The 97031-nt window shown below is 70.2% G+C and carries 88 protein-coding genes and 4 pseudogenes; 49 read left to right on the top strand and 43 right to left on the bottom strand.

Features of this window, described 5'->3' with window-relative positions; translation table 11 throughout:
- Nucleotides 1-139 precede the first annotated feature (139 nt).
- Nucleotides 140-1423, top strand: a complete 1284-nt coding sequence (locus tag ACFU6I_RS13215) for a tetratricopeptide repeat protein (RefSeq protein ID WP_384364766.1) — start codon at nucleotides 140-142, stop codon at nucleotides 1421-1423.
- A gap of 243 nt (nucleotides 1424-1666) precedes the next feature.
- Here the strand turns inward: ACFU6I_RS13215 and ACFU6I_RS13210 are convergent, their stop codons facing one another.
- Nucleotides 1667-1897, bottom strand: a complete 231-nt coding sequence (locus tag ACFU6I_RS13210) for a hypothetical protein (RefSeq protein WP_384364764.1) — start codon at nucleotides 1895-1897, stop codon at nucleotides 1667-1669.
- A gap of 184 nt (nucleotides 1898-2081) precedes the next feature.
- Between ACFU6I_RS13210 and ACFU6I_RS13205 the strand changes: the two genes are divergently transcribed.
- Both ACFU6I_RS13205 and ACFU6I_RS13200 read left to right on the top strand, forming a co-directional pair.
- A complete protein-coding gene (locus tag ACFU6I_RS13205) occupies nucleotides 2082-4325 on the top strand; it encodes a serine/threonine-protein kinase (protein WP_384364761.1) in 2244 nt (747 codons plus the stop codon).
- A 499-nt stretch (nucleotides 4326-4824) separates the two neighbouring features.
- Nucleotides 4825-5847: a glycoside hydrolase family 3 N-terminal domain-containing protein gene (locus tag ACFU6I_RS13200; protein ID WP_384364758.1), complete on the top strand. Its 1023-nt coding sequence runs from the start codon at nucleotides 4825-4827 to the stop codon at nucleotides 5845-5847.
- A gap of 166 nt (nucleotides 5848-6013) precedes the next feature.
- Here the strand turns inward: ACFU6I_RS13200 and ACFU6I_RS13195 are convergent, their stop codons facing one another.
- A complete protein-coding gene (locus tag ACFU6I_RS13195; RefSeq protein ID WP_384364755.1) occupies nucleotides 6014-6571 on the bottom strand; it encodes a nucleoside-triphosphatase in 558 nt (185 codons plus the stop codon).
- A 109-nt stretch (nucleotides 6572-6680) separates the two neighbouring features.
- Here ACFU6I_RS13195 and ACFU6I_RS13190 point away from each other — a divergent pair, with 109 nt between their 5' ends.
- Nucleotides 6681-7133, top strand: a complete 453-nt coding sequence (locus ACFU6I_RS13190; protein ID WP_384364752.1) for a YbhB/YbcL family Raf kinase inhibitor-like protein — start codon at nucleotides 6681-6683, stop codon at nucleotides 7131-7133.
- Nucleotides 7134-7138: 5 nt separating this feature from the next.
- Here the strand turns inward: ACFU6I_RS13190 and ACFU6I_RS13185 are convergent, their stop codons facing one another.
- From ACFU6I_RS13185 to ACFU6I_RS13175, 3 genes are all read right to left on the bottom strand, one after another.
- Nucleotides 7139-7339, bottom strand: coding sequence for a hypothetical protein (locus ACFU6I_RS13185; protein ID WP_384364749.1), 201 nt, complete (start codon nucleotides 7337-7339; stop codon nucleotides 7139-7141).
- A gap of 107 nt (nucleotides 7340-7446) precedes the next feature.
- Entirely contained in the window at nucleotides 7447-8544 is a 1098-nt protein-coding gene (locus ACFU6I_RS13180) for a hypothetical protein (protein ID WP_384364746.1), read from the bottom strand.
- Between the two features lie 290 nt (nucleotides 8545-8834).
- A complete protein-coding gene (locus ACFU6I_RS13175) occupies nucleotides 8835-9818 on the bottom strand; it encodes a LuxR family transcriptional regulator (RefSeq protein WP_384364743.1) in 984 nt (327 codons plus the stop codon).
- A 241-nt stretch (nucleotides 9819-10059) separates the two neighbouring features.
- On the opposite strand from ACFU6I_RS13175, the gene ACFU6I_RS13170 reads away from it, so the two are divergent.
- Nucleotides 10060-11472 carry an aminopeptidase P family protein gene (locus ACFU6I_RS13170; RefSeq protein ID WP_384364799.1) on the top strand — a complete coding sequence of 471 codons (1413 nt, stop codon included), beginning with the start codon at nucleotides 10060-10062 and terminating at the stop codon, nucleotides 11470-11472.
- Nucleotides 11473-11637: 165 nt separating this feature from the next.
- Here the strand turns inward: ACFU6I_RS13170 and ACFU6I_RS13165 are convergent, their stop codons facing one another.
- From ACFU6I_RS13165 to ACFU6I_RS13155, 3 genes are read right to left on the bottom strand one after another with little or no spacing between them, the layout of a single operon-like run.
- Nucleotides 11638-12117, bottom strand: a complete 480-nt coding sequence (locus tag ACFU6I_RS13165; protein ID WP_384364740.1) for a hypothetical protein — start codon at nucleotides 12115-12117, stop codon at nucleotides 11638-11640.
- Nucleotides 12118-12162: 45 nt separating this feature from the next.
- Entirely contained in the window at nucleotides 12163-12435 is a 273-nt protein-coding gene (locus ACFU6I_RS13160; protein WP_384364796.1) for a transposase, read from the bottom strand.
- A gap of 36 nt (nucleotides 12436-12471) precedes the next feature.
- Complete coding sequence (locus ACFU6I_RS13155; RefSeq protein ID WP_384364737.1) at nucleotides 12472-12657, bottom strand: hypothetical protein; 186 nt, start codon at nucleotides 12655-12657, stop codon at nucleotides 12472-12474.
- 151 nt (nucleotides 12658-12808) lie between these two features.
- Here ACFU6I_RS13155 and ACFU6I_RS13150 point away from each other — a divergent pair, with 151 nt between their 5' ends.
- Nucleotides 12809-16183, top strand: a complete 3375-nt coding sequence (locus ACFU6I_RS13150) for a pyruvate carboxylase (protein ID WP_384364734.1) — start codon at nucleotides 12809-12811, stop codon at nucleotides 16181-16183.
- Nucleotides 16184-16470: 287 nt separating this feature from the next.
- Nucleotides 16471-16830, top strand: coding sequence for a hypothetical protein (locus ACFU6I_RS13145; RefSeq protein WP_384364731.1), 360 nt, complete (start codon nucleotides 16471-16473; stop codon nucleotides 16828-16830).
- A 12-nt stretch (nucleotides 16831-16842) separates the two neighbouring features.
- Here ACFU6I_RS13145 and ACFU6I_RS13140 read toward each other — a convergent pair whose 3' ends face one another.
- A complete protein-coding gene (locus ACFU6I_RS13140; RefSeq protein WP_384364728.1) occupies nucleotides 16843-18063 on the bottom strand; it encodes a saccharopine dehydrogenase family protein in 1221 nt (406 codons plus the stop codon).
- Between the two features lie 133 nt (nucleotides 18064-18196).
- On the opposite strand from ACFU6I_RS13140, the gene ACFU6I_RS13135 reads away from it, so the two are divergent.
- Nucleotides 18197-18910, top strand: coding sequence for a TetR/AcrR family transcriptional regulator (locus tag ACFU6I_RS13135; protein ID WP_384364726.1), 714 nt, complete (start codon nucleotides 18197-18199; stop codon nucleotides 18908-18910).
- 169 nt (nucleotides 18911-19079) lie between these two features.
- On the opposite strand, the gene ACFU6I_RS13130 is transcribed toward ACFU6I_RS13135, so the two are convergent.
- On the bottom strand, nucleotides 19080-19502 hold the full coding sequence (locus ACFU6I_RS13130; RefSeq protein WP_384364723.1) for an Hsp20/alpha crystallin family protein: 423 nt from the start codon (nucleotides 19500-19502) through the stop codon (nucleotides 19080-19082).
- A gap of 279 nt (nucleotides 19503-19781) precedes the next feature.
- Here ACFU6I_RS13130 and ACFU6I_RS13125 point away from each other — a divergent pair, with 279 nt between their 5' ends.
- Nucleotides 19782-20630, top strand: a complete 849-nt coding sequence (locus tag ACFU6I_RS13125; protein WP_384364720.1) for a universal stress protein — start codon at nucleotides 19782-19784, stop codon at nucleotides 20628-20630.
- 837 nt (nucleotides 20631-21467) lie between these two features.
- Nucleotides 21468-22514: a M4 family metallopeptidase gene (locus ACFU6I_RS13120; protein ID WP_384364717.1), complete on the top strand. Its 1047-nt coding sequence runs from the start codon at nucleotides 21468-21470 to the stop codon at nucleotides 22512-22514.
- A 153-nt stretch (nucleotides 22515-22667) separates the two neighbouring features.
- Here the strand turns inward: ACFU6I_RS13120 and ACFU6I_RS13115 are convergent, their stop codons facing one another.
- Entirely contained in the window at nucleotides 22668-24194 is a 1527-nt protein-coding gene (locus tag ACFU6I_RS13115; protein WP_384364714.1) for a hypothetical protein, read from the bottom strand.
- Between the two features lie 598 nt (nucleotides 24195-24792).
- On the opposite strand from ACFU6I_RS13115, the gene ACFU6I_RS13110 reads away from it, so the two are divergent.
- Nucleotides 24793-25287: a lamin tail domain-containing protein gene (locus tag ACFU6I_RS13110; protein ID WP_384364711.1), complete on the top strand. Its 495-nt coding sequence runs from the start codon at nucleotides 24793-24795 to the stop codon at nucleotides 25285-25287.
- A 206-nt stretch (nucleotides 25288-25493) separates the two neighbouring features.
- On the opposite strand, the gene ACFU6I_RS13105 is transcribed toward ACFU6I_RS13110, so the two are convergent.
- Nucleotides 25494-26327, bottom strand: a complete 834-nt coding sequence (locus ACFU6I_RS13105) for a pentapeptide repeat-containing protein (protein WP_384364708.1) — start codon at nucleotides 26325-26327, stop codon at nucleotides 25494-25496.
- 326 nt (nucleotides 26328-26653) lie between these two features.
- Between ACFU6I_RS13105 and ACFU6I_RS13100 the strand changes: the two genes are divergently transcribed.
- The 5 genes from ACFU6I_RS13100 (at nucleotide 26654) to ACFU6I_RS13080 (ending at nucleotide 31279) form a co-directional block, all read left to right on the top strand.
- Nucleotides 26654-27910 carry a sensor histidine kinase gene (locus ACFU6I_RS13100; protein WP_384364706.1) on the top strand — a complete coding sequence of 419 codons (1257 nt, stop codon included), beginning with the start codon at nucleotides 26654-26656 and terminating at the stop codon, nucleotides 27908-27910.
- Nucleotides 27882-28577, top strand: coding sequence for a response regulator (locus ACFU6I_RS13095; RefSeq protein ID WP_384364703.1), 696 nt, complete (start codon nucleotides 27882-27884; stop codon nucleotides 28575-28577). The genes ACFU6I_RS13100 and ACFU6I_RS13095 overlap by 29 nt, the downstream gene beginning before the upstream one ends.
- A 149-nt stretch (nucleotides 28578-28726) precedes the next feature.
- The gene (locus ACFU6I_RS13090; protein WP_384364700.1) at nucleotides 28727-29665 is read left to right on the top strand and encodes an ABC transporter ATP-binding protein; all 939 of its coding nucleotides are present in this window, start codon (nucleotides 28727-28729) and stop codon (nucleotides 29663-29665) included.
- Nucleotides 29662-30474 (top strand): ABC transporter permease, encoded by an 813-nt coding sequence (locus tag ACFU6I_RS13085; protein ID WP_384364697.1) that lies wholly within the window; start codon nucleotides 29662-29664, stop codon nucleotides 30472-30474. The genes ACFU6I_RS13090 and ACFU6I_RS13085 overlap by 4 nt, the downstream gene beginning before the upstream one ends.
- Nucleotides 30475-30808: 334 nt before the next feature.
- On the top strand, nucleotides 30809-31279 hold the full coding sequence (locus ACFU6I_RS13080) for a zf-HC2 domain-containing protein (protein WP_384364694.1): 471 nt from the start codon (nucleotides 30809-30811) through the stop codon (nucleotides 31277-31279).
- Between the two features lie 158 nt (nucleotides 31280-31437).
- Here ACFU6I_RS13080 and ACFU6I_RS13075 read toward each other — a convergent pair whose 3' ends face one another.
- Nucleotides 31438-31956 carry a SixA phosphatase family protein gene (locus ACFU6I_RS13075; protein WP_384364691.1) on the bottom strand — a complete coding sequence of 173 codons (519 nt, stop codon included), beginning with the start codon at nucleotides 31954-31956 and terminating at the stop codon, nucleotides 31438-31440.
- A 659-nt stretch (nucleotides 31957-32615) separates the two neighbouring features.
- Here ACFU6I_RS13075 and ACFU6I_RS13070 point away from each other — a divergent pair.
- The gene (locus ACFU6I_RS13070; RefSeq protein WP_384364688.1) at nucleotides 32616-33725 is read left to right on the top strand and encodes an AI-2E family transporter; all 1110 of its coding nucleotides are present in this window, start codon (nucleotides 32616-32618) and stop codon (nucleotides 33723-33725) included.
- Between the two features lie 158 nt (nucleotides 33726-33883).
- On the opposite strand, the gene ACFU6I_RS13065 is transcribed toward ACFU6I_RS13070, so the two are convergent.
- Nucleotides 33884-34822 (bottom strand): oxidoreductase, encoded by a 939-nt coding sequence (locus tag ACFU6I_RS13065; protein ID WP_384364793.1) that lies wholly within the window; start codon nucleotides 34820-34822, stop codon nucleotides 33884-33886.
- A gap of 80 nt (nucleotides 34823-34902) precedes the next feature.
- Here ACFU6I_RS13065 and ACFU6I_RS13060 point away from each other — a divergent pair, with 80 nt between their 5' ends.
- Entirely contained in the window at nucleotides 34903-35547 is a 645-nt protein-coding gene (locus tag ACFU6I_RS13060) for a TetR family transcriptional regulator (protein ID WP_384364685.1), read from the top strand.
- Between the two features lie 236 nt (nucleotides 35548-35783).
- On the opposite strand, the pseudogene ACFU6I_RS13055 reads toward ACFU6I_RS13060, so the two are convergent.
- From ACFU6I_RS13055 to ACFU6I_RS13035, 5 genes and pseudogenes are all read right to left on the bottom strand, one after another.
- Nucleotides 35784-36068: pseudogene (locus ACFU6I_RS13055) on the bottom strand (aldo/keto reductase); the annotation flags it as partial.
- Between the two features lie 3 nt (nucleotides 36069-36071).
- Nucleotides 36072-36227, bottom strand: a complete 156-nt coding sequence (locus ACFU6I_RS13050; RefSeq protein ID WP_384364682.1) for a hypothetical protein — start codon at nucleotides 36225-36227, stop codon at nucleotides 36072-36074.
- Nucleotides 36228-36538: 311 nt separating this feature from the next.
- The gene (locus ACFU6I_RS13045) at nucleotides 36539-37504 is read right to left on the bottom strand and encodes an aldo/keto reductase (protein WP_384364790.1); all 966 of its coding nucleotides are present in this window, start codon (nucleotides 37502-37504) and stop codon (nucleotides 36539-36541) included.
- A gap of 761 nt (nucleotides 37505-38265) precedes the next feature.
- The gene (locus ACFU6I_RS13040) at nucleotides 38266-38733 is read right to left on the bottom strand and encodes a DUF5709 domain-containing protein (RefSeq protein WP_384364679.1); all 468 of its coding nucleotides are present in this window, start codon (nucleotides 38731-38733) and stop codon (nucleotides 38266-38268) included.
- Nucleotides 38734-38976: 243 nt separating this feature from the next.
- Nucleotides 38977-39849 (bottom strand): metallophosphoesterase family protein, encoded by an 873-nt coding sequence (locus ACFU6I_RS13035; protein ID WP_384364676.1) that lies wholly within the window; start codon nucleotides 39847-39849, stop codon nucleotides 38977-38979.
- Nucleotides 39850-40114: 265 nt separating this feature from the next.
- Here ACFU6I_RS13035 and ACFU6I_RS13030 point away from each other — a divergent pair, with 265 nt between their 5' ends.
- A complete protein-coding gene (locus ACFU6I_RS13030) occupies nucleotides 40115-41107 on the top strand; it encodes an aldo/keto reductase (protein ID WP_384364673.1) in 993 nt (330 codons plus the stop codon).
- 16 nt (nucleotides 41108-41123) lie between these two features.
- Here the strand turns inward: ACFU6I_RS13030 and ACFU6I_RS13025 are convergent, their stop codons facing one another.
- Nucleotides 41124-41519 (bottom strand): nitroreductase/quinone reductase family protein, encoded by a 396-nt coding sequence (locus tag ACFU6I_RS13025; protein ID WP_384364670.1) that lies wholly within the window; start codon nucleotides 41517-41519, stop codon nucleotides 41124-41126.
- A gap of 253 nt (nucleotides 41520-41772) precedes the next feature.
- A complete protein-coding gene (locus ACFU6I_RS13020) occupies nucleotides 41773-42675 on the bottom strand; it encodes a UbiA family prenyltransferase (protein ID WP_384364667.1) in 903 nt (300 codons plus the stop codon).
- Nucleotides 42676-42717: 42 nt separating this feature from the next.
- On the opposite strand from ACFU6I_RS13020, the gene ACFU6I_RS13015 reads away from it, so the two are divergent.
- The 4 genes from ACFU6I_RS13015 to ACFU6I_RS13000 are packed head-to-tail and all read left to right on the top strand — an operon-like array spanning nucleotide 42718 to nucleotide 45571.
- Nucleotides 42718-43785 (top strand): type III polyketide synthase, encoded by a 1068-nt coding sequence (locus ACFU6I_RS13015; RefSeq protein ID WP_384364664.1) that lies wholly within the window; start codon nucleotides 42718-42720, stop codon nucleotides 43783-43785.
- 6 nt (nucleotides 43786-43791) lie between these two features.
- Nucleotides 43792-44328 carry an isoprenylcysteine carboxyl methyltransferase family protein gene (locus tag ACFU6I_RS13010; protein ID WP_384364661.1) on the top strand — a complete coding sequence of 179 codons (537 nt, stop codon included), beginning with the start codon at nucleotides 43792-43794 and terminating at the stop codon, nucleotides 44326-44328.
- A complete protein-coding gene (locus ACFU6I_RS13005; protein WP_384364659.1) occupies nucleotides 44325-45338 on the top strand; it encodes an NAD(P)/FAD-dependent oxidoreductase in 1014 nt (337 codons plus the stop codon). The genes ACFU6I_RS13010 and ACFU6I_RS13005 overlap by 4 nt, the downstream gene beginning before the upstream one ends.
- Nucleotides 45335-45571, top strand: a complete 237-nt coding sequence (locus tag ACFU6I_RS13000; protein WP_384364656.1) for a hypothetical protein — start codon at nucleotides 45335-45337, stop codon at nucleotides 45569-45571. Before ACFU6I_RS13005 ends, ACFU6I_RS13000 begins: the two co-directional genes overlap by 4 nt.
- Before the next feature lie 15 nt (nucleotides 45572-45586).
- Here ACFU6I_RS13000 and lepB read toward each other — a convergent pair whose 3' ends face one another.
- Together lepB and ACFU6I_RS12990 are read right to left on the bottom strand one after the other, a co-directional pair.
- Nucleotides 45587-46267 carry a signal peptidase I gene (gene lepB, locus ACFU6I_RS12995; RefSeq protein ID WP_384364653.1) on the bottom strand — a complete coding sequence of 227 codons (681 nt, stop codon included), beginning with the start codon at nucleotides 46265-46267 and terminating at the stop codon, nucleotides 45587-45589.
- Between the two features lie 142 nt (nucleotides 46268-46409).
- Nucleotides 46410-47000, bottom strand: a complete 591-nt coding sequence (locus tag ACFU6I_RS12990; RefSeq protein ID WP_384364650.1) for a hypothetical protein — start codon at nucleotides 46998-47000, stop codon at nucleotides 46410-46412.
- Nucleotides 47001-47220: 220 nt separating this feature from the next.
- Here ACFU6I_RS12990 and ACFU6I_RS12985 point away from each other — a divergent pair, with 220 nt between their 5' ends.
- Nucleotides 47221-49134: an APC family permease gene (locus ACFU6I_RS12985; RefSeq protein ID WP_384364647.1), complete on the top strand. Its 1914-nt coding sequence runs from the start codon at nucleotides 47221-47223 to the stop codon at nucleotides 49132-49134.
- 146 nt (nucleotides 49135-49280) lie between these two features.
- Here ACFU6I_RS12985 and ACFU6I_RS12980 read toward each other — a convergent pair.
- The 3 genes and pseudogenes from ACFU6I_RS12980 to ACFU6I_RS12970 all read right to left on the bottom strand — a co-directional run bounded on the left by ACFU6I_RS12980 (nucleotide 49281) and on the right by ACFU6I_RS12970 (nucleotide 52007).
- Nucleotides 49281-49990 (bottom strand): annotated as a pseudogene (locus ACFU6I_RS12980) (HAD family hydrolase).
- 25 nt (nucleotides 49991-50015) lie between these two features.
- Nucleotides 50016-50501, bottom strand: a complete 486-nt coding sequence (locus tag ACFU6I_RS12975) for an Lrp/AsnC family transcriptional regulator (protein WP_384364644.1) — start codon at nucleotides 50499-50501, stop codon at nucleotides 50016-50018.
- Between the two features lie 87 nt (nucleotides 50502-50588).
- Nucleotides 50589-52007 (bottom strand): APC family permease, encoded by a 1419-nt coding sequence (locus ACFU6I_RS12970; RefSeq protein ID WP_384364641.1) that lies wholly within the window; start codon nucleotides 52005-52007, stop codon nucleotides 50589-50591.
- 473 nt (nucleotides 52008-52480) lie between these two features.
- Between ACFU6I_RS12970 and ACFU6I_RS12965 the strand changes: the two genes are divergently transcribed.
- Both ACFU6I_RS12965 and ACFU6I_RS12960 read left to right on the top strand, forming a co-directional pair.
- Entirely contained in the window at nucleotides 52481-53065 is a 585-nt protein-coding gene (locus ACFU6I_RS12965) for a Chromate resistance protein ChrB (protein ID WP_384364638.1), read from the top strand.
- A gap of 53 nt (nucleotides 53066-53118) precedes the next feature.
- Nucleotides 53119-54258, top strand: a complete 1140-nt coding sequence (locus ACFU6I_RS12960; protein ID WP_384364787.1) for an MFS transporter — start codon at nucleotides 53119-53121, stop codon at nucleotides 54256-54258.
- A gap of 12 nt (nucleotides 54259-54270) precedes the next feature.
- On the opposite strand, the gene ACFU6I_RS12955 is transcribed toward ACFU6I_RS12960, so the two are convergent.
- Entirely contained in the window at nucleotides 54271-54645 is a 375-nt protein-coding gene (locus ACFU6I_RS12955) for an ArsR/SmtB family transcription factor (RefSeq protein ID WP_384364635.1), read from the bottom strand.
- Between the two features lie 461 nt (nucleotides 54646-55106).
- On the opposite strand from ACFU6I_RS12955, the gene ACFU6I_RS12950 reads away from it, so the two are divergent.
- Together ACFU6I_RS12950 and ACFU6I_RS12945 are read left to right on the top strand one after the other, a co-directional pair.
- Entirely contained in the window at nucleotides 55107-56621 is a 1515-nt protein-coding gene (locus tag ACFU6I_RS12950; RefSeq protein WP_384364632.1) for an FUSC family protein, read from the top strand.
- Between the two features lie 130 nt (nucleotides 56622-56751).
- On the top strand, nucleotides 56752-57807 hold the full coding sequence (locus ACFU6I_RS12945) for a lactonase family protein (protein ID WP_384364629.1): 1056 nt from the start codon (nucleotides 56752-56754) through the stop codon (nucleotides 57805-57807).
- A gap of 101 nt (nucleotides 57808-57908) precedes the next feature.
- Here ACFU6I_RS12945 and ACFU6I_RS12940 read toward each other — a convergent pair whose 3' ends face one another.
- From ACFU6I_RS12940 to ACFU6I_RS12925, 4 genes are all read right to left on the bottom strand, one after another.
- Entirely contained in the window at nucleotides 57909-58832 is a 924-nt protein-coding gene (locus tag ACFU6I_RS12940) for a sirohydrochlorin chelatase (protein WP_384364626.1), read from the bottom strand.
- 119 nt (nucleotides 58833-58951) lie between these two features.
- Nucleotides 58952-59983, bottom strand: a complete 1032-nt coding sequence (locus ACFU6I_RS12935; protein WP_384364623.1) for an N-acetylglucosamine kinase — start codon at nucleotides 59981-59983, stop codon at nucleotides 58952-58954.
- Entirely contained in the window at nucleotides 59980-60657 is a 678-nt protein-coding gene (locus ACFU6I_RS12930; RefSeq protein WP_384364620.1) for a uracil-DNA glycosylase, read from the bottom strand. The genes ACFU6I_RS12935 and ACFU6I_RS12930 overlap by 4 nt, the downstream gene beginning before the upstream one ends.
- A gap of 34 nt (nucleotides 60658-60691) precedes the next feature.
- Nucleotides 60692-61780 carry a WD40/YVTN/BNR-like repeat-containing protein gene (locus ACFU6I_RS12925; protein ID WP_384364617.1) on the bottom strand — a complete coding sequence of 363 codons (1089 nt, stop codon included), beginning with the start codon at nucleotides 61778-61780 and terminating at the stop codon, nucleotides 60692-60694.
- Between the two features lie 272 nt (nucleotides 61781-62052).
- On the opposite strand from ACFU6I_RS12925, the gene ACFU6I_RS12920 reads away from it, so the two are divergent.
- On the top strand, nucleotides 62053-62769 hold the full coding sequence (locus ACFU6I_RS12920) for a cupin domain-containing protein (RefSeq protein WP_384364614.1): 717 nt from the start codon (nucleotides 62053-62055) through the stop codon (nucleotides 62767-62769).
- Between the two features lie 98 nt (nucleotides 62770-62867).
- On the opposite strand, the gene ACFU6I_RS12915 is transcribed toward ACFU6I_RS12920, so the two are convergent.
- Together ACFU6I_RS12915 and ACFU6I_RS12910 are read right to left on the bottom strand one after the other, a co-directional pair.
- Nucleotides 62868-65543, bottom strand: a complete 2676-nt coding sequence (locus ACFU6I_RS12915; RefSeq protein ID WP_384364784.1) for a SpoIIE family protein phosphatase — start codon at nucleotides 65541-65543, stop codon at nucleotides 62868-62870.
- 590 nt (nucleotides 65544-66133) lie between these two features.
- Complete coding sequence (locus ACFU6I_RS12910) at nucleotides 66134-67192, bottom strand: LacI family DNA-binding transcriptional regulator (protein ID WP_384364611.1); 1059 nt, start codon at nucleotides 67190-67192, stop codon at nucleotides 66134-66136.
- 213 nt (nucleotides 67193-67405) lie between these two features.
- Between ACFU6I_RS12910 and ACFU6I_RS12905 the strand changes: the two genes are divergently transcribed.
- From ACFU6I_RS12905 to ACFU6I_RS12860, 10 genes are all read left to right on the top strand, one after another.
- Nucleotides 67406-68653, top strand: coding sequence for an extracellular solute-binding protein (locus ACFU6I_RS12905; RefSeq protein ID WP_384364780.1), 1248 nt, complete (start codon nucleotides 67406-67408; stop codon nucleotides 68651-68653).
- Nucleotides 68654-68655: 2 nt separating this feature from the next.
- On the top strand, nucleotides 68656-69585 hold the full coding sequence (locus ACFU6I_RS12900; RefSeq protein ID WP_384364608.1) for a carbohydrate ABC transporter permease: 930 nt from the start codon (nucleotides 68656-68658) through the stop codon (nucleotides 69583-69585).
- Nucleotides 69586-69589: 4 nt separating this feature from the next.
- Nucleotides 69590-70483, top strand: coding sequence for a carbohydrate ABC transporter permease (locus ACFU6I_RS12895; RefSeq protein WP_384364605.1), 894 nt, complete (start codon nucleotides 69590-69592; stop codon nucleotides 70481-70483).
- A gap of 52 nt (nucleotides 70484-70535) precedes the next feature.
- Entirely contained in the window at nucleotides 70536-72926 is a 2391-nt protein-coding gene (locus tag ACFU6I_RS12890) for a glycoside hydrolase family 3 N-terminal domain-containing protein (RefSeq protein ID WP_384364602.1), read from the top strand.
- Nucleotides 72927-73021: 95 nt separating this feature from the next.
- Nucleotides 73022-74122, top strand: coding sequence for an endo-1,4-beta-xylanase (locus ACFU6I_RS12885; protein ID WP_384364599.1), 1101 nt, complete (start codon nucleotides 73022-73024; stop codon nucleotides 74120-74122).
- A gap of 331 nt (nucleotides 74123-74453) precedes the next feature.
- Complete coding sequence (locus ACFU6I_RS12880) at nucleotides 74454-77633, top strand: glycosyl hydrolase 115 family protein (RefSeq protein ID WP_384364777.1); 3180 nt, start codon at nucleotides 74454-74456, stop codon at nucleotides 77631-77633.
- Between the two features lie 31 nt (nucleotides 77634-77664).
- Nucleotides 77665-78045 (top strand): hypothetical protein, encoded by a 381-nt coding sequence (locus tag ACFU6I_RS12875; protein ID WP_384364596.1) that lies wholly within the window; start codon nucleotides 77665-77667, stop codon nucleotides 78043-78045.
- Nucleotides 78046-78208: 163 nt separating this feature from the next.
- Nucleotides 78209-79306 (top strand): NADH:flavin oxidoreductase/NADH oxidase, encoded by a 1098-nt coding sequence (locus ACFU6I_RS12870; protein WP_384364593.1) that lies wholly within the window; start codon nucleotides 78209-78211, stop codon nucleotides 79304-79306.
- A 386-nt stretch (nucleotides 79307-79692) separates the two neighbouring features.
- Nucleotides 79693-80109, top strand: coding sequence for an acyl-CoA thioesterase (locus ACFU6I_RS12865; protein WP_384364590.1), 417 nt, complete (start codon nucleotides 79693-79695; stop codon nucleotides 80107-80109).
- 172 nt (nucleotides 80110-80281) lie between these two features.
- The gene (locus ACFU6I_RS12860) at nucleotides 80282-80665 is read left to right on the top strand and encodes an ArsR/SmtB family transcription factor (RefSeq protein ID WP_384364587.1); all 384 of its coding nucleotides are present in this window, start codon (nucleotides 80282-80284) and stop codon (nucleotides 80663-80665) included.
- 16 nt (nucleotides 80666-80681) lie between these two features.
- Here the strand turns inward: ACFU6I_RS12860 and ACFU6I_RS12855 are convergent, their stop codons facing one another.
- The gene (locus tag ACFU6I_RS12855; RefSeq protein WP_384364584.1) at nucleotides 80682-82064 is read right to left on the bottom strand and encodes an FAD-dependent oxidoreductase; all 1383 of its coding nucleotides are present in this window, start codon (nucleotides 82062-82064) and stop codon (nucleotides 80682-80684) included.
- A 78-nt stretch (nucleotides 82065-82142) separates the two neighbouring features.
- A complete protein-coding gene (locus ACFU6I_RS12850) occupies nucleotides 82143-82811 on the bottom strand; it encodes a DUF305 domain-containing protein (protein WP_384364581.1) in 669 nt (222 codons plus the stop codon).
- Nucleotides 82812-82988: 177 nt separating this feature from the next.
- Here ACFU6I_RS12850 and ACFU6I_RS12845 point away from each other — a divergent pair, with 177 nt between their 5' ends.
- Nucleotides 82989-84479 carry an LVIVD repeat-containing protein gene (locus ACFU6I_RS12845; RefSeq protein ID WP_384364578.1) on the top strand — a complete coding sequence of 497 codons (1491 nt, stop codon included), beginning with the start codon at nucleotides 82989-82991 and terminating at the stop codon, nucleotides 84477-84479.
- 158 nt (nucleotides 84480-84637) lie between these two features.
- Here ACFU6I_RS12845 and ACFU6I_RS12840 read toward each other — a convergent pair whose 3' ends face one another.
- The 6 genes from ACFU6I_RS12840 to ACFU6I_RS12815 all read right to left on the bottom strand — a co-directional run bounded on the left by ACFU6I_RS12840 (nucleotide 84638) and on the right by ACFU6I_RS12815 (nucleotide 88491).
- Entirely contained in the window at nucleotides 84638-84817 is a 180-nt protein-coding gene (locus ACFU6I_RS12840; protein WP_384364575.1) for a hypothetical protein, read from the bottom strand.
- A gap of 78 nt (nucleotides 84818-84895) precedes the next feature.
- A complete protein-coding gene (locus ACFU6I_RS12835) occupies nucleotides 84896-85588 on the bottom strand; it encodes an HAD family hydrolase (RefSeq protein ID WP_384364572.1) in 693 nt (230 codons plus the stop codon).
- A 19-nt stretch (nucleotides 85589-85607) separates the two neighbouring features.
- Nucleotides 85608-86306, bottom strand: a complete 699-nt coding sequence (locus ACFU6I_RS12830) for a phosphatase PAP2 family protein (protein WP_384364569.1) — start codon at nucleotides 86304-86306, stop codon at nucleotides 85608-85610.
- 33 nt (nucleotides 86307-86339) lie between these two features.
- Nucleotides 86340-87275 (bottom strand): M56 family metallopeptidase, encoded by a 936-nt coding sequence (locus ACFU6I_RS12825; protein ID WP_384364566.1) that lies wholly within the window; start codon nucleotides 87273-87275, stop codon nucleotides 86340-86342.
- An 86-nt stretch (nucleotides 87276-87361) separates the two neighbouring features.
- Nucleotides 87362-87952: a DUF5134 domain-containing protein gene (locus ACFU6I_RS12820; protein ID WP_384364563.1), complete on the bottom strand. Its 591-nt coding sequence runs from the start codon at nucleotides 87950-87952 to the stop codon at nucleotides 87362-87364.
- A 152-nt stretch (nucleotides 87953-88104) separates the two neighbouring features.
- Entirely contained in the window at nucleotides 88105-88491 is a 387-nt protein-coding gene (locus ACFU6I_RS12815; protein WP_384364560.1) for a VOC family protein, read from the bottom strand.
- Between the two features lie 75 nt (nucleotides 88492-88566).
- On the opposite strand from ACFU6I_RS12815, the gene ACFU6I_RS12810 reads away from it, so the two are divergent.
- Nucleotides 88567-89124, top strand: coding sequence for a GNAT family N-acetyltransferase (locus tag ACFU6I_RS12810; RefSeq protein ID WP_384364557.1), 558 nt, complete (start codon nucleotides 88567-88569; stop codon nucleotides 89122-89124).
- Nucleotides 89125-89136: 12 nt separating this feature from the next.
- Here the strand turns inward: ACFU6I_RS12810 and ACFU6I_RS12805 are convergent, their stop codons facing one another.
- Complete coding sequence (locus ACFU6I_RS12805; RefSeq protein WP_384364774.1) at nucleotides 89137-89787, bottom strand: glycerophosphodiester phosphodiesterase; 651 nt, start codon at nucleotides 89785-89787, stop codon at nucleotides 89137-89139.
- A gap of 552 nt (nucleotides 89788-90339) precedes the next feature.
- Here ACFU6I_RS12805 and ACFU6I_RS12800 point away from each other — a divergent pair.
- From ACFU6I_RS12800 to ACFU6I_RS12780, 5 genes and pseudogenes are all read left to right on the top strand, one after another.
- Entirely contained in the window at nucleotides 90340-91737 is a 1398-nt protein-coding gene (locus ACFU6I_RS12800; RefSeq protein ID WP_384364554.1) for a DUF6421 family protein, read from the top strand.
- Between the two features lie 26 nt (nucleotides 91738-91763).
- The gene (locus ACFU6I_RS12795; RefSeq protein WP_384364771.1) at nucleotides 91764-92531 is read left to right on the top strand and encodes an SDR family NAD(P)-dependent oxidoreductase; all 768 of its coding nucleotides are present in this window, start codon (nucleotides 91764-91766) and stop codon (nucleotides 92529-92531) included.
- Nucleotides 92528-93589, top strand: a complete 1062-nt coding sequence (locus ACFU6I_RS12790; RefSeq protein WP_384364551.1) for a threonine aldolase family protein — start codon at nucleotides 92528-92530, stop codon at nucleotides 93587-93589. Before ACFU6I_RS12795 ends, ACFU6I_RS12790 begins: the two co-directional genes overlap by 4 nt.
- 78 nt (nucleotides 93590-93667) lie before the next feature.
- Nucleotides 93668-94267 carry a transglutaminase domain-containing protein gene (locus ACFU6I_RS12785; RefSeq protein WP_384364548.1) on the top strand — a complete coding sequence of 200 codons (600 nt, stop codon included), beginning with the start codon at nucleotides 93668-93670 and terminating at the stop codon, nucleotides 94265-94267.
- A gap of 23 nt (nucleotides 94268-94290) precedes the next feature.
- Nucleotides 94291-94647: pseudogene (locus tag ACFU6I_RS12780) on the top strand (cytoplasmic protein); the annotation flags it as partial.
- A gap of 131 nt (nucleotides 94648-94778) precedes the next feature.
- Here ACFU6I_RS12780 and ACFU6I_RS12775 read toward each other — a convergent pair.
- Complete coding sequence (locus ACFU6I_RS12775) at nucleotides 94779-95501, bottom strand: lysophospholipid acyltransferase family protein (protein ID WP_384364768.1); 723 nt, start codon at nucleotides 95499-95501, stop codon at nucleotides 94779-94781.
- A gap of 218 nt (nucleotides 95502-95719) precedes the next feature.
- On the opposite strand from ACFU6I_RS12775, the gene ACFU6I_RS12770 reads away from it, so the two are divergent.
- The 3 genes and pseudogenes from ACFU6I_RS12770 to ACFU6I_RS12760 all read left to right on the top strand — a co-directional run.
- A complete protein-coding gene (locus ACFU6I_RS12770; protein ID WP_266988723.1) occupies nucleotides 95720-96046 on the top strand; it encodes a thioredoxin family protein in 327 nt (108 codons plus the stop codon).
- 196 nt (nucleotides 96047-96242) lie between these two features.
- On the top strand, nucleotides 96243-96749 hold the full coding sequence (locus tag ACFU6I_RS12765) for a flavin reductase family protein (protein WP_384364545.1): 507 nt from the start codon (nucleotides 96243-96245) through the stop codon (nucleotides 96747-96749).
- Between the two features lie 201 nt (nucleotides 96750-96950).
- Nucleotides 96951-97031 (top strand): annotated as a pseudogene (locus ACFU6I_RS12760) (electron transfer flavoprotein subunit beta); the annotation flags it as partial.

Below are 97031 nucleotides of genomic sequence, written 5' to 3'. Positions count from 1 at the left end.
CGCTGCGTTGTCGGGGTCGTCCGAGTACGTCCAGTACGAGGACGACCCTCCGCCTTGCGATCGCACGCACCAGACGCCGCCGGGCCCACCCTCCGGGCGGACGGCGGGACTTCCGACACACGCCCTAGAGTTCGCGATCATGGACGCAGTCGACCTGGACCACCGCCACCGCACCTACGACGGCTGGATACCACCCGCCGTCACTGCGGCTCTCCACAAACATGGCCATGACGGCATTCTCCGCGACGCCGCGGCTCGCGGTGACTGGTTCTGCGCCCGCCAACTCGCCGAAGCCGCCGCGACCGACGGGGGATCCGGCGGGCAGGTCGAGGCGTTGGCGCTCCTGGAACCGTTCGCCTCCACCGGATGGTGGCCGGCCGTCCGCACCGTCGGTCGGCTGCTCGCCGACTGGGAGCGGCTCGACGAAGCCGCCGAACTGTTGCGTCCGCACGCCGACACCGGGCACCGAGAGGCCGTGCGCGAGTTTGCGCGCCTGGTGGCTCGGCAGGGTCACATCGACGAGGTCGTCGCGCTGCTCGGCCCCCGGACCGCCGACAGTTCCCTTGCCGAGGTGCTGGTGCAACTCACCGCGGGCCACGGCCGTGACGAGGAGATTGCCGCCCTGATCCCGTCCGTCGGCGTAGGTCCGACGGTCCCGTTCGAGCCGTGGGCGACGGACGCCTGGGACACCGTCCCCCTGCATGCCACGCTCCTGGAACGCCAGGGCCGCGTCGACGAGGCGGCAGCACTGCTCAGGAGATACGTGAGCGTCGACGGCATGGTGTTCGCCGGGCACGCTCGGCAACTTGCCGCTCTTCTGGCCCGGTATGGACGCGAGGCGGAGCTGCGTGCCTGGCTCGACCTCGACGAGGACGGGGAGGAGTACGCCCGGCCCGCGCTCGCCGGCCTGCTGGAGGAACGGGGCCGGACTGAGGAGGCGGTCGCCCTGCTGAAGCAGTACAGCAGCGAGGGGGATCCCCATGCGGCATTCGAACTGGCTGAACTCTTCGCGCGCCATGACTACCACTGCGAGGCGATCGAGGTACTGCGCGGGGCGGCGGAGACCGCCGGCGGGGACGCCGATTGGATCATCCATCTGCTCTGCCGCGTCTTCGTCGAGGCCGACCGTGCAGACGAAGCTCTGGCGTACCTGGACGACTATTTCGCCAGGCATGGTGGTCACCCCGACGAACACGCCCATGCCCGTGCTCAGGTTCTCAAGCTGCGCAGCCGCCGCGGGGAGGACGACGCCGAACATTGCCCGCCGGTTGTCCCTGCCGAAGACCTCATGCACTTCGGGACGTCGGGCGGTGTGATCGCGGTGGCCGAACGTCTGGTGTGCCAGGGCGAGCCGGAGAAGGCGATCGCACACCTGCGATCCCGTCTGGACGGGACGAGGAGACTGCGTGCCGAGGATCTCTGAGGGCCGGCTCTCCGGTGCTCCCGCCGACCACGGCTCCTGGCCGGGGCCAGGGGCAGTACCCGGAGCGCCGAGTCGACGGCAGCCTGGCTGTTTCAGCCATCCGGGACCGGCGACCGGCCGTCCGGTGGCAGTACGCGTCGCATGAGCACGCCGACCACCCGTGCCAGGCCCAACGCCCCTTCCGCGTCATCCGCCCTGCGGAGCGCACACCGAACGGGGGCGACCTGGTCGAGGACGGTGCCCTCACGGGTCGGCAGGTAGGTCAACGTCAGGAACACGCCGTGCGTTGCTGTTCACGAACGGGTGGAAGAAGCAGGCGTCGCGGTAGGCGCGGGCCGCGCGGGCGTTGAGGGGGAGGGCAGGGTCGGTGGCCTGGGCCAGGCAGGTGCCGAGGCGGGCGGGGAGGTTCGCGGCGTCGGCTTGTACCGACGGGGTTCTGCGTGTGGTGATGGGCCGCACCGTGCCGTGTTCCACGACAGGACGAAGCCCCGCCATGCTCTTGGCGGGGCTTCGTCCTGTGCGGCACGGGAGCAGCCCCTGGGCTCCCTGTTCGTCACCCGCTTTGCTCTGCCGTACTGCCCTGCGGCTAGTTTGTGTGCAGGACAGGTAAGCAGGCCCGTGGTGGCAGAGGTGCACGGGGGACGGGAGGTCGGGAAGAGTGTCGCTGCGTGGAGGTGATCCAGCCGAGATCGGCGGCTATCCGCTTGAGGCGCGGCTCGGCTCGGGTGGCATGGGCACGGTCTTTCTGGCCCGTACGAGTTCGGGGCGACCTGTTGCGATCAAACTGATCCACCAGCAGTTCGCGGGGGACGACGAGTTCCGCATCCGTTTCCGGCAGGAGGTGGCGGCGGCAAGGCGGGTGAGCGGCGCGTTCACCGCCGCCGTGGTCGACGCTGCCCCTGAGGCCGAGCAGCCGTGGATGGCGACGACCTATATCGAGGGGCACACGCTCGCCCAGCGCATCGCCACGAAGGGCCCGCTGAACGGAGCGGAGCTGAGGAGGCTCGCCATCGGGCTGGCGGAGGCGCTGCGCGACATCCACCGGGTGGGGGTCGTCCACCGTGACCTGAAGCCCTCGAACGTCGTGCTCTCGCCCGAGGGCCCGCGCGTCATCGACTTCGGCATTTCGCGCGCCATGGACCAGCAGACGCTGACGATGACAGGGCGGGTCATCGGTACGCCGCCCTTCATGTCCCCGGAGCAGTTGCAGGCGCCGCGTGGTGTGGGGCCGCAGTCCGACATCTTCTCCCTGGGGACGCTGCTGGTGTACTCGGCGACGGGCCACGGGCCCTTCGACGCGGACAGCCCATACATGACGGCGTATCAGGTGGTGCACGAGGAGCCGTCGCTGGGTGCCGTGCCGGTGGCTCTGCGCGCGGTCGTCGAGTCGTGCCTGGACAAGGAGCCCAAGGGGCGCCCCTCGGCGGACGAACTCCTGTTGCTGCTGCGGGACCTGCCGGCCGACCTCGGTGGGACCGATGCGAACGGTGGTGGCGCGGGCCGCACCCGCGACGTGATCACCCAGCATCACTTCGCGACGCGCGCCACCCCGGCGCCGACTGCCCCGACCACCGCCCCGGCCGGGCCCGATACAGGGAGCACCGGCACCCCCATCGGGCGCCGTCTGCGTCGTCGATGGCGTCCTGTGCTCGCGGCCGCGGTCGCGGTGGCAGCGATCGGCGGGGGAGTCGCCGCACTGAAGGCGGGCGGTTTTGGGGGGAACAGCGGCGGCGACAAGGGCAACAGCGTTGCGGCGCCGGGTGCCGCACTTCCGGACGGCTTCGAGCCGTGGCGCAAGACCGTGCAGGGCGGTCGCGAGGACATCCCTGACGAGCTGCGTTGCGTCGCGCGCCGCGACGCGCTGTTCTGCGGGGGCGGCGGTGTTGTCGCGACCCGCATCAGGGTCCTGGACGGCTCGCGGGTGTGGACGACGAAGAGCCCGGGCGTCCCCGTCCAGGGCATGCACCTGGTGGGCGCCACCGACGACACGGTGCTCGGTTACCGCTTCGCCGCCCAGGATGCCCCGCAGGGCCCTCCCAGCGAGGTGGTGGCCATCGATGCGAACAACGGCCGGGAGCTGTGGTCCGTGCCGTCCGGCGCCCAGTCGACGGCCGTCACGGGTCGGACTCAGGACGCCGTTGTGGTCGGCTCCGCCGTCGTGACGGTCGACGTTTCCAACTCCCGCTTCGAGGCCCGGGACGCGCACAGCGGTGAGGTCACCTGGACGAGGTCGTTCCCCACGGGTGCACAGTGCGCTCCCGTCCCGGCGGGCCCACAGCTCTTCGCGATGTGCGCGACGGATGCGGAGGTCGATGCCTCGGAGGTGCGCCACCCCACCCTGTACACGGTCGACCGCGCCTCGGGGACACTGGGCAGGCCCATCGCGGTTGACGGCCCCGCCGTGCCGATGGGCGTCGCCAACGGCAGGCTCGTACTCCTTCAGGGACACATGGAGGGAACGGCGCTGGCCGGCTACGACGGGGTGGCGCGGGTCGACCCGGCCTCGCGGAAGGTCACGTACTCCCGACTGGCCAGGACATACGCGGGGACGCCCGGCATGGCGGACGGCACCGTCTACGTGAGCGGGCAGACCGGTTTCGTCACGGCGCTCGACCCCGTGACCGGCCGGAAGAAGTGGTCGCGGCAGACAAGCGTGGAGGGTGCGTCTGGTCCCGTTGCGGGAGCCGACGCGCTGTATTTCAGCTCGGCCACCGGCCGGGTGGTCGCGCTGTCGCCGCACGACGGCAAACTTCTGTGGACAACAGACCCGCAGGCCGACGGTTTGACGGGGGAGCAGGGCGCAAGCCCGCGCGTGACCGTTGCGGGGCGTGCGGTGATCGTGGCCGCGGCCAAGAACACTCTTTTCGCCTTCGACACGCAGAAACCGCCGAAGTCGGGCTGACCGGCGCGGCACCGGACGCCGGCTGCTTTTCTTGCCGTGCGGACACCTCAGCGGCTCACTCGGTCACCGGTCCGCCGTGGATTCCTCACACCCACCAAGGGGCGAACAAATGCCCAATAACGTACGGTGTGATGGATGCAGCAAGCCGGGCTCGCCGTGACGGAAGCGGCAGCGCAGCGCGCGGTAGCCCCGGCTCGTCCAGGCCGGGAGAAGAAGCATGACAATACGAGTCCGGCAGCGGCCCAGCCGCCGCTGCACAGTCCTGCGCACCGGGGTCCCGCTGGTTACTCTGGCGCTCGCCGTCACAGGCTGCGGTGCATCGGTCTCCCCCGGGGCAATAGCCGATTCCCCCCGATCCCTCGCTGCCAGCCATGGCACACGAGGCCCGGGCGCCGCCAGTGCACTGCCGAGCCGTACCAGCACCGATGCTGCCCCGGCCACCGCGAGTACCGCCCCGTCGGCACCTGCCGCCACCTGTACCGACCGATACCTGTCCGGCATGACCACGGCTCAACGGGTCGGACAGCTTTTCATGGGGGGAATTTCCGCGGCCCACCCCGATCAAGCTCAGCTGCGCACCCTACGCGACAACCATGTGGGGTCAGTGATGCTGACCGGCCGCAGCACCGCCGGTACGACGGCGACCAGAAAGCTCGTCGACGGTTTCCGAGGCCAGGCGGATCGGGTCGCCGACCGGCAGGTCGGCCTCCTCGTCGCGACCGATCAGGAGGGTGGCCGGGTACAGGTGCTCAGCGGCCCCGGCTTCTCGGCCATGCCCAGCGCCCTGACCCAGGGCAGCTGGCCGACCGCGACGCTGCGTACTCAGGCCGCCGGATGGGCCAAGCAGCTCAAGGCTGCCGGGGTCAACCTGAACCTGGCACCGGTCGCCGACGTGGTTCCGGCCGCTCTTGGCACCCGCAACATCCCCATCGGTTCCTTCCAGCGCGAGTACGGCCATACCGCGGACACCGTGACCTCTCACACCGGCGCCTTCGCCGCCGGCTTCGCGCAGTCGGGCGTGATGACCTCGATCAAGCACTTTCCCGGGCTGGGCCAGGTGATCGGCAACACCGACACCACCGCCAACGTCGTGGACTCGGTGACGACCGTCGGCAGTTCCAGCCTCACGCCGTTCCGGGCCGGGATCCGGGCCGGGTCACCTTTCGTGATGGTCTCGTCGGCCACCTACACCAGGATCGACCCCAAGCACCTGGCGGCCTTCTCACCGACGGTCATCGATCATCTGCTGCGCAGCCAATTCGGCTTCAAGGGAGTGGTCATCTCGGATGACCTCGGGAACGCGGTCGCGGTACGGTCCTTCAGCCCTGCCCAGCGGGCCGTGAACTTCATCGCGGCCGGCGGAGACATGATCCTCACGGTGCGGCCGAGCACCGTGCCCGCGATGACACAGGCCGTCCAGACCCGGATGGGGCAGGACGCTGCGTTCCGGGCCAAGGTCAACGACAGCGTGCGGCGGATACTCGATGCCAAGCGCAACGCGGGCCTGCTCGACTGCCGCTGAGGCCTTGAAGCAACAGCACGGTGCGAAGCGCTGTGTGCATCCACCCGAGAACCATGGCCACGCCCACAGTGTGTTCCGTGGGAGCGAAGGACTCGGCGCACAGGGCCCCCATGTGGCTGTCACCCCGACTCTGCTTTCGGCAGGTCGGAGGTGGGCCGGTCTCTCATCAGTGAGAGGGGGTCCTTCCGCGCGGCCGGGGCTGCCGCAGTCGGGCCGCGAGCTCCCCCGGCAGGACGTCCCGGTTTGCCGGAGTGAGCTGGACGACCTCGATGTCGGCGCGCCGCTTGAGGGCGTCGGTGAACGGATCTCGGTGCGTGTGGACCGTGGCGACGACGTCCACCTCCGCGACGAACAGCGCGTCGACCGCGTGCCGGAACGCCGTGCACGCCAGTTCCATGCGTCCCAGCTCGTCGATGAGGACCAGCCGCCCTGTGGCCCCCTCGGCCGCTGCCGCCCGAAGCGACGGCAGCGCCAGTCGCTCCATGACGCCCAGGTCGACGCCGTATTTCCCCACCCGTGGCGGACCGGGCAGGTCGACATGGGCGAGTACCTCCCGCCGGCCTGCCAGGGTCTCCAGGGCGAATCCGACGCGGGCGCCGGATTGCCGGATCTCCTCGGTGGTGAAGCCGGTGGCCGCGTGGGCGGGCAGCAGCGCGGCCAGCCGACGGAGGGCCGTCGTCTTGCCCGCGCCAGGGCGGCTCTCGAGCAGGATCCTTGTCGGCACACTGCCATCTTCACCCCCGCTTCCGGCGGCCGCCCGGGTGGGCGGCCGAACGGGGGATCTGGGGGTGCGGACCGGTGCCGGTGCCGCCGTTGCGGGTATGGCGGCGCGCATGAGCGGAATTGAACTCAGCAGCACCGCGTTCGACGACAAAACGGTGATCCCCCGTCGGTACAGCGGGGAGGGTGAGAACATCTCACCGCCCCTGACCTGGTCGGGGGTGCCCCACGAGGCCACGGAGCTGGTGCTCCTGTGCGAGGACCCGGACGCGCCGGGGACGACCTTCCTCCACTGGCTGGTGACCGGTATCGATCCGGGGACCACCGGGGCGCCGGAGGGCCATAAGCCCCCGGGTGGCCTGCCGTGGCCCAACGGCTTCGGCCACGTGGGCTGGGGAGGGCCGATGCCTCCGCCGGGGCACGGGCCGCACCGCTACTTCTTCCGCCTGTACGCCCTGTCCGAGCCGCTGCCGCTGCACGACCACCCGGGTGCCGAGGACGTGCACCGTGCTCTGAAGGGCAGGGAGCTGGCCTCCGGCACCCTGGTCGGGACCTATCAGCGCTGAGCGCGTCACCGCTGGTCGCAGCCGTGGGCGCCGTACAGCCGGACGAACCGGGCCGGGGTGACCGTCCTGCGTTGCACCAGGCCGCGGGCCGCCGTTCGTACGTACTCGTTGCGGTGCCGGTGAGTGGGGTCCGGTTCGGGCCAGACGCAGCCCGTGCAGTCGAAGCCCTCCTCCCCGCCGCTCCTGCTCCTGCCCGTGTGCTCCATCCGCCGCGCTGCAGTTCCAGCCCAGGGTCGGCACGTTCCGCGCCCGGCGGACGGGGCGGCCGCGCGCAAGGGGCGCCCCGTGATCCGGGAGGCGCAGCGCGCCGGCGTCAGGACGGGGTCCCCGGGTCGGTGTACCGCAGCAGGGCGCCCACGCCCTCGTACAGCCTCAGCTCGCTCTCCGGTACGACGACGAGCTCGGCACCGGTGCCGACGAGGGCCCGGACAAGGGCCTCGTCGGCACGTTCCTCGCGCGGGGCCCGCACGCCGAAGGAGAGCAGCTCCGCCTCGGTCAGGGCGAGCTGAGTGGGCTGGGAGCCCGTCCAGAGCCGCAGCGAAGACCCCGGCGGCCGGTTCAGCAGCAGTGCCGCGACCTGGCCGCGCTGGAGTGCGGCGACGGTGGCGGCCAGCCCCTCCGCCATGGGTCCGTTGAGGGCACGGCGGCCGATGAAGATGTCCACTAGTTCCCGGTCGTGCGCGGCCATGCGGCCGCGGAAGACGCCGTCGAGCTGCGGCTCCAACAGCGCGCGCCCGGTGTCGGTTGGGGTCCGTCCGCCCACGCGCACGACCTTGTCCCGCAGGGTGTGCGGCAGGCGGCGAATCAGTACGTTGCACGCCCACTCGTCCCCGCCCACGACGACGGCGTCGGCATGGGCGCGCCGCGCCCGTTCGTCCAGCCGGTGGCCGAGCCGGAGGGAGGCGCGGTGCCAGGTCGCCACCGCGATCCTGCGGTGCAGCCGCTCACCCGGGGTGACGGTGGACGCGGGCCAGATGCCGGTCTCCGCCTCCAGAGTCACCCAGCCGTGGGTCTCGGCGGTCGGAAGGCCGCCGTAGTGGACGACTACGGCCATGTAGGGGATCTCGGGAACGTGCTGGGTGACCAGGGGCATCGCGTCCGGCAGGGTGCTGTAGCGCGCGGAGTCGTGCTCGGGCGGCCTGGGCAGCTCCCCGTCCAGGACGAGCGTGCCGTGGGCGGCGAAGATGGCCTGACCGTGCACACCCGGCACCTCTGTGTCGGCGCCGACCACCTCCTCCAGTACGTTCAGCAGCGCCCGGTCCGATCCCTGACGGGAGAGACTCTCGCGCAGCCGCTGCCAGCGCAGCGCGATCGCCCGCTCGGGATGCTCGACGTCTCGGGAGGTGTCCAGGTACACGGAGGCGAACGGGCCCGGCTCCGCGTAGAGAGGATCAAGGAACGACAACCTCATCGCCACTCCTCGTCGATGGTCTCCCCTCCTTTGATGATGCGCCCCGGGGGCGATGGAGTTCGACGAGCGCAAAGCGGTACACCCCGGTGGGGGATCGGCTTGCGATGGCGAGCCTGTGTGCGCGACGGCCGGGCGCAGGATCACCGCCTGGGCGCCCCCGCCGGAGGCAACCGCTCTGTCTTGGAGGTCTGCCGACACGCTTCGGCACGATGCCGAACCACCATCGACGAGAAGCGTGACCGATCAGGGGCGACGCGTCGTCCCTTTCGGGGCGGACGGGTGTGCTCCCGTCACAGCCATCCGCAACGTTGGGCCTGCAGAGCCATCTGGAACCGGCTCGTGGCACCCAGCCGGGCCATCAGGATCTGCACCCGGCGGAACAGCGTGCGGCGGCTGATTCCGATCTCCCGGGCGATGACCTCGTCGCTCGCACCGCCGGCCAGGAGCCACAGCAGGCGGCGGTCGGCGGGCAGGAGGCCACCCGGCCGGGCGGTGCGGCCATGGAAGGGCAGTGCGTTCTGCCATGCCTGCTCGAACAGTGCCACGAGCGCGGAGAGCAGCCCGCACGGCTGCACGACCAGCATGGTGTTGTGCACATCGGCCTCCTTGATCGACAACGACACGAGTGCGTACGCCTCGTCGATGATCACGAGCTTGACCGGCACCGACGGCAATACCCTGGCCTGCTCACCGGCTTCGATGCACGGTTCGATGACTGCCTCCAGCTGGCCCGGATGCTCCAACGACTCCCGGGAGTACACGACACGCTGCGTCACACCGCGGGCGAGGGTGGCCAGCGCATCGTCGGTGGCGCCGGCAAGGGGGAAGTACGGCGGTGAGTCGAACTGCCGGATCTGTTCGCGGGCACTGGCCCAGGCTTGGCGCATCCTGGGACCGATGGCTTCCCCGGTGACGACTTCGACGAGATCGTCGTTGTACGCGGCGAGCCGCTGCCGCCGGAACGACTCGAACGCGCCCCCGACGGTGATGCGCGACTCGTCGAGCTCGGCCGCCCGGTGCCGGCCGAGGATCTCCAGCCCTGCGGCGGGCGGCACCGGGGCCACCACATCCCCGCCCTCCACGGCGGCACTGGCCAGGCCTGCGTCGACCAGTTCGCCGTACGCCGCGGCGAGTTCCGCGCCGTCCAAAGCGGCCGCGGCCCCGATCGCGCTCAGCGGAGCGGGCGCCAGGTCCAGCAGAGCCATGTAGACCCGTCCTGCCTCGTGCTCGATCCCCAGAAGCCGAAGAGCCTCGCTGAGTTTTGCATTTGCCATGTGTCGCATTATCGACGGCTCCCGTTGGGTCCGGGCAGGCCGTTCGATCGTCCGATGGCCGATCTGTGCCACTGGCAGTCTTCGGCACCCGGTGGGCGCGGTGCGAGGTACCGTCCGGGAGTCGCCGACGACCGGTGGCAGCGAGCGGGCCTGGGGCTGCATCGGGACGGAGTCCGGCCTGTCCGTACGGGCCTCTCTGCCCCTCGCCCCTGAGGAACCCACCCAGAAGAAGGTGTATGAAGTGGCGAAACGTCGAAAGAACGGTCTCTACCTAGGGATCTCCGAGGAGCTCTCCGCCCTGATGCGGACGGGGTGGGCGGACACCGAGCGGCACGGTCTGCAGCTCAGCGAGCAGGCTCCGTACGCGGCACGCCGTCGCGCCGCGCTCTCCGAGCGCTTTCCCGGCGAACGCCTGGTGATCCCCTCGGGGAACCTCAAGGCCCGCTCGAACGATGACAGCTACCCGTTCCGGCCGTACTCGGGCTATGTGCACATGACCGGGGACCAGGCCCGTGACGGCGCTCTCGTGCTCGAACCCCGCGCGGACGGTGGCCACGACGCGTACTGCTACCAGCTGCCACGGGACAGCAGGGACAACGACGACTTCTGGACAGGCGCGACGGCAGAGCTGTGGATGGGCCGGCGCCGTTCCCTCACCGAGTCGGAGCGCGTGCTCGGACTGCCCTGCCGAGACGTTCGCACGGCCGCCCACGACCTGGCCGCTGCCTCCGGCGCACCGACGCGGATCGTCCGTGGTTACGACCCGTCCCTCGAGGCCGCTGTCACGACCGATGAGGAGCGTGACGCCGAGCTGGAGGAGGCGCTCAGTGATCTCCGCCTCGTGAAGGACGAGTGGGAGACAGCCGAGATCCGCAAGGCTGTGGACTCCACCGTGCGCGGATTCACCGATGTCATCGGGGAGCTTTCCCGGGCGATCGCGTCGTCCGAGCGGTGGATCGAGGGAACCTTCTTCCGTCGGGCACGTCTCGAGGGCAACGCCGTCGGCTACGGCTCGATCTGTGCCGCGGGCGAGCATGCCACGATCATGCACTGGACGGACAACGACGGTCCGGTGCGCCCGGGCGATCTGCTCCTGCTCGACGCGGGCGTGGAGACGCACTCCCTCTACACTGCCGACGTCACCCGCACGCTTCCGATCAACGGGACCTTCACGCCACTGCAGCGCGAGATCTACGACGCGGTGTACGAGGCGCAGGAGGCCGGTATGGCGGCGGTCAAGCCGGGTGCCCCGTACCGCGACTTCCACGAGGCGTCGCAACGTCACCTGGCGGCGCGGCTGGTCGAGTGGGGCTTCATCGAGGGCCCCGTCGACCGTGCGTACGAACTCGGCCTGCAGCGCCGCTTCACCATGGCCGGAACCGGCCACATGCTCGGTCTGGACGTCCATGACTGCGCGAACGCCCGCAACGAGGAGTACGTCGACGGCGTGTTGGAGCCTGGCATGGTGCTCACCGTCGAGCCGGGCCTGTACTTCCAGGCGGACGATCTGACCGTGCCCGAGGAATGGCGCGGCATCGGCGTCCGGATCGAGGACGACCTGCTCGTCACCGACAGCGGCCACGAGAACCTGTCGGCCGGCCTGCCGCGCGCCGCGGACGAAATCGAGGTGTGGATGGCCCGGTTCGCAGGCTGAGCGGGTCGTCGGCGTGGCGGTTCGGTGTTCCCGTGACCTGAGCCGCCCAGTCGAGTCCGACGGGACGTCCTCGTCGTCCTGGATGTGGGATGCGACGCTCCGCGCATGACCCGTCCCGTCTCCTTCGCGAGCAGGAGTCAGGATCTGTGGATCAAGCCATGTCCGTCAGTCGCCGGACCTGCCCCAAAAGGCGATCATCGTGTTCGCCCCATCGGCGTCCTTCAACGGCCTGCACCACGCCGACCAACGCGGCATGTCCCACAGTCCCACCGAAGCCGGGTGCCGCGCACGGTAGCGCTCCTGGGCTCGTTCGAAATCCCCTCGGGTCGGCTCCGCGGTTCCCAGGATCTCGATGGACTCCTCGTCCGACAGCGGACGCACGGTGTGGGAATCGTCGTACGCGTCGGCGTCGATCTCCTCCCACACGTCGATGATCGTGTGTGTTCCTTCGCTGCCGAAGGTCTCGTCCTCCCACAGGGCATCGAGGTCGTCGACAGAGGTGAACGACTGGCCTGCTGGCTGGAGCTCGTCCCCGTGCGTTCCGTGGACGAAGAGCCTTTCGAACTCGCGCTGTCGCACGGTGGCCAGGGCCGCCGCGACATCTCCGGCATAAGGCTCGATGTACTGCCACGATGATGCGCCCACCCCGGCTCCTGCCCTTCCGCGACCTCTGACTGTCGGCACGGAACCCTACCTTTCGGCTTCGCAGTGGACGTCGCTCATGGCGATCAGTTCCTTGGCGCCGTCCGCGCGCACGCCCATCAGCACGAGGACGCACGACTTCGCCTCCCGCAGGCGTATGCGCAGGCGGATGCCGTCGCCCCACACCTGGACGTAGCCGCTGCCGGACAGGTCGCGCTCGCCGAACACCTGGTGGTCGGCCCGCCACTGCTGGGTGAGCCGGGTGACCGTCGCCGGTGAGAGGCCGGCCGCCGAGCCGAGGAGCTGCTCCAGCGGGGGCACGGCCAAAGCCGCGGTCGTGACCGTCCTCGGCTGGTGTTAGCCGTTGCGCACCACGAGCCGGTGGTCCTTCTCGTCGCACTCGTCGTCCAACTCGGCCATACAGGTGTTGACTTCGGCCTCCGGTGCGGGGTCCGGCACCCGCCTCGCGCCCTCGCGGACGGTCTCGTCGATCAGGGAGGAGCCGTTGGCGGTGGTGCCGTCGGCGCTCACTACGCCGAGCACGGGCGTGCTTCCCGGCCTTCGCGAACCCGCAGATGAGCGACCGGCCGGTGGCGATTCGACCCGAGCCGCACTTGTCCGGGTGTAGACAGGGCATCAGTCACGAGGGCGCCCGTCGGGCGCGTACGTCGCGAACGTCAGGAAGGGACTGTGCATGTTCCGGAAGGTACTTGTCGCGAACCGTGGTGAGATCGCCGTCCGCGCGTTCCGCGCCGCCTATGAAATGGGCGCCGCAACGGCGGCGGTATTTCCGTACGAGGACCGCGGCTCGCTGCATCGTCTCAAGGCCGACGAGGCCTACGAGATCGGCCGGAGAGGACACCCGGTACGCGCCTACCTGTCGGTCGAGGAGATCGTGGGCGCGGCGCGCAGGGCCGGGGCGGACGCCGTGTACCCCGGGTACGGCTTCCTGTCCGAGAACCCGGATCTGGCCCGGGCCTGCGAGGACGCCGGGATCACGTTCATCGGTCCCGGTGTCGGGGTGCTGGAACTGACCGGCAACAAGGCGCGCGCGGTCGCGGCGGCCCGTGCGGCGGGTGTGCCGGTCCTGGGATCGTCGCAGCCGTCGACCGACGTGGACGAGCTGGCGGCGGCCGCGGAGGAGATCGGCTTCCCGTTGTTCGTCAAGGCGGTTGCCGGCGGCGGCGGCCGCGGAATGCGGCGGGTGGACGACCCCGCGCACCTGCGCGAGGCCATCGAGGCGGCGTCCCGCGAGGCCGAGTCCGCCTTCGGCGACGCCACGGTGTTCCTGGAGAAGGCCGTCGTCGACCCCCGCCACATCGAGGTGCAGATCCTCGCCGACGGACACGGCGACGTCATCCACCTGTTCGAGCGGGACTGCTCGGTACAGCGGCGCCATCAGAAGGTCGTCGAACTGGCCCCGGCACCCAACCTCGACCCCGCGATCCGGGACCGCATCTGCGCCGACGCGGTCGCCTTCGCGCGCAGCATCGGCTACCGCAACGCCGGCACCGTCGAGTTCCTGCTCGACCGGGAAGGCAACCACGTCTTCATCGAGATGAACCCGCGCATCCAGGTCGAGCACACGGTGACCGAGGAGGTCACCGACGTCGACCTGGTCCAGGCGCAACTGCGCATCGCCGCCGGTGAGACCCTGGCCGACCTCGGTCTCGCCCAGGACAGGATCTCCCTGCGGGGTGCCGCACTGCAGTGCCGGATCACCAGCGAGGACCCGGCCAACGGGTTCCGGCCGGACATCGGCACCATCAGCGCGTACCGCTCGCCGGGCGGCTCCGGCATCCGGCTGGACGGCGGCACCGCCTTCGTCGGCTCGGAGATCAGCGCCCACTTCGACTCCATGCTGGTGAAACTGACCTGTCGGGGCCGCGACTTCGCCACCGCGGTGCGACGCGCCCGGCGTGCGGTGGCCGAGTTCCGCATCCGTGGCGTGGCCACCAACATTCCGTTCCTCCAGGCGGTCCTCGACGACCCGGACTTCCAGGAGGGCCGGGTCACCACGTCGTTCATCGAGGAGCGCCCACAGCTGCTGACCGCGCGCCACTCCGCCGACCGCGGCACCCGCCTGCTCACCTACCTCGCCGACGTCACGGTCAACAAGCCGCACGGCGAACGCCCGCACCTGATCGACCCCACGACCAAACTGCCGGACATCGCGAACGGCGTACCGCCCGCCGGGTCGAAACAGCGGTTGACCGAGCTGGGGCCGGAGGGCTTCGCACGGTGGCTGCGGGCATCACCCGCGGTGGCCGTCACCGACACCACATTCCGGGACGCCCACCAGTCCCTGCTGGCCACCCGGGTGCGGACGAAGGACCTGCTGGCCGTCGCCCCGGCCGTGGCCCGGACCCTGCCGCAGCTGTTGTCGCTGGAGTGCTGGGGCGGCGCCACCTACGACGTGGCCCTGCGCTTCCTGGCCGAGGACCCGTGGGACCGCCTCGCCCGTCTGCGTGAGGCGGTGCCCAACATCTGCCTGCAGATGCTGCTGCGTGGCCGCAACACGGTCGGCTACACCCCGTACCCCACGGAGGTCACCACCGCCTTCGTCGAGGAGGCCACCCGGACCGGCGTCGACATCTTCCGCATCTTCGACGCGCTCAACGACGTCGGCCGGATGCGGCCGGCCATCGACGCCGTACGCGAGACCGGATCGGCCGTCGCCGAGGTGGCCCTGTGCTACACCTCGGACCTGTCCGATCCGGCCGAGAAGCTCTACACCCTCGACTACTACCTCCGGCTCGCCGAGCAGATCGTCGAGGCCGGCGCGCACGTCCTGGCGATCAAGGACATGGCGGGGCTGCTCCGGGCACCCGCCGCCGCGAAGCTGGTGACCGCGCTGCGCAGGGAGTTCGAGCTACCCGTCCACCTCCACACCCACGACACGGCCGGCGGTCAACTGGCCACCTACCTGGCCGCGATCAACGCGGGCGCCGACGCCGTGGACGGAGCGGTGGCCTCGATGGCGGGCACCACCTCGCAGCCCTCGTTGTCGGCGATCGTCGCGGCCACCGACCACTCCGAGCGGCCGACCGGGCTGAGCCTGCGGGCGGTCGGCGACCTCGAACCGTACTGGGAGATCGTGCGCAGGATCTACGCGCCGTTCGAGGCCGGACCGGCCTCGCCCACCGGGCGCGTGTACGACCACGGGATCCCCGGCGGTCAGTTGTCCAACCTGCGTGTCCAAGCACGGGAGTTGGGCCTCGGCGACCGGTTCGAGGACATCGAGGCGATGTACGCCGCGGCCGACCGCATGCTCGGCCGCCTGATCAAGGTCACACCGTCGTCCAAAGTGGTCGGCGACCTCGCCCTGCACCTCGTCGGCGCGGGCGTCCCACCCGAGCGGTTCGCCGCCGAACCCGGCGCGTACGACGTTCCGGACTCCGTGATCGGGTTCCTGCGCGGCGAGTTGGGCGACCCGCCCGGCGGCTGGCCGGAGCCGTTCCGCAGCAAGGCCCTCAAGGGCCGCGCCGCGCCCAGGCCGGTCGCCGAACTGTCCGCCGATGATCACGACGGACTGGAGAAGGACCGGCGCGCCACCCTCAACCGGCTGTTGTTCCCCGGACCGGCGAAGGAGTTCGAGGCGCATCGCGACGCCTACGGCGACACCGGAGTCCTGCCGAGCAAGGACTTCTTCTACGGTCTGCGGCCGGGGGAGGAGCATGAGGTGGACCTCGAGCCCGGAGTGCGGCTGCTCATCGCGCTGGAGGCAATCGGTGAAGCGGATGAGCGCGGCATGCGCACCGTGATGGCCACGCTCAACGGCCAGCTCCGGCCGATCCAGGTGCGCGACCGCTCGGTGGCCTCGGAACTGCCGGCCGCGGAGAAGGCCGACAAGTCCGACCCGAAGCACGTTGCCGCGCCGTTCGCCGGGGTGGTGACGCTGTCGGTCGTGGCCGGGGACCGCGTCGAGGCGGGGGCGACCATCGCGACGATCGAGGCGATGAAGATGGAGGCCGCCATCACCGCTCCGGTCGCCGGAGCGGTGAACCGACTGGCCATCAACTCCGTTCAGCAGGTCGAGGCGGGCGACCTCTTGATGGTGATCACCTAGGGCGTGTGTCGGAAGTCCCGCCGTCCGCCCGGAGGGTGGGCCCGGCGGCGTCCGGTGCGTGCGATCGCAAGGCGGAGGGTCGTCCTCGTACCGGACGTACTCGGGCGAGCCCGACAGGGCAGCGAGCGTGCGTGCCGGGCGTCGCGGGGCGGGCGGGACTTCCGATCACGCCCTGGTGCCCCTCCACCCGGGTCCCGGGCCGTGCAGTCGCCCGGCCCGGCTCCGGGACTCCATGGCCCGGAGGTCCACCGGACGGGAGGGGCCACCGTGCATGCGACGATTCCGCGGTGAACCCTCCCGACCGTCTCTCCGGCGCAGAGCGCGCCTTCATGATCAACGCGTTCGAGATCGACATCCTGCCCGGTGTACGTGGTGACCTGGACGAGCCGCTGGTTTCCGCACCCGTCGCGGAGCTGGCAGCCGTCCTGCTGCCTCTCGTCGACCGGGGCTGGATCGAGGTCCGCCGTGTCATTCCCTGGACCGCTCCTGACGGGAGGCGCGGATTCCAGCCCGGCACGCCCATGGCGCGGGAGGAACTGCCGAGGCTTCTGGCCGACGCCGACAACTGGGCGTACCCCGACAGCGGCGAGTGGATCGGCTGTCTGACGCTCACCCTCACCGAGGAGGGACGTCAGATCCCCCGGTGAGCCGGGGGACGGTCACTGCTCCCTCATGCCCCACGGAGAGCCGTACGCGCTGAGCAGGTCCAGGAAGGGGCGGGCGGGGAAGGCCTCCGGGCCGAGGACTCCCGAACCGGTCCACGCGCCCGTGGCCAGGAGTTCGAGGGCGACGACCGGGTTGACGGCGGTCTGCCACACCACCGCCTGGGAGCCGTACTCGGCCATCGACCACTGGTTGTCGACCACGTGGTAGAGGTAGACCTCGCGCGGCGCGCCGTCCTTGGTACCGCGCACCCAGGTGCCCGCGCAGGTCTTGCCGTGCATGCGCTCGCCCAGCGTCGCCGGGTCGGGCAGACAGGCGGCCACGACGTCGCGGGGCGACACGCCCACCGGGCCCGCGGCGCTCGGCACGGTCACCGGGTCGGTGCGGTCCAGGCCCAGGAGGTGCAGCGTCCTGAGGGTCTGGATGAACTCCTCGCCCAGACCGTACTTGAAGGTCACGCGCCGCGCGTCGATCCAGCGGGGGACGAGCAGCACCTCCTCGTGCTCCACGTTCACGCACTCGACCGGGCCGATGCCCTCGGGGAAGTCGAACACCTCCGGCTCGCTGAAGGGCGCGGTGGTGAACCAGCCGCGGTCCGCTTCGTAGACGACCGGCGGATTGAGGCACTCCTCGATGGTGGTCCAGATGCTGAAGGAGGGTGCGAACTCGTAGCCGTCGACGGTGAGGTTCGCGCCGTCGCGGATGCCGATCTCCTCGATCTCGTCGAAGAGTTCGTCGGCCGCGTATCGCGCGAAGACATCGGACAGCCCCGGCTCCACACCCATGCCGACGAGGGCCAGCGCGCCCGCCTTCTCCCAGTCGGCGGCCTGAGCGAACTGCGTGTCGCCGAGCATGACCCCGCACTCCTCGTACGGCCGCGCGGGGTGCGGGCGCGACAGAGACATCGCCATGTCGAGGTAGGTTGCGCCGGCCGCGAGCGCCGCCTGGAAGAGGGGCATCACGAACCGCGGGTCGGTGGCATTGAGCAGGACGTCGCACCCGTGCCGCTTCAGCAGCGCGGTCACCGCCGCCTGATCGGACGCGTCGACGCGCTCGGCACGGAAGCGGCCCGCGGCGCCCGAGAGGGCAGCGACCGCCGCCTCGGCCCGGCTCAGGTCGTAGTCGGCCACGACCATCTCGTCGAAGAACGAGCGCCGGGCCGCGATCCGGGTGATCGCGGTGCCCACACCGCCGGCTCCCACAAGCAGAACACGCATGAGACGGACTTCCTCTCTGTGGAGACAGGGCGTGCCCGCGCGGACCGAAGCTGCGGCGCCCCTGCCGGGAGATACAACGCCGGGTGCTCGGATAAGGTCAATGCTGTTGGCATAAGGACGCGAGGAGGCGGCGATGGCGAAAACTGTGGTGCCCGAGGAGAAACGGCGACGGCGCCGTCCCACCAGGAGCGGCACCGTGCTGTCCGAGCAACTGATCGTCGAGACCGCCCTGCGGATGCTGCGTGAGCACGGCAGCGCGGGGCTCAGCGCCCGCCGTCTCGGCCTGGCCCTGGACGCCGATCCCAGCGCCCTCTACCGGTACTTCCGCGGCATGGACGATCTGACCCTCGCCATCGGCGACGCCCTCATCGGGCAGGCCCTGCAAGGCTGGCGGCCCACGGGGGAGTGGCGGTCGGATCTGCGGGGCCTCGGGTTGCGCATCCACGCCGTGTATGTCGGGCATCCGCAGGCGGCACTGCTGACCGCGAACCGGGTCACCGGCCGGGCCCACGAGCTGGCAGCCGACGAGGCCATCCTCGACGTGCTCCGCACGGCGGGGTTCCCGCTGCCGGACACGGTACGGATCTACCAGGCCTTCATCGACCAGACCCTGGCCTTCGCCGCGCTCGACGCCGCCTCGCTGGCCCTGCCACGCGAAAGTCTCAGCGCCGACGAGGACATGTGGCGCTCGACGTACGCCCGCCTGCCGCGCACCACACACCCCCGGATCGCCGAGGCGGCGCACCTCCTGGCGACCCGCATGCTCGACAGCGCCTATCCGACGGCCCTGGAGATGCTGCTGGACGGTGCCGCTGCGCAGTGGGAGGCACTGCGCTCCCGGGGATAGAGGACCATCCCGGGGTGTCGCGGGGCGGACCCGTCGGTCGAGGCCGACTCCAAGGCCTCTCCGGCGCACCCAGACCCCCGACCACGGGGTCGGGGGAGGACGTGGTGCGGCCGGGACCGACCCGGGTCGCTCGGACGGCAGGTCCGCCCGGGCGACCACGCGGTGCGGGTCACATGGGGTGCTTGATTTCGATGTGCTTCGCCTCCGCCTTCTCCTCGCCGAGGCCGACGCTGACGGTCAGCATGCCGTCGATGTACTCGGCATGGACGTCGTTCTCGTCCGCGCTCTTGGGCAGGGTGACACTGCGGGTGAGGGATCCGTAGCGGATCTCGCTGCGATTCTTGTCCACCTCGCGCTCGGTGCGCTCCGCCCTGATGGTGAGGTTGCCGTCCTCGACCGTGACGTCCAGATCCTTGACCTCGATGCCCGGGAGTTCCGCTCGAATGACGTACCGGCCGCCCTCGGTGAACTCCTCGATCCTCATCGTGTACAGATCGGCCATCGCCGGCATGGTGAATCGAGTGGGGAAGGCCTCGAACCAGTCCGGCAGGTCCGGGAACGGGAACTTCTGCTTGCGTGCGAGTACAGCCATGCCCAGACCTCCTCGGTCCTGCGGTTACGACGTGTTCAGTCCACCGCGCCGCGTTCCCGGCCGCAGGGGCCGAACAGTCCGCAACGGGGGTCCGAAGGTCCCGGGAGCGCACCCTTTCCCCGGGAACAGCTCTCCGCACGGGGGCTGCTCGGTCCTCCGCCTCGCCGTCCATGTGCGTACCGTGCAGGTATGAGCTGCGGCCGCAGCCCACGGCTGCTGCCCCGCGCACGCAGACAGGTGGAGGAAGCCATGACAGCTGCCAGTGAACCACTCCCGATCATGCTCGGCATCGACGCCGTGGAGCCGGCCGATGCGGCCCTGGCCTGGGCCGCCGACGAAGCCGCCCGCCGTGGGGTGCGTCTTCATCTGGTCCACGCCGTGTTGCCCGTGACCCATCACGTACGCGGCGTCGAGGAGACGGCACACCACAAGGCCTTGCGCCAGCTGGGCGACGAGGCACTGGACAAGGCGGCGGCTCGTTCCCATGAGCGGCAGCCGGGTGTTGAGGTGACGACCTTCATCACGGATGGCAATCCGGCCCAGGTCATGGTTCGGAGGTCCGCTCACGCGCGGCTGGTGGTCCTCGGCTCGCGCCGGCTGGGTCGGCTGGGGGAGATGCTCAGTGCTGTCTCGACGACGGTTCCGGTCAGTGCGCACGCTGCCTGCCCGGTTGTCGTGGTGCCGGAAGCCGGGCGCACCGAGGAGGAGCCGCCGTACCTGGTGGTCGGGGTGGACGCCAGCCGGTCGGCCGATGCGGCGCTGGATCACGCCTTGGAGGCTGCTGCCTCGCAAGGCGCCTCCGTGCGAGCGGTGTGGGTGTGGCAGCGGCGGCTGCCAGGGTTTTTCGATGAGGACGCCGCGATCGAGGCGTGCCACAGGCAGCTGCATGAAGCAACCGCGGCGCGGTCCAGTGCCTACCGAGATGTTCCCCTGAGTCACGTGGTGCTGCGGGGGCATCCTGTCGAGGCGTTGGCGGAGGCTTCGGAGCATGCGCTCGCCGTGGTCGTCGGCCGCCGTGGCCGGGAGGGTTTCACCGGTATGCGGCTGGGCTCCGTCCCGCACGGGTTGCTGCACAGGGCAGCCTGCCCCGTGATCACTGTGCCCCCGCCGGCCGACGAAGGGATCTGAGACCGGGAGACCGGGCCGAAACACATACCGCACCGGCCGATCGCACGAGCCTTTCGCCCAGCTCCTGCGCACCGGCTCCCCGTGCTCCGGCCCCTCCGGAGCCGGCTCGACTGCGGCCGGCTCCCGCGTCAGCCGGGGGATTTGGCGGCGACGCAGGTCACGTACCCGTGGACCACCTGCAGAGGGTGCGCCACTCGCCCCAGCAGTCCCGGGCTCCGTCGAACATCGATCACGTGAGCGGCGTGTGAGGCAGCGCGCTCCGGACGCAGTGCTCGCCCAGCCAGGCATGGGTGAAGGGTCTGGTTGTGCGGCGTGCCGGGGGCACCGGCCGGCCGGCTGCCGGAACCGAGGTCTCGATCATCGCGCACGTCGGGGCCGACCGTGTCGGCATCGCGGCGGACGGCAGACGCAGCGGTCCTCGCGATCCGGTGGAACGTGCCGGGCAGCAAGACGGCGGCCCGAGCGTGACGCGCGGGGCCGTCGCCGGTACGCGGCCGGTGCCGGAGCCCGTACTCGGTGACGGCCGCCGGCGATCCGTGGAGCCACCGACGCACCGCCGGAAAGCCCTGCCCTTCAGTGATGCGGATCCTCGTGCTCGTGGAGCTGAGCCGCGATGACCGCCGCTTGTACGTGGCGTTCCCGACGGCGACCTGACGCCCACCGTCCCGGCACACGAACAGAGCGGCACCGCACGGTGGAGCCCCCGCCGCTGTGAGTCGCAAACGCGTTCAAGGCCTGGCCAAAGAAGGGCCCCGTGCGCAAGGATCACGCTCGCACCACGCCATCCCCTGCAATTCGACACACCGCCGCACCACATCTCAGCACGGGAGGATGTACATGACTCGCCGCACACCCCGCGGCCTGATCGCCGCGGCCACCGCCACCGTGGCTCTGCTCGCTCCGGCCGGAGCGGCCTCGGCCTCGGGCGCCGTCCCTGCCCCGGCCGAACCACAGGCCCGGGTATTCATGGTCAACCCCGTCCAGTCCTCGGGCGACCAGTCGCTCTCCGACGCCAAGGACTCGGCCGACGCCGTCCCCGCGTCGAGCTATGCCTCCGCCGCGTTGCGCAACCTCGACGGCAGTGGCGGACTCTCCGGTCGGTGGGCCTACATCAGGTCGGAGACCGGCGCCCCCGCAAAGACCGCCGACGTCGGCAAATACACCCGGCACGACGACCAGTTCGAGCAGGTCATGGCCTATTTCTGGGTCAATGAGGCACAGGAGTACCTGCAGGGCCTCGGCTTCGGCAGCGAACTGCCCGGCGCCAACAACCGTGCGCAGCCCGTGCGTATCAACCAGTGGGGCGCGGACAACTCCTTCTTCACCGACAAGAAGGCCGAGATCCGCTTCGGCAAGGGCGGCGTGGACGATGCCGAGGACGCCGAGGTGATCGTGCACGAGTACGGGCACGCGGTGCACAACGCCCAGGTGCCCGGCTTCGGCACCTCCCCGGAGGCCGGGGCGATCGGTGAGGCCTTCGGCGACTACCTGGCAGTCGAGGTCGGCGCCCACGCGGACGCCCGGTACGGCTGGCCCCTGAAGACCGACCTGGCGTGCGTCGCCGACTGGGACTCGGTCGCCTACAGCGCTGCCCCGCACTGCCTGCGTCGGATCGACGGGAACAAGGTGTACGGGGACCGGGTGGGCGAGGTGCACGCGGACGGTGAGATCTGGTCCCGCGCACTCCTGGACATCCGGGGGGCGCTCGGCGCCAGGGTCGCCGACCGCATCATCGTCAACGCTCAGTTCGGCTTCGCACCCGACACCAGCTTCGAGAACGCCGCGTCGACGACGATTGCGACAGCGCAACGCATGTACGGCAAGAGCGCGGCGGACGCGGTCCGTGCCGCGTTCAAGGCCCGCGAGATCCCTGGCATCCAGTAGGCAGAGTCACGGCGGTCTCCTCCTTCCCAGGGGGCCCTCGGCGTGGTCTCGCGTCGGCCTTGAGCCCGTTGCGAGGCCACGCGCCGGCCGGATCGGTCACCGGGCGCTGCTGCGGCGGATGAGGCAAGTGCAGGCCGGCGCACGGGGATTGCATCATGGGGACAGCTTTTCCGACGGGGCGTCGTCCCTTGGTCCGGAGGGCGCCACGTAGACGGAGAGGCCTGTGCTCCCACGCAGCGGTGGCAGGGATTCGGGCCGCCAGGCACGGGCGTAGTCGGGTGGCCTGTGCCCGGGAGCCACGATCACCGCGACAGGTGTGCGACGCGCTGCCGCGCGCAGACCGTCCGTTGTGATGCTCCCGTCGTGGCCGCCGATCTGTCGCGACGCGCAGCGGGCGTAGTAGCCGATCGGTACCGCGTCGAAGCCGGTGACCGTGCACGGTGGGCGTACTCCCAGAACGTGCAGCTGGTCGGCGATCGCCGTGTACTCCTGCCGCGCCGCGCGGCTGCGGGCGACGGCATGGCCGAGTACCCAGTACTGGACGGTGAAGTGACCGGCCAGGGCGAGCGTGAGCAACACGCCGACCGTCGGCCGCCATCCGGGGCGGGTGGAGGTGAACAGAGCGCGCAGGCACTCGGCGACAGGCAGCGCCAGCAGAGCGTAGCTGGGAAGCAGGAATCGGGGGGCAGCGTAGTCGATCATGAACAGGTAGGGCGTCGCCATGGACGCCGCGACGAGGGTCACGAGGACGGCGGCAGGGCGGCGCGCGCGGGCGGCGATGATGCCGCCCGCCGTGAGCAGTGGCAGTGCGAACCACCACGCCGCGGTGACAGGGTTTTTCCAGGGCACCTCGCACGGACGGCACAGAGTCCGCCCGTCGAGGGCTCGGACCTGATCGTCGAGGGCGAGGTGCACGCCCAGGCCGCCCTGAATCTCGCTGGCGCGGTGCAACCGGGCGACAACGCCGCCGTAGTGCAGATGGGCTTCGACGATCCACGGTGCGCAGCCGAGGAGAAGGGCGGCCACGAGCACGGCCGGCACGGCCGGGTGTCGCCGGCCCGGGACCGCCAGGGCTACCACGACCAGAGGCAGGACCAGGTAGCAGGCGTCCGGGGGCCGCATGAGGGCGACCAGGGCCACACCGGCGCCGAGGCCGGCGAGCGCCTTGCCGTCAGCCGTTTCCCTGACGGCTCGTAGAAAGCAGCCCACGGCGGCCAACGACCCCAAAGCGCACCACAGGTTGGGCATCGCCTGCGGGCCGTAGTACAGAGTGATCCACAGCCCGGCGAACATCGCGCCGGCCCCGGCGAGAACCGCGGGCGGCAGGAGAGGACGCCAGACCCGCAGGGCGAGGAAGAGCCCGCATCCGGAGCACAGTGCCAGATACACGTGCAGCGCAGCCATCGAGGACGTCAGCGCGGCCACGGGCGCGACCAGATACGAAATCCCCCGAGCTCGGGGCGCACTGAAGAACGCGGCCGGGACGTCACGGCCGACCTGGCTGACGTAGACGGTCTCGTCCCAGCCGAGTCCCGAGCCGGGAACCACGAGTACCAACTGCACGGAAACAAAGGCGGCGGCGACAGCCGCGAGCCAGGGAAACGGGCGGCCGTACGCGTGGTCGACACCGGCGAGCCCCATCTGCGCCACTCGTGGGCCGACGGCCAGTCGGTCAGGCATGGATCAGTCCTCCCCGGCACCGGGCAGCGGGCCGGGCTCTGGGCGCAACTCTGCGAGTGCCGGGCGCAACCGACCAACTTCGATCGGCCATGTGGAGCACACGTCCTGCGGAACATCACCCTCACCATGCCCGCCCACGCCCTCCTCGCCGACCGGGCCACCGGCGCCGACAAGGAGGCCGTGGACACGCTTCCGCCGGCGTCATTCCGGGCGCCGTGGCGGAAATCGGCGCCTTCCGGCAGCTCTCCGGCCCGCCGCCGGGGTCGCCTCGCGTCCCTCACCCACGCACTGGCCCGGTCCGCCCGGAGGCGACACCACCGCACGCCGCAGCCAGTACCGAAGACGCGGGGCAGGAGACGAAACGCTGCTGCAGATTGTCGTCGCGCCGTGGTGCGGGGTGGAGGTCCGCATGTCCACCGACCACCCGGCGTCGACCTGTGTGCGGCGCCGTCAATTCATCGGCTGTGCCTCGCACTTGAGTCTTTCCGGGTGTGTGCCGCACGACTGTCTTCACATATGCATCACCTTTTCTGCATCTCTCCACCATGACTTGTGTATGCTCCAGGCGCTCCATCCGCACGACTGGGGGGAATTCCTCATGCGCATACGCCATGCCATAGCCACCGTCGCCGCTGCCGGAACCATCGCGGTTGTTGCCGTCGCCCCGGCACAGGCAGCCGAGTACTCGTCGGCGCTGAAGGTCAAGGGTGTCCAGTACGACGCGCCGGGCTCGGACTCCAACAGGTGCTCCACCGGGAACACCAAGGACGAGTACCTGACGATCAAGAACTACTCGTCGAAGGCGACCGTCAATCTCAAGGGTTACGTCGTCAAGGACGCCGCCGGCAACCGCTTCACCTTCTCGGCGAGCCACTACCTCGAGCCCGGCGACTACGTGAAGCTGCGGGGAGGCCACGGCACCGACTCCGACGCCAAGAACGTCGTCTACCGCCAGAACTGCAACTTCATCTGGAACAACGACAAGGACACCATCTACCTGTACAAGCCGTCGGGCAGCCGGGCCGACGTCCACGCCTACACCAAGACCGGCTCCGACCCCGACCGCAACGGCTACATCAACTACCACGGCTGACGCACCATCACCGCGTACCGAAAGGGAACGGCGGCAGAGGACGGGTGCTCTGCCGCCGGTTCGCCCGAGGGCCCCAGCTGTCATCAGGCGCTCCGGTCAGTGGCCGACGGCGCTCTCCTCGCGACAGGGGCCCGGAACGTGGCAGACCCGGGCCGGGGACGGCGCAAGCATCGTGGTGACCGCGGTCGTGATGACCCCGCCGCGGGCTACCAGTGCGCGGGACGGGTGAGGGCGGCAGAAAGCTTGGTGGCCGAGTCGCCCTTGGCCGCGTTGAGCTGGGCCTGGGTGAGGAAGATGCTCCCGGTGAGGTCGGCTCCGCTCAGGTCGGCGCCGCGCAGGTCCGCCCCGATCAGGTCGGCCATGCGCAGGTCGGCCTTCTTGAGGTCGGCCCCGATGAGGCAGGCCCCGCGGAGACTGGCCCCCCGCAGCCGGGCGCCGCTCAGCCTGGCCCCGATGAGCTGGGCACCCCGGTGGTTCTTCTTGCGGCCGGGCACCTCGGCCCGCACCAGGTCACTGGTCCGCAGCAGCAGAGCGTTCACATCGTCGCGCAGCGCCGCCACGTCGAGGTCCATGAGCGATGCAGCGTCCCCCCGGGTGAGGCCGTCGACACGCTTCAGCGCACGGCGCAGATCCGGGTGGACGGGGCGGGCCGGCGCGAGATCGAGGGCCTCGGTGACGTACCAGAGCAGTTCGTGGAGCTGCCGCATCACCGGCAGGACCTCGAACATCGGGCGGGCGCTCTCCGGCGCCTGCCGCCAGTCCGTTCCACCGAAGGTGACCTGTGAGACCTTCTGGCCCGCACCGAAGCAGTCGAACACGGTGCAGCCCTGGAAGCCCTTCTCCCGAAGGCGTGTGTGGATGCCGCAACGGAAGTCCGGCTGAAGGTTCGCGCATGGCTTGCCGGCGTCCTTGTCCACCGCGAAGTCTGCGGAACGGGCGAAGGGCAGCGCGACACAGCACAACGCGAAGCAGTTCGCGCAGTCGGCCTGCAGTTCGTCGCGACCGCTGCCGCCGGACGGGGCCGCGTGCTTCTGGGGCAACTGCGTGCTCTCCTGTGACGAGACGAGCACGGCGGTCCGCCGCGCTCCGAGATGAGCGTCCATTGTCGCAGACGGCGCGCGCCTGCCGTCCGCGGGAGCACGGCCCGGGTGGCGGCGGGGTCAGTCCGCGTGGACCGGTGGGCGGAGCTCCGTCCAGGGGACGGTCTGCTCCGGCTGGGCGGCCATACGGAGCAAAGGTCTTTCGGCCGTGCGCGGCGACGAGCCGCACCCCGATCGGCAGGCCTCCCGGCTCTGCCCCAGCGGCAGGCTGATCGGGGGAGAACCGACACGATGCCGGGCCCGGTCACCGCACTTACGGTGGAGGGATGGCAGTGATCAACGGTTGGAGGCGGGAAGCACGAGCCAGGCCCGGCGTGGTGGACGCGCTGTTGTCGGCCGTGCTGTTCGGGCTGTCGGTTGTGGCTTCTGCTGTTGTGCCGGACGAGCACCGGATCGAGTACCGGTGGCAGGGCGTGGTGCTGGCGGCGGTCGGCTGCTCGGCGTTGATGTGGCGCCGGCGTCACCCATTCGGCGTACTGGCTATCGCGGTCGGCTGCGGGGTCCTTTTCCAGGTGCTCGGATTCCGGGAGAGCCCGGTGGTGGCAAGCCCGGTCGATGTGTCCATCTACACCGTGGCGGTGCAGACCGACCGGCGCACCACCTGGACCGCGACGGCGATGACGGCCGCCGTCCTGGTGGGGGCGGCCGTGGTGTTCGCCCCGGGATCGTGGCTGGAGCCGGAGAAGGCGGTGATGCTGGCGTGGACGGCTCTGTCGGCCGCCATCGGGGACGCGGTGCGGTCACGCCGTGCCTATGTGGCAGCCGTGGAGGAACGGGCGGAGAACGCGGAGCGGACCCGTGAGCAGGAGGCACAGCAGCGAGTGGCGGCCGAGCGGGTCCGGATCGCGCGCGAGCTGCACGACGTCGTCGCGCACCACATCGCCCTGATCAACGCCCAGGCAGGTGTCGCCGTCCATCTTGCGGGGCGGCAGCCGGAGCAGACACTCGCCGCGCTGGAGAACATCCGGGACACCAGCCGGTCGGCGCTGGACGAACTGCGCGTGACGGTAGGCCTGCTACGGCAGTCGGGTGATCCGGCGGCGCCGCGCGATCCGATGCCGGGTCTGACGCAGCTACCGGCCCTGCTGGCGTCGTTCGAAGGCGCCGGCCTGGCGGTCAGGCACAGTCAGCGCGGTATCAGTGAACCGCTGGCGCCGGCGGTCGACCTGGCCGCGTACCGCATCGTGCAGGAGGCCCTGACCAATGTGCACAAGCATGCCGGCGCGGACCACGCCCGATTGTTCCTGCATTACCGCCCCGAATGGCTGACGATCACCATCGAGGACGACGGACGCGTCGGACCGCACCACCAGCCGACCCAGGGAACGGGGCACGGGCTGATCGGGATGCGCGAGCGGGCTGCCATCGTCGGGGGCAGGCTGTATGCGGGAGCCCGCCCGCAGGGCGGCTTCGCTGTGACTGCCGATCTGCCCCTGCGAGCCGCAACGGCCACCGGCGGTCCGGCAACGAACGGACCGCCGAGGAGAGATGGGCATGACGATCCGCGTACTGCTCGCCGATGACCAGGCCCTGCTGAGGGGCACCTTCAGGATGCTGTTCGATGCTGCGGACGACATGGAGACCGTGGGCGAGGCATCCAACGGCCGCGAGGCAGTGGAGCTGGCTCATGCGCAGCACCCGGATGTGCTCCTGATGGACATCCGCATGCCCGAGATGGACGGCCTCGCCGCGACGCGGCTGATCGGCGAGTCGGAGGACCTCGCAGGGGTGAAGGTGCTCATCCTGACCACCTTCGAGGAGGACGAGTACGTCGCCGAGGCGCTGCGCGCGGGTGCGAGCGGCTTTCTCGGCAAGGGCGCGCGGCCCGAGGAGCTTCTCGAGGCCGTCCGCACGGTCGCCGCCGGGGAAGCGTTGCTGTGCCCGTCTGCCGCCCGAGCGCTGATCACGCGATTCCTGACGCAGCCGGAAGCGAGCCCGGCAGCCATGCACGAGCGGCTGAAGTGCCTGACACCACGGGAACGCGATGTCCTGGGGCTCGTCGCGCTGGGCCTGTCGAACGAAGAGATCGCCGATCGCCTGTTCATCAGCCCGCTGACCGCCAAAACCCACGTCAACCGGGCCATGACCAAGCTGGCGGCTCGTGACCGGGCCCAGCTCGTCGTCATCGCCTACCAGAGCGGCCTGGTCAGCCCGGCGATGGAGCCGAGTCGCCCGGCAACATCCGCGTGATCGTCGGCACGGGTACGTGTCGCGTTCCGTCGCCGCGGTAGGCCGGCGGACCCCGTACCACGGACGTGGTAGCCGGGAATCGCTGCACGGGGACGATGTGCGAGGGGCCGGTCACGGGCGAGAGTGAGGTGGTGAACGGAGGTTTCGCAATGATCGAAGCCCACTGCCTTACCAAGAGGTACGGCAGCAAGACAGCCGTCGAGGATCTGTCCTTCACGGTCCGCCCCGGCATCGTGACGGGGTTCCTCGGTCCCAACGGGGCCGGTAAATCCACCACCATGCGGCTGATCCTCGGCCTGGACGCCCCAACCGCAGGGCACGTCACCGTCAACGGCCGCCCCTACGCAATGCACGAAGCGCCCCTGCGCGAGGTCGGGGCGATGCTGGAGGCCCGTGCCATCCACACCGGCCGCACCGCCTACCACCACCTGCTGGCTCTGGCCGCCACCACTGGCATCTCCCGCCGGCGCGTGAACGAGGTCATCGACCTCGTCGGCCTGCGCGAGGCCGCCGACAAGCGGGCCGGCGGGTTCTCCCTGGGTATGGGCCAGCGCCTCGGTATCGCCAGCGCCCTTCTCGGCGACCCTGCCACTGTCATCCTCGACGAGCCGGTCAACGGCCTCGACCCGGAGGGCATCCGGTGGATCCGGAATCTTCTCACGAGCCTGGCGGGGGAGGGGCGAACGGTGTTCGTCTCGTCGCATCTGATGAGCGAGATGGCGCTCACCGCCGAACATCTCGTCGTCATCGGTCGCGGGCGGCTCATCGCCGACACCTCGGTCGAGGAATTCACCCGCAGCGCGGCCCGCACCGTGGTGCGCGTGCGCTGCCCGGACATCGACCGCCTGAAAAGTCTGCTGGCGGGTCCGGACGTCACCCTCACCACCTGTGCGCCCCACACCTTGGAAGTAGTCGGCCTGACGACTGACCAGATCGGCTACACCGCCGCCGACCACGGGCTCACCCTGCTCGAACTCTCTCCCCAGCGGATCTCCCTGGAAGAGGCGTTCATGGAACTGACCCGGGACGCGGTCGAGTACCACGCCAACAGCACCGACGAGCCGGTCGGAGTAAGGAGCGCGTCATGACCACGGTCCTCACGCGCCCGCTCGGCGCGACAGTGCGCCCCGGCAAGGTGACCCTGCTCCGGGCCCTCAGGTCCGAATGGATCAAGCTGCGCACCGTGCGCTCCACGTCGATCACCTTGCTGACCGCCGTGGCCGCGATCGTCGGGTTGGGCATGCTGGTCACGCACCTGCGGGCAGGCGACCTCAGCGCCCGGGCATTGGCGCACTTCAACGGAGCCGAGCTCAGCCTGAGCATGTTCCGGCCCGCGCAGTTGGCCATCGGTGTCCTCGGCGTCCTGATGTTCACGGGCGAGTACTCCACCGGAATGATCCACGCCACGCTCACGGCCGTCCCCAGGCGGCTGCCCGTGCTGGTGGCCAAGGCCGTCGTCTTCACCGGCGTCGTCCTCGTCCTGATGACCGCGGCCTCTTTCGCCGCCTTCTTCGGTGGCCAGGCCATCCTGTCCTCCGCTCACCTGGACACGCATCTGTCCGACCCCGGCGTCACCCGTGTGGTTTTCGGTACCGCCCTTTACCTCACCGTCGTAGGACTGTTCGGCGTAGCCCTGGGCGCCATCATTCGCAGCTCTGCGGGAGCCATCGCCACGCTGGTGGGCATCCTGCTCGTCCTGCCCGGACTGGGCGCCCTGCTTCCGGCCGACTGGGCTCAGCGCATCGACCCCTACCTGCCCAGCAACGCCGGACAAGCCGTGCTCTCCGTCGTTCCCGATCCCGCGATGGCCCCCTGGACAGGTCTCTCACTCTTCGCCGGATACGCAGCCGCCCTGCTCGGTCTCGCCGCCTGGCTCCTCAAGCGACGCGACGCCTGACCGGCGCAGGACGAAGCCGCACCGCCGGCACCGCTCCTTCGGGCCGCGGCCCTGGCCTCGGGCACACCCGGACGCGCCGCCCACCGCATCCCGATCCACGGCTGAACCTCCTGGATCTTCCCGCTCCTGTTCGCACCTCTCGTCCTCCTCGCCCGGCGCCGGGCCGGCCCGCAGAGCGGCGGCCCCGCCGAAAGGCGAACCACACCCGTCAGGACAGCACCGTCGAACAGACCACATCCACCTTGGACGTCACCGAGCAGGACCAGGATGACGCCCGCGTCTGAACCCCACGGCCGCGCCGACCACGCGCTCCCGCACCGAGAGGACACCCGCCATGTTCACCACACCCCAGGAATGCAGCACCATCCGTGAGCTGCTGGCCGGATACGCGCTCAATGCCCTCGCCTCCGAGGAAACCGCCCAGGTCCGCGCCCACCTGACAACCTGCCCCGCCTGCAGGGACGAACACGACTGCCTCGCGGCGGTCAGCGCGCACCTGCCCCTGCTCCGCGACGCACTCGCCCGCGACACCGGCCGACGGCAGCACATATACGTGCCCGCTCCCGCTGAGGGCCGCCACACGCCCCGTCACCAGCCCCGTCGCCGTCGGCCGGTCCGAGGGGGAACGGCCAGGCAGCTCACGCTCACCCAGTTGGTGAGCAGGACGCGTGCGTCAGGCGAACTCGGCGAGCGCGCAGCAAGGAAGGCCCAGGCCCCCCGGGCAGTGGCGGACGGCGCGGAGGGGCAGGCCACGCCTCAGCCTCTCCGCCGGGTGGCCACACCCCGACCGGCCGCGTCGGGCTGAGGCCGGCCGACCGGGCCGCATGGCCGCAAAACGCCCCCATCGCCTGGCCGTTGAGGTTCGTTGCCCAGCGCTCCTCCCATGCCTTCGTCATCGACCGGACCGTCGTCGGAGTGCTGGTGTTCGGCCTGCTGGGGGCGGGGGTGGTCAACTCCTGACGGTCAGGCGCGGGGAACTGCGAAGGCGGTGAGTGCCGCGGTGCCGGGTCCGAGCCGGGACCACGGGCCCGGGAACAGGAGCACGGCGATGCCCGAGGTCGGGAACTTGCCTCGGACCCGTGCGAGTGCCTCGTCGTCGCCTTCTCCGGCCAGGGACAGGACAAGGTCCTGCACGCCGGGCTGATGGCCGATCAGCAGCACCGTCCGCCGCCGCTCCGGGACCGCACGCACCACATCGAGCAGGGCGGAGGCGGTTGCCTCATGGACCCGCTGCTCGAAGAGCACCTTCGGTGCCGCACCGAGTTCCGCCGCGACAAGCTCCCACGTCTCACGGGTACGCCTGGAGGTAGAGCAGATGACCAGGTCGGGCACACACCGAGCATCGCGCAGCCAACGCCCGGCCGCCGGGGCGTCCCGGCGGCCCCGCCCGGAGAGTGGACGCTCATGGTCGGGTACTCCCTCCGGCCAGGCCGACTTGGCGTGCCGCAGCACGATCAACCGGGTGTGCGCGGACCTGGGCACGGCCTCATCTCGCTTCCGCAGGCTTTACGCGACCGACTCCGCGACCGACTCCGATCCCGGCGTCCGCCGTTACCCGCCAGGATGCCGACAGCGCGCGGGGAGCGCTCCGCGGTACGGGAGCGCAGCCCGCGAGGACGAGGCACAGCCGCTCGTCCTGACCGGCTCGCAGAATCGTGAGGCCCACGGGCGCTCCCTCGAACTCGATGGGTCGGTTTCCCCGAGGCAGGCCGGAAACCGGCCGGCCCTGACGCGACCAGTCTTGGTCGGCGTGCGGCACCAAGCCAGTCCAATGCTCCACCCGGCGGACTGTGCTTCTTCGACTGTCTGCCAACCGCCCGCATCGACGGAACGGTGGTCGACATCGGCCGACTCGGTCAGGCCCCTTCCACCATGCCGGGAACCAGCGACTGCGCCTGTCGGGTGACTTCGCGAGTGTGCAGCCGAGAGAGCCGGGAGGATACGGCGCCGTCTGGTACCAGCAAGGAATGCCCAGGCGATCGCATCTCCAGCCCGACAACCCGGACCCCGGCTCCCGGCCTGGAAGGCGGAGGTACCCGAGCCGTCCGGCGTCGCGCCAGGCGATGCGTGACATCAGGGGCCCCGCGCCCCGGGGTCCGGGCTCGCGGCGAGCACCTGCCGGCCCGACGCAGGAACCGCATGTGCCCCTCGCGCTGCGGACGGCCGCTGCCTACGCCTGGCGGACGCTCGTCGTGGGAGCTGTCGTCTACGCCGCCTTTTCCGTGCTGGGACGGTTCCACGAGGTTGCGGTGGCAGTCTTCCTCGGCCTGGTCGTCACCGCGCTGTTGCGCCCGGCGGCCGACCTCCTGGCTCGTGTGATGCCTCGGCCACTCGCCGTGGCAGTGACGCTCCTCGGCAGTATCGTCCTGGTCCTCGGCGTGCTGTCCCTGGTCGGCGAGGCGGTTGCCGGAGAACGTGCCGGACTGGAGCGGCAGTTCAGCGAGGGCCTCGCCAGGATCGAGCGCTGGCTGGAGAAGCCACCCTTCCGGTTGAACCCCGGGGCGCTGAGCGACTTGCAGGTCCGGATCGGACAGTACCTGTCCAGCCATCGGTCCACCCTGGTCAGTACGGCGCTCAGCGGCGTGGGCCGACTGGTGGAGGTGATGACCGTGTTCGCTCTCGCGCTGTTCTGCTCGGTCTTCTTCATCCACTCGGGCGACCGGCAGTGGGCCTGGTTGTGCGAACAGCTTCCGGCGACGGCGCGCGAGCGAACGGAGATCGCGGGCCGAGCGGCGTGGCGGACGTTCACCGGGTACACCCACGGCATCGTCGTGGTGGCCACAACCAACTCCGTACTCGTGGGACTTGCGCTCTTGGGACTCGGAGTGCCGCTGGCGTTTCCGCTGGCGCTGCTGGAGTTCATCGCCGCCTTCATCCCACTGATCGGCTCACCCATCGCCCTCGCAGTGGCCGCCGTCGTGGCTCTGGCGTCAAAGGGGCCGATCGTAGCGGTCGTTGTCATCGCGCTGATCGTCGTCATCGGACAGATCGAGGGGCACGTGCTGCACCCGATCGTGATGAGCTGGGCAGTCCGTCTGCATCCGGTCGTGGTCGCCCTCTCGGTGATCGGAGGCGCGATCGCGGCGGGGGTGCTGGGAGCGGTGGTGATTGTTCCGCTGGTGTCCGTCGTCTGGTCGGTCCATCAGGCTCTCCAGCGGGCACGGAGGTCCACGCAGGCGAGGAAGGCCACCCCTACGCGGTCGGCGACCGGCATGCTCGGAGGACGAGGGCCGGACCGTCCCGGCGTGTAGCGACCCGGGACCGGATTCTCGACATCTCCTCCAGCGAGGATCTTCATGAGCCCGACGTCCTCGTACGCGAACCCGACGGCGCGAGCCCGGCACCGTCACCGCTGAGCTGTGCCCGGCCCGCCCCTCCTCGTGCGGGCCGGGGTGAGCGCACCGACTGATCAGTCAGGAGTCGGAAACACGAACCGCACGTCGGTCAGGTGTTCCGACAGCTCCCACAGACGCCGGCCTGTCTCGGCGTCGGCGGCCGCGGGGGACAACTGCACCCGCGTCGGTCCGCCGCGCAGCTCGGCCAGGCCGTCCGGCCCGATGAATTGACCGCTTTCCGCGCTCGGGTCGGTCGCCGCGTACAGCTGCGGCAACGCGCCGTTGGCCGCGGTCTGGGCGAACAGCGGGTTGCCCATGCGCCCCAGGACCACCCGCCACAGGCCGACCGGCGCACTCGTCTGCAGGTTGGTGGCGGTGTAGCCGGGATGGGCGAGCAAGCTGCGCACCGGGCTGCCGACCGCGGTCAGCCGCCGGTGGAGTTCCCGTCCGAAGACGGAATTGGCGAACTTCGACTGGTTGTAGAAGGCCATGGGTGAGTAGCTGCGCTCACCGGCGAGGTCATCGAAGTGGATGCGCCCCTGCCGGTGGTTGATCGAACTCACCGTGACCACGCGGGGGTCACGCCCGACGGTCAGCAGATCGAGCAGCAACCCGGTGAGCGCGAAGTGGCCGAGGTGGTTGCAGGCGAACTGCAACTCGTGACCCTGCGCGCTCAGCGATCGAGGCGGCGCCATCACACCGGCGTTGTTGACGAGCACATCCAGCCGCGAATGGTCGGTATGCAACTGATCGGCGAAGGCGCGGACCGAGTCGAGATCGGCGAGGTCGAGGTGGCGCACTTCGAGGCGGGCGCCCGGCTGCTCGGCGGTGATCTCCGCGATCGCCCGGTGGCCTTTGCCCTCGTCGCGCACCGCAAGGATCACGTGCCCGCCCTGGCGGGCGAGCGCCCGGGTCGTCGCCAGGCCGAGGCCGCTGTTGGCCCCGGTGACGACGATCACCCGCTTGGTCTGGTCCGGGATCTGATCGACAGTCCAGCGCTGCTCCTGTGTCATATGGCATACGCTGCCGTGTGTGGCACTTGGTGTCAAGGTGATACTTAGTGTCATGCGCGGCATGGCGCTACGATTGCCAGGTGAGTGCCCACCCCGAGATCAGCCTGGCCCAGCGCAAACGTCAGCTCGTCGCCAACGAGCTGACCGAAGCGGCGCTGCAGCTGTTGGCGTCGAAGGGGTTCGACGCGGTCACCATCGACGAGATCGTGGCCACGGCCGGAGTGTCCAAGCGCACCTTCTTCCGGTACTTCGCGTCCAAGGAGGACGTGGTCGTCCAGTTTCTGGCCGACATGGGCATCGGCATGCACGCAGAGTTGGCGGCCCGCCCCATCGAGGAGCGGCCCTCCGTGGCGCTGCAGCACGCCGTCTGGGTCTCCATGGCTGCCTGCGGCGATCCCTCCGACCGGGCACTGCGAGTGGTGCAGCTGATTCTGCGTACCCCCGCTCTGCATGCACGCTTTCTGGAACGCCAGGCGCAGTGGCGCGACGACCTGACGGCGGAGTTGGCGCGTCGCCTGGAGATCGACCCCGACACCGATCTGTACCCGCAGCTGGCCGCCGGGATGGCGCTGACCGCCTTCGGTGCCGTGCTGCAACGGTGGAGCGGCAGCGAGGGTGCCGAGGACCCCGCCGAGCTGACCGACCGGGCCTTCGAGGTGATCGCCCCGGCGTTGGACGCCGTCGAACGGCGGGCCTCTCCCGGGCACATGCCCCACGGTGCCTGAGCCGGCTGCTCCGCCGGCCGCCATGGGTCCGTTGATGCACCGGCCGGGACGACGGCTGTGCAACACCGCACCTCACCCGCAGGGCCGGAAACCGGCATGCCGTTGACCTCGGCACCCTGGCCGATGTCCGGCCGCGGGTGCACGTGCCCGGAAGCGCTGCAGTTCCGCACGTCCCCGACGGTCCGGAGACGGAAGAACTCACTCCCGGTCCCGGCCCGGCAGCTACGGGACACCCTGATACCGACGTACAGCACCTTCCCCGCTCGCACGAGATCGTCAAGGGCCCGCATGGTTTCCTCGATCGGCGTGTTGGGATCCCAGATGTGCACCCACAGCAGGTCGATGCAGTCGGTGCCCAGCCGTCGCACGCTGGCCTCCACCGAACGCGCCAGGTTCTTGCGGTGGTTGCCGCTTGCGTTCGGGTCGGTTCCGTCCATGGTCAGTGTGTACTTCGTGGACAGCACGAACCGATCGCGGTCGGAGCCGAGCAGTTCCCCGACGATCCGCTCACTGCTGCCCTCGGTTTACCGGTTGGCGGTGTCGATGATGAGCCGGCGTGCCCGGCCGAGGTCGTCCGGCGTCCCGGAATGCGCGTCGTCCGGATGAAGGGCGATCAACTGGCCGGGGGCGGCCCGGAAGGTCGTGCCACGCCTGCGCACGGTGAACCCGGAGTCGATCACGAGAACCAGTTTGAGCTCTTCATGAGATTGCCGCTGCAGGACTGCGCCTGCCCGTCCACCACGACGACGTCTGCCACGTCGTCGGACACCCGTGGAACCCCTGCCTGATCCGCCCCGGACATGGCCGCCACACTGGCGCTTCGTCCCTGTGCTGCTGGTGGGTTCGTCGACGAGGGGACGACGGGGCTGCAAGCAGTGTGGCACGGCCGTGTTCGTTCGCGAGGGACGTTCAGCAAGGCGCTGGGGACGGCAGGCTGTCGTGCGCGACCGGCGACATCGGTGGCGATCTCGCGACGACGCCCGCCCGCGGATCAGGAATAGAAGTTGCGCTGCCACCGGTGCTTGGCCAGCACGGCGAGCTGGTCGGTGGTGAGTGGACGCCCGTCACTCAGGGCCGTGTTGCGCTCGACGTTGCGTACGGTGCGCATGCCGGGGATGACGGTGGAAACCGCCGGCGAACTCAGTACGAAGCGCAACGCGGTCTCCGCGATCTCATCGGGGGCGATGGCGAGGTCGGCGACGATCGCGGCCACCCGCTGTTCGACCTGTGCCGGGCGGTCGTCGCGGAAGTAGCGATTGCGCCAGTCGCCCTCGGGGAACGTGGTGTCCGCGGTGATCCGACCGGTGAGGCCACCCTCGTCCAGGGCCACCCGCACGATGACACCGACCCCGTGTTCCTCACAGGCCGGGAGCAGCGCGTCGGCTGGTGCCTGGTCGAAGATGTTGTAGATGACCTGCACGCTGTCCACGGCCCCGCTGCGTACGAGCGCGAGTGCGTTGTCGGGCTGGTGGTCGTTGATGGAGACGCCGAACAGGCGGATCTTTCCCTCCTGCTTCAGTGCGGCGATCGTCTCCAGCCAGTCGCCACGGCCGACCCAGCTGTCGCTCCACACATGGAACTGCAGTACGTCGAAGTGGTCGAGGCCGCTGGTGCGCAGACTGGTCTCCAGGCTTGCGCGGATGTGCTCGCCCGGGAACGTCTCGGCCGGGTCGAGGCCGTCGGGCGGCGGCCATGTGCCGTTCTTCGGAGGCACTTTGGTCGCGACGCGTACCTCGTCGCCGGCCCGCTCGCGGACGACCCGGCCGACGATCCGCTCACTCTCGCCGTAACCGCGGGCGGTATCGATGAAGTTCACGCCGAGGTCGATGGCGCGGTGCAGGGCCCGTACGGACTCGTCCTCCGTGGCACCCACCCAGCTGGACTCACCGATGCCCCACGCGCCATAGCCGATCTCGGACACGGACAGTCCACTTCGCCCCAGCTCGCGGTAGCGCACAATCATCCTCCACGTCATGGTCCTCGTCCTGGCCAGGTCGAGGCTTCCGCCAGGAATCAGGTTGACGATAGGCGACGTGGGCAGCAGGGGCAGGTGGATTTTGCGGGGCCGCTGTCGTGGTCATGGGCTCTCCGCTGTGACAGAGGTGTGACGGCTGCTGCTGTCGCGGAGCGAGGGAATCGGGCGGTCGCGGCCGCGGGATGCCTGGGGTGTACGGGAACGGCGGCGACGCTGATTGTGCCGATGGGGAGGAAGGAGGTGGCCGACAAGCGGCGGGCGCCCAGGTGTGCCCCGTGGGTACGCCGTGCCCGCGAAGAGGGCGCGATGTGTCGGGCCGACAGTGTTCCTGCTCGGTGTGGTGATGGCATTGGCATATGCCACTTCGATTGTCCGGCCACGGATGGTCGGTGCCCGGACGTGGATGCGGGCGACCTCATCGTCTTTCCGTTCATCGCGCTCATTGCGTACTCGGCCGTCATCGGTGACCGTGCGCCCGATGATTCAACTGCTTTCCGGGGCGGGGGTCGACGGTCCTGGAGGCCGGGACGGAACGGCTGCGAGGGTGCGTGGCAAGGCGCATCGGCGAATCACCGACGATTCACAGGACAGGTTTGAGATGTTGCGCTCCGCTTTCGTCGACCGCGTTCACCGGACGTGAATTGTCTCCCTCTTTCATGGCGACAGGATCGAGCACGCATGGTCCGAACTCTGCCGAGAGTCCGCGCACGGGCATCAGCGCTCAGGCTGCCCCTACGAGGGGTCTACGGGTTGTTCTCGTCGGGGACCACATGGACCGCCGCTTCCTCGGCGGAGGCCGCCGCGCCGTCGATTCCCATGTCGAGGGCGATCATGCACCTCTCATCGTTCCCGTGCGCGCCCTCGTCGGGCGCGACCAGTCGCCCCGCGCGCAGGTCGCCGACCTCCCCGTCCCGGATCTCACCGTCCGTGTCGACCACGTCACCGATCCCGTCCCCGTCCGGGGCGTACACGTCCGGCTCCTCCTCGCTGAGGCGCTGGTCGAGACTTTCTCCCTCATGCTGCTCAGCCGCGGTGACACCATGGTGTTCCACGGCCCATGGCCGCTCAGGGGGTGAATAGCCCGTGTCGAGCGGGTCCTGGCCCGCCCTGTCGTCAAGGGTGTCCGCCGGGTCCAGCAGCCCGGCGTCGTCCTGCACCTCCGAGCCGTCCGGCTGGTAGACCTCGTCACCCATCGTGGTGTCGCCGTCCATGGCACCTCCACTGTCGCGAATGAACCGTCGGGACAAACGTCCCACTTCGCGCCATGTCCTCTCTATCATCATCTGGGGTGTCGGCCGTCGGGACGACCGGAAGCGCGCCGGCGTCCCGACGCACTGCTCACGGGAATGCGCCGTCCACGGGCAGAATCTCTCACCGAGACGCCGTACGGCGGGCCGGACTGCTGAGCCGGTTCGGCCCGTCGGCGGCATGCGCCGGTCACTCGCATTCCGCGATCACCCGTTCTCCCCGGCCACGCGCCGGTCCGTCGAGGGTGACGACAACGGGACGACCCGCAGCGGGGTGCGCGGCGGGCGGGCCCGCCATTCGCGCGGGTAGCCGATCGACACCTCCTCGAACCGCACGCCGTCGTAGTGAGTCACCCGCGGAATGTGCAGGTGCCCGTAGATCACGGCCGCGGCGCGGAAGCGGCGGTGCCAGTCCCGGGTGAGTTCCGTCCCGCACCACTGGGCGAACTCCGGGTACCGCAGCACATCGGTCGGTTCACGCACCAGCGGATAGTGGTTCACCAGAACCGTACGGTGGTTCTCCGGAACGGCGGCCAGCCGGAGTTCGGTCTGCCGTACCCGCGCACGGCACCAGTCGTCGCGCGTCGGGTACGGGTCGGGGTGGAGGAAGCGCTCGTCGGTGCAGACGACCCCGGTCCTGTGGGCATAGGCAAGGGACTCCTCCTTGGTGGTCGTGCCCGGTGCGCGGAACGTGTAGTCGTACAGCACGAAGAGAGGCGCCACGGTCACCGGCCCCTCCTCGTCCTCCCACACCGGATAGGGATCCTCCGGGGTGACGACGCCCAGCTTCCTGCAGAGCTCGACCAGATGGAGGTACCGCGCCTCGCCCCGCAGCTCCACGGGGTCGCGCGGGTGGGTCCACAGCTCATGGTTGCCGGGGACCCACATGACCTTCGCGAAGCGCTCGCTGAGCATCTTCAGCGCCTGCTCGATGTCGGCGACCTTCTCGGCGACATCGCCTGCGACGATGAGCCAGTCGGCGTCGGTGCCGGGACGCAGGGACGACACGATGGCACGGTTATCGGCGTAGGCGACGTGCAGGTCGCTGACTGCCAGCAGCTGTCCGTTCAGGGCAAGCACTCCTCGTTCCGTGGGTTTCGCACCCGGCCGTCCCCGGCTCTTCCCGTCAGTGGTGGAACGGTCCGGGACCGGAGCGGGCGAGCGTGACGCCGTGTGCCCGGCAGGCCCGTTCGCCCTTCCCTGCTCCGATCGAACCATCTGGCCCGGCAATGTACGAGACGCCATGACGCCGGGCGTGGTCGCCGGATTCCGGCAGGGCCGGTGGGTCCGGCCGCGAATCCGGTGACCCCTGTCGCCCCCGGTCTCCCATGCCGACCGACGTAGCATGATCCCTATGGAAAAGCGCACACTCGGCAGGACCGGACAGGACGTATCCGTCGTCGGACAGGGCACTTGGCAGCTCGGCGGCGACTGGGGCGAGGTGCGGGAGGCGGACGCCTTCGGTGTCCTGGACGCGGCCGTCGAGTCGGGCGTCACCTTCTTCGACACGGCGGATGTGTACGGGGACGGCCGCAGCGAACAGCTCATCGGCCGCTATCTGAAGGACCGCCCCGACGCCGGAGTGTTCGTCGCGACCAAGATGGGCCGCCGCGCCGAACAGGTTCCGGAGAACTACGTCCTCGACAACTTCCGTACCTGGAACGACCGCTCGAGGGCCAATCTCGGTGTCGACACCCTCGACCTCGTGCAGTTGCACTGTCCGCCCACCGCCGTCTACTCCTCGGACGAGGTCTACGACGCACTCGACACCCTCGTCGCCGAGCAGCGGATCGCCGCGTACGCGGTGAGCGTCGAGACGTGTGCCGAGGCCCTCACCGCCATTGCCCGGCCCGGGGTCGCGAGCGTCCAGATCATCCTCAACCCGTTCCGTCTCAAGCCGCTGGACGACGTCCTCCCGGCCGCGCTGGCGGCCGGTGTGGGCATCATCGCGCGGGTGCCGCTCGCATCCGGGCTGCTCTCCGGGAAGTACACCGAGGACACCGTCTTCGCCGCCGAGGACCACCGCACGTACAACCGCCACGGCGAGGCCTTCGACCAGGGTGAGACCTTCTCCGGCATCGAGTACGCGACCGGGGTGGCGGCGGCCGCAGAGTTCGCCGGGCTCGCACCGGAGGGGGCGACCGCGGCCCAGACCGCGCTGCGCTGGATCATTCAGCAGCCCGGTGTCACCAGCGTCATCCCGGGTGCGCGTTCCGTGAAGCAGGCGCGGGCCAACGCTGCGGCTGCGTCGCTTCCGCCGCTGCCGCAGGAGACGCTGGACGCGGTACGGGACCTCTATGACCGCCGCATCCGGGCCGCGATCCATCAGCGCTGGTAGCAGGACCGGCCGGTCGTCAGTCGTAGAGATCGACCCGCACGCTCAGTAGGTCGGTGCCGAGCGCTCGGACAGCCGCGCTGTTGAAGCGCGGCAGTGTCGCGAGCCGGGCGCGCGGGTCGTCCTGCGGGACGGGGTGGGCCGTTCCGGCGTGCCAGCGTCCCCTGATCCGGACCCGGACCTCCGGGTTCGCCCGGATGTTGCGTACGTACTGCGACTTCTCGCCGTACTCCGAGACCAGCCAGAACTCCCTGCCGGCCCGGCGGCCGCCGACCGGGGTGCGGCGGGGCAGTCCGGACGTGCGTCCCGTGGTCTCCAGGAGGGTCTGATTCGGCAGTCGGCGGATGATCGGGTTGGCGATCCGCCGCTGGAACGTCGTGACCGCCCGGAACTTCATCTCGTGATAGCGCGACATGCGTGACTCTCCCGTCGTTGCCGGTGACTCTCGCCGGAGCCGGCCCAGGGGCTGTCCCGACATCCCCGGCGGGCGCACAACGAGAGCTGCGGCACCTTGCCGCGGTGTCGGAACCCAGCGGGTACGCCCTGTATCAGGATGCCCCTCCGCCCCGCGAAGCACCGCACCGGACGCCGCGACCTGTCCGACCTCGATCCGTCGGACACCTCCGGTCGAGAAGCCGGGCGGGCTGCGGCATCCGGGGGAGGGATGATCAGCCCAGCGCCGCGCCGTGCAGGAGCAGCAGCGCGATGTCCATGCCGGCCAGCCCGAGCGTGGCCAGGAACGGCAGGCGGCTTTCGGGCGCGGAGCGCAGCGGGAGGCAGACGGCCACGGCCAGGGTCCCGGTCACGACGAGACCGGTCCAGCTCGTCGCGTCCGGTGGCCCCGGTGGGCCGAGGACGAGGACGGCCGATGCGGCGAGCAGCGCGAATGCCGCGACAGTACGGGTCCGACGTCGGCCCAACCGCTGCGGCAGGCCGCGGACGTCTGCGGCCAGGTCGGCGTCGATGTCGGGGAGCACGTTGGTGAAGTGTGCGCCCACGCCGAGGAGCGCGCCCGCGACCACCGGCGTGGCGGCCGGCCAGGGGTGGCCCGGCAGCGCGAGCGTGACGAAGGCGGGCAGGAGGCCGAAGGCGACGGCGTACGGGAGCCAGGACAACGGTGTTCGTTTGAGGCCCAGGTTGTAGGACCAGGCGGCGGCGACCCCGATCAGATGGGCGCCGCCCGCCGCCGCGCCGTTCGCCAGCGACAGGGGGACGCACAGGGCGAGTGCGACGCAGGCCGCCACCGCGACGGTACGGGCCTTCACGGCGCCGTCCACGAGCGGCTTGTCACGCCGGTTCGCAGCCGTGTCCCGTGCGATGTCGATGCGGTCGTTGCTCCAACCGACGGAGAGCTGTCCGGTGAGCAGGGCCAGAGCGACCAGGAAGCTGCCGGACGCATCGCGGCCCGCGGCCACTGCCAGCGCGGTGATCAGGGCGGAGACGGCCAGTGCGGGGGCCGGGTGGGCCGACAGGAACAGGGCCACCGCGAGCCGGCCGAGGCGGGGAGCGGCCGACGGCACGGCGGCGGGCGCCGAGGCGGACACGGAAGGTGCCCGGAAAGTGTGATTCATGACGTTCGATCAAAACACGCTATTCGCCCCTATGGTGACGGGATGACGCGAATCATCGCGATCCATGGTGTGCTCCCGCCGCACCGGTACGAGCAGTCCGAGATCACCCATGCCTTCGCCGACATGTGCCTGCCACCCGGCGCCGACCGTGGTGTGCTGGAACGCCTGCACGCGTCTGCCACGGTACGTGGCCGCCATCTGGCCCTTCCCCTGGAGCGGTACGCCTCCCTGAGCGGCTTCGGAGAGGCGAACGACGCGTTCATCGAATCCGCGCTCCCGCTGGGGGAACAGGCCGTGCGCGGCGCCCTGGACCGGGCGGGTCTCGACGCGAGCGAGATCGACCTGGTCATCTCCACCTCCGTCACCGGTATCGCCGCTCCGTCGCTGGAGGCGCGGCTCGCCGGACCGGTCGGGTTGCGGCCCGATGTGAAACGCGTACCGATCTTCGGTCTGGGCTGTGTGGCCGGAGCCGCCGGACTGGCCCGGGTCCACGACTATCTCGACGGCCACCCCGGACAGGTCGCGCTGCTGCTCTCGGTCGAACTCTGTTCGCTGACCCTGCAACGTACCGACGCGTCCGTGCCGAACCTGGTGGCGGGCGCACTGTTCGGCGACGGCGCCGCCGCGGTCCTCGCGGTCGGCAGGGACCACCCGCACCGTCGGGGGCACCAGCGCGGGCCGGAGGTGGTCGCGACCCGCAGCACGCTCTACCCCGGCACCGAACGCAGCCTGGGCTGGGACATCGGCGACGCGGGCTTCCGTATCGTCCTCGGCGCCGATCTCCCGGACCTGGTGCGCGAATCGCTCGGCGACGAGGTGCGCTCCTTCCTCTCCGACCACGACCTCAAGACGCAGGACGTGACGGCCTGGGTCTGCCACCCCGGCGGCCCCCAGGTCCTGGAAGCCGTACGCGAGACGCTCGATCTGCCCGCCCGGGCACTGGAAGCGACCTGGCGTTCGCTGGCCGAGGTCGGCAATCTCTCCTCCGCGTCCGTCCTGCACATCCTCGGGGACACCCTGGCGCTGCACCCACCACCGCCCGGATCGCCCGGTCTCCTCCTCGCGATGGGGCCGGGCTTCTGCACCGAACAAGTCCTCCTCCGCTGGTAGTCGCCCGTGATCCCCTACACCGTCCTCGTCCTCCTGGTCGCCTTCGAGCGCCTCGTCGAACTCGTCACGGCCCGGCGCAACGCAGCCTGGAGCCGTCGCCACTCCGGAACCGAGTACGGGCGCGGGCACTACCCCGTCATGGTCGTCCTCCACACCGCGCTGCTGGCCGGCTGCCTGGGGGAGACCTGGCTGGGCGACCGGCCCTTCCTCCCCGCGCTCGGCTGGCCGATGCTCGCCCTGGCCCTCGGTGCCCAGGGGCTGCGCTGGTGGTGCATCACCACGCTGGGGCCACGCTGGAACACCCGGGTCATCGTGGTGCCGGACCTGCCGCTCGTCACCGCCGGACCGTACCGATGGCTGGACCACCCCAATTACGTCGCCGTGATCGTCGAGGGCGTCGCGCTGCCGCTCGTCCACTCCAACTGGCTCACCGCGACCGGATTCACGCTCCTCAACCTGCCGCTTCTCGCGACCCGCGTGCGGTGCGAGAACACCGCTCTGGCCGGGGCCGCCCCGGCGCCGACTCCCGCGGCCACGCCGTGATCGACCTGCTGGTGGTCGGCGGCGGCCCCGCCGGACTCGCCACCGCGATCCACGCCGCCGGATCCGGACTCGAAGCGGTGGTCGTCGAACCGCGCCCCACCCCGATCGACAAGGCCTGCGGCGAGGGCCTCATGCCGGGGGCCGTGCACGCCCTGGCCGAACTCGGCATCACCGTCGCCGGACACCCACTGCGCGGGATCCGATACGTCGACGACCACCACAGTGTCGAAGCTCTCTTCGCACCTGCCCCCGGCTGCGGCGTCCGGCGCACCGAACTGCACGCCGCCCTGGCCCGCCGAGCGGCGGAACTCGGCGTACCGGTGATCCCGGCGCGGGTGGGTGGCGTCCGACAGGGCGCCGACAGCGTCCGCGCTGCCGGTATCACCGCCCGTTACCTGGCCGCCGCCGACGGACTGCACTCACCGATCAGACGCCAACTCGGCCTGGACCGCCCGGATCCGCGGCCCCCGAGGTTCGGCCTGCGCCGCCACTACGCGATCGAACCCTGGACGGACCACGTCGAGGTGCACTGGTCAGCACGGGCCGAGGCCTATGTCACGCCGCTCGGCCCGCGCCTGGTCGGCGTCGCCGTACTGACCGCGGAACGCGGCCCGTTCGACAGCCACCTGGCCGACTTCCCCCTCCTCGCACGCCATCTGACCCCGGGCACCGCCACCCCGGTGCGCGGCGCCGGACCGCTGCGCCAGCGTGTCGGATCCCGGGCGGCCGGGCGGGTCCTGCTGGTCGGGGACGCCGCGGGATACATCGACGCGCTCACCGGCGAAGGGATCTCCTTGGCCCTCGCCGGGGCCGCGCAACTGGTGCGCTGTATCCGGGACGACCGCCCACTGGCGTACGAGCAGGCGTGGCGCAAGGTATCCCGGCGCCACCGCCTGCTCACCGCATCGCTGCTCCGGGTCCGGCAGCACCCGCGGCTCGCTCGTCGTATCGTCCCGGCCGCGACCCGCCTTCCCGCGGTCTTCGCCGCCCTGGTCAACCAGTTGGCGTGACCGGCTCTCCGGGCGTGGCTGTCCCGGCGGCCTCGCCCCTCACCGCCGACGGCGGCCTGCTCGGCCGCGATCGGCTCCGCCGCCAAGGTGTCGTCGGCCCGGGCCGCCGCTACTGCCCGGCCGAACCGCGGGACACATACCTGCGTCCGGGTTCTGCCGCCGCCGCTGACCCCGCCGAGCCGACCGAGGGCGCCCACCGCCTCGGCGCGGCCGCGCGAGGTGCCGAACGCTGAGGGCCGTGCGCCGCGTCAGGGGCGCCGGAAGGGCGGCGGAACCCCGGGAGCGGGGTACCCGGCACCCGCGTACCCGGTAAAGGGCGGGGGCGCCATTGCGCGGCGCCGCCGCGTCAGCAGGCCCACCAGCGTGCAGACGGCACCCGCCAGGGCGAGAACCACACCGACGACTGCGCCGAGCCTCAGCACCGTCGGCACGGTGGCATCGTCGAGCGCGCGTCCCCGCACGGCCGTCACGGGCACGGTTCCGGAGCGCTCGTCGGAGAAGTAGCGCGAGTCGTTGGCGTTTGCACGGTTGTCGCCGAGGAGGAACATCCGACCGGCCGGCACCTTCACGTCGTACGGGCCGTGCCCGCCGTCGACCTCCGCCCCCTTCAGGTACGGCTCCTTGAGCGGTGTCCCGTTGACGGTCAACCGGGTCCCGTCGAAGACCACATGGTCGCCTCCGAGCCCGATGACACGCTGCATCACGGCCTCGCCGTTGTAACGGTCCGGCATGCTGAAGAGCACCACATCGCCCTTCCGTGTCTTCTCGCCGCCGGTCTTCGCGATGAAGACCCGGTGACCCGGGACGTATGTCGGCTCCATGGACTCGCCCCCGGGCGTCACCATCGTGTAGTCGCTGCGGATGGTCCGGAGCGCCCCCGCCGTCAGCACGATCCCGAGGACGGCAAGTACGGCCCCCGTGATCAACACCCCACGTCCCGCGCGTCGCATTCGCCGATCTCCCGTCGCAGTCGTCACCCTCACCCCACACGTGCAGCGACACCGTAGAGGGTCCCGGGCGACGGGCAGACGGCGGGGCGGGGACCAGAAGGACGGGACGGCGGCGGCGCCCCTACTCCAGGCCGGAGACCTTGAACACGGTCCGGGCCGTGCGACGGTCGATACGGTCTCCGAGCTGCCGCAGCGCCGTCGCCCCGCAGAGCAGCGTCCCGCGTTCCACGCAGGTGCGCGCGGCCTCGTCCAGGCGGTGCCAGAGAGCCGGATTGGCGACGAACACCCGGGGGTCGAGCTCGACCCGGCGGCCGTGGGCGTCGCGGAGCAGCAGGCGTTGCGCGACGCCGTCTGACCAGCGCACGGACACCAGGAGGTCCGTACGCACAGTCGTTCTGCGCAGCAGGCTGCGGGAGGAGAGCCACCCGGTGCCCGCACAGACGCGCGGGGGTACCAGGACCGCACACAGCACCGCGGCGATCGCCGCCCACAGCAGGACACGAAGCCAGGTGAGGCGGCCGGCGGCTGCGTCGACCGCCAGGAGGAGGCCCAGCAGCGTGACGGAGCAGCCACCCGCGAAGCGGGCGTCTCCGGCCCACTCGTGGTCGTGCACCGTCCCGCCCGGGGGCGGGACGGCACGGTCGGCGTGGCTGATGCGGCCGGCAGGGCCGGTGTGGGGGTCGGGTACTGCCCCGGGGACGGGTCGTCGCATGGCGCAGAGGCTATGGAGAGCGGAACAGGCGGTCGGTACGCCTTGACGAACCGCTGACGCCGGAGCCGGGTGTCCTGACGGATGTCTGACGACCGGCGGCGAGCGGAGTCAAGAAGGCATGAAAATACGGTCTTCCGACGGCAAGGAGGCGACAGGACCGGGCGCAGCCTGTCACGCGAGGGCGCAACCTGAGCGGACCTGAACAGAAGGAGTCCGTTCCATGTCCGCTCCGACCACCGAGGCCGCACCGAGCGTCGCGCGACCCGACGTCGAGGAACCCCCCGATACCGGCGCTCGGCACAAGCTCACCGCCGTCACCGGACTCGCCGCGCTCTCGCTCGACGCGATGGCCTCGGTGGCGTACGGCCCCGAGGCCATCGTCCTGGTCCTCGCTGCCGCCGGGGCGCACGGGCTCGGCTTCACCCTCCCGGCCACCCTTGCGATCGCCGCGTTGCTGGCGGTGCTCGTCGCCTCGTACCGGCAGGTGATCGCCGCCTTCCCGGACGGCGGCGGCAGCTACGCGGTCGCGAAGGCACATCTGGGTGCCCGCACGAGCCTGGTCGCGGCAGCCTCACTTGTCCTGGACTACGTGCTCAATGTCGCCGTCGCGGTGACCGCCGGGGTGGCAGCGCTCACCTCCGCGTTCCCCGAGCTGTACGGCGACCGGGTGTGGCTGTGCCTCCTCGTCCTCGTTCTGATCACCGGGGTGAACCTGCGCGGGATCGTCGACTCGGCGCGCGCGTTCGTCCTGCCGACCGCCGTCTTCGTCGGCTCGATCCTCGTGCTCATCGCCGTCGGTCTCTTCCGCGATGCCCCGGTCTCCACGGAGGCGGCCGCCGGTCACGCCTCCGTGCTCGCCGACAACGCCACCACCGTCGGCGCACTGCTCCTGCTGAAGGCATTCGCATCCGGGTGCTCGGCCCTGACCGGCGTCGAGGCCATCGCGAACGCCGTCCCGTCCTTCCGTGCCCCGGCCGTCCGCCGCGCCCAGCATGCCGAGATCGCCCTCGGCGCACTGCTCGGCGTGATGCTGATCGGACTGTCCGTCCTGATCTCCCGTTTCGGGCTGCAGCCGGTGGAGGGCGTCACCGTGCTCGCGCAACTCGCGGACGCGTCCGTCGGCCACACCTGGGCCTTCTACGTCATTCAGTTCGCCACCATGACCCTGCTGGCGCTCTCCGCCAACACCTCGTTCGGCGGGCTCCCGGTGCTGCTGAAGCTGCTGGCCCGTGACAACTACCTTCCGCACGTCTTCGGACTGAAGGCGGACCGTCAGGTCCACCGGCACGGTGTGCTGACTCTCGCCGGTGTCTCCGCCGCCCTTCTCGTCTTCTCCCGAGGCGATACCAACACCCTGGTGCCGCTGTTCGCGATCGGTGTCTTCGTCGGCTTCACCATCGCGCAGACGGGCATGGTCCTGCATTGGCGCGGGGCGCGCGGCGAGCGTTGGGCGGGCAAGGCGCTCCTCAACGGTGTCGGCGCCCTCCTCACCGGTGTATCCGCCGTCGTCGTCACCGCCACCAAATTCCACGACGGCGCCTGGCTGATCGTGGTCGCGCTGCCCCTGCTGGTCGCCGCGTTCGAGTTCGTGCACCGCGCGTACGGGAAGATCGGTGACAGGCTCGAGGTGGGCCGCATCCCCGAACCGCCGCACCGCGACCGCTCGTTGATCATCGTCCCGGTCTCCTCTCTGACCCGTCTCACCAGCGAGGCGCTGACGGCCGCGGTGTCGCTGGGCGACGAGGTCAGGGCGGTCACGGTCTGCCACCCCGACCCGGAGGACCGCGCCCTGAGCGAGGCACTGGAACGGGACTGGGCGCTGTGGAACCCGGGAGTGCCCCTGATTTGCGTCGACTCGGACCGTCGTTCCCTGGGCCGACCGATCGCCTCATACGTACGGGAGCTGACCGCCGCCGAGCCCGGCACCCGGATCACCGTCCTGATCCCCGAGGTCGAACCCGCCCACGTCTGGCAGCGCGTACTGCAGAACCAGCGGGGTGCGGTGGTGGCCCATGCGGTACGCCGCGACACGCATGCGGTGATCTGCCGACTCCGCTTCCGGCTGGACCTGGACGTGGCCGTCCCGAGGCCGGCCGTACCGCAGGCGTGTCACCGCAGGCGGACGCAGTCGTGAGCCCGTCGCTCCCGCCTCTGTGCGAGCCGCCTGCCGGTGGTGAACCGGCGGGCGGGCCGCACGTCGAACTCGTCACGGAGCTGGTCGTACGGGAGTCCACCGGCCCGGTGGCGTCGGGAGCTTCCCGATGACTGCCACCGGCAAGATCAGGAAGGCTGAGCTCCGGCCAGCCAGTCGTACGCGGTCTGCGCCGTGAACTCGCCCTGACCGCCGCGGAAGAGCAGCTCCGCCGTGGTGAACGCCGGATCGTCGGCCGTCGACGCCACATAGGGGACCGCGATGCAGCGCATGCCCGCCGCATGCCCGCCGCATGCGCTGCCGCCACGCCCGGAGCCGCGTCCTCGAGCGCCACGCAGTCGCCGGGCGCCGCGCCCAGCCGCCGCGCGGCCTCCAGGAACACGTCCGGCGCCGGCTTCCCGTGCGCCACCTCGTCGGCGGAGACATACGTCGTGACGTACGCGCCGAGGCCGGTGCCCGTGAGCACCGCCTCGATCGCGGCCCGGGACGAACCCGATGCCACAGCCGTCGCGATCCCCTCCTGATGCAGACGTTCCACGAACTTCCGCATCTCGGGGAACACCTCCGTCGACGATCGGGCCAGCTCCAGATAGAGAGCGTCCTGGCCGGCGAGGAGTTCGTCGACGGGCGTCGCGATCCCGTACGCGGCCCGCAGCGCCGTCAGCGTCTCGCGGGTGCTGATCCCGATGTACCGGGTGTGGTGCTCCCAGGTGAAGTCCGGCACGCCGTGAAGGGCGAGGAGCCGGCGCCCCGCCTCGTAGTAGTTCGGCTCGCTGTCCACGAGTGTGCCGTCGAGATCGAAGATGACCGAGGGGGCAGGGCTGGGCCGAGTGCTCATGGCACCCAGCATGCCAAGGTGGTGGTCAGTTCGACGGTTCGGCCGTGGCCAGGCCGATGGATCGGACCAAGGGCAGCAGCCGGTGCGGAACCCGCTCGCGCAGGGCCACTTCGGTGCGGGTCCGTACCACCCCGGGCAACTGGATCAGCTGCTGGATCACATCCTCCAGGTGCCCGTTGTCGCGGGCCACGACCCGCGTCAGCAGATCGCCGCCGCCGGTGGTCGAGAACGCCTCGACGATCTCCGGCACGGCGGCGAGGGCCTCGCCCACCTCGTCCAGATGCCCCTGGGTGACCTCCAGATGGACGAAGGCGAGCACCGGGTGGCCGAGGGCGGCGGGGGAGAGGACCGGGCCCGTACCGGTGATCACACCGTTCCGCTCAAGCCGGTCGATACGGGCCTGCACGGTGCCCCGGGCGATGGAGAGGATCCGTGCGTACTCCCGCACGCTGGTCCGGGGCTGCTCGATGAGCAACCGCAGGATGCGGGTGTCGAGCGCGTCCACCGCCATGGTCCGTCGGCCTCTTCCTGGTCTGCTGATAGGGACTCCGACTGTACCAATGGCCCAGTGGACGGGCCCGTGCCCGTCCACATGGAGTCAGGGACGGGCATCCTCGGGGAGGGTGACCAGCCAGTGGGTGTCGCGACGGGGGCGGAGGTAGAAGGCCCAGTAGAGGGTGGCTGCCGCCATGATGCCGCCGGTCCACAGCAGGTACGTGGTCTCCTGCTGGCTGAGGATGTAGACGAGTACGACGATCAGTGCCACCGGCATCGCGGGCCAGAGCGGCATCCGCCAGGCGGGCAGGTCCTTGTGGCCGGTGCGGCGGGCGGCGAGCGCGGCCACGGCGACCAGCAGGTACATGCCGGTGACCGAGACGCCGGTCACGCCGTACAGGGTGTCGAGGTTGACGAAGCACAGCGCCGCGCCGGGAACTCCGACCACCAGGGTGGCGACCCACGGCGAACCGAAGCGGCCGAGGCGGGCGAGGGCGTTGTTGACCGGCTCGGGCCACGCCTTGTCCCGGGCGGAGGCGAACAGCACCCGGGAGTTCTGGATGACCATGACGATGCCCGCGTTGATGATCGCGAGTGCGACGCAGAGGCTCACGAACGTACCGACGGCCGAGTTGCTCCAGGCGGTGACCATGCCGCTGATGTCACCGGAGGTGAGCGCCGCGAGGTCGGGTGCGCCCATCGTGATCGCGACCACCGGGACAAGGATGACGGCCGTCGAGATGGCCAGGGTGGCGAGGACCGTGCGGGCGACGTTGCGCCGCGGGTTCTCCATCTCCTCGGAGAGGTAGACGGCGGTGGAGAAGCCCTGGGTGATGAAGAGTGCGATGGCCAGACCCGAGACGACCAGCATCGCGGTGACCGGGCGGGACTCCCCGCTGTCGCTCGCGACCACACCATGGATCAGGCTGCCCGCGCCGCGCTCGGTGTGGGCGAAGCCGAGCACGGCGACGACGGCCGCCGCGATGACTTCGAGAACCAGGAAGACGCCGGTGATCCAGGCGTTGGCACGCAGGTCCAGCAGACCCGCCAGGGTGGCGAGCACCATGACCCCGGCCCCGGCAGCCTCGGCCGGGATGTGGACCAGCGGAGCGAGGTAGTCCGCCGTACCCATGGCGATCACGGGCGGAACGATCATTACGACCAGCAGAGACAGGACGAACACAAGCCACCCGGCCAGCCGACCGGTCAGGGTGGTGACCATGGCGTACTCGCCGCCCGCGCTGGGGATCATGGTGCCCAGCTCCGAGTAGCAGAACGCCACGGCGATACAGAGCAGCGAACCGATGGCGATGGTGAGCGCGGTGGCGGAACCGAGATCGCCGAACAGGTCGGGCACGACCACGAAGAGCGTGGATGCGGGCGTCACGCAGGAGAGGGTCAGCAGGGTCCCCCCGACGACACCGATGGAACGCTTGAGGGTGCGCGGGCCGTCCTGGCTGTGGGGATCGGCCTCCGCCGGTGCGGTGCCGGAGGTGACGGGCTGGCTGAGCATGTCGGTCATGGAGCGGTTCCGATCGACTGGGTGTGACGGGTGACGGCGGGAGCGCTATCGCCTCCGTGGCCTGCTGCGCTGTTGGTTTCGTTTGCTCCCGGCGCGTTATGGAAACCTGTGGGATCCGTCACGTCAACCACCTATTACCTACGGAATTCGTTGCAACCAAGCGCGCAGCTGGCGGTATTCGTAGATCTGGCGAGGGTTGGCCTCTTATTGACAACTTGATGGTTCAGGCTCTTCGTCTCCTTGATGACCTTCGAAATGAAGGCATGTATTTGCCGGTGCCTTTGATGCGTGAGTCGGCGGTGAGGGGTTCGGGTTCGGCGGACCGCGCTCGGACCGCAACGGGATGCGCAGCGTGTAACCGGTCACGTTGTACGGATTTTTGCCTTGCGTGACGTGCGGGAGCTCCGGCCCGGACCGGCTGTCCCCGTGACGCCCGCTCCTCATGACGATGTAACCAGTGTTACTTTTGCTCGATGAGTGAGGAATCGCCGACATCCCCGCTGTCGTGGGTGGTGCTGATCGTGCGGCTGCCGACGCAGCCCTCCCGGCACCGGGTCGCGGTATGGCGGGAGCTGCGCAAGGTCGGCGCGCTGTCTCTCGGGCAGGGCGTGTGGGCGGTACCGGAGGTGCCGGTCTTCGCCGATGGCGTTCAGCGGGCCGTGCAGCTGACCGAACGCGCCGACGGCGAGGCCGTGGTGCTGCGCGCCGCCGGACGCGAACCGGCCGACGCCGCCCGGTTCCAGGCCATGTTCACCGCCGCACGCGAGGAGGACTGGGCGGAGTTCCTGGCCGACTGCGGGAAGTACGAGACGGAGCTGGACAAGGAGATCCGTCATGCCAAGTTCACCCTGGCCGAGCTCGAGGAGGAGGAGCAGAGCCTGGAGCGGCTGCGCCGCTGGCACCGTGACCTGAAGGCCCGGGACGTGTTCGGGGCGCCGGGATCCGGCGCGGGCGACCGGCAACTGGCCGAGTGCGCCCGGCGGTTCGAGGACTACAGCGAGAGGGTCTTCGCCCACCTGCACGCCTTCGGTTCGGACGGCGAAGGCGCGCAGCCGTGATGCCCGGGCCCGCCCAGGAATCGAGGCCTCTGCCCGCCGCGTCGCGGCGGCGGATGTGGCCGCTGTACGCAGCGGGGTTCACCACCGCCTTCGGCGCGCACGGCATCGCGGCCAATCTCGGCCAGGGCGATGCCGGTCTGACGCGTTCGGTGCTGTATCTCGGGCTGTTGCTCGCGCTGTACGACGGGGCCGAGGTGGTGCTCAAGCCGGTGTTCGGGACGCTCGCCGACCGGATCGGCGCCCGGCCGGTGCTGCTCGGCGGGCTCATCGCGTTCGCCGCCGCCTCCGCGGTGTTCGTGGTGGTCCGCGATCCCGGCCTGCTGTGGGCCGCCCGGCTGGGACAGGGGGCTGCCGCCTCCGCGTTCTCACCCGCCGCCTCCGCGCTGGTGGCCCGCCTCAACCCGCAGGCCCGGCACGGCCGCGCATTCGGCTCGTACGGATTCTTCAAGAGCATCGGCTACACCGCAGGACCCCTGCTCGGCGGCGTGCTGGTCTGGGCCGGCGGTCTGATGCTGTTGTTCGCGGTGCTGACAGCCCTGGCCGCCGTGGTCGCCCTGTGGGCCGCGTTCGCGGTACCTGCCGTACCGCCTCTGCCCAAGGCGCGTCAGACCGTCCTGGGGCTCGTCCGGCGACTGGCCGACGGTGCCTTTCTGCGGCCGGTGGCAGCCCTGGCCGCCGCCACTGCCGCACTGTCCGTCGGGGTCGGGTTCCTGCCGGTGTCCGGGCTGGCTGCCGGTCTGTCGCCGGTGGTGACCGGCGCGGCCGTCTCCGTCCTCGCCCTGTGCGCCGCGCTCGTGCAGCCGTGGGCCGGACGGGCCCTGGACGACGGGCGCCTCGGCGTCGGCGGGGGACTGGTGGCCGGACTGCTGGTCACCGCGTGCGGACTGACCGCCGCCATGCTGCCCGGTCTGCCCGGCATCCTGTCCGCCGCCGTGCTGATCGGGGCCGGAACCGGGCTGATCACTCCGCTCGGCTTCGCCGCCCTCGCGGGTGCCACCCCGCACGAACGGCTCGGCCAGACCATGGGAACGGCCGAACTCGGACGTGAACTCGGTGACGCCGGAGGCCCGTTGCTGGTCGCCGCCGTCGCCGGTGCCGCCGGCTTGACCTGGGGCTTCGCGGTACTCGCCGCAGCGACCGCCGTCCTTCCGCTTCTCCTGGCCGCTCGCCGCACACCCCCGGCGCGCGGCTGACTTTGCCGTGGGTCAGCGCGCCGCGGTCACCCGTGGGGTGTCGCGCATTCCCAGGCGCAGGTGCTCGACGTGGAAGAGGGCCTGCTCCAGGAGTTCGGCCACGTGGTTGTCGTAGAGCGCGTAGATCACCGAGCGGCCCCGGCGTTCACCGGTGACCAGGCCGAGGTTGCGCAGCAGCCGGAGCTGGTGGGAGCAGGCGGACTGTTCCATACCGACCGCGTCGGCGAGTTCTGTCGCGGCGCAGGGGCCCTCCTGGAGCTGGGCGAGGATCCGCAGCCGGGACGGAGTGGCCAGCGCCTGGAGGGTGGCGGCGACATCGGCGGTGCCCACTGTTTCGAGGCGTTCGCGTGACGTGGCGGCTTGCGTGCCGTCGGATCCGTGGCCCATGGGCCTCATCCTACGGAGATGCACACATGAATGTATGTTCATGAATTTTTGTATGGTGGCCGGGCCGGACCCGCTCTGCCTCCCCGTGCCTGAACGAGCCCCGATCCCATGAGGTCCGCCCTCACGCCTTCCGCTCGGTGTCCACGGTCATGAGGGCTCCACCGTGATCGTCGGCCTCAACGGTCTGCGCCTGCTGCGGGACGGCGCCTGGAAGCGGGCCTGTGCCGAGGCCGGCGTGTGAACCGCCCGGAAGGCCTTCCTCCGGCCCGACGGTTCAGCAGCACGTGGTCCATTGGCGCTCACCTGGCACATCGAAAGCGTATCGGGATGTGCCAATGGCGCAGTTGTACCGGTTCGACTTGAGCCAGATGGCGGCGAGATGCTCTCATGAACCCGGTCGATGGCGCTGCGGATCCCGCGGCGCCTTTTTCATGTCCGGACAGAACAGGGAGTGGTAATCGGTGCTGAAGCGGATGTTGGTGGCTCCGGACCCGGGGCGGCTGCGGCTGCGCAGCTCGGCCCGGGCCGTTCTCGGCATCGGTCTGGCCGTGACCCTTTCGGGCCTGGTCAGTCACTCGCTTCCCGCGGCCGTCGCCGGCGGCCTCGCCGCTCTGCTCGCACTTTTCACGGTCACCGACGCACGGGTCCGCGACCAGGCGCTCACCACCTCGCTGCTGCCCGTCGTCGGATTCCCGGTCCTGGCAGTCGCGACGGCGCTGCACGACCACCCCCTGGCGCGCGACGCCGCGTTCCTCGCCGTCGTCTGCGCGGGGGTGTACGCGCGCCGCTGGGGTCCCCGCGGTCATGCCCTCGGGGTTTTCGCGTTCATGGCGTTCTTCATGGCGCAGTTCCTGCACGCCGTACCCGGCCAGCTGCCCGAGCTGTACGCCGCGGTCGCGCTCTCGATCATCACCGCCTCGGCCGTCCGCTTCGGTGCCTGGTGCTACGAACGACGGCTGCCCACGCCCGTCGTACCCGTACTCCCGGGCAGTCGCGGGCTGGCCCGGACGACCACGCGTCAGGCGATCCAGGCAACTGCCGCCAGTGCCTTCGCGCTCGGCATCGGGCAACTGCTGTCCGCCGACCGCTGGTACTGGGCCGTCGGCACCGTCTGGTGGGTCTTCGTGAACACCGCCTCGCGCGGCGAGACACTGGTCCGCGGCTTCCGCCGCGTCCTGGGCACAGTGGCCGGGATCGCCGCAGGGCTGCTGGTCGCCGTGCCCCTGCACGGCGACACGGTTCCCACCGCGGCCCTCGTCGCCGTCTGCGTCTTCGGCATCTTCTACACCGCCGCCGTCTCGTACAGCTGGATGGTCTTCTTCGTGACCGTGTTGGCCGGACTGTTGTACGGCCTGCTCGGCGTCCTGAACCCGGGGCTGCTCGTGCTCCGCCTCACGGAGACCGGGGCCGGAGCACTCGGCTCGGCGCTCGCCGTCCTCCTCGTACTGCCCGTCACCCTTCACGCGACCACCGACGCCTGGATCCAGCGCGCACTGCGCTGCGTACACGCCTGCACGGCGGGGGCCGCCGCCCGCCTGGCCGGTTCCCCGACCGCCGACCCCGGTCCGCAGGTGACCGAACTGGAGGCGCTGCTCGGCCGGGTCAGGCTCTCGCTCGCCCCCCTGGTGCATCCGCTCAACCCGCTGCGGGCCCGTAAGGAGCGCGCCCGCCAGGTCCTCGCTCTGCTCGACCTGTGCGCCCGCGAGGTGCGTGGTCTCGCCGCGGTCGCCGCCGATCCCGACGCCTCGCACGATGCCCGGCTCGCAGCGGCCTGCCGCCGTGTCGAGGCCGCGGTGCTCGCCCTGGCGCAGCCGGGACCTCCCCGTACGGAACTGAACGCGCTGCCCGCACACGCGGCGCACCACCACCCCGGCGCCGAGGCCGCACTCGCGCATCTGCATGCCCTGGAGCGGGCACTCGCGGAACTCGCCGCGCCCCTGCGCACCTCACCCCGCGCCCCGCTCGTCCCGGCCTGACCTGCGACCTGGGACAGCAGGCGGCGACACGGCCCTGGTCTAGACCGCGCAGGGTGCACTGCTACCGTCGCCCCGGAAGATCACGGCGGCCCGAACCGCCGTGATCAGTCGGCGGAGAGGGGCAGAAGCGGTGAGCAGCCACGGTGCGGGACGGGCATTCATAGGGTCGTTCACGTCGGCGGGCGGTCGGGGAGTCGTCGTCGCCGCGCTGGACCGGAAGACCGGGGCGCTGACCGTCCTCGGCGCCACGGACGCCGTCCCCGATCCCTCGTATCTCGCCCTGGGCCCCGGCTCCACCACCCTCTACACGGTCAGCGAGACCGAGTCCGGCGCGGCCGCCGCCCTCGACATCGCCGGCGACGACCCGCGGCTGCTCGGCGGGATCCGGCCGGTGGACGGCAGCGGACCCACCCACCTCGCACTGACCGGCGGACACCTGATCACCGCCAACTACGGCTCCGGCAGTGTCACCGCCCTCCCCGTGCGCGCCGACGGAACGCTGGGCGCCGCCACGTCCGTGCTCCGGCACGAGGGAAGCGGACCGCACCCGGCCCGCCAGCAGGCCCCGCACGCGCACCAGGTGCTCCCCGACCCCTCGGGCACCTGGGTGCTGAGCGTGGACCTCGGAACCGACTCCGTACGGATCTGCGCCCTCGAGACGAGCACCGGCACGCTGCGGCTGCACGGTGAGACGGCGCTGCGACCGGGAACCGGACCTCGCCACCTGGCCTTCCACCCCGCGGGCACCCACGCCTACGTCCTGAACGAACTCGAACCGACCGTCACAGTCTGTCGGTGGGACGCGGCCACCGGAACCCTCGCACCGGTCGGCGAGACGACCGTGGTGCCCGAGGACGTGGCCACCGACGCGGACGCGGTCGTCCACCCGTCCGAGCTCGTCGTCTCGCACGACGGCCGGTTCCTCTGGGCCGCCAACCGGGGACATGACAGCATCGCCGTCCTCACCCTCGACGAGACGGGCGAGAAGCCGTCCCTGGTCACGACCGTGAGCTGCGGTGGCCACTGGCCTCGCGACCTCGCCCTCGACCCCACCGGGCAGTGGCTGTACGCGGCCAATGAGCGGTCCGGGAACGTCAGCTGGTTCGCCGTCGACCCGAGCACCGGCATCCCACGCCACGCGGGCTCGCTGACGGCTCCTGCCGCCTCCTGCGTGATCTTCGGCTGAGCCGACCCACCGTCCGGCCCCGGAGCGCAGGAGACGGCACACAGCGGGGCCCGTACCGGACGTTCGACCGGTACGGGCCCAGCTGCTCTGTGCTGATCAGGTCAGTGGGCCTGAGCCCCCTGCGGCGTCACCGGGGCGATGCCGAGCGCCGTCGTGTACATCGACAGGACGAGCTTGCCGATCGCGGGGTACGCGCCGAGCGGCTCCGCCGTCGCGCAGCCCGCCTCCTTCACGGCGGCGTCCAGCAACCCCTCGGTCACCTCGGGACCCACCAGGTACGGCGCCACGGCCAGCTGCACCGAACCGGAGGCCTTCAGCTGGTCGGCGATGGACGCGACCGAACCCTCGACATCGAGAGCAGCGGCCATCACCGGCACCGCGAGGCGGGCGGCCAGCAGCATGCCGGTGATCCCGGCGGCCTGCACCGCCTCCTCGCCACCCACGGTGGCCAGCACGATCCCGTCCGCGGCCGTGGCCACGGTGAACAGCCTGGCGCGGTCGGCGCGGGCCAGGCCGGCCTCGGAGAGGCGCACGTGCAGCGCCTCGGCGAGCAGCGGGTGCGGGCCGAGCACATCGGTCAGCTCGACCGGTGCACGGCTGTCCATGACAGCTTGGCGTATCCGCCGGAGCAGGGCGTTGTCCGGTCCCGCGAGAAGCGGCACCACAACGGCGGCCGGGCCCTCGGGCTCGGCGGCCTCACGGCCCGCGGCCTTCGCCTGCTCGAAGCGTGCGACGCGCTCGGCAGCGGCATCCGCGAGTACGGAGACAAGCGTGGGGTACTCGGCATCGTCGCCGTCGAGGTAACCGATCCGGGCATGGAGACCGGGCAGCTCGGAACGGGCAATGCTGATCACCTCTTCGGCCAGACTGCGCGTGGCCGAGGAGGGGGTACCGGGAACGGCGAGAACGAGCGCGGCAGCGCCCTCGGGCGCGACCACGGGCTCCGGGCGGCGGTGCCGTCCGGACTGGCGAGGTCGCGGCATTCGTACAGGCAGGCCGGAAGCGGGCCCAGTGGGGGTGCTCATGGCGCCGCATGCTACTGGTTTTGGGTGCCCCACTGTTCGGGGAGGGCCCAGTCAGGCGTTATCTGTCCGCTTTTATCCGATCAGTGGCTTACCGGCCAACTGCCCTGCTCTGTCGACCCTTATGGCCGCCCCCGCCCGGGCCGGTACGCGGGCACGCACAGCAGCGTCGGGTGGAGCGGCAACCGCAGATCACCGGTGGCCAGTGCCTCGGCGATGCGCAGCGAACCGGTCAGCGGATCACCCGAACCGGGGACCGTCCGCGCCTGCGGCAGTTGCCGGGCGAGCTCTTCACGCAGGGGCACGAGGAGTGGATCGCCCATCCGGAACAAGCCACCCGTCAGGGCCACTTCGCACGGCTCGTCGGTCGTCCCGCGCTCCGGGCACACCGCGGCGGCCGCCTCCGCGATATGACCGGCGGCGTCCCGAAGAATGCCCGCGGCGACCGGGTCGTCCCCGGCGCAGGCGGCGACCTCGGGGGCGAACGAGGCCAGCATCGCCGGGCGGTCGGTACGCGGATAGAGCAGACCGGGCAGCTCCGGCGCCGGACCGAACACCGCCTCCAGCCGGGCCAGCAGCGCGACCGAGCCGCCGCGCCGACCGTCATGGGCGCGCATCGCCGCATCGAGCCCGGCCCGCCCGATCCAGGCACCGCCGCCGCTGTCGCCGAGGAGGTGGCCCCAGCCGTCGGCCCGGTGCCAGCTCGTCAGATCCGTCCCCAGCGCGATCATGCCGGTGCCGCCCGCGACGACGGCTCCCGGCCGCTGACCGACCGCTCCCGCGTACGCCGTCACCGCGTCGGCGGCCAGCGCCAGCAGCTGCACCCCGAGCGCCCGCTCCAGCGCCGCGGGCAGCTCCGCGCGCAGCTGGTCCCCGAGCGTCGCCATGCCGGCGGCGCCGATCGCCACGGCGACGACGGACGAGTCGGCGGCCGCCCGCGACCGTTCCCCGGCCTGCGCCCGCAGCTCGTCGACTGCGGGAAGGAGCTGCTCCAGCAGGTGCCCGGCATCGATCCCGGCCGGGCCGGTCCGCACCGGCTCGGCGCAGACCGCCGTCGCCACCGGCTTCTCCGCCCCGATCGCGCCGAGCGCCACCCGGAGCCCGGAACCGCCCGAATCCACTCCGAGGACGTACGACCCCGCGGCGGCGGTCACGGAAGCTGCCAGTCGACCGGTTGGGCGCCCTGGCGTTCCAGCAGTTCATTGGCCCGGCTGAACGGCCGTGAGCCGAAGAACCCGCGGTCCGCGGACATGGGGGAGGGGTGCGAGGACTCGATCGCCGGGAGCTCACCGAGCAGCGGCCGCAGATTGCGGGCGTCGCGCCCCCACAGGACGGACACCAGCGGTGTGCCGCGCGCCACCAGTGCCCGGATCGCCTGCTCGGTCACTTCCTCCCAGCCCTTGCCACGATGCGCCGCCGGCCGACGGGGCGCCGTGGTCAGCGCCCTGTTGAGCAGCAGTACCCCCTGGCGGGTCCACGGCGTCAGATCGCCATTGGACGGCCGGGGCAGCCCCAGGTCCGTGTGAAGCTCCCGGTAGATGTTCTCCAGGCTGCCCGGCAGCGGCCGGACCTCCGGCGCGACTGCGAAGCTCAGTCCCACCGCATGTCCCGGTGTGGGGTAAGGGTCCTGACCGACGATCAGGACCCGTACCTCGTCGAACGGCTGCTGGAACGCCCGGAGCACATTCTGCCCCGCAGGCAGATAGGTGCGCCCAGCGGCGATCTCCGCGCGCAGGAAGTCGCCCATCGCGGCGATGCGTTCGGCCACGGGTTCCAGGGCCTGCGCCCATCCCGGCTCAATGATTTCTTTCAACGGTCGTGCTGCCACGGGCCGCACTCTACTGCTCATACGACCGGGGTGATCAACCGCCGACGACTGCCGCTCGTACACAGAGGACATCCGGCAGATGCGAGGCGAGCTGCTCCCAGCTGTCCCCGTCGTCCCGGCTCGCGTACACCTCGCCGTTCCGATTGCCGAAATAGACGCCCGCCGGATCGGCGTCGTCCGTGCAGAGGGCGTCGCGCAGCACCGTGCCGTAATGCGTTTCCTCGGGCAGTCCGTCGGACAGCGGCTCCCAGCTGTTGCCCGCGTCGCTCGTACGGAACACCCGGCAGCGGTGCTCGGCCGGCACGCGGTCGGCATCGGCGTTGATCGGGAAGATGTACGCCGTCTCCGCCCGGTGCGGATGCGCGGCCGCGGCGAAACCGAAGTCGGAAGGCAGCCCTCCGCCGATATCCGACCAGTTGTCCCCGGAGTCGTCACTGCGGAACACACCCCAGTGGTTCTGGAGATAGAGCCGGTCCGGATCGACCGCATCCCGGGTGACCTTGTGGACGCACTGGCCGAACTCCGGGTTCGGATCAGGCAGGAAGACCGCCGACACCCCCTTGTTCGAGGGGGCCCAGCTCGCTCCGCCGTCCTTGGTGCGGAACACCCCGGCCGTGGAGACCGCGACGGTCACCGCCTGCGCGTCCCTCGGGTCGGTCAGGATCGTGTGCAGCCCCTCGCCGCCCCCGCCCGGGACCCACTTCGAGCGCGTCGGATGCTCCCACAGCGGGCGCACCAGCTCGAACGACTCCCCGCGATCCTCGGAGCGGAAGAGCGCGGCCGGCTCCGTCCCCGCGTACACGACATCCGGTGCCTCTGCCCCGGCCGGGTGCAGCTGCCAGACCCGCTCCAGCGAAGCCCCGGTGAACTGGGGGAATTTCACTGCGGGTTGCTTAGGCTCGACCCACGTCGCGCCCAGGTCGTCGGAGTGGAACACCGAGGGTCCCCAGTGCGCGCTGTCCCCGCCGACCAGCAGCCGGGGGACCTGGCCGCGGGTGTCGATGGCGATGGAGTAGATCGCCTGTGCGTTGAAATGAGGGTCGCCGAACTCCCACGTGCCACCTCGTCTGCGGCCGATGAAGAGTCCTTTGCGGGTTCCCACAGTGAGCAGTACGTCGGACATCGCCGACACCTCCCGAAACGCCTTTGTCGCGGACACGGGTCAGTCTGCACCCGGCCACTGACAGTGGTTCGAAGAGAAGGCGTTTGCGCAGGTCGGACGGCGAGTGCGGGGCGGGTGGCGATCCGGAACAGGGTCGCGGCCGACATCGTCGGGGCACCCTTGACCGCCGTCCGGGGCGGGCCGTAACTTCCCTCGTAGAAAGCGCTTGCCCAACCGGTGGGCCCTCGATGGGCTCCCGACGAACAGCCGACGAACCCAACCGAGGAGCGCGCGTGGTGACCTTCGAAGGACTGCCCGGCGCCGTAGCCGTCTCCCACCTCACGGTCTACGACTGGCCCACCGAGGACGGACTGCGCGGCGGTACACCCCACCTCCATCTCACCTGTTCCGAGGGGTATGTGGTGGTCGGGGGCACGGGCTCGGTACAGACGCTCACCATGTCAGGCTTCCGGCAGACGCCCCTGGCCGCCGGTTCACTGGTGTGGTTCACCCCCGGCACGATCCACCGGCTCGTCAACGACGAGGACCTGCGCATCGTCGTTCTCATGCAGAACAGCGGACTGCCCGAGGCGGGCGACGCCGTGCTCACCCTCCCGCCGCGCTTCCTGACGGACCCCGACACCTATCGCGCGGCCGTGGCTCTGCCCGTCCACGGCTCCGAGCCTGAACAGGAAGGCGCCGCCCGCGCCCGCCGCGACCTCGCCGTCCAGGGCTTTCTCGCGCTGCGCCGGGCCGCGGAGGCGGGTGACACCGAGCCGCTCGCCGCCTTCCACCGGGCGGCCGCCGCGCTCGTGAGACATCGGACGGACGACTGGCGGGGGCGCTGGGAACAGGGCGCCGCCGCCGCATCCCGGGCAACCGGCGACCAGCTGGACGCCCTGGCGCAGGGTGACGGCAGCCATCTCGCGGCTGCCTGCGTGTATGCCCAACAGCCTTCGGAGTACGGAAAGTTCGGGATGTGCGGCCGCCTCGATGTCTACGGCGGATGAGCGTCGGTGGCTGCGGTGTGGCCGAGGGCCGGGCGAAGCCTGCCGGGAGGGGTACCAGGGCGTGTGCCACGGCGTGGCGACGGTGGTTGGTGGCGCGCTCAGATGTCCAGGGCCTCGTCCGTCCACTCGAACGTCGGCGCTCCAGTCGCGCCCGGTGTCTGTTCGGACCAGATGATCTTGCCCTCGGCTGTGTAGCGGGTGCCCCAGCGATCGGCGAACTGGGCGACGAGATACAGGCCGCGGCCACCCTCGTCCGTCGTCGACGCATAGCGCAGATGCGGTGCGGTGCTGCTGGAGTCGGACACCTCGCAGATCAGGGAACGGTCGTGCAGCATCCGGACCCGGATGGGAGGGTCGCCGTAGCGGATGGCGTTGGTGACCAGCTCACTGAGGATCAGCTCGGTCGCGAAGGTCTCTTCCTCCAGCCCCTGGTCGATGAGCCACTGGGACACGTCCTTGCGGACCCCGGCGACGGCCGACGGGTCGGACTCGACCTCCCATTCGCCGACACGGGAGGGGTCGAGGATGTGCGTAGCGGCCACCAGCAGGACGGCGTCGTCACCCGGAGGGGTGGGCAGGAGCGCGGAGACCAGGTCGTCGCAGGTCTCCTCCGGGGTCCGGTGCTGTCCGGCCAGGGCTCCGCGCAGTGTGTCGAGTCCGGTGTCGAAGTCCCGCTCGCGCGACCGGACCAGACCGTCGGTGTAGAGCACCAGACGGCTCCCCTCCGGCAGGGGCAACTCCACCGACTCGAAGGGCAGCCAGCCGATGCCCAGGGGCAGGCCTGCGGGGACATCGGGGGACTGCACCGTGCCGTCGGGCAGCACCAGGACGGGACCGGGATGGCCCGCCCGGGCAGCGGAGCAGGTGCCGGCCACCGGGTCGTAGACGGCGTACAGGCAGGTGGCCCCCGTGATCTCCGCGCGCCCGCCGCCGGCGTTCTCCGTCCGGTCGGTCCGCGCGACCAGTTCGTCGACGCGCGCGAGGAGCTCGTCGGCCGGAAGGTCCAGTGCGGAGAAGTTGTGGACCGCGGTGCGCAGGCGGCCCATCGTCGCGGCGGCGTGCAGACCGTGCCCGACGACGTCACCGACGACCAGCGCGACGCGGGCACCGGGCAGCGGAATGACGTCGAACCAGTCGCCACCCACCCCCGCCTGAGCCGGCAGATAGCGGTAGGCGATGTCGAGTGCGTTCTGCTCGGGCAGGTCGCGGGGCAGCAGGCTGCGCTGCAGCGTCACCGCCATGTCGTGCTCGCGGGTGTAGCGGCGGGCGTTGTCGACACAGACGGCCGCCCGGGCGACCAGTTCCTCGGCGAATGTCAGATCGTCCTCGTCGAAGGGGTCCGGGTTCTCCGAGCGCCAGAAATTCGCCATGCCCAGGACCGCACCGCGTGCGTGCAGCGGAACGGAGAGCAGGGAGTGGACGCCGTACGCGAGGATCCTCGCCGACCGTTCGGGGTCGGCCCCCTTCCAGCCCGGTTCGGAGGACAGGTCAGGCACCAGCATGGTGTGTCCATGGATCAGTCCCAGGGCCGCCGGGCTGGTGGGAACGAACCCGACGACCCGCCCGATCGGGTAGAAGGGGAGGTGGTCTGCGCGCACACCCGCCGCGGCTGTACGTCGCATGTTCAGCACGGTGCCGAGAGGCACCGAAGGTTCCTCACCGCGCAGCACGGGCTCGGCGAGGTCGACCGAGGCGAAGTCGGCGAAACGGGGGACCACCACTTCGGCCAGTTCCTCCGCGGTCCGGGTCACATCCAGTGTTGTACCGATCCGCACACCGGCCGTGTGCAGAAGGAGCAGCCGCTCCCTCACCTCGGCGGCCCGGCCGGCCAGTGCGGCCAGTTCCGTCGTGTCCCGCAGGGTCGCGACCGTCCCGGCAGGTCCGCCGTGTTCGTCCGTGGGCCGCAGATTCACGGCCAGCAGCCGGTCGCCGGCCATGCGCACCTCGTCGGAGGCGGAGCGGCCCGAGGCGAGCAGTTCCGCGAGGGGAGGCGGCAGGCCGATGCCCGTCACCGGAAGTCCTTCGGCGTCCGCGGGCAGGCGCAGCAGTCGCCGGGCCTCGTCGTTGGCCAGCATCAGCCGCCCGTCGCCGTCGATGATGAGGACGCCTTCGCGTACGGAGTGCAGCACCGCGTCGTGATGCTCGTAGAGCCGCGTCATCTCGGCGGGGCCGAGGCCGTGCGTCTGCCGTCGCAGACGCCGGCTGATCAGTGCCGCACCGCCGGAGGTGAGGGCAAATACGGCCGCCGCGGCGCCGACCAGCACCGGCAGTTCGCGGTCGGCCAGTTTGTTCACGTTGCTGACCCTGATACCCACGGACACCAGGCCGGCGGTCGAGCCGTCGGGCCTCGGTATGGGCACCACCGAGTTCACGGCCGGCCCCCGGCTTCCCGTGAACGTACGGGTGAAGCCATGCCCGAGGACCGCCTCCTTGTACGGGCCGATGATGTGCTTGCCGATCAGCGCGGGATCGGGGTGGGTGATGCGGATACCGTGTATGTCGGCCACGACGACCGTGTCGACGTGGGTGGATTTCCGGATTTCCTCGGTGAGTGGCTGCAGCACTGCGGTGGGATTCGGGCCGTCCAGCGCCGTCACGATGCCGGGGGAGTGGGCGAACGCCTCGGCGACGGCATACGAACCTCTCTGGGCTTCGTGAACGGCGGCCCGTCGGCCCTGCACCACGAGCGAGAGCGCCGCCGCTGCGACGACCAGCACCACGAGCGTCAGTTCCAGCAGCAGCACTTCCGCGGCGACGCTGCGCACGCCGAGCAGGGTGCGGGGGTGTCCAGGTTTCGATTGCCGAAGCCTTGAAATATATCGCCCAAAGCCACCCATAGCTCCTGTTTACCCGCTATGTCCATACAAAATCTCGCGTGTGTCGTGCCGGTACGCGGTCAGGCTGCGGCCTTCGTCATGGGGCGGCGCATGCCGGACGAAGGGAACTCGGCCGGCCCGACCCGCCGCCCTTCAGCGCCGCCGTCCGCATGATGCCCCCCGATATCCCCGGGTCGGTCAGGGCGGCTCCACCTTCGCCTTCGTCACCGACAAGGATCGAAAGCGCCTGCGCCCCGGCACGCCAAGCCGCAGGGCTGGACATGGAGATCTCGCGGTGCGCAGACGTGCGCCAGTTCCTCCATATCGCGTCCCGCCACGGAGGACCGGCTGCCGGACCCGGGCGATCTCGCTCGCTGTCCGCGATTCGCGTCGCCCGGACCCGGACGGTCCTCGACGAGGCCGTGGGCTGCGATGGGCCCACGGCGATGCCCGCGTCGCCGAGCCGATCGTCCCCACCGGGATCGAGACCGGGCGGCATCTCGACCTCGATCACTCGCACCGGTGACAACCGCAGGTCGAGACGGGTGTCAGCGGCCCGGTTCCGCCGTGCTGCTGCGCACCACCAGGTTGGTGGCGAGGTCGACCCGGGTGGTCGCGGGCTGCCGGCCCCGGCCGAGATCGAGAACCAGCCGGGCCGCCGTCTCGGCCATCTCGATGAGCGGCTGCCGCACCGTGGTGAGCGGTGGCCCGATCCACCGGGTGAGCGGCAGATCGTCGAAGCCGACGACGCTGAGGTCCTTCGGTATGCGCAGTCCCAGCTCGCGGGCGGCTTCGTAGACGCCGAGTGCCTGCAGATCGTTGCCGGCGAACACCGCGGTGGGCGGCTCCGGCAGCCGCAGGAGTTCCAGCGCCGCTGTGTAGCCGTCCTCGTGCGAGAACTCGCCCTCCCGGACCAGGTCGGGATCGACGGGCAGACCCGCTGTCTCCATCGCGGCCCGGTAGCCGTCGACGCGGGCGCGGCTGCACATCATGCGGGACGGGCCGCTGATGACGCCGATCCGACGGTGTCCGAGACCGGTCAGGTGACGGGTGGCGGCCAGTCCGCCCTGCCAGTTCGTCGTTCCGACCGACGGCACGTCGTCACCCGGGTCGCCCGCGGGGTCGACCACCGCGAACGGGATGTTTCGGCTGGTCAGCTGGGCGCGCTGGGCGGCGGTCAGATCCGAGAGCACCAGGATCACACCGACCGGACGGCGGGCCAGCACGCCGTCCACCCAGGTCTGGCCCGGGGTCAGCCGTCCCGCGCTCTCGGAGAGAACCAGGCTCAGTCCCTCCTCCCGGGCCACGTTCTCGACGCCCCGGACGACCTCCATGGCCCAGCTGCTGTCGAGCTCGTGGAAGACCAGATCGATCAGCTGGGACTGTGCCGTGGAACCCCGCCTGCGGCGGTAGCCGTGGAGCAGCAGCAACTCCTCCACCCTGGTGCGCGTACCGGGTGCAACGTCGGCGCGGCCGTTCAGCACTTTCGAAACTGTCGGAGCCGACACTCCGGCCGCGCGGGCGATTTCCGCCAGCGTGGCAGTGCTCTCCGACTGCTCGTCGGCAGATGCCTTCTCCTGTGGGGACTGGACCTTCGCAGGGCTCATGCGGGAATCGTAGCTTCCTGTGGCTCCGATCGGGGAAGGGGTCAGGGTTCGGAAAATCCTTCCGGCGACCTCTTGACGGGCCCGAAACACGACCGTACGGTTCCGGCAACATTCGAAAGCAAGCCCGAAACATTCGACAGAGGTGCGGTCATGCGGTCGGGAATATTCACTCAGGGCACACGTGCGGCGAGATGGACCGCGGCAGGCGCCGCCATGGTCATGGCCGGGCTGCTGGCAGGTTGCGGATCCGGCAGCGGCAGCGGCAGCGACGGCGGAACCATCACCGCCTATGTCTACGGTGATGACGCGGTCAAGGTCCAGCAAGCTGCGGTAACGGAGTTCAACAAGACCTCCGATGTCAAGGTCAAGCTTGTCTCGGTCCCCGGCACCGACTACGTGAACAAGCTCCGCAGCTCGATGGGCTCGCCGAGCGCCCCGGACATCTTCTTCAACTGGGGCGGCGGTTCGATCAAGCCCTACGTCGATGCCAAGCAGCTGGTCGACCTCACGTCGACCGTCAACGGCGACGCAGAGCTCAAGAACGGATTCCTTCCGTCGATCATGACGGCGGGCGGCCTCGACGGGAAGATCTACGGGGTGCCGATGCGCGGCATGCAGCCCGTGATGCTCTTCTACAACAAGACGCTCTTCGCCGAGAACAAGCTCGAGGCCCCGAAGACCTGGGACGACCTGCAGAAGGCCATCACCACCTTCAAGGCCAAGGGCATCACGCCCTTCGCCCTCGGCGGTTCCGACAAATGGCCCGAGCTGATGTGGATGGAGTACCTGCTCGACCGGATCGGCGGACCCGAGGTCTTCAAGAAGATCCAGAACGGCGACAGCTCCGGCTGGGGCGACCCGGCGGTGCTGAAGGCGGCCCGGACCGTCAAGGACCTCGTCGACCAGGGTGCCTTCGGCAAGAACTTCAACTCCGTCGACTACGGCAACGGTGGCGCGCCCACGCTTCTCAACAAGGGCAAGGCCGCCATGCACCTCATGGGTTCGTGGGAGTACTCGACCCAGCTGGGCAAGGCACCCGAGTTCGCCAAGAAGGACCTCGGCTGGACCGCCTTCCCGACCGTCGCAGGCGGGGTCGGCGACGCGGCGGACGTGGTGGGCAACCCCACCAACTACTGGTCGATCAACGCGCGCACCAAGCACAAGGACGTCGCGATCGCCTTCCTCAAGACGATGGCCTCGCAGAAGTACGCCAAGGCGCTGGTCGACAACGGGGACATCCCCACCACCTCCAACGCGGCCTCGATGCTGAGCACGTCGCCCAACCCGCAGTTCGCCAACGACCAGTACAGCCTGGTCCAGAAGGCGCCCAGCTTCACACTCTCGTGGGACCAGGCACTGGAGTCCCAGTACGCCACCCCGCTGCTCACGGAGCTCAGCAAGCTGTTCGCCGGCAAGTCCAGCCCCGAGCAGTTCGTCGCAGCGATGAAGGCCGTCAAGTAAGAATGTCCGCTCACACTCCGCACCCGAAGATGCGCGGAGGCAGGAAGACGGCCGCCGGCAACGTCGGCCGTCCACCCGTCAGCTGGGCCCTGCCCGGCATCCTCTTCTTCGCCGTCTTCGCGATCGTCCCGCTGGCGATCGCCGTGTATCTCTCCTTCTGCAAGTGGGACGGGCTGAACTCCCCGACCTCGGCCGGCCTGGACAACTGGACCCGGCTGTTCAAGGACCCGGAGTTCCGGCAGGCCGCCTGGTTGAGCCTCCTGCTGACCTGCATCAGCTGGGTCTTCCAGACCCCCGTGGCACTGCTGCTCGGGGTCTGGGCGGCAGGTCGCCAGCGCAGCCGGGCCGTGCTCTCCGCGGTCTTCTTCGTCCCGCTGCTGCTCTCCACCACCGCCATAGCCATGCTGTTCCACGCCCTGCTGGACCCCAACTTCGGCGTGATCAAGGAGATCGGGCCCTGGTTCGGGATCGACCCGAACGTCATGGGATCGTCCACCGGAGCCCTGCTCACCGTGGCGTTCGTCGGCGGCTGGCAGTTCATGCCGTTCCACACCCTGATCTATCAGGGCGGTACCCGGCAGATCCCCCAGGTGCTCTACCAGGCGGCCGAGATGGACGGCGCCGGCGTGTTCCGGCAGTTCTTCCACATCACGCTGCCGCAGCTGCGCAACACCATCACGACCTCGTCGGTCCTGATGATCGTCGGCTCGCTGACGTACTTCGACACCGTGCTGATCATGACCAAGGGCGGTCCCGGCACGGACACCACGGTCCTGCCCTATCTGATGTACCGGACCGGCTTCCAGACCTACGACCTCGGCTACGCCGCGGCGATCGCCACGGCCCTCGTCGTGGTGGCCACCGCCCTGTCGCTGGTCCTGGTCCGCTTCAGCGGATTCGGGAACATGCGGTCCACCCGGGAAGGTATGTGACGAGATGTCAGTCGACACCCGCCACGCGGCGCCGACCGTGTCGCCCGCGTTCCGAACCCGCCTGGCCACAGCCCGCCGCCGGAAGCGGTGGGGCAACCCACTGGCCGGTCTGGGCTCGCTGGTCTGGCTCGTCCTCGTGGTCGTACCGCTCTACACGCTGATCTCCTCGTCCCTGATGCACCAGGATGAGGCGCTCAACGGCGACCCGCTGGCCTTCCCGACCGACCCGACGCTCGACAACTACAAGACCGTGCTGGACAGCGGCTTCTCCACGATGCTCGGCAACACGGTGATCGTCGCCGCCTCCACCGTGGCCATCGTGCTGGTGCTCGCGGTGCCCGTCGCCTATGTGGCCGTGCGCACCCGCAGCCGGCTCTCCTCGCTCGCCTTCCGGACCTTCCTGCTCGGCGTCGCGATCCCGGCGCAGGCGGTGATCGTGCCGCTGTATCTGCTCATCGGCAAGATGGGGCTCTACGACAGCCTGCCCGCGATCATCCTGCCGACGGCAGCCTTCGCGATGCCGGTGGCGGTACTGATTCTCAGCGGCACCATGCGCGACGTCTCCGAGGAGATGTACGAGGCGATGGCGCTCGACGGCGCCACGCCCCTGCGGATGCTGTGGCAGCTGGCGGTACCGATGTCGAAGGGCGGCATCAGCACGGTGGCGATCTACACGGCGCTCCAGGCATGGAACGGCTTCCTGTTCCCGCTGATCCTGACGCAGTCGGAGGAGAACCGCGTACTGACCCTCGGTCTCTTCAACTTCCAGACCCAGTTCGGAGTCAACATCCCGGCCGTGCTGGCCGCGATCGTCCTTTCCGTCGTGCCGATCTTCGCCGTGTACCTCGTGGCACGGAAGGCGCTGATCAACGGACTGATGGGGGTGGGCGGCAAGTAGCACATCGACGCCGCCCCGCACCACCGCACTCATGAGAGGAACCCCTGCCCCCATGGCAATCCACCCTGTCCCGCACGCACTCCGAGCCGATCCGGCCACCGCCGTCGACGGCCCCTGGCGCGACCCTTCCCTCACCCCGGAGGAGCGGGTGGCCGACCTCGTCGCCCGGATGACCCTGGAGGAGAAGGCCGCACAGCTGTACGGAGTCTGGGTGGGCGCCGACGCCGATGGCGACGGGGTCGCACCGCACCAGAACGACATGGTCGACCCGGTCGACTGGGACGAGCTCACCACCCGCGGGCTCGGCCAACTGACCAGACCGTTCGGCACCGCCCCGGTGGACCCCGGCGTCGGCGCCGTCTCACTGGCCCGTGCCCAGAAGCGGATCGTGGAGGCCGGAAGGTTCGGCATCCCGGCGCTCGCCCACGAGGAGTGCCTCGCCGGCTTCACCGCCTGGGGCGCCACCGCCTACCCTGTCCCGCTGTCCTGGGGAGCTGCCTGGAACCCGGATCTGGTCACCGAGATGGCCCACCGCATCGGCCGCGACATGCGGTCGGTGGGCGTCCACCAGGGACTGGCACCCGTCCTCGACGTGGTGCGCGACCTGCGCTGGGGCCGGGTCGAGGAGACCATCGGTGAGGACCCCTACCTCGTGGGCACCATCGGCACCGCGTATGTCCGGGGTCTGGAGTCCGCCGGCATCGTCGCCACACTCAAGCACTTCGCCGGATACGCCGCGTCGGCCGGCGCCCGCAACCTTTCGCCGGTCCGGGCCGGTGCGCGGGAGATGACCGACGTCACCCTTCCGCCCTTCGAGATGGCGCTGCGCGAGGGAGGCGCCCGTTCGGTGATGTCCTCGTACACCGAGATCGACGGCGTCCCCACGGCGGCCGACCCGGTGCTGCTCACCGAACTGCTCAGGGACACCTGGGGGTTCGACGGAACCGTCGTCGCCGACTACTTCGGCATCGGCTTCCTGGAAACCCTGCACAAGGTCGCCGCGGACCGCTCCGACGCCGCCCGCCTCGCGCTCACCGCCGGGGTCGACGTCGAGCTGCCCACCGTCCGCAGCTACGGCGATGCGCTCGTCGCCGCCGTGCAGGAGGGCACCGTGGCCGAGGAACTGGTCGACCGGGCGCTGCATCGCGTGCTGCTGCAGAAGTGCGAACTCGGTCTGCTCGACCCGGAGTGGTCGCCGCTGCCGGCCGTGCTGGCCGGGGCGGACCCCGAGCAGGCGCGTGAGACCGTGGACCTCGACCCGCCGGAGAACCGGGCACTCGCCCGTCAACTGGCCGAGCAGGCCGTCGTGCTGCTCGCCAACCCCGGCGATGCGCTGCCACTGGGCGGCGGCGGCCGGATCGCGGTCGTCGGGCCGCGCGCCGACGACGCCCTTGCCATGCTCGGCTGCTACTCCTTCCCCAGCCATGTCGGCGTCTCGCACCCCGAGGTGCCGATGGGCATCGACATTCCGACCGTCCTGGAAGCACTGCGCGCGGAGTTCCCCGGTGCGGACATCGGTTCGGCGGCCGGCTGCGACGTGGACGGCACGGACACCTCCGGCATCGAGGCGGCGGCCGAGCTCGCCCGCCACGCCGATGTGTGCGTCGCCGTGCTGGGCGACCGGGCCGGGCTGTTCGGCCGCGGCACCACCGGCGAGGGCTGCGACGCCGCCGACCTCGCCCTGCCCGGTGTGCAGGGCGAGCTGCTCGACGCGCTGCTGGCCACCGGAACCCCCGTGATCCTGGTGCTGCTGACCGGCCGGCCGTACGCGCTGGGCCGCTGGGCCGACCGGACGGCTGCCACCGTGCAGGCGTTCTTCCCCGGCGAGGAGGGCGGTCCGGCGCTGGCCGGTGTGCTCTCCGGCCGGGTGAACCCCTCCGGCCGACTGCCGGTCAGTGTGCCGCAGGGTCCCGGCGGTCAGCCGTGGACCTATCTGCAACCGCCGCTGGGGCTGGCGAGCGGGGTCAGCAACCTGGACCCGACGCCGCTCCACCCCTTCGGACACGGTCTGTCGTACACGTCGTTCGAGTGGGAGGCCGGCGCCGCGACCCCGGCCGAGATCCCCACCGACGGCTCCACCGACATCGAACTCACCGTCCGCAACAGCGGGGACCGCGAAGGCACCGAAGTGGTGCAGCTCTACGTGCACGACCCGGTCGCCCAGACCACCCGCCCGGAATCACGGCTGATCGGGTACGCCCGAGTGCAGCTCGCCGCCGGGCAGGCCCGCCGCGTGCGATTCCGCTTTCATGCCGATCTGGTGTCCTTCACCGGTATCGGCGGCCGACGGATCGTCGAACCCGGCGATCTCGAACTGCGGCTCGCGACATCCAGCGCGGCCGACGACGTCAAGCAGACCGTACGGCTGCGACTCACCGGTCCCGAGCGCACGGTCGATCACCGGCGCCGGCTCGTCTGCGACACGTCGATCGAACCGACCTGAATCTGCCCCTTGCCTGAGGGTCCGGGCCTCCCCGCTCCACCTGCGGGGAGGATCCCGAAACTTTCGACGCGGTACTTCCATCGAAGGGAAATGTCATGCACAAGGCAAATCGGGCTGCCGTCGTCGGCGCCGCCGCCGCAGCCCTGCTGGTTTCCACGTTCGCCGTCGCCGCCGGCGCCACCCCCGAGAACGCCGCCCAGCACACCAAGCCGAAGAGCGACGTCGCGGCCAGGACCCTCGGCGCTCTGGGCAAGCGCGCCGACCTGCGGATCGGAACGGCGGTCGACATGTCGGCGCTCGCATCCGACGCGCCCTACCGGGCAAAGGCCGCCGGGGAGTTCTCCTCCGTCACCCCGGAGAACGTCATGAAATGGGAGGCCGTCGAGCCCCGGCGCGGCACGTACGACTGGGCCGCGGCCGACAGGCTGGTCGACTTCGCCGAGGAGAACGGCCAGCTGGTCCGGGGTCACACCCTGGTCTGGCACAGCCAGTTGCCCGCCTGGCTGAACAACGGCGACTTCACGCCCGAAGAGCTGCGGGACATCCTGCACCAGCACATCACCGACCAGGCGGCCCACTTCAAGGGCAAGATCTGGCAGTGGGACGTCGTCAACGAGGCGTTCGACGACGACGGCACTCTGCGGAACAGCATCTGGCTGCGGAAGCTCGGCCCCGGTTACATCGCCGACGCCTTCCGCTGGGCCCACCGGGCCGACCCCAAGGCCAAGCTCTTCATCAACGACTACAACATCGAGGGCGTCAACGCGAAAAGCACCGCCCTCTATGACCTCGTTGCGCAGCTCCGCAAGGAGCACGTGCCGGTTCACGGTGTCGGCATCCAGGGGCACCTGGACGTCCAGTACAACGCCCCGCACGACATTGCCACCAACATGAAGCGCTTCGACGACCTCGGTCTGGAGACCGCGATCACCGAGGCCGACGTCCGCATCCCCATGCCCGTCGACAACACCGAGCTGGAGGCACAGGCGGAGGCCTACGACGTTTTGCTGCGCGGCTGCCTGCTCACCGAGCGCTGCACCGACTTCACGGTGTGGGGCTTCACCGACAAGTACTCCTGGGTTCCCGGCGTCTTCAAGGGGGAGGGAGCGGCGAACATCCTCGACGAGAACTTCAAGGCCAAGGCCGCGTACAACGCGATGAGTGCGGACCTCACGCTGGCTGCAGGCAGGGGCTGAAAGCCCGCATGATCAACGGCGCGGAGGGGGCAGCAAGGTGACGGACGGCCTCCGGATCCATGCAGTGACGATCACTCCGGTCGCCTTCTGTGACCCGGCCCTGCTCGACGCGGTCGGCGTGCACGAACCGTACGCCCTGCGTGCGATCGTCGAGGTCGACACCGGCGAGGGCCTCGTCGGCCTCGGCGACAGCGACGCCGAGCCGGCGGTCACCGCGGTGCCGCAGGCCGCCGTGCCCGGCACTTCCGACTGGCCCACCCCTACCCGACAACTCGTCAAGGTGCACACCCGGCCAATTTGTCATGGGTGTGAACAAAATTGGGAGAGCAGTATGGACAGGCACCCGCAACACACGAGCCGCAGAGCGATTCTGGGGCTCGGACTGGGGCTCACCGCCCTGACGGCAACACCTCTCGGCTCGCTGCTCGGTCTCTCGTCGGAGGCCTTGGCCACCGCACCGGGCGCGGCCGGGCTGCCGACCGACCCCGGAGCATACATCTCCTTCGTCCCCCGCTCCGGCAGCTTTCCGCTGGTCAGGGGAGGCGCGGCGGCCCCGATCCTGGTCAGCGACCGAGACTGCGCGGGGGTCGTCCGGGTGGCCGACGACCTCCAGGCCGACATCGAGCGCGTCACCGGCGTCCGCCCCGTCCTCTCGCGGGGTGCGACACCGAAGGGCCGCGAGATCGTCATCGTCGGAACCATCGGCCGCAGCCCGCTGATCGACGGACTGATCGACGCGGGCAAGATCGACGTCTCCGGCATCCAGGGCAAGTGGGAGACCAGCCTCCAGACCGTCGTCGAGAAGCCGTTGCCCGGTGTGGACCGGGCCTTCGTGATCGCGGGCAGCGACCAGCGCGGCACGATCTACGGTGCGTACGACGTCTCCCGGGGGATCGGCGTATCGCCCTGGTACTGGTGGGACGATGTCGTCCCCGTGCACCGGGACGGGCTGTACGTCCTGCCCGGCCGCCATACCCAGGGCACCCCGGCCGTGAAGTACCGCGGGTTCTTCATCAACGACGAGAACCCGGCGCTCGGCACGTGGGCACCGGCATTCTTCGGCCCTGGCAAGGCCCCCGGCTTCGAGGGCGGCTTCAACGCCGACTTCTACGCCAAGATCTTCGAAGTGATGCTTCGCCTGAAGGCCAACTACCTCTGGCCGGCTGTGTGGGGCCGCGCGTTCGCCGAGGACGATCCGAAGAACCACGCCACCGCGAAGGCGTACGGCGTCGTCATGGGCACCTCTCACGAGGCACCGATGATGCGCGGTATCGAGGAGTGGAACCGGCATGCGGTCGCCGCCGTCCGCGACAGCGCGGGCAACATCACCACCCCCGGCCACGACCCCTACGGCGGCACCGGCGAGTGGTCCTTCCGCCGCAACGCCGAGGCGATCAAGGCGTACTGGGCCGACGGCATCCGCCGGATGAGGGACGAGGACTTCGAGGGCGTCGTCACCCTCGGCATGCGCGGCAACGGCGACGTCAGCCTGCCCGACGGCGACGGCATCGAGCTGATGACCGAGATCATCGCCACCCAGCGGCAGATCCTGGCCGAGGTCTCCGGCAAGGACGTCACCACGATTCCGCAGGTGTGGACCCTCTACAAGGAGGTCCAGCGGTACTGGGACCGCGGCCTGCGGGTGCCCGACGACGTCACCGTCGTCCTCACCGACGACAACTGGGCCAACATCCGTAAGCTCCCCGACCTCGAGAACGATGCCCGCGACGGCGGTTACGGCCTCTACTACCACTTCGACTACGTCGGGGTGGGCCGCAACTACAAGTGGGTGGACACGACGTCGCTGCCGAACATGTGGGACCAGCTCCACCAGTCCGTCGCCTATGGGAACCACGGCCTCTGGGTCACCAACGTCGGCGACCTCAAGGGCAACGAACTGCCCACGCAGTTCTTCCTGGAGTACGCCTGGAACCCCGACCGCTGGACTCTCGACCGGCTGCCGGAGTGGGAGGAGCAGTACGCCCGCCAGAACTTCGGGGAGCAGCAGGCCGAGGAGGTGGCCGAGGTGCTCCGTACCTATGCCCGGCTGCAGTCCCGCCGCAAGCCGGAGCTGCTGAACCGGAAGATCACCCTCGACCCGGCCAAGGACCCCGCCAAGGACCCGTCGGCGATCAGCTACGACGACCAGGCCACCCCGTTCAGCCTCACCGACTACCGGGAGCTGGAGCGCGTCACCGAGGAGTGGCAGCGCCTCGGGGCCGAGGCCGAGCGGATCGGCCGCAGATTCCCCGCCTCCACCCAGGACGCCTGGTACGAACTGGTCGGCTATGAGGTGCAGGCCACCGCCAACCTGTACGCCCTGCGTGAGGCCGAGTTCAAGAACCTGCACTACGCGGCCCAGGGCCGGGCCCTCACCAACGATCTGGCGGACGCCGCCGAGGCCCGGCTCGCAGACGACCTGGCGCTGGCGGACCGCTTCAACACGAAGGTCGCCGACGGGAAGTGGCAGGGGTTCCAGAGCCAGCCGCACATCGACTACGGCGATGTGGCCCGCTACGGGCCGAACGCCCCCTGGCAGCAGCCCGAGCTCAACAACGTCGCCATCAAGGACGTGCTGTTCCCGGCGGTCAAGCGCATCGACCTCCCGGCCGGCGCCGAGATGGGAGTGGCCGTCGACGGCTCGGACACGTGGTGGCCCAAGGAGAGCTCCCCGGCCGTGCTGCCGGCCTTCAGCCCGTACCAGAGCCAGGCCGCGCAGTACATCGAGGTGTTCAACCGGGGCGCCGCGCCGTTCGACTACCGGATCCGTACAGGGGCCTCCTGGCTCGTCGCCGACCGCGTCAGGGGCCGGGTCGACAAGCAGGACCGGATCACTTTCGGCGTCGACTGGTCACGGGCGCCCAAGGGTGTCACGGAGGTGCCGATCACGGTCAGCGGTCCGGACGGCCGCGAGGTCGTCGTCCGGGCCGTGATCGACCATCCCGAGGAGCGGCGCTCGCAGCTCGAGGGATTCGTCGAGGCCAACGGGTACGTCTCCATCGAGGCGGACCATTACTCCCGTTCCGTCGGCGGCAACGGGATCACCTGGCAGCGTATTCCCGGCATCGGACGGACCGGCGCCGGCATGGAGCCCTTCCCGGTCACCGCCACCCGCCGGAGCCCGGGCGGCAGCAGCCCGCGGCTGGAGTACCGGGTCAGCCTGTTCACCACCGGGCCGGTCACCGTCCACGCGTACCTGTCGCCGCGCAACAACACGCTGGCGTCCGACGGCCTCACGTATGCCGTCTCCTTCGACGACGACGTGCCGCAGAGCGTGAACGTCACGGCGGTGACGGGATCCGACGACGGCACGATGAACGTCCAGTGGGCGCGCAACACCTCCGACAACGTCAACCGCACCCGTACGGTGCACCACATCGGCCGGGCCGGTGTGCATGTGCTGAAATTCTGGATGGTCGACCCGACGGTGGTTCTGCAGAACCTGGTGGTCGACACCGGCGGCCTCAAGCCCAGCTACCTGGGCCCGCCGGAGAGCCTCCGGCTGAAGTGAGCCGTGGGACGGGCAAGGGGAGAGCAGGGCGATGAAGAGCGAGATCGAGGACACCGACGGACAGGGTGCGATCCTGGGCGTGACCCCCGTGGGGGTGGGCGTCGAGGTCCGGGTGGCCGGTCCCTCGGGGGAGTTCTCACTGGTCTGCACCCCTGCCCGGGCCCGGGAGCTGGCTGCGGCTCTCGCTCGTGCGGCGGACGAGACGGAGAGCGCGCAGTCGGCTGAGCCCGTGAGCGTCAAGGCGGGGGAGCTGCGTCGCGGCGATGTGCGGGACGGCGACCGGGTCATGACCGTGGAGGCGGTCAGGGTCGACGGGGCCACGGCTCACGTCACCTGGAAGTCCGGCGCCGGACGCAGCTGGACGCAGGGTTACGACGTCGATGCGGCGATCACGCTTCGGCGCCGCGCCTGAATCCTGAAGGACTGACCCACGCGTGCATGAGGCCCCTCCCGAAGTCGGGAGGGGCCTCATGCACGTGTTTCGTTGTACGAGAATCTTCGTAATTTGACGAACCTCGTACTACGAGATGTATCGTACTAGCGATCCTGCCGTTCCCGGCGAAACGGAGTCTGCCGTGAGTGTCCTTTTCGAGCCCTACACCCTGCGATCGCTGGTCGTACCCAACCGGGTATGGATGGCGCCCATGTGCCAGTACAGCGCGGAACCCGTGGGGCCGGAGACCGGCGTCGCGACCGACTGGCACTTCGCCCACCTCGCGGCGCGCGCGATCGGCGGCACCGGCCTCATCCTCACCGAGGCGACGGCCGTCAGCCCCGAAGGGCGGATCAGCCCCGCCGACCTCGGGATCTGGAACGACACCCAGGTGGCCGCCCTCCGGCGGATCACCGCGTTCATCAAGAGCCAGGGCTCCGTCGCCGGCATTCAGCTCGCCCACGCCGGCCGCAAGGCATCGACGGCTGCCCCCTGGCTGGGCGGGGGGCCCGTGGGCCCGGACGAGCACGGCTGGCAGCCCGTCGCCCCCAGCCCGCTCCCGTTCGACGAGGGCCACCCCGTACCGCACGAGCTGACCGTGGACGAGATCCACGGCGTCGTCGAGCAGTTCCGCGAGGCCGCCCGCCGCGCCCGCGAGGCCGGCTTCGACGTCGCCGAGGTGCACGGAGCCCACGGATATCTCATCGGGCAGTTCCTGTCCCCGCACAGCAACAGGCGCTCGGACGAGTACGGCGGCAGCTTCGAGAACCGCGTACGGTTCGCTCTCCAGGTCGTCGACGCCGTCCGCGACGTATGGCCCGAGGACCTGCCCGTCTTCTTCCGGATCTCGGCGACCGACTGGCTCACGGAGAACGACGAGGACGACCGTGAGGGCTGGACCGTCGACGAGACGGTACGGCTGGCCAAGGAGTTGCAGGCGCACGGCGTCGATCTGCTGGACGTCTCCAGCGGCGGCAACGCTCCGCATGCCCGCATCACAACGGGACCCGGATACCAGGTCCCCTTCGCCGCCCGGGTGCGCGAGGAGACCTCGCTGCCCGTCGCCGCCGTCGGTCTGATCACCGAGCCGCAGCAGGCGGAGAAGATCGTGGCCGACGGGCAGGCGGACGCCGTGCTCCTCGGACGGGAGCTGCTCCGGAGCCCGTCATGGGCGCAGCATGCGGCGCGCGAGCTGACGGGTGAGGTCCACAGGCCCGATCAGTACCTCCGCGCAGTCTGAGGTTCGGTCAGGGCCGCCGCGCGGAAGAAGTCGCGAAGCAACGCGATCTCGGCCCCGTGGTGCAGCAGTTCCTGATTGGCCCACAGGCCGCTTCGGCGAACAGGTCCTCCGGGTCGCTGCCGTGCGGGTGCGTGCTGTGTCCCATCGTGTCCGGCGCCGTTTCTTCGGCGCCGAGCGGAGCCTCCCGCCGGGCGGGTGTACGGGTACCGGCCCTGACAAGCGGTCCGGTCGGCGGATGTCGCACCTTTGCGGACCGGACCGCTCCACCACGTCGGTCCGGCTCGTTCGGCCGACGCCGCTCGTGTACGTGCGGTGTGTGCACGGGAGTTGGCGTGAAAGTGCGCCGGGTGGGGAATGGCGGATTGCGCGGCGATGTTGCGGCGACCATGACCTTCTTCGTTGACGTGACCGTGCGCGGCTATGAGCTCGACACACAGGGACATCTGAACCAGGCCGTCTATCTGCAGTACGCCGAGCACGCCCGGTGGGAGCTGCTGCGAGCTGCCGGGCTGCCGCAGGAGAAGCTGCTGGCGAGCGGGGTGGGACCGGTCGCGTTGGAAGCCACGGTGAAGTTCCGGCGGGAGCTGCGCGGCGGCGAGCGCGTCCGGGTGACGTGCCGGTTCGTGTACGGCGAGGGGAAGACCTTCGAGGTCGCGCAGAGGATCCTCAAGGAGGACGGCACGGTCGCGGCGGAGGTGACGGGCGTGGCCGGCATGCTCGACCTGACGGCCCGCAAACTGATTGCTGACCCGGCCGGGCATCTCGCCTCGCTGGCCGAGAGGCCGGACCTGCTCAGCGGCTGACCGGCTTCCGGAACGGAACCGCGTTCACGCCGTCGTGGATCTCGTGTCAGGGGGACGGTCACACCGGGTGCTGCACAGGGCGGAAGCCGACGTGACGCGTCAGCCATACGGCAAAGTACGATGGGTCTCGTATCATGAGGTGCCCGTCCGAAACGACGTAAGGGGAGTTATCGTGACCGCCACCAGCGCCGCCGTTCGTGTCACCGCCGACCCGGGCGTCGGGGCCCGTGTGCTCGCCCACCCCGCACGCGAGGAGATCCGTATCGAGGCGGTGCTCCACGCGCTCTCCGACCCGATGCGGCTGCAGGTGGTCCGTGAGCTGGCCGCCGCCGACGACGAGCTCACGTGCTCCCGTATCGAACTGCCGGTGTCCAAGTCCACGACCACGCACCACTTCCGGGTGCTGCGCGAGAGCGGCATCGTCAGTCAGACCTACCGGGGCACCGCCAAGATGAACGGGCTCCGCCGCGACGATCTGGACACGCTCTTCCCGGGGCTGCTCGACGCGATTCTCGCCGCCGCGAACCAGCAGGCGGACCGGCTCGGCGAAGACTGACACCACCCGGAGCGGTTCAGCGGCGGTCGCCGTGTGCGGCCTGCAGGAGCCCCGTCCAGTCCGGAATCTTCACCGGCCCTCGGCCGAGCGACTGCCCGAGGGCCGCCTCAGCCCGCTCGATCGACAGCCAGCCGTCCCATTCCACCGGCCGTAGTCCCCATGCCCGCAGCGCGGCCACCGGATCGGGGGCCAAGGGCCGCCCCTCGAGCAACGGCGCATCGTCCAGCAGTGACGCGACCGTCTCCTTCGCGCACGGCCGGTTCGAGCCGATCACTCCGGTCGGCCCCCGCTTGATCCACCCCGCGACATACTCCCCGGGTGACGGCACGCCGTCCCGCAGCACCCGCCCCGCCAGGTGGGGCACGGTGCCGCGGGCCGGATCGAACGGCAGACCGGGCAGCGGCAGCCCGCGATAGCCGACGGCCCGCAGGACGAGCTGGGCGTCGATCTCCTCGTACGCACCGGTGTCCTGAACGCCTCCGCTGCCGTCCGGCGCGGTGTGTGCGAACCGGACCCCGGCGACCCGCCCGTCCCGTTCGAGGAGTTCGACGGGACGCAGAAAGAACCGCAGGTGGATCGTGCGCATCGGGTCGGGCCCGATGGCAGGGGTACCGGCCTCGGCCCACCCGCGCAGCACCTCGATATTGCGCCGCACCACCGCGGGCAGCGTCACCGGTGGAACCGTCGGCGCCCCGACGGGGGCGTACGCCGGATCGCGGGCAAGCTCCGCCCCGTCCACCACGACCCGCGCCCCCGGCAGCCCGCCCAGCTCGCGCAGCTCCTTGGTGGTGAACCTGGCCTGCGACGGTCCCCGTCTGCCCGCCATGTGCACCTCGCGCACCCGGCTGCCGGCCAGCGCGCCGAGCGCCGGGTGGGGCACGTCGGTGGGCCGCAGCTCCTCGGCGCCGCGCGAGAGGATCCGCGCCACGTCGACCGCCACATTGCCGACCCCGATCACCACGGCCGAACGGGCCTGCAACGCAAAGCTGTCGGCAGCCGCATCAGGATGTGCGCTGTACCAGGAGACGAATTCGGTCGCCGAGTGGCTGCCGGGCAGATCCTCGCCGGGAATACCGAGACCGCGGTCGGTTGCCGCCCCGACGCAGTAGACCACCGCATGGTAGAGCTCACTCAGCCGCTCTGGTGGCAGCCCGTCCCCGCCCACCTGGACATGGCCGAGAAAGGTGATCCGCTCATGCTCCAGGACGGTCCGCAGACTCTTCTGCAGAGACTTGATCTTCTCGTGGTCGGGGGCGACGCCGTACCGCACGAGGCCGTACGGGCAGGGCAGCCGGTCCAGCACGTCCACCCGGACATCGGGCACGCGGGACTGCTCGACCAGCGACTGAGCGGTGTAGACCCCGCTGGGTCCGGAGCCGACGACGGCGACACGGAGCACGGTGCACCTCTTCCCGGAGGGTGACTCCAGCATCCCACCGGTCGGCGGGGCAGGGGAGAGGTGCGGCCGCGCGGCGCGTCAGGAGGACAGAGCGCGCATCCGGTCGATCTCGACCGTCTGCTGGGCGACGACATCGCCCGCCATCTCCTCGACCTGAACGTTGTTCCCCTCCGAGAGGGCCTCGGTCGCCATCGTGATCGCTCCCTGGTGGTGGGTGATCATCAGCTGCAGGAACAGCTTGTCGAAGGCCTTGCCCTCCGCCGCCCGCAACTGCTTCAGCTGAGCCTCCGTCGCCATGCCGGGCATCCCGGCGTGGTCGTGACCGGCCGCGCGCTTCTTGCCGCCGTTGTGGGTGAGCCATCCCTCCATGGCGCCGATCTCCGGCTTCTGCGCCGCGGAGATGCGCTCGGCAAGCCGCTTGACCGAGGTGGACGAAGAACGGGACGGCACCAGGGCGGTCAACTCCAGTGCCTGGGCGTGGTGTTGGATCATCATCTGCACGTAGCGGAAATCGGCCGAGTTGGGGGTGTCGGTCCCTGCGGCCTTCGCGGCCTCCTCGACGGACAGGGTCTGCGCGGGCTCCCCCGGCTTCCCCGGTGCCACGACCGAAGGGCCCCCTCCGGCACGCGCGTTGGCGTCATGGCCGCCTCCGCCGGCATCGCACGCGGCGAGGGAGAGTACGGCGGTCGCAATGGCGGCGACGACTGCGGATCTGTGCGCATGCGCGACCTGACGGAATATCAACAAGGCTGCCTCCAGTGCCACATGGGGTCGTATTGGATCAATTGGCGCACATCCGCGACCCTCAGGGGTCGGTAACTTTCATTACGTTCCTGTTGCCATCTGTTGGGATGCCCATGGGAAGGACGATACTGCCGGGGTCAGTCAACCGTTCAACCACGCTTTGGTACAGGGGAGGAAGCAGTGACTTCGTTGCACACCACCCGAGTGCGGCGCAGACGTCTGAGTGTGGCGGCAGCCGCCGCCGGACTCTTCGCCACTCTGCTGATGGCCGGACCGGCGGCCGCAACGCCCGACCCCGGTGATTCACCCGCGGCCCGCACCGGTCTCTCGGCAAGCCAGGAGGCAGCCGCCACGGCCGCCATCGAGGACGGTGAGATACCCGGCGTGGACGAGATCGTCCACAGCGACAACATCACCCCGCTGGCCAACGTCCCGAAGGACGCACTCAAGGGTCTCAACACGGACCTGGCCTTCCAGGGGAAGTACGCATACGCCGGTAATTACGACGGCTTCCGGATCTACGACATCAGCAACCCGAGTGACCCGAAGACCGTCGCCCAGGTGCTCTGCCCCGGATCCCAGAACGACATCTCGGTCTCCGGGAACCTGCTGTTCCTGTCCACCGACTCCTCGCGCAGCGACAACTCGTGCGCCAGCACCACCCAGCCCGCCACGGAGAAGTCCTCCTGGGAGGGCATGAAGATCTTCGACATCAGCGACAAGCGAAACCCGAAGTACGTCGCCGCCGTCGAGACCGCGTGCGGCTCGCACACCCACACGCTGGTTCCGGGGGGCAGCAGCGTGTACATATACGTCTCCTCGTACTCGCCGAGCGAGGCCTTCCCGGACTGCCAGCCGCCGCACGACGGGATCTCCGTCATCAAGGTGCCACGCAAGGCGCCCCAGAAGGCCGCGGTCGTGAACTTCCCGGTGCTCTTCCCGGACGGCGGCAACCCGGGCGCGCCCACCAACCCCGGGGTCTCGAAGACGACCGGCTGCCACGACATCACGGTGCTGCCGTCGAAGGACCTGGCCGCCGGTGCCTGCATGGGGGACGGCCTGCTGTTCTCCATCAAGGACCCGGAGAACCCGAAGATCATCGACCGGGTTCAGGACAATGTGAACTTCGCCTTCTGGCACTCGGCGACGTTCAACCAGAAGGCGGACAAGGTCGTCTTCACCGATGAGCTCGGCGGCGGCGGCGCGGCCACCTGCAACAAGGAGATCGGGCCGAAGCGCGGTGCCGACGGCATCTACGACATCGTCGGCAAGGGCGACCACCGCAAGCTGGTCTTCCGCAGCTACTTCAAGATCGACCGCCCGCAGGCCGCCACCGAGGTCTGCGTCGCCCACAACGGTTCGATCATCCCGGTCAAGGGCCGCGACCTGATGGTCCAGGCCTGGTACCAGGGCGGAGTCTCGGTATGGGACTTCACCGACTCCTCGGCGCCCAAGGAGATCGCGTTCTTCGAGCGCGGTCCCGTGAACCTGGACGCCGTCACCACGGCCGGCCCCTGGTCGGCGTACTACTACAACGGGTACATCTACTCCAACGACATCGCCAAGGGCTTCGACGTCCTGAAGCTCGACGACCCGCGGACCGACCCGGCGAAGCGCGTGCGGATGCCGGAGCTCAATGTGCAGACCCAGCCGGATTACTTCGACAACTGATTCGGCTGTACGGGTCTCGCCGGACCCGTGCGCTCACGGCGCGTTCCCGCCGGGCGGATCCTCGCCCGGCGGGGCGTGGTGCGGGGTCTCATGGGCCGCTGCGCCGCGCGGGCACATCCTGAACCCCTGCGTTGACCGGTTCATGCCGCGCGTACCGCTTACGCGGCAGACCTCGCGCTCCCGCCGGTCACCGTGGCCCACTCCACCAGGAGTCGCTGGTACTCCTCCTCGTCGTCCGGGGACAGGCATCCGCCGGAACGCTGCCACAGGTCGCGAATCTCTTCGTTCACCACTGCGGCGGAACGTTCGGAATCGGCTGAGCACGGATAAGGGGACATGCCTCCAGGCTAAGGCCCTGGTGTGACAATCGGACCCATTGGGCGTCAGGGACATCTCTCACATGTCCCTCCGCGGGATCACGGAACGAGCCCGAGTGCCCGTAGCCCGCCCGGCCGTTCCTCGACCGGCAGATGCTCGACGAAGCGCACGTCACACCCCAGTGCGGCCGCTCCGCCATCCGCGTGTCGATCGTCACCCACCATCACCACATCTTTCGGATCCTGGCCGATAAGTGTGCAGGCCGTGTGAAAAAGATGTGGGTCCGGCTTCTGGGTCCCGTGCTCGTACGACAGGACATAGGCGTCGACCAGGGCGTCGAGACCATGGGCGCGGAAGATCGGCCGCAGGTCCCAGCCGACGTTGCTGACCACGCCGACCCGGATCCCGCCCGCACGCAGCGCCTCCAGCACCTCCGCCGCGTCCGGGTACGGCCGCCACGCCGTCGGTGACATGTGCCGGTCGTAGAGTGCCTCGTACAGCCCCGGATCCGGCAGGGCGACCTGCCGGGCCAGCCCCGTGTACACCTCACGGTGCCGTTCCGCACTCTCGTCGCGCGTGGCCCACGCCGCGGCGAGCCGGTCGGGAACGTGCTGCGGCACCGGGCCGCCCGGCAGCGCCCCGGCGGCCGTCAGGTCCGCCACGTACCGCTCGAAGTCGGCATCGGGCACGGTCATGTCCCGCTCGGCGAGGACCGCCGAGAGCCAGGACCGGACGGGTTCGATGCAGAAGAGGGTCCCGGAGAAGTCGAAGAGCACACCCTTGATCACCATGGGTCCGATCCTCGCCGGTTCAGGAGCGTTGCGGCAAGGTCACCTGTTGCCGTCCCTCGTACCGGGCGAACCCGGCGATCGAGAACGCGACCACCGTCGCACCCAGCAGCCAGCCCCCCAGCACATCGGTCATCCAGTGCACCCCCAGATAGAGCCGGGTCACGCCCACGCCGATCACCGAGACCCACGCCACCGCGAGTGCGACGCGCCACACCCGACGCCGCACGCCGTGCCGGTGCAGCAGCCACAGCAGCAGACCGCAGCTCACCACCGCCGTCATGGCGTGACCGGACGGGAACGCCGCGTAGTGGGCGGAGTCCACCGGGTTCGGCCACTGAGGGCGCTCCCGGCCGACCGCGGACTTCAGCCCCTGCTGCAGCAGGGTGGCGAACAGGCTCGTCGCCGCCACCCACCCCGCGAGCATCCGGGCTCCGCGCCACCACAGCATCACCACGGCGACCGCGATAAGGAGGCGCATCGTCCAGGGGTCCCACACCCAGTCGGTCAGGATCCGGTTGATGTGCACGAGGCCCGGCTCCGTCACCGCCCGGCGGTGCAGCGCGTCGGCGACCGTACGGTCCAGCGACATCAGTGGGGGCCAGCGCAGGGCGACCAGGACCAGCAGCACCAGGGCGAGGCATCCGCACACGATGCCGGCTCGGAGAACAGGCGAGCGGCTCGGCGGGGAGAGGGGCGGGGGCGGGACTGGGGAGTGCATGGGGTGATCCTTGCGGACGGACCACGACACCGGCTATCCCAGCGCGCTGAGTCCCGGCACGAAGGCCACCAGAAGCGGCACGATCGGCACCAGGGCAGCCGCCGCGGTCAGCCGCAGCCGACGCCCCGCGGTGAGCCGCTCGACGGGGGACAGCAGCCGGTTCACGCGCAGCGGCAGCTCCGCGCCCGGTGTCGGGCAGGGGCCGAACACGCCCCGTTCCTCGTTCAGTTCGACCAGGGCGAGAGCAATCGTCAGCCGGCCGAAGCGCCGTGACGCCACATCGTCCGCCGCCAGTTCGACGAGCCGGTGCATCTCGTCACGGAAAGCGGCGAACACCGGCACCTGGGGGAACCCGTTCGCCAGCGCTGCGGAGCAGTGCAGCAGCCAGTCGTGCCGCGCCTGCGCGTGCCCCTGCTCATGGGCCAGCACCGCATCCAGCTGACGTCCCTTCAGTCGTCCGAGAGCCGCAGTGGTGATGACCAGTTGAGGTGCTGCTCCGGGGAGCCACCAGGCGTCGGGGCGCTCACCCTCCAGCACCACGAGCCGACCGGTCCCGGGCTCCTCGCCGGGCATCAACGGGGAACGGACCAGCAGTTCGGCCCGACGCCGCCTGCGCCGCACCTGTGCCCGGCGGATCTCCCGCGTCAGCATCGCCGCGCTCCAGATGCCACCCAGCGCCAGCAGAACGGCGATGACGGCGGACCACGGCCCGTACGCGGCCAGCGCGTACGCCTCCACCACGGCGTGCGGTGCGGGCGCGAACACCTGCCCGCGCACCGCCTGCCAGGCGGCGGCCGCGCTGAACGTCATGGAGAGTCCGAAGGACAGCAGCACCCCGGCCACCACGCACTGCCACACCCACAGCGCCACCACGGGCTCGCGCTCGGGCCACTCGGCCCGCGCCATCAGCCGCGGGGTCACGACGGCGGCCAGTGCACCGAGCAGCAGCAGCACGAGGGAGACCAACATGACGTCAGCCTATGAGTGGCGTGGTACCCGCGGGTATGGCTGTGCTCGGCAAGTGATGTACGCCACGGTCGACCGCATCCCCTGTCTCACAGCGTGAGCAGCATCGCGAACATGGCGATCCCCATCGTCAACCGGCAGGCCAGTGCCAGCTCCGGGCGTGCGCCCCAGCTGTTTCCGATCCGCCCCTCGGCCGGACCCGCGGCGGCGACCGGAATCAGCCGTGTCCCGGACCGCAGCACATAGGCCGCGTAATAGACGAGCAGCATCCCCGTCAGCAGCGGCACGCCACCGGCGACCTGCGTCATCTGATGTCCACCGTGCGCGCCGCCCGCACCGTGCGCTGCCGTACCACTGCCCGGCGCCATCACCGACGCCATGTAGACCATGGCCAGTGAGCCGACCAGATGGTGCAGATGGTGCCCCCTGCGGCGGGCGAACCAGAGACCGCGCAACGCGGCCGCGCCGAAGAGCACCACATACACGGCCCATCCCCACACGGGCGGCGGGAAGACCGCGGCGGGCGCCGCCATCGCGGCCATGCCGAAGCCCATGACCGCCTCATCGCGCGCCGTTCTGCGCTCCTCCGCCGTCCCGCCGCGCATCCGCAGCAGGCAGTACGCGCCCGTGACCCCGCACAGCGCCATCAGCAGCCAGCCGGACATCGCCGGTCCGTGCACAGCGCACCTCCCCAGGACGTACGACGTCGGTGTCGACTAGTCGATGCCCCGGCCCGGCAGGGCGTACGCGGCGCACTGATGTAAGAGGGGAGCGCGTGGAGGAAACCCCCAGAAGGGTGTGGTCACTTGTGCGCCGTCGCGGGGCGCCGCCCTCAGGGCCGGAATCGCAGCGGATGGTCCTCCGGCACTTCGACGACCGCGATCCGCACGCCGTCCGGATCGGAGATCCACATCTCCACGAGCCCCCACGGCTCTCGCACCGGCGGCCGTTCCACCTCGACGCCCCGGGTCGACAGTTCCTCGTACGCCGCCCGGACGTCCGCGACCTGCAGCCACAGCCGCAGCCCGGGCGAGGGCGGCGCGACGGATTGCCCGGAGACCTCCAGGAAGCCGCCGCCCAGGAAGTACACCGTCCCGCGCTCGGGGCCGGTCCCGAACTCCCGGTACACCGGCAGCCCGAGGGACTCTCCGTAGAACGTCCGTGACCGCTCGGGGTCGGTAGGGCTCAACAGGACCCGACTGCTCAGCACATGCACCATGGTCGAGACATTAGGCGCGGACCGGCGAGCTACTCTGCTGCGGCACGGCCCAGCAGAGAAACGGAGAACCTCACCATGGACATCGCCCCGCCCCGCGACCCGGGACAGCTGACCTTCCGCGACGCGGCGGACGCCGATGTGCCCGCGCTCGTTTCGCTGATCGAGTCGGCGTACCGGGGCGACTCGAGCCGCGCTGGGTGGACGACCGAGGCGGACATCCTGCAGGGGCAGCGGACCGACCCCGATGGGGTCCGCGCGGTGGTCGAGGCCCCCGGCAGCCGACTGCTCGTGGTGGAGCGGGACAGCGAACTGATCGCCTGCTGTCAGCTCGAACACCGGGGGGAAGCCGCCTACTTCGGGATGTTCGCGGTCCGCCCCGAGCTTCAGGGCGGCGGCCTCGGCAAGCTGATCATCGCCGAGGCCGAACGCACCGTCCGGGAGAGCTGGGGCGCCGCCGAGATGCACATGACCGTGATCTCGGTGCGCGAGGAACTGATCGCCTGGTACGAGCGCCGCGGCTACCGCCGTACGGGAGAGCTGAGCCCGTTCCCGTACGGCGACGAGCGCTTCGGCGTCCCCCAGCGCGACGATCTCGCCTTCGAGCTGCTGATCAAGGATCTGAAGGAGGGCTAGCCCTCCCCGCACCTACGCGGTGAAGCGGCCGGCGCGGCGGATCTCCGGGAAGTCGGTGGTCGCGCCGTCCAGCCCCAGGGCGCGGACCAGACGCAGATGATCCTGGGTGTTCACCACCCAGCCGATGACCTTCACTCCCTCGGCGTGGGCCTGCTCGACGACCTCCAGCGTGAGACGGCGGATGTTCAGCGCGAGCGTCGCCGCGCCCACCGCCTTCGCCCGGTCCACCACATCGCTCTTCCACCGGCTGGCGATGAGGACGGTCCGTACCCCCGGCACCAGTTGAGTGATCTCGGCGACCGCCTCGTCGTGGAACGACGACACCTCGACCCGGTCGACGAGATCGCGCCGCAGCATCACCTCGGCCAGCGCCCGGGCAGCGGCCGCATCCTTGATCTCCGCCTGCAAGGGGGAGCGCACGGCATCGAGCACCTGCTCGAAGACGGGCACCCGTTCGCCCTGCCCGGCATCGAGTTCCCGCAGCTCGGCAATGGTTTTCTCGGCGATCGGGCCCGTGCCGTCGGTCGTCCGGTCCACCTCGGCGTCGTGCATGACGGCGAGTGCGCCGTCCTTGCTCAGATGAAGGTCCAGTTCGATGACGTCCATGCCGGCCTGCTCGGCGTGGACGAACGACCGCAGGGTGTTCTCCGGCTCGACACCCATCACCCCGCGATGACCGATGGTGAGAAAAGTCAAGGCAATCTCGCTTCCGTCGACGGCGTCTCCCCGCGTGCTGCTCCTGCCCACGCGGCACTTCGGCACTCGGCTTACGGCAACTCGGCAGCCTAGTGGTCCGGACCCCGGAGAGCGCCGGTAGCGCGAGGGTGAATGGTGCCGTGTCCCGGGACGTCGGCGACACCGGGCAGGAATCCGGAGTTGACGGCTGCGACAAGGACGGCACGGATACTCACGCGGCGGTCTCCGCAGGGGTAGGAGGAGGTGGATGACACCCGTCCTACCGGTAGCGCCGGTGCCCGGCGAGCCGAGTCACCCGTACGTGGGCGCGCCCTGCACGGCCGGAACGCCCGGAAGTGCGACCGTCGGCGGTCCGGTGTCCCCCGGAACCGACGGAAGGAGCCGCACAAGCGGAGTGTGACAGGAAGAATCGCGGTCACCGTGGGGGTCGGCAGGATAATTTTCTGAGGCTCACTTGTCTCGAAGAACCACACATGGATACGGTTGCTTGACGCGAGGTTCTCCCGTGGAGGAAGTGTGATGACGGAAATTCTTGTGCACGACGCCGAGGTCGGCGCGATAGCTACTGCCCAGCGGGTGGTCGAGCAGCCTGCCTGGCCCGCGCTCAGGGATGCCGTGGAGGAGATCCGGCCCTGGCAGGCGAAGGACGGTTCGATCGACTTCGACGCCGAAGGTGCCCCCTCGCCTGCCACCGTCCTGGCGACGCTGGAACGCGTGATCGCCGCGATCGAAGAGCTTTCCCCGCTGCTCCCGCACGATGCCGCGTACCACCGCGCCCTCGTCGTGGACCTGCGCCGCTGGGCGGCGGACGGCTTCGGTGTGCCGGACTTCCTGGACTCGCTGCTCGCCTTCCAGCCCGCCAGGAACCGCGCCGACGGTCTGCAGCACCTGGTCGTCTTCGCGATGTACACGCAGAACGGCAACCCGGACCGCAATCTCGAAGCGGTCGTCCTGCGGATGGTCTGGCCCGAATGGCTCGCCGAGCTCGAAGCCACGCGCTACGACAACCCGCTCTTCTGCGGCATCACCTTCGAGGACTTCACCTCCGGTTACGACACCAACTCCGCGGTGCTCTTCCCGGAGACGATCGCCGTGCGCGAGGCCCCCGAGCGCTTCAGCTGGGGCGGCATCTTCTGCGACCGTGAGGCCGCCCGCTTCCGCCGCGTCACCGAGGCCTCCGTCGACCTCCTCGGCGTGGAGCTGCCCGATGACATCCGCGAGATGGTCGGCGACCAGCAGCGCTGCGAGCAGGCATTCGTGCTCTGGGACATGGTCCACGACCGCACCCACAGCCACGGTGACCTGCCGTTCGACCCGTTCATGATCAAGCAGCGGCAGCCGTTCTGGATGTACGGACTGGAGGAGCTGCGCTGCGACCTCACCGCCTTCAAGGAGGCCGTGAAGCTGGAGGCCGACGGCTTCCCGCAGGGCCGTGACGTGCAGTACGCCGTGCTGTTCGACCGGATGTTCCGCTTCCCGGTCACCGGCGAGCGGGTCCGCAACTACGACGGTCTCGGCGGCCAGCTGCTCTTCGCGTACCTCCACAAGCACGATGTGATCCGCTGGACCGACAACACCCTGAAGATCGACTGGGACAGGGCTCCGCAGGTCACCAACCAGCTCTGCGGCGAGATCGAGAAGCTCTACCGCGACGGCATCGACCGCCCCAAGCTGGTCCACTGGTTCGCCGCGTACGACCTGGTCTCGACCTACCTGGCCCCGCACCCCGGCTCCCGCTGGGCCAAGGGTCCGGACGCCCTGGACCTCTCGCAGCCGCCTCGCAAGCTCGTGGACGACGTGCTTCCGGACGAGTTTCCGCTGAGCATGTTCTATGAGGCGCTCGCCAAGAAGCTGAAGAATGTGATCGCCTCCACCAGGGGGATCACCGCGGCGGACGCCGAGCAGGCAGCCGCGTGAGCGCTCGTTCGAAGGAGGCGGTGACCATGAACGCAAACGGCACGGGCAATGGGAACGGCGCGCTGGAAGGCGCGGTGATCGCCGTTGCCGGAGCCGCCGGACCGGCGGGCCGGGCGACGCTGCTCAGGCTCGCCGAGGCCGGTGCGATCGTCGTCGCCTCGGACGCGGATGCCACCCGCCTGGCGGAGGCCGTCGACGCCGCACGGTACGCCCACGGCGGCGCCACCGTCACCGGCGACACCGTCGATCTGCTCGATCTCGACGCCGCCCGGGCATGGGCGGACAAGACCGAGAAGGAGTTCGGCCGGATCGACGGCCTGGTCCACCTGGTGGGCGGCTGGCGCGGTAGCGCCACCTTCGCCGAGACCGACCTCGCGGACTGGGATCTCCTGGAGAAGCTGCTGATCCGCACGGTTCAGCACACCTCGCTGGCCTTCCAGGAAGGGCTCCAGCGCAGCGACCGCGGCCGCTACCTGCTGATCAGCGCGGCCGGGGCGAGCAAGCCCACTGCGGGCAATGCCGCCTACGCCGCGTCGAAGGCGGCCGCCGAGGCCTGGACCCTTGCGCTCGCGGACGCCTTCCGCAAGGCGGGGGGCGAGGAAGGGCCGAGGACAGCGGCTGCGATCCTGATCGTCAAGGCACTGGTGCACGACGCGATGCGCGCCGAGCGCCCGAATGCGAAGTTCGCGGGCTTCACCGACGTCAAGGAGCTGGCCGAGGCCATCGCCGGCGTCTGGTCCAAGCCCGCCTCCGAAGTGAACGGAAAGCGTCTGTGGCTGACCCCGCAACCATGAGGACCGACGCGCGACGTCGCCACGATCCGCAGATACGCGGATTCGCCAGTGACAACTACGCGGGCGCCCACCCGGAGATCCTCGCGGCCATCGCCCTCGCCAACGGCGGTCACCAGATCGCCTATGGCGAGGACGACTACACCGAGAACCTCCAGCAGATCGTCAAGGGGCACTTCGGCCCCACCGCCGAGGCGTTCCCGGTCTTCAACGGCACCGGGGCGAATGTCGTCTCGCTGCAGGCGATGACCGATCGCTGGGGCGCGGTCATCTGCGCCGAGTCCGCGCACATCAACGTGGACGAGGGCGGCGCCCCGGAGCGCGTGGGCGGCCTCAAGCTGCTCACCGTGCCGACCCCGGACGGCAAGCTCACCCCCGAGCTCATCGACCGGCAGGCGTACGGCTGGGACGACGAACACCGCGCGATGCCCCAGGTCGTGTCGATCACTCAGAACACCGAGCTCGGCACCGTCTACACGCCCGATGAGATCCGCGCCATCTGCGAGCACTCCCACGAGCGCGGCATGAAGGTCCACCTCGACGGGGCGCGGATCGCCAACGCCGCGGCGTCGCTGGGCGTCCCTGTGCGTACCTTCACCAGCGAGGTCGGCGTCGACGTCCTCTCGTTCGGCGGCACCAAGAACGGGGCCCTCTTCGGTGAGGCCGTCGTCGTCCTGAACCCCGATGCCGTGCGGGCCATGAAGCATCTGCGGAAGCTGTCGATGCAGCTGGCATCGAAGATGCGTTTCGTTTCGGTGCAACTGGAGGCGCTGCTCGCCGGTGACCTGTGGCTGCGCAACGCCCGGCACGCCAACGCCATGGCTCAGCGGCTCGCGGAGGGCGTCCGGGCGGTGGAGGGCGTGGAGATCCTCTACCCGGTCCAGGCGAACGCCGTCTTCGCGCGTCTGCCGCACGACGTGAGCGAGCGGCTCCAGAAGCGCTTCCGTTTTTACTTCTGGGACGAGACCGCCGGCGATGTGCGCTGGATGTGCTCCTTCGACACCACGGAGGACGACGTGGACGCGTTCGTCCTCGCGCTGAAGGAAGAGATCGCCAAGTAGCATCACGCTGCGCATGAATATGCGGCCGACCGGAAAGTCATTGCTTTCCGGTCGGCCGCTTCCGTACGCTCTGCATGCATGGAGCTGACCCAGCAAACCCCTGCCCTGGACGCCTATCTCGCCGCCGATGTGGCCATCGATCACGAGCATCCGCTCGTACGGCAGACCGTCGACCGCCTTCGCGTCGATGGCGACGACGCATACTCATACGCGCTCGCGGCCTATGAGTTCGTCCGCGACACCATTCCGCACTCCGTCGACTCGGGTGATCCCAGGGTCAGCTGGCGCGCCTCGGACGTCCTCGCCACCCGTAACGGCATCTGTCATTCCAAGTCCCACGCGCTGGCGGCCCTGCTGCGCGCGGCAGGTATCCCGACGGCCCTCTGCTACCAGGGCTTCCACGACGAGAACGGGGATCCGGACGTCCTGCACGGGCTGATCGCCGTGCGCCTGCCGGGCCGGGACCGCTGGGACCGCCAGGACCCGCGCGGCAACAAGCAGGGTGTCGACGCCCAGTTCTCGCTCGACGAGGAACGGCTGGCCTGGCCCATCGGGCCGGAGTCCAATGGCGTGGACTATCCAATCCTCTATGCGGCACCGCATCCGGCGGTTCTGCGCGCCCTGCAGACTGCCGAGGACCGCACGCACCTGTGGCGCACGCTTCCGACCGCGCTCTGACCCGTCCAGAGGCAGAGTGGCGGATGCCGCTGACGCCCACCGTTTCCGACGACGCGCGCACCCTTGCGCTCGGCTTCACCCGCCTCGCCGTCGAGGCGCGTGCGCCGGCCAACGGGACGAGCCGTGAGGACAGCTCGGCCCTGCTGGACGATGCCGCCCGACGGCTCGTCGAACAGCTCGACGGCAGGGGGCCCGCACGAGGCCCCCACATTGCCTCCTGGCAGGCCGCGTACGCGGCCTTCGGCGCCGAGCCGTCCCGTAGCCGCAACTCCGCCGAGGCGCTCGCCGGGCGCGCTCTCACCGAGGCCGGACTGCCGCGGATCGATCTGCTGGTCGACGCCTGCAACGCGATCGGCGTCACCCATCCGGTCCCGGTCGGTCGACGACGATCCGCGAGCTCGAAGCCGCAGGCGCCGAACCCGCCGAGACGCCGGAGGCGCTGAGCCCCGGGGCGCGGATCACCGTGCGCACCCCGGAGTGACGTTTCAGCCGTGGTGGTGAACGGGCCCCGTCAGCTGGCCTCGCGCACCTCGGCGGGCGTCGGAGCCGTACCGCCGAGGTGCGCGGGCACCCACCAGGTGTCGCTCGCGTCCCTCGGCCGCACCGGGTAGGCGCGCTGCGCCGCTTCGAGGAGCTCCTGCACCCCTTCCCGCAGACGTCGGGTGATCGCACCCGCGTACTGGTCGGTGGGGGCCTCCATCGGGGCACCGACCCGGATCGTCACCGGGGTGTGGCTGCGCTTGAAGTTGCGCGGCCGCCCCTTGGTCCAGATCCGCTGCGTGCCCCACAGGGCCATCGGGATCAGCGGTACGCCGGCCTCCTGGGCCAGTCGGGCCGCGCCCGACTTGAAGCTCTTCAGCGTGAACGACTGCGAAATGGTCGCCTCGGGGAAGACGCCGATGATCTCGCCGGAGCGCAGTGAGGCGAGGGCGTGGGCATACGCCTCCTCGCCCTGCTTCCGGTCGACCGGGATGTGCTTCATGCCGCGCATCAGCGGACCGGAGACCTTGTGCCGGAAGACCGATTCCTTCGCCATGAAGCGGACCAGCCGCTTCTGCGGCAGCGCCGCGAGCCCGGTGAAGATGAAGTCGAGATAGCTGATGTGGTTGCTGACCAGTACCGCACCGCCGGTCTTCGGGATGTGCTCCGAACCCTGAGTGTCGATCTTCAGGTCCAGCGCCTTGAACATGGTGCGAGCGGCGCCGATGACCGGCCGATAGACGAGTTCTGCCATCTGGAGAAGACCCTTCTTCAGCGCCTGGGGAGGGTTCTCCCGGCGGAAGTTACGCAGCCGTAGGTTTTCGGCATTGCGCCGATCGTGCCCCATGTCCGCCGCGGTGGCCAGTCTCGGCGGGCGCGGGGCGCGAGATTCTCGTCACGTGGAGTCGGCGGGAATGACTCCGCGCCCGACGGTGCTGACCCCTTGCGAGGGGCTCTGACAGGAGGCGGACGGTGGACGGGCAGGCACGTGCGAACAGGCTGGATGCGGCCCAACTCGGCGCGGAATTGGGGGAGCGGGCCACCCTCGTGCAGTTCTCCAGCGCCTTCTGCCAGCCCTGCCGGGCCACCCGCCGCACCCTCGGCGAGGTGGCCGGAATGGTCGACGGCGTCGCCCACGTCGAAATCGACGCCGAGGCGCATCTCACTCTCGTGCGCGAGCTCGACATCAGCCGTACGCCGACGGTGCTGGTTCTCGATGCGACCGGCCGGATCGTCCGCCGAGCGGTCGGGCAGCCCCGAACCGTCGATGTCGTCGCCGCGTTGGGGCACGCGATGTAACGGACCGTGATGCATCTCCCACATTGCGGAACCCTCTTGACTGCACCCACCACGCATCGTCAGTCTGACGCTATGCCGCCGGAACTCCTTCTCTACGGCCGGGTCCACGTGGACCTCGCCCGCAACGCGAGTGCGCGCTGTCCGGGTGCCTGAGCACCCACGGCCCCGTACGCCTCCCTTGCAGAAGGACATCTCCATGACGGCTTCGCCCGAGCTCTCCAGCGCCCGCACGGCTTCCCCCGATCTCCTGCGCTCCGTCTTCCGGCAGCATGCCGCCGGAGTTGCGGTGATCACCGCCGCCGGTGACCGGCCGGTCGGCTTCACCGCGACCTCCCTGAACTCCGTCGCCGCCGAGCCGCCGCTCATCTCCTTCGGTGTGGGGACCTCGTCCTCCAGCTGGCCGGTCGTGGCGGAGGCCGAGCACATCGGCGTTCACATACTGGGTGAGCACCAGCAGGAGCTGGCCGCCACATTCGCGCGCAGCGGCGCCGACCGGTTCGGTCCGTCCACCTATTGGCGCAGTGGGCCGGAAGGTGTCCCGCTGCTCGACGGGGTGCTTGCGTGGCTGGTCTGCCGCGTGGTGGCGCGGATCCCGGCGGGGGACCACCGGATCGTGATAGCGGAGGCCGTCGTCGGCGATCCGGCCGGGGGCGGCCGCCCGCTGCTCTATCACCAGGGTCGCTTCACGGCGTTGCGGGACTGAGAGTTCCCAGGTGGCGCATGGGCACCGGGCGTCGGCCAGATCACAGTGCAAAGCGCTTGCTCATGGGTGACGTACTGGGTGTACTGGCGAGTAATATGTCGCTCGGAGCATCGGTCGCCCCGACCGGAATCCGTCCCATCAGGCGCCTATGCTGCGTGCATCAAGGCAGCCCAGAAATGACGATGCAGTAGGAGAGCCGGCGTGAGCTTGAGGATCGTTGTCTGTGTGAAGTATGTGCCCGATGCCACTGGTGACCGGCACTTCGCTGATGATCTGACGCTG

The sequence above is a fragment of the Streptomyces sp. NPDC057486 genome (assembly GCF_042802415.1).
Taxonomy (GTDB): domain Bacteria; phylum Actinomycetota; class Actinomycetes; order Streptomycetales; family Streptomycetaceae; genus Streptomyces; species Streptomyces yanii.
Note: the sequence above shows the minus strand (reverse complement) of the source record. Positions and strands in the feature narration are given on the sequence as shown.

Coding starts and splice junctions, on each gene's coding strand:
- ACFU6I_RS13215 (WP_384364766.1), top strand. CDS start 140: ATGGACGCAGTCGACCTGGACCACCGCCACCGCACCTACGACGGCTGG.
- ACFU6I_RS13200 (WP_384364758.1), top strand. CDS start 4,825: ATGACCACGGCTCAACGGGTCGGACAGCTTTTCATGGGGGGAATTTCC.
- ACFU6I_RS13190 (WP_384364752.1), top strand. CDS start 6,681: ATGAGCGGAATTGAACTCAGCAGCACCGCGTTCGACGACAAAACGGTG.
- ACFU6I_RS13185 (WP_384364749.1), bottom strand. CDS start 7,339: ATGGAGCACACGGGCAGGAGCAGGAGCGGCGGGGAGGAGGGCTTCGAC.
- ACFU6I_RS13180 (WP_384364746.1), bottom strand. CDS start 8,544: ATGAGGTTGTCGTTCCTTGATCCTCTCTACGCGGAGCCGGGCCCGTTC.
- ACFU6I_RS13175 (WP_384364743.1), bottom strand. CDS start 9,818: ATGGCAAATGCAAAACTCAGCGAGGCTCTTCGGCTTCTGGGGATCGAG.
- ACFU6I_RS13150 (WP_384364734.1), top strand. CDS start 12,809: ATGTTCCGGAAGGTACTTGTCGCGAACCGTGGTGAGATCGCCGTCCGC.
- ACFU6I_RS13140 (WP_384364728.1), bottom strand. CDS start 18,063: ATGCGTGTTCTGCTTGTGGGAGCCGGCGGTGTGGGCACCGCGATCACC.
- ACFU6I_RS13135 (WP_384364726.1), top strand. CDS start 18,197: ATGGCGAAAACTGTGGTGCCCGAGGAGAAACGGCGACGGCGCCGTCCC.
- ACFU6I_RS13130 (WP_384364723.1), bottom strand. CDS start 19,502: ATGGCTGTACTCGCACGCAAGCAGAAGTTCCCGTTCCCGGACCTGCCG.
- ACFU6I_RS13125 (WP_384364720.1), top strand. CDS start 19,782: ATGCTCGGCATCGACGCCGTGGAGCCGGCCGATGCGGCCCTGGCCTGG.
- ACFU6I_RS13120 (WP_384364717.1), top strand. CDS start 21,468: ATGACTCGCCGCACACCCCGCGGCCTGATCGCCGCGGCCACCGCCACC.
- ACFU6I_RS13115 (WP_384364714.1), bottom strand. CDS start 24,194: ATGCCTGACCGACTGGCCGTCGGCCCACGAGTGGCGCAGATGGGGCTC.
- ACFU6I_RS13110 (WP_384364711.1), top strand. CDS start 24,793: ATGCGCATACGCCATGCCATAGCCACCGTCGCCGCTGCCGGAACCATC.
- ACFU6I_RS13100 (WP_384364706.1), top strand. CDS start 26,654: ATGGCAGTGATCAACGGTTGGAGGCGGGAAGCACGAGCCAGGCCCGGC.
- ACFU6I_RS13095 (WP_384364703.1), top strand. CDS start 27,882: ATGACGATCCGCGTACTGCTCGCCGATGACCAGGCCCTGCTGAGGGGC.
- ACFU6I_RS13090 (WP_384364700.1), top strand. CDS start 28,727: ATGATCGAAGCCCACTGCCTTACCAAGAGGTACGGCAGCAAGACAGCC.
- ACFU6I_RS13085 (WP_384364697.1), top strand. CDS start 29,662: ATGACCACGGTCCTCACGCGCCCGCTCGGCGCGACAGTGCGCCCCGGC.
- ACFU6I_RS13080 (WP_384364694.1), top strand. CDS start 30,809: ATGTTCACCACACCCCAGGAATGCAGCACCATCCGTGAGCTGCTGGCC.
- ACFU6I_RS13065 (WP_384364793.1), bottom strand. CDS start 34,822: ATGACACAGGAGCAGCGCTGGACTGTCGATCAGATCCCGGACCAGACC.
- ACFU6I_RS13040 (WP_384364679.1), bottom strand. CDS start 38,733: ATGGACGGCGACACCACGATGGGTGACGAGGTCTACCAGCCGGACGGC.
- ACFU6I_RS13030 (WP_384364673.1), top strand. CDS start 40,115: ATGATCCCTATGGAAAAGCGCACACTCGGCAGGACCGGACAGGACGTA.
- ACFU6I_RS13025 (WP_384364670.1), bottom strand. CDS start 41,519: ATGTCGCGCTATCACGAGATGAAGTTCCGGGCGGTCACGACGTTCCAG.
- ACFU6I_RS13020 (WP_384364667.1), bottom strand. CDS start 42,675: ATGAATCACACTTTCCGGGCACCTTCCGTGTCCGCCTCGGCGCCCGCC.
- ACFU6I_RS13015 (WP_384364664.1), top strand. CDS start 42,718: ATGACGCGAATCATCGCGATCCATGGTGTGCTCCCGCCGCACCGGTAC.
- ACFU6I_RS12990 (WP_384364650.1), bottom strand. CDS start 47,000: ATGCGACGACCCGTCCCCGGGGCAGTACCCGACCCCCACACCGGCCCT.
- ACFU6I_RS12985 (WP_384364647.1), top strand. CDS start 47,221: ATGTCCGCTCCGACCACCGAGGCCGCACCGAGCGTCGCGCGACCCGAC.
- ACFU6I_RS12975 (WP_384364644.1), bottom strand. CDS start 50,501: ATGGCGGTGGACGCGCTCGACACCCGCATCCTGCGGTTGCTCATCGAG.
- ACFU6I_RS12970 (WP_384364641.1), bottom strand. CDS start 52,007: ATGACCGACATGCTCAGCCAGCCCGTCACCTCCGGCACCGCACCGGCG.
- ACFU6I_RS12965 (WP_384364638.1), top strand. CDS start 52,481: ATGAGTGAGGAATCGCCGACATCCCCGCTGTCGTGGGTGGTGCTGATC.
- ACFU6I_RS12960 (WP_384364787.1), top strand. CDS start 53,119: ATGTGGCCGCTGTACGCAGCGGGGTTCACCACCGCCTTCGGCGCGCAC.
- ACFU6I_RS12955 (WP_384364635.1), bottom strand. CDS start 54,645: ATGGGCCACGGATCCGACGGCACGCAAGCCGCCACGTCACGCGAACGC.
- ACFU6I_RS12940 (WP_384364626.1), bottom strand. CDS start 58,832: ATGAGCACCCCCACTGGGCCCGCTTCCGGCCTGCCTGTACGAATGCCG.
- ACFU6I_RS12925 (WP_384364617.1), bottom strand. CDS start 61,780: ATGTCCGACGTACTGCTCACTGTGGGAACCCGCAAAGGACTCTTCATC.
- ACFU6I_RS12910 (WP_384364611.1), bottom strand. CDS start 67,192: ATGAGCCCTGCGAAGGTCCAGTCCCCACAGGAGAAGGCATCTGCCGAC.
- ACFU6I_RS12905 (WP_384364780.1), top strand. CDS start 67,406: ATGGTCATGGCCGGGCTGCTGGCAGGTTGCGGATCCGGCAGCGGCAGC.
- ACFU6I_RS12900 (WP_384364608.1), top strand. CDS start 68,656: ATGTCCGCTCACACTCCGCACCCGAAGATGCGCGGAGGCAGGAAGACG.
- ACFU6I_RS12895 (WP_384364605.1), top strand. CDS start 69,590: ATGTCAGTCGACACCCGCCACGCGGCGCCGACCGTGTCGCCCGCGTTC.
- ACFU6I_RS12890 (WP_384364602.1), top strand. CDS start 70,536: ATGGCAATCCACCCTGTCCCGCACGCACTCCGAGCCGATCCGGCCACC.
- ACFU6I_RS12885 (WP_384364599.1), top strand. CDS start 73,022: ATGCACAAGGCAAATCGGGCTGCCGTCGTCGGCGCCGCCGCCGCAGCC.
- ACFU6I_RS12880 (WP_384364777.1), top strand. CDS start 74,454: ATGGACAGGCACCCGCAACACACGAGCCGCAGAGCGATTCTGGGGCTC.
- ACFU6I_RS12875 (WP_384364596.1), top strand. CDS start 77,665: ATGAAGAGCGAGATCGAGGACACCGACGGACAGGGTGCGATCCTGGGC.
- ACFU6I_RS12865 (WP_384364590.1), top strand. CDS start 79,693: ATGACCTTCTTCGTTGACGTGACCGTGCGCGGCTATGAGCTCGACACA.
- ACFU6I_RS12840 (WP_384364575.1), bottom strand. CDS start 84,817: ATGTCCCCTTATCCGTGCTCAGCCGATTCCGAACGTTCCGCCGCAGTG.
- ACFU6I_RS12835 (WP_384364572.1), bottom strand. CDS start 85,588: ATGGTGATCAAGGGTGTGCTCTTCGACTTCTCCGGGACCCTCTTCTGC.
- ACFU6I_RS12830 (WP_384364569.1), bottom strand. CDS start 86,306: ATGCACTCCCCAGTCCCGCCCCCGCCCCTCTCCCCGCCGAGCCGCTCG.
- ACFU6I_RS12825 (WP_384364566.1), bottom strand. CDS start 87,275: ATGTTGGTCTCCCTCGTGCTGCTGCTGCTCGGTGCACTGGCCGCCGTC.
- ACFU6I_RS12815 (WP_384364560.1), bottom strand. CDS start 88,491: ATGGTGCATGTGCTGAGCAGTCGGGTCCTGTTGAGCCCTACCGACCCC.
- ACFU6I_RS12810 (WP_384364557.1), top strand. CDS start 88,567: ATGGACATCGCCCCGCCCCGCGACCCGGGACAGCTGACCTTCCGCGAC.
- ACFU6I_RS12805 (WP_384364774.1), bottom strand. CDS start 89,787: ATGGGTGTCGAGCCGGAGAACACCCTGCGGTCGTTCGTCCACGCCGAG.
- ACFU6I_RS12800 (WP_384364554.1), top strand. CDS start 90,340: ATGACGGAAATTCTTGTGCACGACGCCGAGGTCGGCGCGATAGCTACT.
- ACFU6I_RS12795 (WP_384364771.1), top strand. CDS start 91,764: ATGAACGCAAACGGCACGGGCAATGGGAACGGCGCGCTGGAAGGCGCG.
- ACFU6I_RS12790 (WP_384364551.1), top strand. CDS start 92,528: ATGAGGACCGACGCGCGACGTCGCCACGATCCGCAGATACGCGGATTC.
- ACFU6I_RS12785 (WP_384364548.1), top strand. CDS start 93,668: ATGGAGCTGACCCAGCAAACCCCTGCCCTGGACGCCTATCTCGCCGCC.
- ACFU6I_RS12775 (WP_384364768.1), bottom strand. CDS start 95,501: ATGGCAGAACTCGTCTATCGGCCGGTCATCGGCGCCGCTCGCACCATG.
- ACFU6I_RS12765 (WP_384364545.1), top strand. CDS start 96,243: ATGACGGCTTCGCCCGAGCTCTCCAGCGCCCGCACGGCTTCCCCCGAT.